Origin of the sequence: Campylobacter concisus, assembly GCF_015230015.1 — a bacterium.
In the GTDB taxonomy this organism is placed as follows: Bacteria; Campylobacterota; Campylobacteria; order Campylobacterales; family Campylobacteraceae; genus Campylobacter_A; species Campylobacter_A concisus_AF.
Window position 1 is genome coordinate 1 of the sequence record NZ_JAAKZC010000001.1, and the last position, 115,343, is coordinate 115,343.

Genomic DNA, 115,343 nt, shown 5'->3' on the forward strand with positions numbered 1-115,343 from the left:
TTGTGCCACTACCAATTATTTTGCCATCTTTATCTTTTACTACTACTGGAGCATTTGGCTCATCTGAATGACCTTTTACAATTCCTTTGTCTGGGTTGCCATCTGCTGGGTTGTTTTCATCTACTGGAGTTACTTTAACGTCTTCAACTGTTGGAGGAGTTGTATCTGTGTAAACTGTATTACCAGCTGTGCCATCACCTTTACCTGTGTTGCCAGCTTTATCAGTTACTTCTACTGTTACTTTATCACCTGGTTTGATTGGATCAGTTGTAACTTCGAAATTTCCTTTGTCATCAGTTGTGCCACTACCAATTATTTTGCCATCTTTATCTTTTACTACTACTGGAGCATTTGGCTCATCTGAATGACCTTTTACAATTCCTTTGTCTGGGTTGCCATCTGCTGGGTTGTTTTCATCTACTGGCTTAATAGAATTTATAGTTACTACTGGAGCTGTAGTGTCGATGTAAAAACCTGTGCCACCGCCAGTGCCGCCATTATCTAGGCCGCCTCTTACGCCTGTTTCTGGGCTAGCAAAACCAAAACCACCCAACGAATTTATCGCACTAGTGCTAGCACTTATATTTGAGTAGTGTCCACCTTGTTCAAAACTAGCACTGCCAAGGCTAACGCCATCACCAGCACGGCCACCGCCAGTGCCGCCAGCTGCTGTTTCCTCTAAGTCGCCTAGATTTGCGCCATTTAATAAAGCTTTTTGAAGTGCCGCTACTTGAGCATCTCCGGCAGTTGCCTTTGGATCAAGTGTTAGCGTATCTTCGCCGATCATTGATAGCTCTTTTCCATTATTTGTTGCTATCACAACCTTAGAATCAGCTGAAGTTGTTTTTACACTCTCACCTTCATACAGGCTATCGCCAACTTTTAGTACTCTTTGGTTACCACTTTTATCTACCGCAATAACCTCAGCAGAACCTGATATAGACTTAATTGTGCCTAGTTTCTTTGCCATGTTAATTCCTTTAGGGCTAAATTAATTTTGGCATTATTTTATAACTATTTCAATGGAATGTAAATTGTACCAAAGTACAATATAGTTACATTTCTTTATTATATGTTACATTTATAGAATTTTTTGTAGTTATTAGGTGATATTTATATAACACTTATATAAAATTTAATTTTTATGTAAGAATTGATTAATGATATTTTAAGTTTTAAATGTTTTTATTTTATTGTACTAAATTTTAAAAGAATAATAGAATTTATAAAAAAATATTTGTAAATTTATAATAGAAAGAAATTTAGACCCAAGAAGGGTCTAAATTTTAATAATCGACGTGGATGTTTTCTTTTACATCGATATAAGCTGTAGTTGTGCCGTAATTCGCCTCATATCTTTCAAAGCCCTCTACTGCGTTAGCAGCAGATTTACTAAAGCCTTCAAGTTTTACTCCGCCACTTGCTTGAGTTATTTGAAGCAAATTATTACTATGTTCGTGTCCGACATCAAGCATATCAGCTATATCAAGAGCTTTTAGAGTGACCTTTTCATTGCTAGTAACCTTTAACTCTTCAAAGCTCTTAACCTTTGTAAAGTCTATCTGACCATCAACCAAAAGCGTATCGTGATCATAGCGACTTCTATTGTCTGAGTATCCACCAAGAATGCTAGTGCCACCCTCAAGCTTCATATCTTTAGATATAAAGACACTATCACTGCCATCCGATAGATCTATTTTAATATTAGTTAAGCTTCCAGATCTTAGCTCCAAATAATCTTTTGCATTTTCATGTCCACTCAAAATCCAGTTCGCATGGTGTTCAGCTGGCAAACCACTAGCTGATGCGTGAGTATCTTCAACTACCACATGCATTTCATTTATATAAGCCATGATATCTACATCTTTTAGGGTAGATGACTTTAAATTTATATCTGTATGATAAGTACTACCAAATGAAGGGACTCTACTGCCTCCATTTATTTCTACATTATCAAGGTTTGAGCTATCTATATTTATAGTACCTTTTGATGATCCTGCATAGATCGCACTTTTTTCTGCTGATGTTGTTGAGTTAATGTCAGTGTATTTGATATTTATAACGTCTTCATCGCCTTTAATTAATTCATTACCAACCAATTGGAAGGCACCATTAAGCTTATTAGCATTAGTGCTTATGTCAATATCTGTCATTTTTACATGATCAGCTTTTGTACCTGTTATATTTAAGATATCGCTGTTAATGCCAAGATAGATGGTCTCTTTGTTAAAAACGCCACCATTTATATTTATGACGTCATTGCCAAAGCCTGCATTGATCTCAACTTTTTCGTGTGTTCCGCCATTTATATTTATAGTATCGTTCCCATTACGGGTGTCGATAGTGACATTATTTAAATTTGAGCTCTTGATATCAATCTTATCTTTTCCAGTATTAGTTCTAATATCAAGCCAATTTAAATTTGAACTATTGATATTGACCTCAATGTCTCCAGAGTTACTATATACTTCACTAAAATAGATCTTACTAGGATCTTCTCCTTCTTTATGGCTTACAGTTGCATTGTTGAAATTTAATACATTATCTCCATTCTCACGAAAATCTACATCAAAGCGTTTGTCGTTGTGAAATTCGCTATTTACAGTTGTTATATGGTCATTATCTATGATACCACCATTATACGTATATTTAGCGTTATCTATACTAAATTCTAAGATGACACTCTCGCTGTAGTAGTGATTGTTTTCAACGCCCTTATCTGCATCTTTAAATAACTTTTCTTTATCCCATTGATGATAAAATATTCCACTATCTTCATCTTCAGATAAAAGCTTGCCTTCATTTAGCTCTTTATCGTCTATTACATTTGCACGAACAACTACTTTGTTGATATCGCCCGCTCTTAGACCTTTTATGACGCCACTACTATCTAGATCTATCCACTCTTTCCCGCCTATTGAGTACTGAATTTTATCGTAGTCTTTGCCGTAAGTCGCCTTGCCACTAAATTTAAGCTTTACATCGATTTTTTGATCCACATCAGCCTCTGCTACATCACCCCTTAGCTCAAATATTAAATTGTTATGTTCCCACATATTCGATCTTTCATGGTTTTCGATCTGAAAGCCTTGTTTGCCATATATGCCTATGTTTTTTACATATTTTGAGTCATATTCATGTATATATTCTGGCTCTGGATCAGGCGCAGGCTGTGGTTCAGGTGTCGGCTCTGGCTTAGGTTCTGGTTTTGGCTCAGGTTTAGGTTCTGGTTTTGGTTCTGGCTGAGGCTCAGGTTGTGGAGCTGGATTTACAGGCTCGACTGGTGTAGGCTCTGGCTTAGCACCAAGATCGACATTGATACCATCTTTTACATCTATATAGCCTTTTCTCGTATAAGATCTGCCATTTTCCTGAAAGCTAAAGTCGCCCTCATATCTTGTAAAGCCATCTTTTAGACCTCTTGCGTAGTCCGAAGGCTTAAAGCCTGCTAGCTCTACTCCACCAGCTGCCTCTGTGACTGTCAAGATATGTTTGCTATCGCCATTTTTAATGTCAAGCATATCATATAGCTCTTCTAGTTTTAGGCTGACCTTCTCGTTGCCAGTCACTTGTAGCTCTTCAAAGCTCTTAAATTTATCAAATTTAACATTACCGTCAATCACAAGCGTATCGGTTTCGTAGTTGGTGCCACCATTTATCGTAGTGTATCCATCAAGCTTCATAGCTTTTGAGACGACGACTTTATCTTCGCCGTTACCAAGATTAACAGTCATATCGTTTAAAGTGCCTGATCTTAGCTCTAAAGTATCATCTGTATCTGCAAAATTCCACTTTGTAGCATTTTCTGGGAAGTTGCCATTTACCTTTGTATCTTCAACTACTACGTGAGTTTTGTAGATAGTGTTGAGATTTACATCATCAAGAGTAGATGATTTTAAATTTAGATCGAAATTTAGTGGATTTCTATTTACATCGGTGCCTGTGTTGGTCTCTGTGCCTATGTTGATGCCCTTTAAAGTTGAGTTTTCAACATTTACGGTGTTGTTTTTTGATTCGGCGATGATGTGGTTGGCTGAATTTTTGTATGTTGAGTCCATCTCAGTATATTTGATATTTATCTCATCTCTATCGCCAGAGCCAGTTCTTAGGTACATATCTGTCATTTTTACATGATTATCTTTTGTGCCATTTAAATTTAATACATCGTTTCCGCTATCAAGCGTGAAGCCACTTTGATAAGGATCGGTGCCTATGTAAGTTCCGCCGTTTAAATTTACAGTATCGTTGTCTGCGCCAGTTTCGACGTGAAGTCTCTCGTGTCTTCCGCCATTTATATTTATGGTGTCATCTCCGCCTTGGGTGTTGATATTTAGCCAGTTTAAATTTGAATTGCTTGAGTTTATAATATCTACTCCATTATTTTTCTCACCATCACCAAAAACTATGTCACTAGGTATCTTTTTATTCTCATCACGGCTTATAGTTGCATTTTCAAAATTTAAAGTGTTATTGCCATTGTTTTTAAACGTAGCATCAAAGAATTTATCATTGTGAAATTCGCTTGTGATAGTAATGTTATGATCATTATCAACAATATAGCTATTTTTTGTGGCTTTGTTATCTCCTATGCTAACTTCTAATGAAACGCTCTCTTTAAAGTAGCCATTATTTTCTACGCCCTTATCTGCATCTGTGAAAATTTTCTCTGATAGATCAAGTGTGCCTTCGTTTTGATCGTGATCGTTTGCCACTTCAACACGAACGCTTACGTTGTTGATATCGCCTGCTCTAACGTCCTTTATCACGCCGCTTTTATCAAGCTTTTGCCAAGTTTTGCCACCATCAAGCGAGTACTCTGCGCCTTCATAGTCTTTGCCAGCAGTTGCATCTCCGCTAAATTTAAGCGTCACATCTACCTTTTTATCAGCGTCAGCCTGTGCTACTTCACCTTTTAGGTTGTACTCTAGGTATGATTTGTCGTCTGAGCTCTTTTCATAGCCAAATTCTGACTTGTTTTCAACCGAGATATTTTTAACTATATCTTTGCTCTCGTCAGGTTTTGGCTCTGGCTGTGGTTCAGGCTTAGGCTCAGGTTTTGGTTCAGGTTTTGGTTCAGGTTTTGGAGTTGGTTCTGGAGCAGGTTCTGGAGCAGGTTCTGGCTTAGGTTCTGGCTCTGGAGTTGGTTTCTCTGGCTCTACCGGCTCAACAGGTTTTGGTTCTGGTGCAGGAGCTGGCTGTGGAGCTGGGACCACGTCATCAGCTTGAGCGCTTGGTTGGCTAGAAGTGGCTGCTAAATTTTCACTCGCGCCACCCTTTACTTCAGAATTTGTAAGATGAGCTGCTGGCAAAATAGCTGCTAGCTCGCTAACTCTTGCTGTGACGTTTGAGCTCTCGTGGCCACCATGTTCAAACCTTGCATCACCAAGGCTCACGCCCTCTCCACCTCTGCCGCCACTATTTCCACCAGCGGCACTATCTTCTAAATTTGCTAAATTTTCACCTTTTAACAGGGCTTTTTGTATGGCTGCTGCCTCTTTATCTGAGCTAAGATCGCTATTTAAATTTAGCGTTTCCCCCTCTTTTAGCTCAAATTCCTTACCGTTATTTGATGTGATTATGACGTTTGCACCATTTGCTTTTACAACGTCGCCCTCATATATACTATCGCCCACCGCAACGACTCTTTCGTTGCCATTTTTGTCTATAACTACCACTTCCTTGGAGCCAAGAATGTTTTTAATAACACCTACTTTAACAGCCATCGCTGCCTCCTATAAAATCAATTTGACACATTATAAATATTTCTTTTAAATATAAAGTAATGTAAATATGATGTTAATTCTTAAGATTGCGCTGTTGCAGTGGGTTTTAAAATTTAAATTTTTGATAAATATAAGTAAGATCCCAAAAGGGATCTAAATTTAAAGATCGACGTGAATGTCTTCTTTTATATCTATATAGACTGTGCCTTGACGATCACTACCATCTGCTAAGTGCGTATTATAGGCACTTTCATATCTATGGTAGCCATTTTCTGCTCCGCTAGTTTCACTAAAACCATTAAGTTTTACGGTCCCATGCGCTTCACTAAATTTAACTACATTAGAGCCATTGTCTAAAATGTCACTCAAATGAGCCACATCATTGCCATTTAATGTCACATAAGCACCGCTCGTTACTTTTAATTCTTCAAAACCAGAGACCTTTGAGAAGTCGATATTATTATCAAGTACAAGCGTATCATAGCCCTTGCCACCAAATATTTGAGTATTATTATCTATATCTGTTCTTGTCATAGTTAAACTAACTGTATCATCTCCGCCACCTAGATAAAATTTAGAATTTTTTATGATAGCTGATGTCACATTTAAAGTATCATTTTGATTATCTGAGAAGTAAAATTCGTTATTTTTACCATGAAATTCTGAGTCGTCTATATGCATATTGACCTTGTTGTTTCTGCCGTCAAATTTAACGTCACCCATAAATTTTGGCCCAAGAAAATTCATATCAAAAAGCGGTGTGTGGTCTAAATTTGCGTGCGAGCCTTTTATATCTATCTCGCCGTCTCCACCGCACACTTTTATATTCATAGTGGTCTTTTCGCCGTCGTTTGCTTCGATAGTAGTGTGTCCGTTAAAGATAGTGTTGTCCATATTTAGCGTATCTACTTCGTTTGGATTTGTAAAGCTAGAAAGAGAAATTTTTGTATCACCAAAAAAGCCCACCCAGTCGGTATTTATAGTGTCATTTCCTCCGCCAAGCCTTATATCTGCGCCATTTTTGATTTCACATCTTTGGATATCTATGACATCGTTATCTAGACCTGTATGAATGGCAGCATTTTCCATCGTCGCACCATAAATTTTTACGCTATCATCGCCGTCATTTGTGTATAAAAGCGTATGATCTTTTATGCCGACGTTGTTTCTTATCTCTATCTCGTCGTTGCCAGCTCCAGCGTCAAATCTCAGCCCTCTAACCTCGATATTATCGTGAATTCTTAGCTTGTTGTCACCATCTCCTGCGTCTATCTTAGCATCATTTACGATAGATCTTGTCATATCGACTATATCGTTGCCATTGTCAAAACGCACATCATTTGCACTCGTGGTTGCGTCTGCGATGTTTAAAATTTGATCCTGCGCTTTTGGCCTTGCATCTGCCACCCTTCGTCCGTATAGCTCAGCAAGAAAATTCTTGGGCTCAAGTATCTCAAGCGACTTTACCTCCTCTATGATCCTCACGTGAGGGTCATTTTGCCCGCCATTTTGAATCACGCCACCACTTAAATTTAACCCCTCTTTGTCGGCTACTTCTACGCTCATATTAATCCTTTCTTAAAAAATTGACTTTTGGATTTTAATAAGCGTTTTTAAATCACATTGAAATATAAATTATATTGATTATCAAAAGAAATGCCTAAATTTAGGCTTTTTGTATAAAAAATTTTATTAAATGAAGCAAGGGGAGTTTAGACCCAAAAAATGGGTCTAAAATTTTATGCCAACAACTCATTTACATTGACATCTTGTATAGTAAGCGTAAATGTCTGACCGCCTTCATTTACGTTATATATATGGTTTCCATTGCTATCTATTGTAGAAGCATTTGCTACTTCAGCTGAGCCTTCCGTAAATGAGCCAACAAATTTATCACCTTTTACGATTAGCGATGTTGCACCTTCGCCACCGACATTTTTTATGAAGTTTGCGATATCTGAAGCATTGAAAAATGTAAAATGCTCATTAGCGTCTGACATATCAAGCACCTCAAAACCACTTATCTTGCCAGCATTTGTCGTATTAAATGATGCGTCATGAACTTTTAGCGTATCTATGCCGTCGCCTCCATTTATAGCAGTGCCATTTAGGCTTACATCCTTGCCAAGATCGACTAAGTCGCTACCGTCACCGCCTGAAAGGTAGGTGTTGGTTAGCGTCACGTTATCAGCTATATTGATAGTGTCGTTGCCTTTGCCTGAGTTGATGTTTGATGTATCGTAGTCATGCGCAGCTTCGCCTGCAGCTGGACTTAAATTTACACTTGATGTGCCAGTTAGATCAGCGTTGATATTTATCGTATCGTCTCCACCTTGAGTGAAAATTTTAACATCAGTATTATCATGAGTGCCAGCTCCGATAGTCACGCTATCGCCGTCATCTGCGGTATTTATGGTGACCCTTCTAAGCTCAGCGTTATCGATAGTCACGGTTTTTACGCCAGCATTTCCAACGCCTGCACCCTCTATGTTTGTATCAACTAGACCGGTAGCCTTTGCGACATTTAGCATTACGTTGCCATTTTCAAGCATGATGTTTGAATCCACCATAGAGACATCACCATCTACATTTACATGGTCATCTCCGCCATTTGTGTAGATGATAGCCTTGTCAAATGAGCTATTTCCAGAGACGTTAATAGTGTCATTTCCGCCGCCTGCACCGATATATGTGCTAAATCCATCATTTGAGATCATGGTAACATCTTTTAAATTTATCACATCATCGCCATATCCAGTCTCAATGGCAGCGTTGTTAAATTTAGCGCCAGTAACATCTATGCTGTCTCTATCGTCACTTACTCCAGCATCAGCTGAGCTAGTGTTTATCTTAGTGTTTGAAATTTCAGCGCCTCTTTCGATAGTTAATGTATCGCGACCTTTGCCCATCTCTATGTAGTTTGAGTGAATTCCAGCTTGGTTAGCTACTGGATTTGCTACGTGAGCTGGTGAGCTTATAGGGTCATTATGTGTGGCGCTATTATTTTTTATTTCAGTGCTGCCTTTGATAGTTAGGCTATCATTGCCCTCGCCTGTGTAGATATCCATAACATCTGCTTTGGTATCTTGAAGTACGATCTTATCATTGCCATTGCCACTTTTTATTTCAGAGTTATATATACCTGCACTGATGAAATTTAGCATATCACCTGTATCTGAATCGCCTGTATCGATATCAACTCTGCTGATACTTGCATCAGTAACATTTATAGTGTCATCGCCCTCACCTGTTTTTATAAAGCTATCAGTTCTGCTTCCTGCATACTCTGTCTCGTCAGTTGTTCCGTTATTAGTAACATAAGCATACATATCGCTTTTAATATTTACAGTGTCATTATCAGCACCAGTATCTATTTTGGTATTTTTTATAAGCTGATGATTATCGCTTTTTTCGATATTTACAGTATCGTTGCCACTTCCTGTTTTAAACAAGACATTGTCTAAAATCGTACTGCTAAGGCTTGGACCAGAATCATCTTTTATAGTAAATACATCATTGCCATCGTGGCTTGTAAATCTTGTATCTGTTATAACAGTTCCATTTATATTGAGTGTATCTTGATTTTTCTCTCCACCAGCGTTTCCAAGGTCTATCCTAGTACTTTCTACTACAGCATCTTTTCCGGTATTAAACACATCGTCGCCATCGCCCATTTTTATAACATCATTGGCATTTTCTTTTAGATCATATAACCCACTTGAAAAATAGACTTCCTCTTTGATAGTTATAGTATCATCACCATCTTTTGTGTCTATGATAGTTTTCATGGTGTTGCCATTGTCTGGGTCAGAATTTACAAGAGCAGGGTTTAAGCCCTCTGTAGATGCATCTATATTTTCTGTGATATTTATATTGTCATCATTATCAATGATCTTGCCCTCAGCCTCGCCAGATGTGATAGCAGCGTTGTTTGTAGTTACGCTAAGAGTTACGCCCTCTTTATAAACGCCGTAGTCTTTTATACCAGGAGCGATATTTGCGCCTAGATCCTCGCTGCTTGCGCCCTCGTTTTGGTTGCCAGCTGTTTGACCGTAGTCATCTATCACTTGCACTCTAACCTTTACATTTGCGATATCGCTTGGTGCCACACCACTTATCGTGCCGCCATTTTGTATCGCAGTCCAGCTATGTCCGCCATCAAGTGAATACTCCATAGCGTTTGAGTAGTCTCTGCCTGCACTTGCACCACTCAAATTTAGCGTTAGATCAGTAGGTGTAGTTGAGCTTGTAGCAGCCGATAGGCCTAGATTATAGACTAGATACTCGTTTGGAGTTGCCTCTCTTGCTTCGCCGTTACCATCAAGTGATACACTTAGTGCTACAGGTGTAGCTGGAGTTGCTGGAGTAATAGGGCTAACTGGAGCAACTGGAGTTACTGGTGCAACAGGGGTTGTTGGATTTGTTGGGTTTGCTGGGTTTTGCGGTGCAACACTATCGCCTTCGCCATTGTCGTTATTATCAGCATAACCGCCGATTGGGCTATTAAAAGAGTCAAAAGCTCTGTTTGCATCGGTTAAATTTCTAAAATTTTCATTGATATTTGCGTAGTGGCCGCCCTCAGCAAAGCTAGCAGCGCCTAGACTTATGCCATCTCCGCCAGCTCCACCAGCTGCTGCGTTACCACCAGCTGCTGTCTCTTCAAGATCTGTGATGTTTGCACCATTTAAAAGAGCATTTTGAAGTGCTGCGATCTCTGGGTTAGCACTTTGTGCGTTTGCCGCCTCTTTTGGATCAAGCGAGATAGTATCTTCGCCTACTATCGAGACTTCCTTGCCATCATTTGCAGCGATGACTACCTTCGCATCAGCCGAAGTTGTCTTTATACTCTCGCCCTCATACAAGCTGTCGCCAACTTTTAAAATTCTCTCATTTCCACTTTTATCGACTGCGATCACTTCAGTTTGACCTGAAATTGATTTTATACTTCCTAGTTTTGCTGCCATATTCATCCTTGTTAAATTTTTTGACGCATTTTAATGAATTTTATAATTCATGTATATTGTACCTAGGTACAATAAAGCCCTTAAATTCGGCATTTGTGACACATATATGACAAATTTACGTTATCAATTTATATGCTATTTTGATCAAAATAGACCAAATTTCATTTTATCCGTCTTATCTTTTAAGAGCAATTTAAATTTGACGTGTGATTTGCGTTATAAAACTTATTAAAAATTTTCTTTTAAATTTTGTAAAAAACTTTTAAAATTTTTGATACTTTAGATGTGATAAAATCCTCTCAAATTTTAAAAAAAAGGATCAAATTTGAGAAGCGATATTATCAAAAAAGGCTACACAAGAGCCCCACACCGCTCACTTTTACGTGCGACCGGGCTAAAAGACGAGGACTTTGCTAAGCCATTTATCGGCGTTGCAAACAGCTTTATAGAGATCATACCTGGGCACTTTTTCTTAAACAAATACGCTCAAATTTTAAAAGATGAAATTCGCAAAAATGGCTGTGTGCCTTTTGAGTTTAACTGCATAGGCGTGGATGACGGCATCGCGATGGGGCATAAGGGCATGCTATATAGCTTGCCTAGCCGCGAGATCATCGCAAATTCTATCGAGACCGTGATGAACGCGCACGCGCTTGACGCGCTTGTTTGTATGCCAAACTGCGACAAGATCGTCCCTGGCATGGTTATGGGCGCTTTAAGGGTCAATGTCCCGACCATTTTCGTAAGCGGTGGCCCTATGAGAAAAGGTCACACAAAAGATGGCAGGCCGATAGACCTTGCGACTGCGTTTGAGGCGGTTGGTAAATTTGAAACCAAAGAGATAGACGAGGCCGAGCTAAGAGATATCGAGTGCAACGCATGTCCAAGTGGTGGCAGCTGTAGCGGTATGTTTACGGCAAATTCTATGAACACACTTTGCGAAGCGATGGGCGTAGCACTCCCTGGCAACGGCACTATCCTAGCACTTACTCCAGAGCGTGAGGAGCTCATCAGGCAAGCTGCTCGCAGGATCTGCCAGATCGCCCTTGATGAGAAATTTAAGATAAGAAACATACTAAATGAAAAGGCGATCCGCAACGCGCTTGTCGTTGATATGGCGATGGGTGGCAGCAGCAACACCGTCCTTCACATGCTAGCTATCTCAAGAGAAGCTGGCGTAAATTTAGACATAAAAGAGCTAAACAAGATCAGTCAAAACATCGCTCACATCGCCAAGATCAGCCCAAGCTTGCCAAACGTGCACATGGAGGATGTCGGCAGAGCTGGCGGTATGAATGCGGTGATAAAAGAAATTTCACGCAGAGACCACGGCATGCTAAATTTGGACAATCTAACAGTTAGCGGCGAAACTTTGGGCGAGCGCGTAAAATCTAGCGACATCAAAGATGAAAGCGTCATCCACAAGGTGGAAAATGCCTATTCTCAGGTCGGCGGACTTGCCATTTTGTTTGGAAATTTAGCCGAGCAAGGCTGTGTCATCAAGACAGCTGGCATCGTTGGCGAGCGTAAATTTAGTGGCAAAGCGGTCTGCTTTAACTCACAAGATGAAGCCATAGCTGGAATTTCAAGCGGTAAAGTGGATAAAGGTGACGTCGTCGTCATACGCTACGAAGGCCCACGCGGAGGCCCTGGCATGCAAGAGATGCTAAGCCCTACCTCACTCATCATGGGACGAGGCCTTGGCGCGGACGTGGCACTCATCACAGATGGCCGCTTTAGCGGGGCGACAAGGGGTCTAAGCATCGGCCACGTAAGCCCAGAAGCAGCTGAAGGTGGCATGATAGGCTTGCTACGAGACGGCGACATCATCGATATAGACGTCGATAAATACGAGATAAACGTTCGCCTAAGCGAAGCTGAGATCGCAAAGAGAAGAGCAGAATTTAAGCCAGTCGATAAGGCACTAACCTCTCGCTGGCTAAGGCAGTATCAAAAACTAGTCACAAACGCAAGCAACGGAGCGATACTAGAGGCGTAGTTTCAAAATTATCAAATTTAAGCCTAAATTTTAGGCTTAAATTTACTTCGCTCCATGCCAAAGTAGGCGGTTTTTGCCTAGCTTTGTGTCGATACTCTCTTTTATAATCTCACAAATATACTCTTTTGAAAGCCCTATGGCCTCCTCCAAGCTCTTGCCCTTTGCAAGGTAGCAAGCAAGTGCGGTTGAGAAAGTACAACCAGTGCCGCTCATCACAAGCGGACTAGCAAGTGGAGTTTTGAAATTTTGCAGCGAGCCATCTTTTCTATAAAGCGTATCTATGCTGCTATCCTCACTTACATGTTTTTTCACGATGATATCGCAAGGCAGATCTTTAAAATTTCCACCAAAAAGGACATTTGCCTCGTCTAAATTTGGCGTGGCGACGGTGGCAAGCTTCATTAGCTCTTTTAGCTTCTCTACTGCGCTATCTTTTATGAGCTTGTGGCCGCTCTTTGAGACGCAGACTGGATCAAGCACGATCTTGCACTTTTGAGTGAGCAAAAAATCATGCACAACGTCCATTATCTCCTCGCTAAATAGCATGCCGATCTTTATGGCATCAAAGCTAAATTCCTCAGCAAGCGTGCTAAGCTCGTCTTTAACAAAGCTAGGCTCAAGACAAACTACGCTTTTTATCGCGTCTGTGGTCTCAGCAACTAGCGAAGTGACCGCCGTTGCGCTATAACAGTTTAGCCTAGCGCATGTCTTTATATCAGCCTGAAGTCCTGCTGTACCGCTATTGCAAGAGCCTGCGATGATTAAAATTTTTTTCATCGGTTTCCTTTTGTAAATTTTGGCTTATTATAGGGGATATTAGTTAATTTTTAGGATAAGAAATTTGAGCCAAGAGGCTCAAAATTTATGAAAGTTTATTTAGATCGTTGTCGATCTCGATATATATCGTAGTTGCGTCAAAATTTGCATGCTCGTAAGAGTTATCTACTTTTGGCTCGTTTGAGTCAGTTAAAACGTCATCATTTGCGCTATGCTTGTCCGCTAAATTTTCACTGCTCTCGTGACTAATAGAGCTTTTTGCAAACATATCTTCTACTTTTTCATTCATCTGATCAAGTATCTCAGCGTAGTTTTCTCCAAGAAGCGCTCTAAAAAGTGCGTCAGTATCGATGCTATTTTCAGCGCTAGTATCAGCACTTACCACACTACTATCAAGCCATATCGTGTCATATCCATTTAGTGATATATCGCTACCATCCACTGCAGTGATAGTCACGCTCGCACTTTGACTCTCACCTTTTATACTCTCTCCGATATAAACCTCATCATCTACGTTTAGAACTCTTACACGGTCGTTTTTATCTATCGCTATAACATCAGATGTGACGCTTTTTACCTTGCCGGCTACAGCTGCCATCTTTATTCCTTATTTTATTTTTTTGTTTATTCTAGTGTTTTTTATTAAATTTGTATATTGTACTTTGGTACAAAGATGGTTTTAAGAGCGTTTTTTAAGAGTAAAAATAGGAATTTTAAAAGAGAAATTTGGGCTAAAAAGCCCAAATTTTATACAAGTTGTTTGTTTATATCGTTATCGACATCTATGAAAATAGTTGTCGGAGTGGCTGAGCTTGTTTGACCTTCATATCTTGTATATCCAGCTTCGACACCACTTTGATCTCTAGCCTCAGTAAATCCTTTTAATGAAACGCTATCTTTGCTGTCGCCACTTATTTTTAAGATAGTACTTACATCATCAGTGATGCTAAATACATTATCCGCTTTTAAATTTAGTAGCTTAACAGTTTGGTTGTCATTGCCATGCTCATCCATGCCAAGCTGGATCTCTTCAAAATTCTTGATCGCATTATTTAAAGATTTATTGTCTATCTTATCAAAGTCGATAGTGCCATCCTTTGCCATTGGACGCATGATAAGCGTATCTGTACCCTCTCCGCCATCTAGACTTTGAGATAGAGCTGCTCTTGGATTATCAAAAGTAAATACAACCTTATCATTGCCAGCGCCAGCATTTACTAGATCGCCTTTGTTCATGCCATCATAGCCACTTCTGCCAGCGTCGATGTAGTCGTTACCACTTCCTGTGGTTATGACGTCGTTGTTGTCGCCAGTGATGATTACATTGTTGCCATTGCCTGTGCGAATTTCATTTTCACCGCGTCCTGCGTTGATCACGTTGTTTCCATCTCCAACGGTTATGATATCGTTGCCCTCAGTCGTTGTGATAACGTTATCGTTGTTGTTTTCTGCAACTACTCTTGTATTTTTAGCGATATCAGAAACTTGCAAATAGACATCACTTGCTTTTACATCGCCGTTAAATACTGCTTCGAAATTTCCATTGTCATCAAGTTTTACAGAATTTGCAGTTATGATGTGTCCATCAGCATCTCTTAAAGTGATACTATCTTTTAGAGCTATGCCTTTTACCGCCTCTTCAAAGTGTTGTTTTAGCGTGTAGCTTGCACCAACACCATTTTCACTTAAATTTCCACTCCATGTGGTTTTATTTGCCGCTGCGTCATAGCTTAAATGTGAGTTATTTATAGTTGCGGCTGTTGCATCGATAGTAAATTGAATAGAGTTGTAAAGCAGCTCATCTCCACCTTGATATTTACCATCGATAGAAATTTTATAAACACCATCAGCCATCTTGCCATTGCCATCAAGTCTGTTGTTATAGCCTGTAAGCCTGTCATAGTGATCAGGTGTTACATTGCCTATCGGTTTTTCTATCGCTTGAGACAATAGAACTTTTGAAACGCCTGTATCAACGTTAGTTGCTACAAATCTAACATCACCAGTGCCCCATGTTATGCCTCTACCGCTATTTAAAAACTCGCTTACAGTTTGATTATTGCTAGCATTACCAGCTGTTGCATCTTCTGGGATCACAGCTCTTAGGTATGGGATAGCGTCGTTTGAGACGATCCTTGAGCCATCAGCTCTAAAGCCACTCTCACTCATATCCATAGTACCCCACAACTTCTCAGCTGAGCGGTTATTTGCATTTGTAGTTGTGTCGTTGCCGTTTTCAAACTGCGTCATAGTTGGAACTAAAATTTCATTTACATGAGTATATTTTGTACCAGCTTTGTCAGTCATCTCAACTTCTATCTTATCGCCTAGCTTTATCTTGTGATCGTACTCAAAGCTTAGCACACCATTAGTTGGCTTAGTAGTGCCAACAGAGATGATCTCGGTAGTTCCGTCTGCCTTGACCACTTTTATGCTCTCGATCTTATCGCCATCTTCGTAGTTTTTGAGGTTAAATTTAAGCGTATGGTGCAAGCCCTCGCTATCATTTTCGATGATCTTGATGTTTTCTATAGTAACTGGAGTCTTATCAACTACAAATTCGCTAACTATCGTGCTCTTGTCGCCATTTGCAAAGATCGCAGTTGCTTTGATGTTATATTTGCCGTCATTTAGTTCATTAGATGTGACTTCAAATTTACCATTTGCAAATTCACTTTGACTAAGCTCTTTTGTAAATACTTTATGTCCATCTTTGTCAAGCACAGTGATGACCGCTTTAGTTGCACTGCTATCTATGCTGCCTGTAAATGTCGGAGTCTTATCGCTTAGTACTGGTAGTGGCGCATTAGATGAAAATTTATCAGTTTGAGCGATGTCATCAGTTGTATATTTATAATATTTAGTTGCATCGTTTATACCTGTATTTGTATTTGCACTTACACTGCTTGCATCATCATCGGTCGCATCTATTAGGTCTGTAGCGACATTATTTAGTTTAGTTGATTTTGCCTCTGCCTCGTTGCCTACAAGGTCGCTAACTTTAGCTGTGTATGTCGCTTTTGTATCGCTTGTTTTAAACTCAACCTCGTATTTACCGTCTTTTACAACTGCTGTATGGCTCTCGCCGGTGCTTGATGTCACAGTTACGATCTGTCCATCTTCTACATTATCCACAGTTCCTGTGATCTTTTGAGTTACTTTATAGACATTTCTTGTTACTGTATCTACGTAACTGTCAAAGTCGGTTGAATTTAGTTTTATGCCACTTGCCTCTGAGCCAAGTATGCTCTCAGGTCCGCCATCTTTTGAAACTGTTAGTTTTAGCTTGCCCCAATAGATGTAGTTTGCATAGCTCATATCAAAGTCGTAGTATCCTGCTTTATCAACGTGTAAAGTTGTAACTGTAGCTCTATTTTCTGAGTGGATAGTGTCATAATCGACCATTGTAACGCCATCAACCTTAAATCTCACGCTATCGTCAGTGCCTTTTGCGTCAAATTTATAGTCCCCTGGCTCAAGATACATAGTGCCTTTTAAATTTACCATCGCACCAGCTGTTGTGTTTTTGCCATTAGGAGCATCTCTTAGGGGATGAATATCGCTACCTTTTGCATTGTCGATGAAGTACTCAAGTGCTCTAAAATTTGGAGCTACCCACTCACTATTTGGAGTTACTACATTACCATCAAGATCGATCTTGCCGACCATATTGTGAGCACCGTCAAGTCCTGAGACTGTTCCTGCGTCGTTATCAGTGTTATCCCTATCTCCACCTTTACCTTGTTGGAAATTTAGCTCTTTTGCTTTAAAGCTCGCCCAAGGTTTAGTATTATTTGTATAGTATTCTATAAAGTCATTTTGTTTCATATGATCATGAGCGTATGTTGTATTATTAAAAGCATAAGGTCTTAGCTCAGTGCCACTTACGCCTGGCTCATAGATGTGGTTAAACCAGAAATTTCCTTTTAGTCCCTCGCTCATCTCAGACTCTTTTACAAGACTCATCTCAGTTTCAACGTTTATAGTTATTTTTGCAACTGTATCAAGTACAAAGCTACCACTATCAGTTGCTGTTTGGCCATCTCTTCCTGTAGCTGTTATCTCTACTTTATAATCGCCATCATGGCTACCATTTACGCTTAACTCATCAGTTGTAAATTTAAATTTACCATCAGCATAGTCGCTTGGATTTAGAGTTTTTGTAAAGACTTCGTGTCCGTCCTTGTTAAGCACGCTAACAACCGCTCTTACAGCAGCTGGATCTACTGTGCCGCTAATAGTTGGAGTAGCGTCATTTGTGCGAGGTACGCTTGGTGCATCTAGGCTGTAGTCGCCTTTTATAGTGCCAAAATCATCAGTTAAAGTTTTGATATCAACACTAATTGGAGGTATGACTGGTGAGACAGGAGTTACTGGAGTAGGTGGAGTGGACGGTGTAACTGGAGTAGGTGGAGTTACAGGTGTAGCTGGTGAGACAGGAGTTAAATTGCCTGTATCATTGCCGTCATTGTAGCCACCGATTGAGTTCTCTGGAGTTTGAAAAGCCCTACTTGAATCAGGTAAATTTCTATAATCATCAGTAATGTTTGAATAGTGTCCACCCTCAGCAAAGCTCGCTGCACCAAGACTAACGCCGTCTCCACCAGCGCCACCACCAGTATCTCCACCAGCTGCAGTCTCTTCAAGGTCTGTGATGTTTGCGCCATCAAGAAGTGCTTTTTGGATAGCGCTTACATCAGCTACACTATCGTCACCAAAGCTCTCATTGTGAGCTACACTCTTGTCTAAATTTAGGGTATCTTTTCCGATGATCGCAATGTCTTTGCCATCGTTTGCAGTTATGACTACTTTTGAGTCAATATCAGTTGTCTGTATAGTCTCACCAAGAAAAATTTCATCGCCTACTTTTAACACTCTTTGTGTGCCGTCCTTTGCAGTTGCGATTACAGTTGCGCCTTGTGAAATGCTTTTGATTATACCAATCCTTGCTGCCATATCATGTCCTTATTAAAAAATTTCGTGTATTGTAATATTTTTTTAAAGCTTTGTATATTGTACTATGGTACTAAAATTTGAAATTTTGTAAGAATTTGCCCTAGTTTTGGGAGACTAGGGCATGAAATTTGATTAGGAAATTATTTCGTCTTTTACTTCGATAGTAAATGTATTGGTGCCAGAAGTTGCCGTAAATGTTGTATATCCACCGCTTGACACACCTGGGCCAAAATCACTACTCATATGTACATGATCGCCACTTTCGCCATCTATCCTAAGAGTGCGGTTAGCGCCGTTGCCATTTGTGATATTTAGCACGTCATTTATAGTTAAATTTAGCGTTACGTTGTTTTCACTGCCACCAAGAGTAATTTTCTCAAAGCCAGCTACCTTGCTAAAGTCGATATTTCCAGCAAGATCTAGCGTATCAGTGCCTGCACCACCTTGGATAACGATACCCTTATGCTCTTTATGCCCAATACCACCAGAAGTAGTCCAGCCATCTGCATTTATCTCTGCGTCCTTGCCGATATGTATTATGTCGTTGCCATTACCTAGATCAATAGTACTTGAGCCATCCCAGTATGTACCACCAGCATGTTTTAAACTACCATTTAAATTTACAACGTCATCGCCATCGCCCATTTTTATGGTAGTGCTTTTTAGCTCAGCGCCTTTGTCGATACTTATCGTATCGTCGCCATCACCCATGTTTATGCTAGAGAACTGAACGCTTTTATATCCATATTTTTCATGTGTTCCGCCAAATTTAGTTTCGCTACCGATATTTATGGTGTCATTGCCAGCGTCAGTATTTATAGTGATGGCACCAGCTACGTTTTTGCCTTCAAAATTTATAGTGTCATTGCCACCTCTTGTATCTATATCGGCACTACTTGAATCCTCAAGGTTATTTAAGATGTTATTACCTTTAAAATTTATCGTATCATTACTTTCGCCATAGCTAGTTACCCACACACGAGTTTTAGCTGTTAAATTTGATATATCAGCTGTAAAATCAACACCTGTTTTATTACTAAAGCCCGCTTGACCTATGCTTATGCCGTCAGCTATAACGTGAGCTGAGCTAAATGATCCGGTTTCATAGTGGCTATTGCCATCGTTATTGCCCTTTACTTCAAGTAGATCTTTTGCATAAGCTGTAACGCTCTCACCTTTGTTATTATCTAGTTTTAGGCTTTGATATCCTAACACTGCATCTTGTGACTCTCTATTTAAATTTACATTTGTTAGCGTAGAGTTTGATATCTCCATAGTATTTACATCTCTTGCCTCAGAGTATCTATCGCTAGTATCTACCCAAGCATCTGTCATAGTTATATTGTTTGCTTTAAAGGTATTGCTACCAGTATCCATCAGGATATTTACTCTTTCTATCCTCACACCATCTTTTACATTTACCACATCATCGCCGTCACCTGTATGTATCTGGTTATCGTTGTACCAGCTATTGTGTATGCTAGGGTCTATAACTTTAAATGTTTCTTTACCAAGGATATTTGCATTGATATTTAAAGTGTTGTTTCCTGCTTCATCATGAGCGCTATTGCTTGAGCTAGGTGTGTATGCGCCAAGGTTGATGTTGGCTTTGAATATAGTAAGATCAGCATTGATATTTACTACGTCATCGCCTCTACCAAGGTTTATAGTAGTGCTATTATAATGTCCAAGAACGCCGCCTACGCTTGCTGTGTTTTTAGTACCGCTTATAGTGACCTCTTTATCAAAATTTACTACATCGTTGCCAGAGCCAGTATCTAAGTGCAAATTCTCTAAATTTGCCTTTATGCTGACCGTATCATCGCCATCATTTGTATTTAAATTGGTATGGTTTGCGATATTTCCTTTGATATCTTTATTTAGCTCGATGTTGTCGTCGTTGTCTATGATCTTGCCTTCAGCCATATTTGCATTAGTTGTTGGTAGCAAATATCTGCTGCTTGGCGTAACGCTTAGTTTTACACTCTCTTTAAACACAGCAAAGTTATCAACCATATCAGTTTTTTGTACGTTGTCGATAGTCATACCTTGAGGGCCAGTATTGTCACCTTCGTTTTGGTTGTGATGTAGCGGGCCTTTTGTAGTGTCTTGTCCGTCGTCGTCAAGCACTTTTATCCTTACTTGCACTTTTGAGATATCCTCTACGTTTACGCCTGGTATTGTGTTGTTGGTATTTAGAGTTACCCAACTTCCAGCAGCGCCGTTATTTAGCGAGTACTCGATCAAATTTGCGTAATCCTCTCCTCTAGTGCCGCCTATGAAATTTAGAGCAAGGTCTGTTGTCTCGCCACTTGGGCTTACCGGAGTGCCTGATAGACCTAGTTTATAAACAAGATAGTGTCCGCCCTCGCCGTTTGCTCCAGCGCCGCTCTCTCTCACTTCGCTATTAGCTGGGTCCATACTGGTAGTCACCTCAACAGCACCTGGATGTGGTGGAATGACTGGTGGGTTTGCAGGTGAAGGGGTGCCTGGGGTTACGGTGACGCCAGGAGTACTTGGTGTGCTCGGAGTTGGTGGTGTTGGTGGTGTGCTTGGAGTACTCGGCGTGACAGGTGTAACTGGTGTACTCGGAGTTGGTGGTGTGCTTGGGGTACTTGGAGTGACAGGTGTAACTGGCGAGATAGGAGTTGTCGTATCTGCATCTGTACCTGCATCGTTATAACCACCTATTGAGTTTTCTGGTGTTTGAAAAGCTCTATTTGCGTCGGTTAAATTTCTATAATTTTCATTGATATTTGAGTAGTGGCCGCCCTCGGCAAAGCTAGCAGCACCTAAACTTACACCATCTCCAGTAGCGTTGCCACCGCCTTGGTTGCCACCTGCTGCAGTCTCTTCAAGATCTGTGATGTTTGCGCCATTTAGCAAGGCTTTTTGGATAGACGCGATCTCTGGGTTGTCACTAAGTGCGTTTGCCTCTTTGTCTAGGCTCAGGCTTTCGCCATTTTGCAAGCTCACCTCTTTGCCGTCATTTGCTGCGATCACTGCTTTTGCAGAGCCATTAGCCTTTATAGTTTCGCCTTCAAAAATGCTATCACCCACCTTTAAGACTCTTTCGTTGCCACTTTTATCAACAGCTACGATTTCACCGCCTAGGATGTTTTTGATAACGCCTAACTTTTGCATCTTAATGCCTCCCTTTGGATTTTATTGATCTATATCAAGATTTTAGCTAAGAAAAAAATTTAGTTATATTGTACTTTGGTACAATACCCTTAAGAAAAGCCTAAGTTTAGGGGTTAATAATGTTTAAATTTTTTATAAATGTATGAAATTTTAGATTTTAAAATGCCATAAAATTGAAAATTTTAAGCTTTTGTTCATCAAAATGGCACGGTAGTTGATAAAATAACCCAAAAATGTCACTAACTAAATTTCGTTTTTAACGCGTTTATTCTTAATCAAAAAAGCCTTTATATCGCCTTTTAGTTGCTAAATTTAGGCTTTTAAAGCTCAAAATGTTTTTTATTTATAACTAACATAAATTTATCCCAGTTTGTGACATAAATTTTCTTAAGTTTATCTATCAAATTTTGCAAATTTTTATCTCTTTTTCTATAAATTTTAGCCTATAGTGACATAAATTTATCACTACTTTTAAGATATTCTTAGATAAATATATTAGTTTTATTATTTTGAATTTATACTTTTTAGCTCTTGGCGACTAAGATATACCCGCTCTCGCTGATGTTTTTAAATTTCACGCCAAGCTCGCGTTTTAGGCGCAGTACGACGTTTTGTATAGCAGCCTTGCTCACCTCAGTGCTCTCATAGACAAACTCCTCTATCATCTCGTAGGTAACGAGCTTATTTAGGTTGTAAGCAAATAGCCAAAATATCTTATTTTGCAAAAAGCTAAGGTATAGCTCGCTGCCGTTTTTATAAATTTTCTCTCTTTTTAAATTTATACTCACCTCATCACTTAATCGCACTAGCTTCTCATCTCGCTCGAAGCTTAGGCTTATTAGCATCGATCTAAGATCCTTTATATCGATAGGTTTTTTCAAAAACAAGGTCGCACCCTGCTCATAACTCTTTATCAAATTTTCATCGCTGTCATACGAGGTAAAGACGATAAATTTCTGATGAGGTTTTAGCTTTTTTATCTCATTCATCATCTCAAAGCCATTAAGTACTGGCATGTGGATGTCGCTCATCACGATGTCAAAGCCATGTTTTTTAAATTTCTCCAGCCCATCTTGTCCATCTTTTGCGCCTACGACCTGACCGCAGTATGGCTTAAGCCCTGTGATGATTAGCTCCCTTGCCATCTCATCATCTTCTACTACTAAGATAGATACTTTTTTTAAAATTTCTAGGGCCTCTTGCATTTTAGTCCTTCAAATTTGTTTCAAAACATAGCTCAAAGAGCGTTGGTTTCGCGTTATTTACGAGCCTTAGGTCGCCATTTAGCTTCTCACGTGCGAGCTTTTTAGCAAAGTAAAGTCCTATGCCATTTCCTTGTTTTTTTGTGGTGTTTAGCCATGTGAAAATTTTCTTACTCATCTCGTAGCTCACGCCGCCGCCATTATCGTAAACGCCGATGTAGCACTTATCTTCAAAGCTTCTAAATTTAAGCTCTATGACGCGCTTTAGCGGCTCATCTTTGTAGCTCTCAACTAGTGAGTCCTTTGCGTTGTGGATTAGGATTAGTAAAATTTGCTGGATGATGTTTTCTATTTGGCAGACTTTCATCTCTTCAAATCCACTAAATTTCACGCTCACATTTGCACGGCTAAGCTCTGTGTGCATAAGTGTTATTAAATTTCTAACACTTGTTTGGATGTCAAATTCACTCACATTTTCAGCGCTTTTGTAAAAATTTCTAAAAATTTCGATTGTTTTTGAAAGAAGCTCGATCGAGCTTTGCCCTTTTTTTAATAAATTTAAAAGCTCCTCATCACTTAGCTTGCCCTCTTTTTTTAGCATTATCGCCGAGCTTAGCATAAGTTTTAGCGAATTTACTGGCTGGATGAACTGATGACTTATGCCACTTATCAGCTCCCCAGCCTCGCTCATCTTGGCTCTGTGCGCTAGCAAGGTCTCATACTCATCTTGCACCTTTTTTATCTTGTTATACATAAAGTTGTGCAGGCTATTTGCCAAAAATGCAAGTGCAACGAAGGCAAAGAGTAAATTTAGGGCGTTTTTTAGCGCCTCTCTTGTCATGGCTAAAATTTCTTCTTCGTTGTTTGTGCCAGCTCCGATAAACCAGTTCATCGTCGGTATCTCGGCTACTTGGATCAAATTTTGCCCTATCTTTAAGCTGGTGATGTCCTCATCTTTTAAAAATATCTCTTTAAATTTCTCCTCGATCTCTCTTTTAAGCGTCGCATCAGCCATCGATGTGAGGATCTCACCGCTGTGAGTTACCAAAAATGAGTAAGAATTTGGCGCAAGGCTAAAGTTTTTGATGCTATCAAAGATAGTGCCTATTCGCACGACGCCACAAAGTGCCGCCTCAAATTTATCATCCTTTTCAACTGGCACGCATAAATTTAAAGTAGAGTCCTTTAAAATTTTGTGATTTTGCATGAAATTTACGCTTGGGGCATTTGTATTTTTTGTCTCGACATACCAGATAAGCCCCGCTCGCTCACGCTTTGACATCACCTCTTCTGAGATCTTTTGCCCATCTACAAAGATCTCGCCATCCTCTCTTAGAAGCTGCATGAGATCAAATTCTTTTGCATTTTCTTTAAAGAGCTTTATGAAATTTGCCACCTTAGCATCGTCATCTATGATGCCAGAGTTTTGGATAAATTTTGACGCACGGACGAGTGAATTTAAGCGCTCATCAAGCCAAATTTGAAAGTTGCTAACGATGTTTTTGCTAACTGCGATGTTGTTTTTATCTGATAGTTCGATGATCTTTTCTTTTGCATTGTTATAGCTGTTTAGCCCAAGAAGCACGACAAAGAGGCTTGCTAGCAAGATGATCGCATAAATTTTAATATTTTGTGATTTTAAATTAATACCCATGCGCGCAGTATATCCTAAGTTAGCCCAAAAATAGGGCTAACTAAAATTTATTTCTTAAAAGATAAAAGCTTTGAAACAAGCATAAGTGCAAGCACAACAAAACAAATGCCAAAACCAAGCAGCGTGCAATCAGCCATCGACATAAATTTAGACGACGGCACAAGATACCAGCCGTCTGCATAAAGATCAACTATGCTCTTTTGTAGATCGCTTAGCACCACGCCATCAGGCACCATAGGGCTGTCATATCCGCAGTCGCCTGTTGGCATAAACCAATCAGGCGCCCACTTTTCAAGCGGCAAGCCAAATGGATAGTGCGGCTCAGTCGAGCAGCCCTGCACGCCAAAAGGATCGTCGCCATGCACTGCATCGTGAATTTTAGCTAGCTTTACGCTATACATTATGCCCTGCACCGCTCCCCAAAAGGCAAAAACGTAGCCGATGATGGCAAATAGCAAATTTTTAGGATTTATGATAGCTATCACGCCGCCAAGTGCCATACACAAAAAGGCAAAACGTATATAGACGCACTGCTCGCAAGGTGGCATATAGGCGTAGTTTTGAAAGAGCGAGTGCGCGATGACAACAAGCGCAACGCTGACAAAGACTAAAAGCGCCCAAGAGATGCGTGAGTCTTGAAATTTAGCCATTTTTTTAAAAAAGCTCATGTGGCGCCTTATTTTTTAAGTAGCTCTTCGATGAGTGCTGCCATGCCGTCAAGCGAGCTGATTGATTTTGTCATGATGAGATATTTGCCATTTACGACAAATGCTGGCACGCCTTGAATTTTAGCCACATCATAGCTCTCATCCCACTTTTTAAGTAGCTCAGTCACTTTTGGATTAGCTAGCCCTTTTTCGTAGTCTGCTTTGCTAACGCCAGCAGCGTCAAGGCCAGTTTTCAAAAAACCCTCAACATCTTTGCCATCGCCCCAGCGCTCTTTTTTGTCGTGATAAGCCTTGTAGTAGGCAAATTTAGCCTTTTTAAATAGCGAATTTTCATCAAATAAACTAACACCCTTTGCCTCGTCCATAACGATAAGAACGGCAAAAACCTTGCTCGCAACCTCGCCATAATCGCCCTTTGTCTTTAGGTGAAATGGCTCGTATTTTAGGCCAGGAATTTTCTCAACTACCTTTGGAGTGACGCTCTTGTCGTATTTATAGCAAAATGGGCAAGCGTAGCTAAAAACCTTAACTAGTGTGTTTTGTCCGACACTTAGTGGCTTTTCGAGCTTGACATAGTCCTCGCCCTCACTAAATGCACTTGCACTAATCGCTCCAGCTACTGCAACTGCAAAGATAGCCTTACTAAATTTAGATAGAAAACTCATGATGATCTCCTTTGGATGATTTATTTTGAGTTATTCTACAACCAAGCTCAACCGCACTTTTAACGCTAGAATAAATTTTGGCTGAAATTTATCTATTTTAAATTTATGATGATGGATTTAGTGATTTTTTTGTTAAATTTATTGAAAAAGTTCGCTATGACTTCCTATTTCAACGCATGTAAGAAGTAAAATTTCATTTTGTTTTTTATATATCAAGAGCAAGTCTGGCTTAACATGACACTCTCTAAAGCCTTTATAGCTTCCGATAAGAGCGTGATCTTTATATTTTGATGCTAATTCCTCGTTATTTGCTAATTGCCAGATGATATCTTTAGTTAATTTTTTTTCATTTTCATTTAGCTTTTTAAAAGCTTTCTTAAAACTCTTTGAATACTCTATCTCAAGCATCAAGGCTCTTTTCAAATTCTTCAAATGTTTTAAATCTCTCTACTTCACCATTTTCTATCTCTTTGATAGCTTTGTCAAGCCTTGAGACTTTATCTCTTTGCTCAAATTCTACATTTGCCTGCCTAGCCATCTCTTTTATAAGCTCGATAAATCCATAGTCAGCATTTTTAAAATCAATAGTTGTAGTCATCTTACACCTTTAAATTTTCGTCTTATTATAACTTCAAATTTATAAAAATAATATACGTTATCAATAAAAATTATTATTTACATATTTCATTTTTTGAGTTATAATCGGCTCAAATTTTATCAAAATAGGAGTCAAAATGAGACAGTACGAAACATACAAATGCGAAAAATGCGGCAACGAGATCGAGGTTCAAAAAGTTGGCGGCGGCACACTAACCTGTTGCGGCGAAGAGATGAAGTGCGTGACTGAAAATTTAACAGCAGTAAATTTGATGAAGGCATTTGCTGGCGAGTCACAAGCTAGAAACAAATACGAGCTTTACGGCGACCTAGCTAAGGAAGCTGGCTATCACGCGATAGCTAGACACTTTTATGAGGCAGCTGAGAATGAGAAATGGCACGCAAGGGCTGAATTTAAGAAATATCACGAGATGATGAACGATCCGATCGATAAGATGGATAAAAATTTACTTAACGCTGCAGCTGGCGAAAACTACGAGCATACGACGATGTATCCAGACTTTGCAAAGATCGCAAAAGAAGAAGAGCTAAGAGATGTTGAGAGGCTATTTAACGCGATCGGCAAGGTTGAGGTTGAGCATGAGAGAGAGTATTTAGAGCTTAAAAAGATGCTTGATGAAGAGGGCTTTTTTGAGAGCGACGAAGAAGATATCTGGGTTTGCGAGGTGTGCGGACACGTTCACAGGGGCAAAAAAGCTCCGGGTGCTTGCCCACTTTGCAAAGCTCCAAAAGAGTATTTTAAACGCGAATTTCTAGGCTAAAAAGCCAAAAATTTAGCCAAGGCGCTTGTCTTGGCTAAATTTAATAAATTTAAATCTATTTAAAATAAAAAAGTTATATAATCTCCTTAAATTTTCACAAGGAGAAAGAGATGAAAAAATCACTTTTAGTTTTAGCTACTCTTGGCTTTGCACTAAGCCTAAACGCTGCAGATCTTACAGATACTTGCAAGTCTTACTTCTCAGACATCGATAAGATGGTTGAGGCTTACAAACAAGCTGGTCAAGAGCAACAAGTAAAAATGTACGAAGATCAAAAGAAACAATCAATGGATCAACTAGCTTCTTTACCAAAAGAGCAACAAGACGCTACTTGCAAACAAGCTAAAGAGATGTTTGCTCAAGTAATGGATCAAATGAAAAAACAAGGTCTTTTAAAATAAACCTTCACGTGGCTAGGCTCTCTAGCCACACTTCAAATTTACCCCTCTTTTTTACATAAATTTTGCGTGATCTTTGCTACAGACGGCGAAACTAGCAAAAGCACAGGATACGCCACCACAAAGGCTTTTACATAAGCAGTTAGCCAAATTTTCACAAAACCATCAACAAAGCCAAGGTTTAGATACGTAAGCACAAATGACATAAAAAACGCCATAAATGCTGACATTATAAACGCAAAAACATATCTATAAAATTTTACTGGTATCAAATTTCCACCTAAATTTATTTACAAACAAAGCTACTTACCTTGCTCGTGTCACCGCCCACGTATGTAGCCACCTTTGGATAGGCACACACTAAAAATTCCTTGCCGGCGTAGCTCTCACTCCACACCGCGTCTATCATCTCGTTATGTAAGATTTTCACATCTTTTAAACTCTCGCACCCTGCCTTATCAAGGGCAAAAGCCGTGCTGCCAATGAGCGCTAAGGCGCAAAAAAGTGAAATTTTCTTCATAACATCTCCTAAAATTTTACCTTGCTAAATGAGGTCTCGTTCTTGAGAGCAAAGCCATCAAATTCATCTATGAGCCCTGCTCGCTCTTTGGCGTAAGCCTTGTAGTTTTCGCTGTGGCGATAGCTCTCAAAGCTAGCTTCATCTTTGTAAATCTCAACCAAGATCCATTTGCTAGGCGCGTCCTTTAGACTAAAGGCAAACTGGGCAAATGCGCCATCATCGACGCTTTTTTGCATATATTTTTTCACTAGCTTTTCAAATTTCGCATCGCTCTTTGCCAAAAGGTTTAAATTTGTGATGTGAAAGTAGCTATCTTTTAGTCGCTCTGGCGTTAAATTTTTTGAAAACGCAGCCCGTTTTTTCAAGCTTATAGCCTTTTTACTAGCCAAAATTTCAGCGCTTGCACTTGTAAATTTCTTATAGTGCGCTGAAGCTACGTGCTTTTTATAAGCCGCCTCGTCCTTGTAAAACTCGATCAGATAAAATAGCTCTGGCTTGCTCTTTGCGCTCGCAAAAAAGATCGCCTGCGTGCCTGGCTCGCTCTTTGAGCTTAGTATTTTTTCCCTGCCAAACTGTCTCAGCAAGCTCTTGTTATTTGGCGTTGAAAGCAGCTCTTGTAAGCTCACTTTCGCCTCCGCCCCAAAGGCAAAAGCCGCCAAAACCGCTAGTAAAAATAGCTTTTTAAACATCAAATTCCCCTTATCACTTCGCCTTTTTCATATCAGCTTTAGCCTTGATCTCTTCTGCTGCTTCAAGGTCAAGCTGTGCTTTTTTAAAGGCTTTGCGTGCTTTTTCTAAGCGGTTAGAGTTTTTGACACTTGGGTTATCAGCATAGGCTTTTTCTGCCTCTTCTAGCTCAAATTCCCTTTTACCATAGTTCATTTGAGCTTTTTCAAGGTTGTTAGTAGCTTTATTGCCACCTAGTAGTTCAGCCTTTGATGTGACCTTACCAGTGACTGGGTTTCTGCCGATAGTCATATCTAGTTCGCGTTTGGCTCTAGCAGCAGTTCCGCGATTGACATAACACTCTTTTTTTCCTCCCACTAACATACCTGCAATCATATCAGGTCTATTTTTAGGGTCACTGCAATCAACCTCTTCTTTTGCATAGCTAAGTGTAGCTCCCAGAGCCGCTATTACCAACAAATTTATAAATTTCACTTTATTCTCCTTGAAAATTTTTAAATTTCTCATATTTTCTCCTTTAAATTTATTTTTTTAAAACTCTTTTCATCCAAGCAAAAAGCTCGTCTAAGTCGTAGTCTCCGCCGTGTCCTTGTCCCCAAACCGCTTCGAAATCAACCTCTTTGCCAGCATTTTTAAGCGAGAGTGCGAGCATAGCAGGCACGGAGAGGGCTAAGTCGGTGTCGTTTGTGCCCTGCCTTATGCGGTAAAATTTCGCCCCATCTTTGTTTTTAGTGTAGTTCATCGCATTCATCATCTTTATGACGCTAGCCTCCGCCATCTCGCCCAAGCTTCGCTCTTTTGCAAATTTAGTAAAGTGCTTTGCAGGCGTTTTGCTATCGCCAAAAAGGTCATTTTCAGGATTTTCTAGCCCAAGGCCGTCAAAGGCAACCACCGTTTTGGCGCGTTTTAGCGAGGCGATGAAGTCCTCAAATTTGAATGTATATCCAAGCGAGCAGCCCTGCGTGTCAAGAGTTATAAATTTAGGTGTGAGCGTGCTTTTGTCGCTGCTTTTTGTAGCGGTAAAAGCCTTTGAGATGAGGGCATTTATATACTCTTTGAAGCTGCCCTCGCCGTTTTCATCAAGGCTTAGCATGTGGCCTTTGGCGTCTTTTAAATTTAGCGAGTTTAGATAGGCTGGGAATTTACTCTTTAGCTCGCGCGAGAGCTCTTTTTGCGTGGCATTTAGCTCGCCTGCGATCATTTTTGGCTTTTTGCTCCTGTCGTTAAAGCTAGCCGCATCAAGACTTGAAAAGTCTATCCTTTCAAATTTATCCAAATCCCCAAACATCCACTCATACGCCTCGTCCTCATGCTCTAAATTTGTAACAGGACAGTAGGCTGAGACGGCATAAATTTGATCGTCAGCCTTTGCAGCGCCTAGCTCTTTAAGATATGGCTCATACTCTTTTGCATTTGCGCTAGTGCCAAGAAGTGCCGACATCGCGCCGCCTGCGCTCGTGCCGTTTGAGATGATCTTGTTTGCGTCACCTGGCATAAATTTATCGTTAAATTTAAGATATCTAACGGCCGCTTTTAGATCGACTATCGCAGCTGGCGCTTTGCCGATAAATTTCTCGCCATCTTTTAGCGTCCTGCCCCTAGCGCCAACGCTTGCCACGACGTAGCCTCTAAGAAGCGCTTCGAGGGTGGCATTTGGCTTTTCGTTTTGGATTTCTGGCTTTTGTGGTTTGGCGCTCATGTAGCCACCAATAGCATTTGGCATGAAAATAGCCCCCTTTTGGTCGCTAAATTTACCCTCTGGCACATAAAAATTTAGCACCTCATAGTCGCTAGCTGGCTTTGCCACATAGACTATGCCCTCATAGGCTCTAAATTTAAGCGTCCTCTCACCAACTTGCACGCTTTTTAGCTCAAATTTGTTTTCATCAAATTTAAGCTCGCCGCCAAAGCAAGCGCCTGCTAAACAAACCCCTAAAATAGCAACTCTAACGCATTTCATGATCTGCCTTTTTATTTTGTCCTACTTTTTGTTTCGCTAGCCTTGGCGTAGGCTACCAGGGCTTTAGCGCCTAGTTATCTTTTGCATCATACTTGATCGCATAGTCAAATTTTGGCTGGTGCAGTGAAAACTCAAAGCTATCTCTATCGACCGAGCCAACGCAGTAATGGCTATCATAAAGACGAAGCAAAAACTCCGCCATCTCTTCACTCGTGTGGTACTTTTTAAACGCCTTGTCGTAGTCGTAGCTCTCTTTGCTAGTTGCCACCATGCCAAATTCTGTCTTTGTGGCAGCTGGGGCCAGCACTTTTGCCTGCATCTTTGCTTGCTTATCTTGTGCTAGTTCGTGGTAAAGCCCCTCACTAAAGGCACTTACGAAAAATTTGCTAGCGCAGTATGTGACGGCGTTTGGCACGATCTTGTAGCCGCCTATTGAAGAGATGTTGATAAGCTGTGTATCTTTGTCTTTATATTTTTTAGTAAAGAGCGTTGAGAGCGTGACAAGAGAGATGATGTTTAAATTTATCATCTGCGTGATTTTTTCTAAATTTTGCTCGCCGACCTTGTTATAGTCGCCAAAGCCAGCGTTGTTTATAAGCGCTTTTAGCTCAAATTTTTCTAAATTTCGCCAAAGCAAGAGGGCATTTTCTTGGTTTGAAAGGTCGCAAAGCTCTATCACTACATCGACATCTGCAAATTTAGCTATCTCGCTTTTTAAATTTTCTAAAAGCTCCCCGCGTCTTGCAACAAGGATCAAATTCTCCCCGCGCCTTGCAAACGCCTTTGCCGCGGCCGCTCCTATGCCTGAGCTTGCTCCAGTGATGGCGATATACCTTTTCACTTTGCATACTCCATCGGACTGTAAATTTTCACACCTTCGCTGTGGTCATCTTGCGCTACTTGCACGATCACTTTAGCGATATCAGCCGCCTTCATCGGACGATACTCGTCAAAAAAGCCTTTTGGGATAAATTTAAACGCCTTTATCGCTAGATACTCGCCAAGTCTAAATTCCTTTCTCTCAGCCTCGATAAGTGGCAGCCTAGCGATGTGAAATGAGCTATATCCAAGCTCTTTTATCTTTGCTTCTGCTTGACCTTTTGCCTTTAGGTAAAATGAGCCTGACTTTCTGTTTGCCCCTGCAGCTGAGAGCAAAATAAAGCGTTTTGCGCCGCACTCCAAGCCAAATTTGGCGAAATTTATCGGATAGGTCACATCGACTTTGTAAAACTGCTCTTTGTGCTTTGCCGCTTTCATCGTCGTGCCAAGCGCGCAAAAAACGTCGTCAGCGATAAATGGCACCTCATCTTTAAAATCATCAAAATTTACTATCTTTACTTCAAGCTTTTCATGGGTAAATTCTAGCTCATGCCTAACAAGGGCGACTACCTTGTTATAGTGCTCACTCTCGCATAAATCTTTTAAAATTTCACTTCCCACAGCGCCGCTGGCTCCTGCTATAAGGGCGACTTTTTTCATGTTTATCCTTTGTAAATTTTGGATAAATTCTATCTCGCTAAGGCAAAAATTTCGCTTATGGCCTCTTTTGTATAAATTTGCTCCAAGCCCCTGCCCTTGGCGTAGTCATAAACTAGCGCCATGATCTCGTCTAAATTTGACTCATCAACGCCGATTTCGATGAGGCTTGTTGGTGTGCCGATCTTGCTAAACCACTCTTTTAGCTTCTCTATGGCTACGTCTGCGTCATCAACGCCAAAAATTTCTTTGCTAAAGCGCTTAAATGCCTTTAAATTTCTACCCTTATACCACTTCATCCAAGCTGGCATAACCACACTTAGCCCAGCTCCATGCGCGCAATCAACCACCGCACCTATGGCGTGCTCGATCATGTGATTTGGATATGAGTAGCCAGCCGTGCCGACGTAAGTTAGGCCATTTAGCGCCATCGTCGCAGCCCATGCAAACTCGCCTCTAGCGTCGTAGTTTTCTGGCTCTTTTAGTAAAATTTCAGTCGTTTTCATGACGGTTTTGATATTTGCTTCGATGTATAAATTTATGATCTCAGGCTGAACGCTCGCCGTAAAGTAGCCCTCGATGCTGTGAGCGATGATGTCTGAGGCTGAATAGACCAAATACTCCTTGCTAACGCTTGCTTGAAGAAGCGGATTTACCACCGATACTTTTGGGTAAAGACAAGCGCCGTGCATGGCAAATTTCTCTTTTGTGGCTTCATTTGTGACGACTGCGCCGCCGTTCATCTCTGAGCCAGTTGCAGCAAGCGTTATGATGTCAAAGATCATAAGCGCCTCTTTTGGACATTTGTCAGTAAAAAAGTCCCAAACGTCGCCGTTATATTTAACTCCAGCAGCTACGGCTTTGGCGCTATCAAGCACCGAGCCGCCGCCTATGGCTAGCACGCTATCGACGCCTTGCTTTTTAGCTAAATTTATAGCCTCATTTACCTTACTTAGCACTGGGTTTGACTTCACGCCACCTATCTTGCAAAACTCGATGCCATTTGCGCTTAGGCTCTTTATGGCAGTGTCAAAAAGTCCGTTTTTTATGATCCTATCGCTGCCATATATTATGAGTGTCTTTTTTACGCCAAATTCTTTCATATATTTGCCGATGTTTTGCTCTTTGTCTTTGCCAAATTCTATTTTAGTAGGGTTTAAAAAGCTGAAATTTTGCATAGTTTTCTCCTTGTTTGCTTTTGTGATTTGGGGTAAATTTTAGTTAAATTTTCTTATTTTTAGCTATTTTTATCTGCGCTAAATTTAGAAATTTCTTAGTCTGATAGGTAGTTTTGATGTGATCTTGTCTGGATCAAAGCTATTTTTTGGATCGCCTAAGCCTCCAAAATTTTCGCCAGTGTTAAAGAATTTTTGTAAGAAATAATCCCCTCTATACCCAAGTTCAAAAAGTAGCCCTGACATCTCAGAGATATCCTTTTCGCTTAGCAAGTCCGCATGCACGGTCGTTCTAACTTCAAATTTAAAATTTATCTCAAGCAGATATCTAAGCGTGGCGGCAAATTTCTCATATAAATTTGAGCCACTGATGCCGATAAATTTCTCTTTTGGAGCTTTAAAATCAAGCGCGATGTAATCAATCAGCCCCTCGTCTATCGCCTCTTTTAAGACGTCACGATACGAGCCGTTAGTATCTACCTTTAAGCTAAAACCGCGCGCCTTTACCTCGCGTGCTAGCCTTAGAAAGAGAGGATTTGCCGTGCATTCGCCGCCGCTAAAGACTATGCCATTTAGCTTGCCGACCCTGCGGTCTAAAAAGTCGCAAACTTCGCTTAGGCTTATAGAGCCGTTTGACCTTACGACCTCGACGTTATAGCAGTATCCACAGCGCATATTACACCCTGCAAACCAAATGACAGCTGCCACTTTGTCTGGGTAGTCAAGCGTAGTAAATGGCGTGATACTAAAGACTTTTTGCAAGTTTTGACCCTTTTTTAAACTAAAAGGCACAAGGGCGTGCCTTTGGTTTGCATTTTAGTTGATTTTTTTAAATTTATTATTGTTTTTAGGCAAAAAATTTATCTTTTGCAGCAACTTGCGTATTCGTCAAATTTAACACGCTCTTTGTGCTCGCCTTTTTTACCGAGATTAAAGCTCTCAACTGGTCTGTGATAGCCCATAACACGAGTATAAACCACGCATCTTGTGCGTTTGTCTTGCACTTTTTCTAAAATTTCTTTTTCAGTCATATTCTCTCCTTATTTGGATTTTTTCTTCTCATTTTCTATAAGCTCTGCATCACAAAGTGGGCAAAACTCATGCTCGCCAGCTATGTAGCCATGCTTTGCGCAGACGCTAAAGACCGGCGTTATCGTGATGTATGGGAGTTTGTAGTTTGAGATTATACTCTTTACAAGCTCTTTGCAAGCTTTAGCCGAGCTTATGCGCTCTTTCATATATAGGTGAAAGACGGTGCCGCCAGTATAGGCGCTTTGTAGCTCATCTTGCAGATCAAGCGCTTCGTAAGCGTCGTCTGTGAAATTTGCAGGTAGCTGGGTTGAGTTTGTGTAGTAGATATTATCCCCCTCGCCTGCTTGGATGATGTCTGGGTAGCGCTTCTTATCCTCTTTGGCAAAGCGGTAGGTAGTGCCCTCAGCTGGAGTTGCCTCAAGGTTGTATAAATTTCCACTCTCTTCTTGAAATGTCCTTATCTTATCGCGTAAAAAGCCAACCATCTCAAGGGCAAATTCACGTCCAAATTTAGTCGAAATGTTCTCTTTATCATCAGTGAAATTTCTAAGTAGCTCGTTCATGCCATTTATGCCGATCGTGCTAAAGTGGTTGTTAAAGTGCTTTAGATACCTAGCTGTGTAAGGATAAAGCCCTCTGTCATACATCTCTTGGATAAATTTACGCTTTTTCTCTAGGGTTGATTTGGCTAGTTCTAAAAGGTAGCTTAGTCTATTGTAAAGTGCGACCTTATCGCCTTTGTAGTTATAGCCTAGGCGGGCTAAATTTATAGTCACAACGCCTATCGAGCCAGTCATCTCAGCACTTCCAAAAAGACCGCCACCACGTTTTAAAAGCTCTCTTAGGTCAAGCTGCAAGCGGCAGCACATAGAGCGGACGTGGCCTGGTTTGTAGGCGTTTTCGTTTTCTATCTTGTTGCCATTTTCATCATAAGTGTATTGCGAGCCGATGAAATTTTGAAAGTAGCTTGAGCCCATTTTGGCGGTATTTTCAAAGAGCACGTCGGCCACTTCGCTATCCCAGTTAAAATCCTCTGTGATATTTACAGTTGGTATCGGAAATGTAAAAGGCTGTGAGCACTTGTCGCCAGCTGTTAAAACCTCGTAAAATGCCTTGTCTATGCGTGCCATCTCAGGCTCGAAGTCCTTGTAGGTCATATCGATCAAATTTTTTCTGCCACGCTCGTTTGCTTTTTTCAAAATTCTCTCATCTTTTACGTTTGTAAAGAGGTGTATATCATCGCTCGTTGGTATCTGATCTCTTAGGTCGCTTGGGCATGTGATGTCGATGGTTACGTTTGTAAATGGACTTTGTCCCCAGCGTGCAGGGACGTTTAGGTTAAATATAAAGCTAGTGATCGCCTTTTTGATCTCGGCGTCGCTTAGATCATCTTTGAAAACATAAGGTGCAAGGTAGGTGTCAAAGCTAGAAAACGCCTGAGCGCCCGCCCACTCGCTTTGCAAAATGCCTAAGAAATTTGCCATCTGATAAAGCGCCTCTCTAAAGTGCTTTGGTGCCTTGCTCTCGACCCTGCCACGAACGCCGTTAAAGCCCTCGTTTAGCAAGGCTCTTAGGCTCCAGCCAGCGCAGTATCCTGTAAGGCAGTCAAGGTCATGGATGTGGTAGTCGCCATTTCTGTGAGCTAGGCCCTCTTCTTTGCTATAAACAGCGTCTAGCCAGTAGTTTGCTATGACTTTGCCGGCGGTGTTGTTTATAAGGCCTGCGTTTGAGTAGCTCGTGTTTGAATTTGCAGAAATTCTCCAGTCGGTGCCGTTTATGTACTCATTTATCGTTTGGGTTGAGTTTATATAGGTCGTATCTTCGTTTAGGCCTAAAATTTGCTCGCGTTGGAGCTTGTGCGTGTGGCGGTAGAGCATGAAGCTCTTTAAAACTTCAAAATGTCCGCCGTCAAATAGCTCTTTTTCTATAGCATCTTGGATGTCTTCGACTGTTATCGCACTTGATTTTTGAAAGATATCTTGGACTACGTTTGTAAAAACTTGCTCGTCATAAGCTTTATTTTCGCTTGCAAATGCCTTTTTTATCGCATCTACTATCTTGTATGCTACAAATTCTTGCCTTGTGCCATCTCGTTTTAAAATTTCACGCATCACTTGCTCTTTTCTGATTATTTTTTGATATGAAGTTTAAAAGTATAGGACAAGAAAGCTTAAAAGATAGATAACTATTTTCTTTTGTTTAATAATATTTATCAAAAAATATAAAATTTTATAGAGTTTTATTAAGTATATTTTTACGTATTTTAAGCATTTTAAAATAAAATTTGATTATTTTTACTTAAATAATTATTTTAATTTTATATTTTAAAATAGTCTATTGATGACGACGGATATCTAAATGAAGCAGATCAAAAGGATCTAGCTGGGCTAATAAATGCTAAAAAACGTGGTGAATTAGAGTGCATAAATTTAGATGAATTTGACCTAGAGATGAGATCATTTCTAAAAAGAGAAAGGTCTAAATGAAGCTTTTATTAAGCAAACGCTTTCAATCAGACCTTGAAAAGATTTTAATATTCTACTCTCAAAAAAGCTTTGAAGCTTCAGAGAATTTAAACCCAAGGCGTGAAAGATCACGCCACTACTATTTTGTGTTTCTTCTATCGTCTTTAGCCTTGATCTCTTCTGCTGCTTCAAGGTCAAGCTGTGCTTTTTTAAAGGCTTTACGTGCTTTTTCTAAGCGGTTAGAGTTTTTGACACTTGGGTTATCAGCATAGGCTTTTTCTGCCTCTTCAAGCTCAAATTCCCTTTTACCATAGTTCTTTTGTGCTTTTTCAAGGTTATTTGTAGCTTTATTACCACCTAGTAGCTCAGCCTTTGATGTGACCTTGCCAGTGACTGGGTTTCTACCGATAGTCCTATCTAGTTCGCGTTTAGCTCTAGCAGCAGTTCCGCGATTGACATCACACTCTTCCTTGCCACCAATCATGTAGCCTCCAACATATCTAGGTGTGTTTTTTGGATCATCACAATCAACCACTTCTTCTTTAGCTTCTCCTCTTAAATGTTTATTAAAAACATCAGATCCATAGGCATTTAAATTTATGCAACCAAGAAAACCTACAGCAAATGCTGCGATTAATGCTTTATTTCTCATCTTATTTTTCCTTTCTTCTTGTTTGGTTTAAGGTTTTTGTACTCATCTTTTTCCTTTCTAGTTTGGTATCAAAGCATTGTAGCTTTTTTAGATAAATATCTCACTTTTGTTACATATGGAAGGTGTATTTCTCTAGGTTGCGTGCTAGCTCTTGAGAAGCAAAGCTTGCTCCACTATCACTTATACCTACCATCTTTAAAACCCATGTTGGTGCATGAAGTATGATCTTCCAAAGCATATAAGCACCACCTATTGCACCTATGATATGTAGCAGTGCCATAAATATATGAAGCATAATTGTTAAGAAGAACTGACTTTGAAGTTCATACATCATATTCATCTGCTCTTCGGCATAGAGTAAGAATATATCTTTAAATATACCATAGACAAATAGACCAAAGTAGATAAATATAACTATCAAGATAGGTTTAAAGAATATAGCTAAAGCGCCTACCAAGAAATCGACTATCTTATTTGTTTTACCCATAGTGACTGAAAAAGCTGTAACAAATGGTGATATGTAGTAAAACTTAGCTAGCTCTATAACATAGCTTATAAAGGCTAGTGCTCCAGCTACTATACCAACAGTAAAAGGCATATAGTCTAGGACTATCTTATATAGGTATGATGCACTTACGTAGCCAATAAGACCTGAGATACCTCGTGAGCTTCTCTCTGTTTTTTCGCTTACAAATAGGTCTTTTACCTTGGCTAGTGTGCCAAAGCAAAAGACCATCTTAAATTTAACTACTGACATCCCTCACACTCGATCGAACGGTCGGCCACGTCGTTTAGCTTTTCGCTGTCTGGTGACTCAGAGCGTAGATAGTAGGTTGATTTTAGTCCGAGCTCCCATGCAAGCGTGTAAATTTCACTTAGATATCCACCACTTGCTTTGTCTAGGCTCATGAAGATATTTAGACTTTGACCTTGATCGATCCATTTTTGGCGGATCGCACCTGCTTTTATGAGGATTCTTTGATCAAGCTCGTATGCTGGCGTGTAAAACTGCCAAGTATCAGGGCTTAAATTTGGCACGACATTTGGGATCATACCGCTTAGGTTGTGCTCAAACCACTTGCGTTTATAGACTGGCTCGATGGTCTGAGTAGTGCCAACAAGGATCGAGATCGAGCTAGTTGGAGCGATCGCCATTAGATAGCCGTTTCTCATGCCGTCACGCTTGACCTTCTCTCTTAGCTTGTCCCAGTCGCAGACATTTTCGTCAAATAGTCCACCTTTGTCGTTTAAAAGAGCCTTTGCGTTCTCGTTTGCGGTGTCTATCGGCATGATGCCTTTGCTCCATTTTGAGCCTTCAAAATTTGGATAGATGCCCTTTTCTACGGCTAAATTTGAGCTAGCATAGATCGCGTTGTAGCTTATGTTTTCCATTATGCTATCAATGAGCGCCAAATGCTCATAGCTGCCCCATTTTACGTTTTTCTCAGCTAGCATTTGCGCCTCGCCCATGACGCCAAGGCCTATCGAGCGAGAGGCAAGGTTTGTGTGTTTTACCTTTTTGTGTGGGTAGAAATTTAGATCGATAACGTTATCAAGCATCCTGATAGCTATCGGCACGACACACTCGATGTCCTCTTTGCTGTTTATCTTGCTTAAATTTATACTTGCAAGGTTGCAAACAGCCGTTTTGCCCTCTAAACTCTCTTTTTCTACTATGAAAATTTGCTTGCCTTTTAGGCTGTCAAGTGCGCTAAGCTTTTTGGCTTTTTTGGTTATGCCACTATCAACCGTAACGTCTTCTTCTTCGTCAAATAGCTCCTCGCCGCCATCTTCATAAGTGATCTTGATCTTATAGTAGTTTGGCGCTGTGTTTTGGAAAATTTCGGTGCATAAATTTGAGCTTCTGATGATGCCCTCGTGGTCGTTTGGATTTGCTTTGTTAGCATTGTCTTTAAAGCATAAAAACGGCATGCCAGTTTCAAAATAGCTAGTTAAAATTTTCTTCCAAAGCTCTTTTGCAAGGATGGTGTTTTTCTGGATATTTTCATCGTTTTCATACTCCAAATATCTCTTCTCAAACTCCTCGCCATAAAGGTCGCAAAGGTCGCTTACTTGAGCTGGGTCAAAGAGGCTCCAGCGGCCATTTTCTTTGACACGCTTCATAAATAGGTCGTTTATCCAAAGCGCAGGGAAAAGCTCGTGTGCACGGCGTCTCTCTTCGCCTGAGTTTTTACGAAGATCGAGAAAATCGCTCACGTCCATATGCCAAGGCTCGACGTAAACGGCGATCGCGCCCTTTCTAGTGCCTAGCTGATCGACCGCTACTGCGATGTCGTTTGTCACTTTTAAAAATGGTATGATACCGCCAGCTGCGTTTTTGTGTCCGTCTATACTGCCGCCCATCGCACGCACCTTGCTCCAGTCCCAACCGATACCGCCACCAAATTTTGAAAGCAGAGCCATCTCTTTGTAGCTATCAAAAATGCCCTCGATATTATCAGGCGTGCTGCCTACGTAACAGCTGCTTAGCTGGTGGCGTGTAGTCCTTGCGTTTGAGAGCGTTGGGGTGGCTAGCATCACTTCAAATTTAGAGATGAGGTCGTAAAATTTCTTTGCCCAACCTTGGCTGTCTAGCTCATTTTGCGCTAAGAACATCGCGATCGCCATAAACATATGCTGTGGTAGCTCGATCGGCATACCGCTTTTGTCTTTGATGAGGTAGCGGTCATAAAGCGTCTTGATACCAAGGTATGCAAACTGAAGGTCACGCTCGGGCTTGATGTAAGCGTTTAGATCCTCAAGATCGTACTTCTCTTTTAGTCCAGGGATGATGCGACCTACTTTTTCGCCCTTTGCGAGGTAGTCTTTTAGGTGGTTGTAGCCGTTAAAGCCAGTCACTTTGTGATAAAGGTCGAACAAAAATAGCCTTGCTGCAACAAATGTCCAGTTTGGGCGGTCGATGTCGATCTTATCAACTGCTGTTTTTATAAGAGTTTGCTGAATTTCCTCAGTCGTTATCATATCTCTAAACTGAATTTTCGCGTCTACCTCAAGCTCGCTAAGACTTACATTGCTAAGACCTAGGACGGCTTCATTTGTGTATTTTTTGATCTTGCTGATATCAAGCTCTTCTGTTCTGCCATTACGTTTTATTACTTTCAAAAATATCTCTCCGTGTTAAATTTTAATTTGAGATTTTATCCAAAAAGAGATAAAAACTCTCTTTGCTAAAAACTACTCAATAAATATAAAATTTATAGCCAAAATGAGAAAGATAAAGGCTATCAAAAGTCTTTTACAAGCAGCAAAAAATGCTAAGCGTGATGAGCTTTTGTGTTAGCTTTAACGACCAAAATTTAAATGCGCCAACATTACCACTAAATTTTACTGACACTTGTAAAAGCTAATTGAAAATGCCGCCACCAGCTTATAAATTTTGCGAGATAAATTTAAGGTGGATTTGTATTGGGGTATTTTGCAAGGGGCTAAATTTACCCCTTGTGTTTAAATTTATTTGTCAAAAACTCTGGCAAAAATTTTATCTACGTTTTTAGTGTAGTAGTTGTAGTCAAAGCACTCTTTGATCTCATCTTTGCTAAGGCTCTTGGTTAGATCCTCATCGTTTAGCAAATTTTGTAAAAATAGGCTGTGACCTTGTTCATCGATCGCTTTTTTGCCCTCTTGCAAGTCCGCCCAGACTTTCATGGCGTTGCGCTGAACGATCTTGTAGGCGTCCTCCCTAGAAATTCCACGCTGTGGTAGCTGCAAAAGCACACGTTGCGAAAAGACCAAACCGCCTGTTAAATTTAAATTTTTCATCATATTTTCTGGATAGACGACTAAATTTGCTATCAAATTTTTGATGCGAACCAGCATAAAATCAGCCGTGATAAACATGTCTGGCAGGATAAATCTCTCAACCGAGCTATGACTGATGTCGCGCTCGTGCCAAAGGGCGACGTTTTCAAGCGCTGGTGTGACGTATGAGCGTAGCACCCTGCAAAGGCCAGTGATGTTTTCACTAAGAACTGGGTTGCGCTTGTGCGGCATGGCGCTTGAGCCTTTTTGTCCTGGGCTAAAATACTCCTCCGCCTCATAAACCTCGGTCCTTTGGTAGTGTCTAACGGCGACTGCGATCTTCTCGCAAGTGGAGGCAAGCACTGCGATAGCGCTCACCACGTGGGCGTAGCGGTCACGCTGGATCACTTGATTTGACGCTGGGGCAGCTTTAAGACCAAGCTCCTCGCATGTTAGCTCTTCAAATTCCATCGGAGCGTGGGCTAAATTTCCCATAGCGCCTGATAGTTTGCCATAGCTGATCGTATCTTTTGCGTCTTTGATGAGCTTAAGCGCCCTTGCGATCTCGTCGTACCAGATGGCAAGCACTAGGCCAAAAGTTATCGGCTCGCCGTGGATGCCGTGGCTTCTGCCGACCATGAGCGTGTGCTTGTGCTCGTTTGCCCTATCTTTGACCGCCTGCATAAACTCCTCGACGTCACTTATGATGAGCTCCAAGCTCTCTTTCATCTGAAGCGCGACGGCCGTGTCGATGCAGTCGCTTGAGGTCATGCCGTAGTGTACGAACCTGCTCTCATCGCCAAGGCTCTCGCTGACGCTTGTCAAAAATGCGATGACGTCGTGCTTTGTCGTCTTTTCTATCTCGTCGATGCGAGCCACTTCAAATTTAGCGTTTTTGCAAATTTTCTCGCAGTCGCTGTCACTTATGAAGCCGAGCTTATTCCAAGCTTTAACAGCAGCTTTTTCTACCTTGAGCCAAGCGTCGTATTTTGCTTGTATGCTCCACTTTTCAGCCATCTCTTTGCGTGAGTATCTTTCGACCATTGTTGAACCTTTTGTGTTAGTTTGCTTTTGTCCTGAAAGTATAAATTTGGCTTTTTGGGCCAGAAATCACATCGTGTAATTTTCCTAAATTTAAGTTTTGATTATATAAAATCCGGGCTGAAATGTCGGTTATACGCTTATAAATTTGGGCTTAAGATAGCTCGCTCATTTTTCAAAAGGATCATTTTTGCCCTATGTAAATAAATTTATCACCACTGCAGATCATCAAAAAGCTTATGAAATTTTACTCCAAAATGGCTTTAACATGAGCCAAACCCAGCGCCTCATCGATAAAGGCAGGCTGATCTGTGGCGGCAGTGTCGTGAGCGAAAAAAATGCCGTTTTGTGTGGCGATGTTTTTTTGATCGACTATGAGGCGGAGCCAAGGGGGCTTAAGCCGATCTTTGAGTGCGAGAGCTTTGCGGTATTTGACAAGCCAAGTGGCGTGCTCAGCCACCCAAATGGCAGGCACTGCGACTACTCGCTAAATGATGAAATTTACACACTTTTTGGACGAGAAGCGAGCGTGGCACATAGGCTAGACTGCGAAACAAGTGGCGTGATAGTCGTTGGCAAAGATAGAAATTCCACGATAAAACTAAAGAAAATCTTTGAAAATAGAGAGGTTTATAAAAGCTACGTCGCAATGGTGCAGGGCGAGATCGAGCTAGAATTTGCGATCGATGCTAAAATGGATCTAGCGAACAACTACAACGATGTGAAAATGCGAATGCAAATTTGTGAAAATGGCAAGAGTGCGGTGACTAAAATTTTGCCTATAAAGTATTTTGACGATATCGATACAACTTTGGTTCAGGCTATCCCACTCACTGGCAGGCAGCATCAAATTCGCTTGCATTTGTTTCATGTGAAACACAAGATCCTTGGCGAACCACTTTATGGTTTGTCACGTCCGCAGATCGAGAAAATTTTAGACAAAGAGATGAGCGAGCGTGAACGGATAAATTTAACTGGAGCAAAAAGGCTCTTACTTCACTCGGACGAAATTTCATTTAAATTTGATGAAATTTTTTACAAGATAAAAAGCAAATTTGACGCCGAAAATGAGTTTTATAAATTTGCAAAAGAAGCAAATAATTAAGCTATTTAAATTTTAAAAAGTCTTTCTGAAAAAATAATCTATAAAAATTTCATAGTTTTTGTTTTTAATTTTGAAACAGAATTTTTATTGAAAAATAGAATTAGATTTTTAGTGTCGCCGCATTGTGAATTAAATTTTGGCAATCGACTTTGCGTTTTTGTTTTCCACTCACAAAATTTCATGCCAAATTTTTAGAATTTATTTTAAAGTTTTATTTTCCTCTTTCAAAACTTTTAGGATCAGCCCAAGCCCAGCGCTAGCAACCAGCACTATAAAAATTATCTCAGAGATATCAAGAGCTGTCATTTTTTACTCACGTTAGTTTTATCGTTAGTTGGTTTTTCTTCTGCTTTAGCTGCGTTCTTATCGCTAACGTTAGCTCTGAATTTTGGATTTTCATTTCGCTGTTTTAGCTGTCCGCAAGCCGCACTTATATCAAGCCCTTTGCTCTGTCTGATCGTGCAAGTGACGCCATGATCCCTTAGATATTCTTGAAATTTTAGCATGCTAGCGAGCTCAGGCCGTCCAAATTCACTACCTTCATGCGGGTTAAAGTAGATCAAATTTACCTTTGCCTTGATACCATGCAGTAGTTTAACCAGTTTTTTCGCATCACTAACGCTGTCATTTAGGTCTTTGATAACAAGATATTCAAACATCACGCGCTTTCGCATATCGATAGGAAATCCCCTAACAGCGTCCATAACAGCCTCGATATTATACGCCTTATTTATCGGCATCAGGCGGCTTCTAAGCTCGTTAGTAACAGCATGTAGCGATATGGCCAGCAAGACCCCAAGGTCCATTTCGCCAAGCTTTTTTATCTGACTACCAAGGCCGCTAGTTGAAACGGTTTGGCGGCGTGGCGATATGGCTAGACCCTCATTTAGAGCTAAAATTTTGATCGCTTTACTAACGTTAGCAAGGTTATCAAGCGGCTCGCCCATACCCATATAAACGACATTTATGCGTCTCTCGTATGGTATGTTATTTTCCCTTTTTATCCATAAAATTTGCCCTACGATCTCGCCAGCAGTCAAATTTCTAACAAGCCCACCCTTTGCTGTTAGGCAAAAAGCACAGCCCATTTTGCAGCCAACCTGCGAACTAACACAAACAGTATAACGTGCATGGCGACTAATCTTACCATCTTCGTCGCTAATTTCCTCTTTCATCGGTAGCAAAACGCTCTCTATCTTTAGACCATCTTTTAGCTCAAAAAGATACTTGATCGAACCATCACTACTTTGCTCAAATTTCACACATTTTAGAGGGTCAAGATAAAATTTCTCAGCCAAGTCCTGACGCATATCCTTTGGTAAATTTAGCATTTGGCTAAATTCAGTCGCATTTTTTTTGTATATCCACTCATAAATTTGCGTCGCTCTAAAAGAGGGAGAGACTAGCTCTTTTAACTCTTCGATGCTAAGATCAAGCAAATTTTTCACATATTTTCCTTTACATATTTTGTTAGTAGCTCTTTGGCTGCAGAGTGATTTTTTATAAAATCAGCATGCGCATTTTCATCACAAAAATTTGTCGCTACGAAAATTCCATAAGCTGGAATTTTAAAAATTTGAGCCACTTTTAGAACAGAAAAAAACTCCATATTTTCTAAAAAATAACCCTTTTCAAACATCTTATGAGCCAAATTTTTGTCTGTCGTTATGAAATTTGATGAATTTGTTTTGATAGTTCCACGTGAAACGATAGAAGAAATTTCACACTCGATGGGCGAGTAAGATCTATTTTCTATGCTAGAAATTTCAACATTCGCCCCAACCGAGCTTTCATAAATTTGCAAAATTTCACCATCTTTATATAGACCAGCCGAGCCAACAAAAACTATCTTTTCTGGCATCTGGTATAAATTTCGCTCGGGATTTTTTGACAAATTTTGGCTTAGATTTTGTAGCTCTGGGTTTGATGAGTTTGCAAATTTAGCCTCGATCTTTGCGAGATAGTGCGGATCAATATTTTTTAAATTTATACTCTTTTCATCCACCTCAACACACGATCTTTTTTGCAAAAACTTTGTCAAATTTATCGCCATATCGACTAGCCCCACACCCATCGGCAAGGCAAAGTCAAAAATTTCGTTTTTCCCAGCTGAGATAACTAACATCAGAGCCTAACCTCAACGCCATTTGCCTTGAGATACTCTTTTAGCTTTTTTATCTCGATCTCGCCGAAGTGAAATATCGAAGCAGCAAGACACGCATCAGCCCCAGCCTCAAAAGCCTCTTTAAAGTGCTCCATCTTCCCAGCGCCACCGCTTGCGATAGTCGGTATAGAAAGCGCGCTAAATATCTTTGTTAGCTCCAGACTAAAGCCCTGTTTGACGCCGTCATTATCCATAGACGTTAGCAATATCTCCCCTGCCCCACGCGATTCAACCTCTTTTGCCCAAGCAAAGGCATCTTTTTTGGTATCGATCCTACCACCATTTATAAAAACGCTATAACCATTTTCGATCTTTTTAGCGTCGATCGCCACGACAACACATTGCGAGCCAAATTTCTTAGCCGCTTCGTCGATCAAATTTGGATCTTTTATCGCTGATGAATTTAGGCTCACCTTGTCGCAGCCCGCATTTAAAAGGCGCGATATATCATCGATCGTGCGTATGCCACCGCCAACGGTTAGGGGTATAAAAAGCTTTCTTGCGACCTTTTTTACCACATCAACTATCGTATCACGGCCAAGGTGAGAGGCTGTGATATCCAAAAAGCAAAGCTCATCAGCGCCCTCGTCGTTGTATCTTTTAGCTATCTCGACTGGGTCTCCAGCATCGACAAGTCCAACAAAATTTACACCTTTTACGACCCTGCCGTCTTTTACATCGAGGCATGGGATTATGCGTTTTGCAAAATGATTCAAATTTATCCTTTGTCTATCTTTCTAGCTGCCACCTCAAAATATGGCAAACTCGCCCAATTTTCTCGGTTTCCAACTATATAAATAACCTCTTTTGCTCTTGTTAGCGCCACGTTTAGCAGATTTGGCTTGCTAGCAGCCCACGCTCTAGCGCCCTTTGTAGCTCCACCTAACACAAAGACGATAACATCAGCCTCTTTGCCCTGCATAGTGTGGATAGTGCCTGCACCTTTTAAATTTCTACAAACATCTTTAAATGGCGTTATTATCCTGATGTTATTTTTCTGGCTAGCTAATTCGCCTACCAAGAGCTCTTTAACCACCTCGCCCTCGGCTTTGTTGTAGTTGCCTATCCACTCATCACTTCTAACGTCTATCCACTTTGTTTGCACGTTAGTGTTTGCAAATTTACTAGCCGCACTTCTGCCAAGTATCATCATATCGTCGTATGTAGTCTCGTTTGAGATCTCAAACATAGGGTTAGCGCACCTTCTATGTACGATCAGTGGCGAGCCGACCCAGATACTCTCGCCACTACCTTTTATATATGTGCCGATCTTTTGAGCTTTGTCAGCCCTAAGCTGTACTGATGACTTAAGCAGGTTAAACTCCTCTTTTGCCTCGCAGTAGCTAAGTATCGCATTATTTAAACTAACTGGCAGCGTTACGACTGGCTCAAGCTGAAGCGGATCGCCGACCACGACAGCCATCTTTGAGCGAAGTAGTGCGCCTAACGCGTTAGTTAAATTTGCCTGCCCTGCTTCATCTATCAAAAGCAAGCCTATATCGCCATTTAAAAGCTCTTTAAAGGTGTTATTAAACGAAGCAAAAGTCGAGCTAACAACTGGCGTTAGCAAAAATAGCCCCTTGATGATCTCACGTCTATGTTTTGCCTCTAAGCCGTTTTTCTCAGCCATCTTTTCATCGTTAAAGATAACGCTAAGTGCACGTAAATTTGTCCTTACAGCCTCTTTGCAAGCAAATATCGCTGCCTTGTGTAAATTTAGCGCCTCTTTAAAAAGCTCTATCCTAGCTCTAAAAAGCTTTGTCTTGTGAAATTTCTTGTCTATGCCAAATTCCATCATAAATGGCATACTCTTTTGCATTTCGTCATTACTCTCGCTAAAGCTGCCGTTTAAAAAGCTTTCTAGCTCCTCGCTCCTACCAAGTATCTTTTGGCGTCTAGCAAAGTCGCTTTGCAGCCTTTTGTAAAGATTTATCTTAGTGCCTAGCTCTTCAGCCCTGCTCTCAAGCTCTACTATCTCACTTTTTAGCTCGTTTAGCCTTGCCTCGTTTTTCTCTTTGCTCTCGCCATTTTGCTTGCTAGCTTTTAAATTTTGCTCGGCTATCTGGCGGTTTATCTCACCAACCTTTAGCGCCTCGTCATTATACTTTTCAAAGGCCTCTGTCTTAAAAATTTGCTGAAAGGCAAAAAACGCTGGCTTTTGCGGTAAATTTAGATACTCCTGCAACGCCTCATTTTGACTAACAAGCCTTGTTAGCTCCTCTGTCTCCGCCTTTTTGTCCCCCAGCTTAGCCAAAATTTCATCATGCTCGTTCTCTAAAGGCTCTAAAAGCTCCTCTATCTGCTTGGCTGAGTTATAGCTCTCAAGCCTCCTATCAATGTCAGCCAGCTCACTTTTTAGGCTCTTTAGTTCCTCTTCTTTGATCCTGATCTCACTAAAAAGTAAATTTACCTCGTGAAGTGCAAGGTTAAATTTCTCCTTCGCCACGTCAAAGTCATCTACGCCTTCGCCCACTGCAAGGTACTTGCCAAGCCCCATCAAAAAGCCATCTTGCTCCAAAAACTCGCCGTATTCGCTTGCAATCTTGTCAAACTGGCTGTGAATTGGCTCGATCTTTACGCCATTAATTGCATTAAAAACAAAATTTGACTTATTTTGCTTTGAACCAAGTGCCACACAAAATAGCCCCCAAGCTGGCTTTGAGATAAAGGACTTCTCGCCATATTTACTCTTTTCGTCAGCCGAGAGCAGCCTTGTGGCTATAAATTTAAAATAATCAATCTCGCCCGCATACTCACCTATGCTTTTTAACTGGCTTAGCTCCTTGCTTAAAATCTCAACCGCGCCGTTATTACAAGAGCTAACAACCATCTCGTAGCCTTGAAGCTCGTCATTTAGCCTAAAATAAAGCGCCTTTTCGTCGCTGTCATAGACTGGCTTAAAGATATCGTGCCTGCTCATTTGCGCGAGCTTCATCGCCCTAAGCGTCACCACTTCAGCCATCACGTCCTTTAAAAGTGTCGTTTTACCCGTGCCTGGAGCGCCATTTACGCTATAAATCCCGCCGTTACCTTCTTTAAATTTCTCTATGATGTTATTTAGCGCCATTTGCTGTGAGAAATTTAGGGCAAAATCACTCGCAAAAGCCGATCTTGGGTAGTGCTCAGCCTTAAAAAAGTTCCTAACCGTCCTTTGATTTAGCTCGTCTCTAACGTCAAGCCGCTCAAATTTATTCTCACTGCCCTCGTCTAAAAACTGATCCGTTAGCTCGTGCGTCCTGCCTGATTCATAAAATTTGATAAGCAAATTTATATCATCTATAAAAAAGCTATTTAAAAGGCCGTCCGTATCTTTAAAATTTGGATCAGCGATCCTTACTTCAAGCCTGATCACGTCTTTGCAAAATGGCGTCTTTAGCGAGCTTTTTAGCTCCTCATGGACCGCTTTTACGTAGTCACTTAGACGCATTTTCTCTTTGTGGATAGAAATTTTATCCTTGATGTGTTCGCACTCTTTGTTAAAGTCGTTTTGGCTGATCTCTTTTAGGTGGTTTAGGCGCACCATCGCCCAAGGAGCCGTTGGGATAAAAAGGTCATTTGATGAGTTTGGCGTGAAAAATGGGCTTAGCTCATCATCTAAATTTGCATCTTTTAAAGCAAAACTTTGCTCTCCTTTGCAAAACGCTAGATCGCCAGAGAGCTTAAGCTTATAACAAAATGCCTTTTCAAAGCTCGTTTGCTCAGACCTCAGCTCCTCTAAAATTTGCTCTTTTTCAAATTTTACCTTTGCTAGCTTTGATATCGCAAGGGCAAGCAAGTCAGTCTCAAAAATGCCACCATAAATCGAAATTTCCACACCGTTTTTTAAAAGCGACCTATCAAACGCTCTTAAAATTTGCATAAATTTCTCATCTAAATTTGCGATCTCAAGGTCCATTGATTTTTTAAATTTGCTATTTGTCTTTTTTGGCTCGTCTAAGGTTTTTGGCTCTAAATATTGTGATAATAAAAAGTATTTTAAGGTATTTGCCCTACTCAAATTTTTGCCTTATTTTGTTGTTATTTAGTGATTATAGTCCATTTTATATATGATTAAACTAAACTTGTAATCATTGTATAAGTAATCTTTGGCTAATATCGCGGCTATGATAAAGGCAAAAAAGCACTTTGGACAGAATTTTTTACAAGACAAAGCGACACTAGATAAGATCATCCAAGCGATACCCAATGACGTAGAAAACGTAGTTGAGATTGGGCCTGGCTTAGGTGATTTGACATTTAGACTTTTGCAAATTTACAAGACGACCTCTTTTGAGATAGATTGTGAGCTGTTTCAAATTTTAAAGGTCAAATTTGCAAATGAGATCCAAAATGGACAATTAAAACTTTTTTGTAAAGATGCTTTAGAGCAGTGGCAAGAAGAGGGCGGACTAAGTAGCGAGAACTACTTTTTGGTCGCAAATTTGCCCTATTACGTTGCTACTAAGATGATCCTAAATGCGATAGATGACGAAAAATGTCTTGGGCTTATTGTGATGATACAAAAAGAGGTTGCTCTTAAATTTAGTGCAAAGAGCAAGGATAAAGAATTTAGCGCTTTATCGATCCTAGCATCGCTTCAAGGCAGGTGCGAGCTTTTGTTTGACGTGGATGCAAAACTTTTTAATCCACCTCCAAAGGTCACCTCCTCGGTCATAAGATTACAAAAAATAGAAAAAATTTTCGGCAAAGACGGGATTTTCAAAGATGCAAAACAATACGAGGCTTTTAAAGCATTTTTAAGAGCTGCGTTTGCTTCGCCAAGAAAGACGCTTTTGAAAAATTTATCCACAAATTTTGACAAAAAGGCGTTAGAAGAAATTTTTGAAGACCTAGGCTTAGCTCAAAATTTACGTCCACATGAGCTAGATGTCGATTCTTATCTAAAAGTATTTGAAAGATTAAAGGAAGATAATGAACGACAAAAACGAAGAGAAAGTTGTAACTAACCAAAGCAAAAACAACAAAAGACGAAGATTTAGACCAAAAAACAAGCCAAAACAAGAGGGTGAAACTACCGAGCAAACCTCACCAGCAAGCAAAAGCGTGATAGACAACTTCTTTGCAGCAGAGCAAGCTGAAAGCGAAACTCACACCGAGCCAAAAAGTCAAAATCCTCGCCCAAAAAAGCAAAGAAACAATAAAAATCAAAACAAAAATGGCGAAAACAATAAGCCAAAAGAGCAAAAACAGCAAAAAGAAAAACCAAAACAAGAGCAAAAAGCTGAAGTTAAAAACGAGACAAAAGAGCAAAAAGAGAAGCCTAAAAAGGCTAAAAAACCAAAGAAAAATTTGCCTGCAAAGCTAAATGGCAACGAACAGTGGCAGCAAGACATCGCAAGCGCGATGGAGGCAAACAAAGCCACTCACGAGCTAAGACTTGAGCCACTAAAATATCTAAATTCAAGCGAGCATAAAATCCGCATAACTCCACTTGGCGGTCTTGGCGAGATCGGCGGCAATATGACCGTCTTTGAGACAGAAACCAGCGCCATCATCGTCGATATCGGTATGAGCTTTCCAAGCGAGAGCATGCACGGCGTGGATATCCTCATCCCAGACTTTGACTACGTTCGCAAGATAAAAGATAAGATAAAAGGCGTCATCATCACTCACGCACACGAGGATCACATCGGCGCGGTGCCTTACTTTTATAAAGAGTTTAAATTTCCTATCTACGCCACACCGCTTCCACTTGGCATGATAAATAATAAATTTGAAGAGCACGGGCTAAAACAAGAGCGCTCACTCTTTCGCTCGGTCGAGAAGAGAAAGCCATATCTCATAGGCGACTTTGAGGTCGAGTGGATACATATAACGCACTCTATCATCGACGCCTCAGCACTTGCGATCACGACAAAGGCCGGCACTATCATCCACACAGGTGACTTTAAGATCGATCACACACCGATAGATGGCTACCCAACAGACCTTGGCAGACTAGCGTATTATGGCGAGCGTGGCGTGCTCTGTCTATTAAGCGATAGCACAAACAGCTACAAAGAGGGCTTTACAAAGAGTGAAAGCAGCGTTGGCAAGACCTTTGACGCGATATTTTCAAAAGCAAAAGGCCGCGTCATAATGAGCACATTTAGCTCAAATATCCACCGCGTCTATCAAGCGATCGAATGGGGGCTAAAATACAACCGCAAAGTCTGCGTCATCGGCAGATCAATGGAGCGAAATTTATACACTGCGATGGAGCTTGGCTACATCAAGCTTGATAAGAAAATTTTTATCGATGCAAACGAGGTTGGTAAATTTAAAGATGATGAGGTACTTATCGTCACTACTGGCTCTCAGGGCGAGACTATGAGCGCGCTTTACCGCATGGCGACAGATGAGCACAAATATATAAAGATAAAGCCAAGCGATCAGATAATCATCAGCTCAAAAGCTATCCCAGGTAACGAAAATAGCGTCTCAACGGTGCTAAATTTCCTTATCAAATCAGGTGCAAGTGTTGCCTACCAAGACTTTAGCGAGATCCACGTAAGCGGCCACGCAGCACAAGAAGAGCAAAAGCTAATGCTTCGCCTCATAAAACCAAAATTTTTCTTGCCGGTGCATGGCGAGTATAACCACATCGCAAAGCACAAAGAGACGGCTATTAGCTGCGGCGTAGACGAGAGAAATATCTATCTAATGAGCGACGGCGATCAGATGGAGGTTTGTCAAAAATACCTAAAACGTGTAAAAACAGTAAAAACTGGCAAAGTTTTCATAGATAATCAAATAAATAAACAAATTGCAGACGACGTCGTCATCGACAGACAAAACCTAGCTGAAGCTGGGGTCGTCATGATAATCGCTCAAATTTCACGCCACGGCGCAAAGCTCATCAACAAGCCGCGCGTCATCAGCTACGGCCTTGTGGGTGACAAGCAAGACGCTGAGTTTAGAAAAGAGATGGAGGGCGTGCTGGAGCAATACCTAAGCAACGTCAAAGAAGAGCTTTTGAAAGACAGCAGGCTACTTGAGTCACAAGTGCGTCAAGTGATTAGAAAGCACATATTTAGAAAGGTCAAAAAGTACCCAACTATCGTGCCGATCATCTATCTAATGTAAGGGAAATTTATGCAGACAATGAACCAAATCGCAGCTGAAGTTTTAGAGATAGAAGCAAACGAGCTTTCAAGACACGCTAAAAGCGTAGAGATAGAAGATGCTGTAAATTTGATATATAACGCAAAGGGCAAGGTCATAGTCACAGGCGTAGGCAAGAGCGGTCATGTGGGCGCAAAGATCGCTGCTACACTTGCAAGTACCGGCACGCCAAGCTTTTTCTTACACCCGACAGAGGCCATGCACGGCGACCTTGGCATGATAGAAAAGGACGATGTTTTGTTAGCCATTAGCTTTAGTGGAGAGAGCGATGAGCTCATCAAAATTTTGCCTCACGTAAAGCGCTTTGGCGTGAAAATCGTCGCCATGGCAAGAAGCAAAACAAGCTCACTTGGTAAATTTAGCGACGCATTTATCACTATCGACGTAGAGAAAGAGGCCTGCCCGCTAAATGCCGCCCCAACAGCATCAACCACACTAACATTAGCTCTTGGCGATGCGTTAGCTGTTTGTTTGATGCAAAAGCGCGGCTTTAAAAAAGAGGACTTTGCAAATTTTCATCCAGGTGGCAGCCTTGGCAAGAGGCTATTTTTAAAGGTCAAAGATGTGATGAGAAGCGAAAATTTACCGATAGTTCGCTGGAATGCAACACTAAAAAGCGCGATCGATACGATGACGCATGGCAAGCTTGGCACGGTTTTAATAGTCGATAAAGATGGCGTGCTAGACGCCCTTTTAAGTGACGGCGACCTTAGGCGTGCGCTTATGAGAGAGGACTTTGACTTAGACGAGCCAGCGATGAAATTTGCAACACTGCATCCAAAAGAGATAGATAACAAAGAGATGTTAGCTGTAGATGCGTTAGCCCTCATAGAAAAGTATAAAATTCAGCTTCTAGCCGTCGTAGAAAATGGCGTGCCTGTGGGCGTTTTACACATCCACGACCTTGCAAATTTAGGACTATAAAATGGAAAAAACAAGACTAAATAAATTTATCTCACATAATACAAACTACTCACGCCGTGAGGCTGATGAGCTGATAAAAGCTGGCAAGGTTAGCATAGCAGGGCGTGTGGTGAGCGACCTTGCTACAAGCGTAGATGAAGATGATAAAGTGCGTATAAATGGCCGTTTGATAAAGCTAAAAAAAGAATTTACCGTTATCGTTTATCACAAACAAAAGGGCGAGCTAGTTAGCAAGAACGATGACCGCGGACGAAAGACGATATATGACACGTTAGATAAGAAATTTGCAAAATTTGTTAGCGTAGGGCGATTAGACTACGCTAGCGAGGGGTTACTTTTACTAACTGACGCTCCAGCTATCGCCACAGCACTAATGAATAGCGATATAGAAAGAGAGTACTACCTAAAGGTAAAGGGCGAAATTTCAAAAGAGGTGATAGAGGCGATGACAAATGGCTTTTTCGCCAAGGACGCCACAAAAGGCGCGCACGCAAAAACTACTATAAAATCAATGGAATTTAAGCCATTTCTAGCCTATAAAGTCTTTGGCTCAAGCGGCGGCTATACAAAACTAAAAGTCATCATCAACGAGGGACAAAATAGGGAGCTACGCCGCTTCTTTGGCTACTTTGACCTTGAAGTGATGGACCTAAAACGTGTTAGCTTTGGGCGCATTAGCCTTGACATGCTAAAGCCTGGCAAATGGCGCTACTTCGAAAATAGCGAATACGAAGACCTAAGAGACTTTTTAAAAGTTAATAACATTAGATACTAACATTTTGGCTTGTTTTTTCTAACAAATAGACAAGCCAAACCACAATAACTACAAATTTACAAAAATGGAGAAAAATGAAAAAGATTATTCTTTTATCCATGATCCTACTAACTACCAGCCTTTCTAAAGATCTTTTTGAGCTTGGGCTTGAAGCTTACGATAAGGGCGAGTTTGATAAAGCCGCCAAACAATGGCAAAAAGCTTGCGACGATAATGTTGCTCGAGCTTGTCATAACTTAGGATTTTTATACGAGGATGCTCAAGGTGTAAAACAAGACTATCGCAAAGCAGCCGAGCTATATAAACGATCATGTGATGGTGGATTTGTTGGTAGCTGCCTAAATTTGGGTGTTTTATATATAAAAGATCAAGGGGTAGAGCAAGACTATAACAAGGCTATCGAGCTATACAAAAAGGCTTGTGACGGCAACATCGCCGAAGCTTGCCATAACTTAGGTGCCTTATATGCGCTAGGCAAAGGCACAAAGAAGGACTATGACTCGGCAAAAAGATACGTTTTTAAAGCTTGCGCTCTAGGTTTCCAAGATGGGTGCGACTATCTTAATAAAATGATTGCCACAGATGATAATGATGAAAAGATTGAGATCATACTTAAAACTATGATTAAAACGATCAATCATCTAAAACAAATCAACTAACTTCGTAAATTTATATCTTATTTTCTGAAAGTAGGATGTTTATATATGGATTTATGAGAGTTTCGCCGCGTGCTGCGTAGAGCAAGACCTCTTTAAAGTAGTTGTCGTTTATACCGTAAGTATGAAACTCATACGCCCCTATGCCGTATCCCATCGGCGTGATATCGACCCTCGAGTACCAGGCATTTTGCGCTGGGATGTAGCGGTTTGTATCTCTTGAATAAACATATAGCTTGATCTTATCTTTGCTCTTTTGCGCCATATACCAGATGAAAGAATTTGTGATGTCGTTAAAGAAGTAGATGTCGCCATTTGGCATGATCGCCTGGGCTGTGTCGTTGTTATCAGCGATGAGCGTCCTGCTCTCGTAACATATATATTTATTTGGCGTGAGTACCTCGATCGGCTCTGATTTGTCGCTATGTGAAACTAAAATTTTATCGTCGCTTATGTCGGCATTATAGGCGAGCACGGCTAAAACTAGAGCTAACAAACAAAGAGAAAAAATTTGCTTTATCAAAATAAAAATCCTCTTAACAAATAGTATTTGAGCACGTAAAGCGAGCAGATCAGCACGCAAACACTTAGCCAGATCGATGAAAATTTAAGCTTGTGCGAGTAGTTTGTCTTTGTGATGATCTCCACAAGATATGGCATAAGGCCGTAAAAAACGCCCAAAAACAAACTGCCCCAGATGAGGTAGCCAACGTAATAATAGTCGCTTCTTAGCATGCAGTATGGGCACTTGTGATTTGGCTGCTCATAAATGTAAAGACCAAAAAAGTATGTGATAGCGTAGTAGCTAAGCACTAAAAATAGCAAATTTGCCACAAAGCTTGCCATGCTTTGCTTTAAGAAATTTAGCGCCAAAATGACAAAAAATAGCACGAAAAATACGCTCACTAAGCCAAAATTTGTATAGCCAAATGGCAGCTTTGGAGCTTGAAAAGTGACAGAGCAGCAAAAGACTGGCACCTTTAGCGGGATGTTATAAAAAAACGAAATTTCTATGCCAAGCTCGAGCAGTATCATCGCAAAAAGGCAGATGAAAATGGCATATTTTTTCTTTAGATATGGGAAATTTAGAGCCTGCAAGTCAAGTTTGTTTATAACCAGCCAGATGCCAAGCCCAAAGATGAGCAAAATTTTAGTGAGCATCAAGATGCCACCAAATTTATTTGAGCCGATCACGCCAGCCGAGCACATAGCCCCTGGCACGATGTCAGAGAGCTCGTTTAGACAAAGTGCGAAAAATATAAACAAAACGATCTTTGTGCAGACGCTAAAGAGCAAGATCGTATTTACAAGGTAGTTTTGCTTTTCAAGTGAGTATTGAAGCGATGTTAGTGCATTATAGTCCCACGACTTCATGATCCTGACGACGTAAAATAGCGAAATACTCATCAAAACTAACAGCACAAACTCCGCTAACAAAAAGGCGATAACGGCGTTTGATAAAAATACACTCATGCTATCTCTCCGTTTTGTAGGCTTACAACCCTATCAGTTGCACCCAGCTCGTCAAAAATGCTATCGTGAGTGGCGACTATGACACTTTTTTTAAGCGCCTTAAATGACTCTAACAAACCCAAAAACGCACGTGCGTTATCCCTATCTAAATTTGCCGTTGGCTCATCAGCCAAAATGATATCCGCATCCATTGACAAAGCCCTAGCCACCGCACATCTTTGGCGCTCGCCACCGCTTAAATTTGATACATTTTCATCTCTTTTGTGAGCTATATTTGCGAGACTTAGAGCCTTTTTTATCATCTCTTCACGCACATTTGCCTTAAAATTTGTTAGAGCAAACGGAGCTAACAAATTTTCATAGACGCTTAAGCCCTCTATGAGGTTAAAATTTTGAAAAACTAGCCCAAGCCTTTTATGTCTAAGCTCAGAGCAAAATGCGTCAGGCAGCTTTGCGATGTTAGTGCCGTCTATCAAAATCTCTCCGCTAGTTGGCTTTTGAAGTAGGGCTATGAGCGAGAGCAGGGTGCTTTTACCACTTCCACTAACGCCTTTTAGTATGACTAACTCGCCGTTATTAACATCTAAATTTATATTTTTTAGAGCGCAAAACTCGTTTTGTTTGCCTTGGTTATAGACTAGGCTAACGCCTCTTATATTTATCATTTTAGCCCCTCATTTATGTCGCCACACGCCACACGCCACGATGGGATAAGCACAAATGCCAAAAATGGTATGACGCCAAAGACAAAGATCAAAAAGAGCTTATCAAACTCCAAAATAGGCGTGAAATTTGTAAAATTTAAAAGCTCATCGCCTAAAAATATCCCCTTTAAAAAAGGAGCATTTAAAACAAACACAAAGAGATAAGCTAACATAACGCCAAGTAAAAAGGCGCTAACGCTAACGATGAAATTTTGTATAAATTTTAAAAAGATGATGTCTTTTATACTAAAGCCAATACTTCGTAAAATGGCTATCTCGCGCTTTTTGCTGCCGTAAGCAAGCGAAATTTGATTTTTAAGTAGCACGAAAAATATGAGCATAACACTAACATAAATGCTCATAAAAATTCCGCCCTTATAGTAGTAAAGGTGCCTTACTTTTGCCACCTCGTCTTCTATGCTAAGAGCAAATGAATTTGGATATAAATTCTCTATCTTTAAAGCCACTTGGCTGATCTCGTCGGTGTTTGGCACGTCTACATAGAGCTTTGTATACTCTTCGTCTTTTAAATTTAAGATAGCTCGCAAGGTATTTGGGTGTAAAAATATCGCGTTATTTGAGACTAGACCGCTTTGTTTTGGCATGGTTTTTAGAATTTTTACTGGTATCATGCGCTGTTCTGTTAAGAAGTTAAAGCTCTCGTCGTAGTAAAGCTCATTCATAGCCGCCTTTACACCCTCGCCAACGATCATCTCGTCTTCTTTTAGGCTATCATCCTCATATAGATGAAACCAAACTCGCTTTTGCACGAAGTAGTACTCCCCATCAACCACGCCCCTAACGTCAGCCACACCATCGATCTTTGAGATGTCGTAGATATAGCCAGGGTGCATGAGGTCTCTTTTGCCAGCACGAAATGCGCTAACAACGATACTTGAGCGATCTTTTACCAAGCTTATAAGATCATGCTGGATCGAGCCAGAGATGAAAAGCACCGAGCTTAGCACAAAGATAATGAGTGCAAATAGACAAAAGCTAAAAAGGTGGTCCTTTTTGTCTTTAAAGAGCAGGATCACAGAGTAATTTATGAAATTTCTACTTATCATACGCAAAGCCCTTTTGCTCTTTTAGACTAAAGCTAGAAGCTAAATTTGCCCTTGTTATCTTTGAAATTTCTCTTAGCTCATCTTGCTTTGCTTTGTGGTCAAAGCTAAAGTAGTGCGCCGCTAAAAGCGTGTAAGAGAGTCCAAAAAATAACGCCAAAAATGCTAGAAATTTCACTTTATTTACCGATATAAGTCTTTATCTCGTCAAATTTTATGACACCTTTGCCAGCGTGATCTTTCATAAAGCTCTGAGCCTTTGCTTCGTCTTTAAATGGGATAAATTCCTCGCCCATCGGTCCAAAAACATTTGAGCCATGGACATAAAACGCATCTTTTGCCTCGAGCTTTTCAAGCGTGTAATAATCACTCACATAAGCCTCTTTCGCCCTCTCATCAGCAAAGTAAAAGTGCGCCATATCTTTTACGCCGTCAAAGTAATAGTCCTTGCCATCAGCCTTGATAAGTGTCGCCCACTGCTTGTTTGTTATAGGCATGCCACACACCGCACATCTTGCATCTTTTGGTAGCTCGATGCGCTCTTTTGCCACTTTATAGGCGTTTATGTTTGTCTCACTCGTCAAATTTCCAGCCCACAAGGCAAAAACCGCACTAAGCAACAAAGCTATAAATTTCATCTTATCTCCTTTAATCTCTCTTTTTCTAACTCGCCCTTTTCATAGAGCTTTTTTAACATCTCATTATCAAAGTCTATCTCGTAGTAGCCCTTTACAAACTCACTAAATTTATCAAAATCATCAAAGGCATATCCAAGCAGCCAGCGTCCTCCGCTATTGCTACCGACTAAATTTTGATGCTCCGCTCCGTCATACCAGATAAAAAAGGTCGTCTGCTCTATCTCATCTGGCAAGAAGTAAGAGCGAAATTTAGCAGCCTCGCCACTATAAATTTGCTCTATCACGCTTTTATCTGCCATGCTAAGCGCATTTAGCTCATTTTCATGGTCAAACCCTCTAACCAACACCGCCTCACGCGTAAATATCACATCTAGCAGATCACCCTGCCCGTTATCTACTTTATATCTTAGGCTATTTTCGCCTTTTGTCTTAGAAATGAGCCTTAGATGTTCCTCTCCAGGCTCCGTCAAAGCACTATCTAGCAGATATAGCGCCTCAAGGCTTGCCTGCATATTGCCCCAGCTCATGAAAGGCATCAATGTTTTCCTAAAATTTCCAAATTCTCGCAAGCCTCTTTTAGGCCATTTTTGCAGCTTTTAGTGAAAATTTCACGTGCTTTTTCCACGTCTTCTTTCACGCCTTTGCCCTCAGCTAGCATGATAGCGTAGTTGTTGCAGCCTTTTTCATATCCATATATGCACGCTTGCTCGTAAAGTTTTGTCGCTTTTGTTAAATTTTGATCAACCCCTTGGGCATAGACATATAAAAAGCCAAGGTTGTCACACCCTATGCCAGCTTCGTTTGCGCAAGCCATCTCGTAGTTTGCTTTAGCTTTTGCATAGTCTTTCTCGACACCTTCGCCCTGAGCGTATAGGTAGCCAAGGTTGCTACATCCCATGCCATCCCCTGCCTTGCAAGCCTTTTCATAGAGCTCTTTTGCCTTTTTTAGATCTTTTCTCACGCCAGTGCCATTTGCATAAAGCAAGCCAAGCTCGGTGCAGCCCTCGTTGTCGCTACATGCTTTTTCATAAAATTTAACCGCTTTTGCTAGGTCTTTTTCTACGCCTTTGCCCTTTTCATAGACGTAGCCAAGGTTGCTACAAGCCATAGAGAAATTTTGATCGCAAGCCTTTTCATAAAGCATTGCCGCCTTTGCCTCGTCCTTTTTGACGTTGCCATCACCTCTGCTGTAAAGCACAGCTAGGTTATAGCAGCCTGATGCCTTTTTCTCTTTGTCGCAAGCATCTTCATAAATTTGCGCTAGCTTATTGTGATCATCTTTTGCGCTTAAAGCCTCTTTGATGTAGCCAGCATTTAAAACGCACAAACTAGCAGCCAGTAAAACCAAACTCTTCATCATATCTCCTAAACTACTTTTATATCTCTGCCGCGGTAGGCTAGGGCGATCAGCAAGGCAAGAGCTGCCAAGATCAAGTATATTAGCCCAGAAACGCCAAAGCTCTCGCCATTTGCGTATGAGTGAAGTCCGCTAAGGTAGAAATTTACTCCAAAATATGTAAAAAGCACCGAAGCAAATGATAGCACGCTAGCTGTTAAAAAGGTAAAAACGCCCCTTAGTTTTGGTATAAACCTTAGATGAAGCACTATGGCATAGACGATGATCGTGATGTATGACCAGCTCTCTTTGCTGTCCCAGCCCCAGTATCTGCCCCAGCTCTCGTTCGCCCAGACGCCGCCTAAGAAATTTCCGATCGTTAGCAGACTAAGACCTATGATGAGGCTTAGCTCGTCGGTGGCTGCCAGGTATCTTATCTGCTCGATAAGCTTTTGCTCATTTTTGTCATTTTTTAGAGCCATCAAGATAAGTCCCACAAGCCCCAGCACAAAGCCAAAGCCCAAAAAGCCGTAGCTTGCTGTGATGACGCTTACGTGCACGCTAAGCCAAAATGACTTTAAAACAGGGACTAAATTTGTTATCTGAGGGTTTATAAAATTTAGATGAGCAACCAGCAAGCTAACGCTTGCAAAGAGCGAAGCAGCGCCTAGTGCGAAGCTTTGATGCTTGAAAAATAGCACTCCAGCTAGCACGCTTATAAGCGAGATATAGACTAAACTCTCATAAGCATCGCTCCAAGGTGCGTGACCTGAGATGTAAGCGCGTAGGGCTAAATTTAGAGCATGCACTATAAACGCAGTAAAAAACGCAAGGCTAATCGCTCTTTCAAATCTAAATTTCCTCCCAAAAAATAGCCTATAAAAGCCAAGAGCGAGCGAAGCAAGAGCTAGGATCATGTAAAAATAGATAAGAAATTTAAATATCTCCATTTGGTTGTAAAGCACTTCAAGACCAACCTTTGCCTCGCTTGGCGCAAGAGAGCCTAGAGTGCTTCTTTGATAGCCTGAAATTTGCTCCAAACTCCTATTGGCACTCTCGCACTCGCCACTTTTTACGCAAAGGCTTAAATTCTCTATATAAGCGCCTAAAACACTTTTAAAATCGTTTGAAATTTCATCTTTGCTAAAGGCTTCATTTACGCCTAGCCACGTGATAGCATCATTATTTTTAGCTGGGATAAATTTTAAAATTTCTCCCTTTAGCGCAAGGTATAAGACATTTAGCCTCTCGTCAAATTTGATCACATCATTGTCAAATTTATCTCTTTTTGAGGCGGATTTTTCATTTGCAGCCTCTACAAATTTAGCCAGCTTATACTCGCCATTTTCGTTAAAAACGTCCTTAAAACTAGCAAATTTCTCACTAACTCCAAGAAGCTCGCCCACACGATCGCTTGTGATCTTTACCATCCCTTTATCCATCCACTCTTGTGGCGAGATGGCAAAAGAGAGCATAAGCTCATCACTACTAAGCCCAAAAAGCGTAGTTTTGGTTGAAATTTTGCTTATCACAGCCCTTGTAGCCGAGCTAGCTGGGGCGATCCTGCTATCAGTTTGAACTAAAATTTTGGCAAATTTATCTGCATGAGCTTTAAAATTTATGGCTTCATCGCTTGCGAAATTTGGCGTGGCATTTAGTAAAAGTAGAGCCAAAAATGCAAACTGAGTGCCTTTTATGAAGTTACAAAGTCTAAAAAATCGGCTCTTTTTGCTAAATAAATTTCCCACAAAGCCAAGGCAAAGCAGAAAATATCCGATGTAAGTTGGCACTTTACCAGGATCAAAGCTGATCTCAAAGGCGCTCCCAAGCTCGTCAGCGTCGTATGATGACTGAAAGATTTTATAGCCCATGATGCTTAGTGGGTGATTTAGTGAAATTTCATGCTCGGCACCTGCGATGTTTACTTTGCTCGTGTAAGATGATGGGCTATTTAGCCCTGCGTAGCGCTCTAGGATAAATTTATCAAGCCTTAGTGTAAATGGTAAATTTATGGCATCAGAGCTAAAGTAAAATTTCGCCTCTTGCCCATCAAAGCTTAATATGCTTGGCTCAAGATCATATCCAGCTCCGCCTCTTACCTTGGCAGTTTTGCTCTTTTGCCCAGCAAAGCCAGCCTCTATGCTAAGCGTAGCTGGGGCGTTTTTCTCATCTTTTTTATAGCCAGTTATCTTTATCTCAAATTCTTTGCCGTTTATATCTTTTTTAAAGCTAAAGTCATTTTTGCCAAGCAAGCTAAGTCTTAGTGGGAAGCTAAAGCTCTCATTTGGCATCTCAACTCTCAAATAAGGCTTTGTGCTTTGCATGGTGTTGCCACTCTCGCCCACTCTTAAGTGTAGTACGCCCTCTTCGCCAAAGTATCTTGTAAGCGCAGCACCGATAAAGATCAGAATAAAAGCAAGATGTATCAAAAATGCGCCAAATTTCTTATACATCTTGGTTTTTACGATGCTAATGGCTAAGCAAATGGCACAAGCTGCCATGACGCACTCGTACCAGAGCGCTTCATAAACAAGCACTCTAGCCGTCTGTGTGTCATAAAAATTTTCCAAAAAGGTCGCCACCCCTGCACCAAAAGCAAGGATAAATAATAATATTAAAGACAAGCGATAAATGTTTAAAATTTTCATCACTTGCCCTTAAGCCTTAAATGCTATAAGTCTGTCCTGCATAAAGTATAAAAACCCTAAGCAATAAAACGCCAACGACTGCTGCAAATGAGCCAAGGTAGAAGCTAAATTTCATCTTGCCAAGTGCGAAATTTAAAACAAGAGGCAAGACAAAGCCAACTAAAACAACCCCAAGCCAGAAGAAATTTGCCCAAACGCCACTATAAAATGCAACTGCCGCGCCTTGCTGATAGCTTGAGCCAAGCAAAAGTGAGACAAAAAGCATTAATATAAGCAAAATTTCAGCACATAATACATAAAACTCCACGCCATGAAGCGAGCTAAGGTCGCTTGAGTGTGGATCTTCTTTGAAAAATAGTGCCGCTATCAAGCTGCTGCCACTTATGCCAGCACTTAGTCCTGAAGCTATGAAAAGTGCTGGTAAAACAGCGGTGTTTAAAAGTGGAAATCTAATAAGCACCGAGATCAAAAAGCCTGTATATGCGCAAATGATAACCGCAAAAAGCAAGCAAAGCGCACTTAAGAGCGGATAAAGTGGCGATAAAATTTTCATCACGCCATCAAAAAAGCCACAAAATGACTTTAACTCCGCGCTAAACGCATACAAACACATCAAAAAGCTAAGCGGTATAAAGACACAAAGTCCAGCTACACCGATAGACATAACTGATGTGAAGTTGTAATTAATCAAAATTTTCCAAAACAAAAGTGGCTTTTCAAGGTCAGCTATCAAGCAAACCATGCCAAGCATGATGCTAACAAATGCCAAAAGCGAAGCAGCCTTGAAAAATGGGCTAAAGCTCTCTTGCCTTTTGTAGCGCTTTAGAAGTATGGCAGCTATTAGCGCTCCGCCACTCATACCAGCTAGCAGAAGATAAACAGCGATCGGCCAGCCCCACTCAACTGCGTGCGAAAATGTCGCAGTGAAATTTAATGCACCATCCATCTTACACCCCCGCTTTTACTTTAGGAATATATCTAAGGCTTGGTTTTGTGCCAAGTTCTGCTCTTAGCCTTATGCTATCTTTGACAGCTAAAAGCTGGCTAATGTGCGAGCTCTCATCGTTTAAATCACCAAATACCAAAGCCTCATATCTGCACGCCTCAACGCAGGCTGGATCTTTTTTATCCTTTAAATTTGTATCTATGCAGAAGTTACAGCTTTGGGCTGAGTGATTGACTTTATCGATATATCTCACGTCGTAAGGACAGGCCACGATGCAGTATTTACAGGCGATGCAGTCATCTATGTTTGTAGTTTGGATGCCAGTTTTTATGTCCTTGTGACAGGCTTTTGTTGGGCAAACAGCGACACAAGGCGCATCCTCACACTGCTGACAAGATACTCTTACATATCTTTTATCAAGCAAATTCTTTGGATCAGTCTTATCCTCTACAAAAAGTCTCATCTGTCCTTTTGGGACTAAATTTACTTTTCTACATGCCACTTCACAGTCCGTGCAGCCAACGCATTTGTTTTGGTCAAATATCATGCCAAAATGTGGTTTTTTCGCACTCTCTTCACTCTTAAAAGCAAAACCACTACTTGCCACGCTAGCACCAGCAGCCACAACTGCCATGCGTTTAAAGAAGGCTCTTCTGCTATTTTGATTTTGCATTTTTAACTCCATTTATGCCTTAATGAGGCTTTTTAATGCCCTCATTTTGCTCTTTTTCATGAATTTTTCTTGCTGCCTCAGCTAGTTCGCCAGGCTTTAAGACCTTAATAAGCTCTATCTCAAAAACGATAGTCTCGCCACCAGGTATCCCCTCCATGCCGCTATCGCCGTATGCAAGCTCAGGCGGGATGACAAATTTAAACTTCTCGCCCTCTTTCATAAGCATCAGACCCTCTTCAAGTCCAGGGATCAAATTTAGCATCGAAAGATGAGCTGGAGCCTCTTTTGTCTCGTCAAAGACCTTGCCATCGACAAAGCTTGCTTTATAATTTACTATGATGATGCTCTCAGGCTTTGGTGTAGCCCCTTTTGAGCTACTTTTTATGATCTCATATTGTAAATTTGATTTTGTTGTTTTTACATTTTTGTTTTTTGCATTTTTTTCCATATAGGCTTTGCCTTGGGCTAAATTCTCTTTTAGCTTGGCAGCCTCTTTTTCTTTTACTATCTTGTCTAAATTTTCAGCCCTTTTGTTTAGTAGCTTTGCTATCTCATCATCACTTAGTTTTAGCTCGCTCTTTAGTGCATCGCTAAAGCCTTTTATCACTGCATCAGCGTCATAGCCAACACCTAGTTGCTTTTGATCTAGCAGTCCTTTTAAAACATATCCACCACTTGTTGCGCCTATGGCATAAGAGTCGTTTGTATCGACATTTGCCAAGAGGCTAGCCACACTTAGGCTAAGAAGTAGCGAACATTTTAAAAACCCATTTTTCATTTCAAACCCTTAAGATTAAAGGGGCTAAAACTAGCCCCTAAATGCTATAAATTTTTGTTTAGAATTCTCTGAGCTTCTTTTATATACTCTTTAGATGCATCTAGTCTTTGTTTAGTAAATTTAAATCCATGCATACCCCACGAACCATCTTTTTCGACCATATCGATGATCTCTTGAGCATTTTGGACAAGCTCATAAACTCTTGCTTTATCACTTGGATCTAGCTTTTTAGTCTCTAGTAGTGAGTAAATTCCCTCGATGCCTATTTTGACCTCTGAGAATTCATTCTTAACTGGAGTTTGCCATCCCATAACCTCATCATAAACTTGTTTTTGGTTTTTAAAATGAAGTGTTGGTTTTAGCTCAGATAGCACTGGGCTATGGCAGCCTTTATTATCTTTCATATCTTTATCAGCCCAAGATGTTCTAGCGCATGCCCACATCAAATCAACATAGTTGTGGCCATTTTTATCTCTCTCAAAGTGCCAATCTTTAGCATCTCTTGGACCTTTAGCAGCGTCGCCTGGTACTAAAGATTTCTCTTTTGGATCGACCATGATCTTCCAGATGTGAGAGCGTCTTTGAGTATCAAAGCCAGCGTTGTCTTGGAACTGAACAGCGTAGAAATTCTCGCAGCTCATCATAAATGGCATGTGGCAAGATGCACAAGTATTGTTTTTGTGTGTATCTGCTTTTGATGCGATATATGCTTGAGTCTCGTGACAATCTTTACAATCTTTTTTGATCTTTGGTTTAGTGTAGAACGCACTTAGATAGCCTTGATCTGGGTTGTAGTTCATACCAGTTACGCTCTTATCGCCTACAACGTTACCTGTGTTGTCGTGTGGATCGTGGCAAGTGACGCATCTCATGCCTTTATCGTAGTGAGCGGTAAAGTATGATTGAGAACCTTCTGAGCCGCATCCTGGTCCCATTGATTTAAATTTAGAGCTTAAAGAAAGATCTAGCTTGCCGTTATTGAGTGGGTTAGCACGCATTAGATCTGGGCTAAAGTTAAATCTTTGGTGACAGCGTTCGCAGTTTGATGTTCTAAAATTTGTAGCTCCATCAAGGTGACCGCCAGCTCCGTGGCACTCCTCACAGCTTACGCCTTTTGAGATAGTGTGTTTTTGAAGCTCTTTGGCATTACCAAGTGCTGCGTAAAATTCTGCTTTTGACTTAAAGTCAAATTTAACTGGGTGGCAAACCTCACAATATGATGAGTTTGCTTGGAAAAACATAGACTTTTTATGTTTTGCGGCGTATGAGGCAAGACCTCTGACATATCCGCCATTATCGCCATACTCTTCAAGAGTGCCAGGAAATTCTGGGACGAGCTCTTTTATCTTTTTAACAGTTGCGTCATCTAAATTTAACGCCCATGTTCTTTGCCATTGGTTACCGCCAGCTACGATCTGACCTGTGCCATCTCTTAGCAAACCGCCCTCAACGTAGTAAGTACCACGAAGTAGCCATGCATCGACGTAGCCCATCTTAGTTCTTAAGTGACCAACGGTTGCGTAGATGACATCTGGAGTGATACCTTTTGGAAGGATAGAAGCGGTATCTTTGTCAAATACTGGCTCAGTTAGGTTGTTATTGACCTCTGGGTGCTCGCCAGGGAAGCGCATAGTAGTTGCGTGGCGAGATCTGCTCCAGACCTCATACTGAGCTGGGTGACACTCACCGCACTTTTCTGGTCCTACAAATTTATTAGGAAACTGAAGTGATGAGGTGGCTGGAATTCTATACATCATAGAGCTATAGCCCTTACCGCCATCTCTTTTACTAAGCTTTGACATATCAAAGCCATGTCCCTCGGCAAGCCACTCTAAGCCGCGGTCATGAACGACCATTTTGCCGACGGTTTTGCCACCATACTTTGTAAAAATAGGGTGGTTTTTAAATAGCCAGTTATACATCTCTTGCTCTTCTACGACGTAGTCTTGCAAGGAGACAACACCTCTACTTTGCAGTGTGCCTTTAGGATTTGCGATAACATCACGTGCTTTATCGGACATCTGCATATTATGCTCTTCGCAACAGGCTTGTGAAGCAAAGATACTAACACCCATGAGTAAGCCTGCTAAGGCTTTGTGTAAGTTTCTCACGTCTCCTCCTTTGAATTTTTATCCTAAAATCAAAATGATTTCATACTGATAATCTTAACACCAAAAAAGGGTAGAAAAGGGGGAAAATTAACAAATTATAAATTTTCGAAACTAATTGTAAATGCAACGTGGTTTTCATCTACGTTTTTAGCAAAGATAAGGGCATTGTTTTTGCGAGCGATAAGACGGCTCATATATAGCCCAAGCCCACTACCGCTCTCTTTTGTGCTAAAGTGTGGTTCAAAGATGACCTTTAAAAATGAATTTTTTATCGCTCCTGCGTTATTTTGCACGCATAAATTCTTGCGATTATCTTTTAAAAAGGTGCTTATTTTTATCACTCTTGGCTTTGTGTAGCTCTGCTTAAATGCGTCTTTGGCATTATTTATGATGTTTATTAGAATTTGGATTATCTCATTGAAATTTGCAAACAGTTCAAAATTTTCTCTCACCTCTAACTGCACTTCGATCTGATACTTTTTAAGCGTTGCGTTTAAAATTTTAATCGTTTGATTTATCACTTCAAGCACCTTAAACTCTTTTCTCAAGGTATTTGGACTAAAGAAATTTTTAAAGTCATCAACGGTTTCTGACATGAAATTTATCTGCTTGCTTGTCTCTTCTATAAACTCATAAATTTTCGCCTCATCAAGCTTTTTTCGCTCCTGGTAAAGCTCTAAATTTATTAAAGCTGAGCTTATCTGAGCAAGTGGCTGCTTCCACTGGTGCGAGATATTGCCTATCATCTCGCCCATAGAGGCTAGGCGGCTTTGATGTATCATTAGCTGCTCAGTCTGCCTTTTGCTCTCTTCACCACGCTTATGCATCTTATAAACAAGTAGTAAAAATAGCCCAAATATAAGCGTTATGGCGCTCATTATGACGATGATCTCTTGCAAATGGTAGGTAAAAATGGCGCGGATTGGTATCTTAAAAGAGATCATCGCAACCGTTTCGTTCACATCTGGGATCTCTATGCCCTCCATGCCGTATTTTTCTAGCATTTGTTGTGGGGCATTTGCACTGCTATGACAGGCTAGACAGCTTGGACTTTGGTTTTTTATAGGCAGACCCACAAAGAGCTGTGAGCCATTTTCATCTTTTATTATCTTTACAAATTCTTGAAATTTATTCTCTTTAAAGCCGTGCAAGACGCCAGCTTCAAATTCATTTGGCTCGTGAGCTTTATTTAGCGGAGCGATAGCAACTAGCTTGTAGTCAAATTCAAGGTTGTATTTTTTCTTTTGGATGTTGTAAATTTCACGGCTTATATATGAAGATGATAGAAGTCTCTCGTCAAAAAAGTCCTCTTTTAGGATGCCCTCTTGCTTTAGCTGTTCGATCAGCGGACGTTGCACGCCTGAGATGTACTCTCTTACAGAATTTATACTCTCAAGCACATAATGCGCCTCTCTTTTGGCGTCTTTCATCGCAAGATCGTTGTAAAAATTTAAAACAAGTGCCGAAACTAGCAGATAGACAAAGATAAAAGCACCGACTATTAGCTGAAATTTATATCTCACAAAGGTAGCCCACGCCGTATAAATTTTTGATCACGTCTTTGCCAAGCTTTCTTCTAAGCTCTTTTACGATGGTCTTTATCGCCTCTTTTGTCGGCTGCTCGTAGTCCCAGATGTAGTCAAAAATTTGCTCATAAGTAATGGTTTGGTTTTTGTTGTTTAAAAAATACTCCAAAAGCTTGCTCTCGCTCTTACTTAGATGAGAAATTTCGCCATTTATGTAAAGCGCTTTTTTGCCAAAATCATACTCAAGCTCGTCATTTAGCCTGATGGTTGGCGTGCGCCCAACTAGCTCAAAAGCCACATCTTCAAGCGCTTTGATGAAAGATTTTTTATCGTATGGTTTTGCAAGATATCTTGTGATCTTTAGCTCGACCGCACGCCACAAATACTCTTGCTCGACGTGGCTAGAAAGGATCACGATAGGGATTTTTTGATTGATAGCTCTTACTTTTTTAGCGATCTCAAGACCATCGATATTTGGCACGCTGATATCAAGCACTAAAGCGTCATACGCCCCGCTCATAGCAAGCTCAAGCGCATCAAAGCCATCTGTTACGCCTTTAACCTCTGCGAAAAATAGCTCCAGCGAGGCGCAAATGTTTTTTAATATCGCCTCTTCATCCTCTAAGCAAAGGACCTTTTTGTTTGATAAAACATCTAAAATATCATACTCTTGCATACGTCATCTCATCTCTTAAGCCAAAATGCCGACTTAAATAACACAAAATAAAAATTATTTCATAAATTTACATCATGATCGTAAGCTTAAAGTAAAAAATCGGCTCGCTACTTAAGCGATAAATTTAAAAGATAAAGTTAAATTTAGCCAAATATTTGGCTAAATTTATCAGGTTCTAAATTTTGAAAGGCTGGTGTTTAGATTATCAGTCATCTTTGAAAGATGAGCAGCTGCAAGTGAGATTTCATCCATGCTTTTTGAGTTTTGTTTTGAAATTTCATCGATATTTACGATGCCTTTTATCAGCTCTTCGACCTTATTTCCAGTCTCTATATAATCCCTCGTAGAGGTTTCATTTAAGCTAACAGTCTCGTTCATTAGCTGGTTCATATTTTCTATTTTTTCATTTATCTGGGCTGATTTTTTGCAAAGCTCACCAGCTTTTTTAGCATTATCGCCGATGGTATGGCTTGAGTTTGAGATCGCTTCAACGATTAAATTTATAGTTGCATTTATCTCGCTTAGGCTATTTTGCGTGCGTTCAGCTAGCTGTCTAACCTCATCAGCCACGACTGCAAAGCCACGTCCATGCTCTCCTGCACGCGCCGCTTCTATCGCAGCATTAAGGGCAAGCAAATTTGTCTGATCAGCGATGTCATCGATGATATTTAAGACATCTTTTACATTTTTAGCTTGATCAGCTAGGCTTTTCATCGAGCTAGCGAGTGAAATTTCGCTATTTGCAGCCTCATCGACATTTTTGCTAAGCCCCAAAACATCGTTTGAAACTTCATTTATATATAGACAGGTTCTTTCAAGATTTTCTTTGCTCTTCTTAGCCTCTTCAAATGAGCTCTTTATCTCTTCTGACATATTTTTTGCCATATTTGTCGTATCTGTGACGATTAGCGAAGATTTGTTGGTTAAATTTGTAGTTTGAGCTGATGTTGAAGAGAGTTGCTCGGCGATAGAAGAGTTCTCATGCGCTAGGCCTTTAACGCTCTCTATCACAGATCTTAGCTCGCTTGTTAGGTCATTTATAGAGCTTTTGATGTTTGAAATTTCATCTTTGCCACTAACTTCAAGCTTTTTAGTAAGATCGCCTCTGCCACTTTTTATCTCATCTGACATCGCGATTAAATTTGCAACGATATTTTTTATAGGTCTAATGATCACCCTACTTAAGATAAATAGCACGATAGCTATCAAAACAATCGTGATCAGGGCGCAAGCGATGATAAATGTTTTTGTATTTTGGCTGTTTTGCTCGTTTAACACGACCTTTGTCTTTTCTATCTCGTCCGCCAAGTCATCGACATATACGCCACTTCCTAGCATCCATTTATATGGCTCAAAATTTGCAGCGTAGCCAAGCTTCTCCACTGGCTCCTGCCCCTCTTTTTTCGCCCAGCCAAATGTGACAAATCCGCCACCTTGTTTAGCCTTTTCGATGAGCTCTTTTATAAGAAGTAGCCCTTTTGGATCTTTTAGTCCGATCAAATTTTTACCAACAAGCGATGGCTTTTCAGGGTGCATCAAAACAACGCCGTCGTAATCGTAGATGAAGATATAGCCAGTTTTATCGCTAAAGAATTTTAGCTTTGAGACGACTCTAAAAATTTCTTTTTTTATCTCATCGTCGCTTAACCCTTTTTCTTTGCCGCCATTATAAATTTCACGCATCATTTGATTGATCGTCTCGACGTCATCTTTTAAATTTTCTTTTCTGGCATTTACCAGTTCGTCGTAGGACTTGTTGGTGAAAAACTGCGTGAGGTTGCTTGAAAATTTGCTATTTAAAAAGATGAGCAAACAGCTGACAAGTAAAACTGAGAATACAAAAGTGAGAATTATCTTTGTAGATATTTTCATAGCACACGTCCTTGCATTTTGGGATTTCCTAAAAAATTGTGTGCCATTTTATACATTCAAATATTAATTATAAATTAACTTTTAAAATTTAAGAAAAAAAGAGAAAATTTGATGAGAAATTTTACTCAAAGCCCAAAATAATGAATAAGTTACAAAAATTATTATTTTAAGCTTTGAGCGTTAAATTTTATAAAATTTAGTTGCCTCTGCTTCCAGGCTTAATAGCCTTGCTACCGCTCTTACAAAGCGGACAGTGCTCTGGCTCGTAAATTTCAAATTCAAAATTTCCCAAAGCGAAAAATGGCTTGTCGCTTGGCAGTTTTGCGTTTGCCTTAGCTTCATTTCCTAAATTTGCGACCTTGCAAAATCCACGGTTTGCAAGCGCTGCAAAGCCAACCACTTCGCCACCAAGGCTCTCTATCACGTGCGCTGCTTCAAGTGCTGAGCCACCAGTTGTTATGATGTCTTCACAAACTATAAATTTCTCGCCCTTTTTCACTTCAAAGCCGCGCCTTAGGCTCATCACCCTATCAACGCGCTCTGTAAATATAAAGCGTTTTTTTGCCGCACGAGCTAGCTCGTATCCAGCCAAAATTCCACCAAGCGCTGGCGAGCAAACGCTATCAAATTTAATGCCAAATTTCTCTATCACGCACGCAAGCTCATCTGCTAGCTTTGCCGCAAGTGCTGGGTCTTCAAGCACCTTTGCGCTTTGTAGATAAAACTGCGAGTGGTTGCCACTACTTAGCAAAAAGTGCCCCTCTAAATACGCCCCAGCGTCCTTGTAAATTTTCTCTAAATTCATCGCTTTTTCCTTTTAAAATTTGCCAAAAATCTTAACACATACCCACTTAAGCCACTCTTTTTAAAATTTAATAAGCCCCACCCTTGTATAATTCTTGCACTCATACAAAAAGGACACTCATGCTTCTCTTTAACCCTGTTGTTTTTAGCATTTTGGTGATGACGGTGCTATGTTTGCTGCGCTTTAACATCCTTCTTTCTATCCTCATCTCAGCCCTTGTCGCTGGGGTTATGTATAAGCATGGTTTTAGCGGATTTGAAAGTGGCTTTACAAGCGGCATAGATAGCTTTTTCACAGCTCTAAAAGAGACCACGCAAAGCCTTATAAGCGGTATGCAAGGCAATCTTGAGACCTCGCTAAGCTACATCTTACTAGGTGCTCTTGCAGCTGCCATTGCAAATACAAATTTAACAGCCATTTTGATAAATGCAATGAGTAAATTTCTTAGCTCAAATAAGGTGATATTCACGCTAACTATCGCTTTTATCGCTTGCTTGTCTCAAAATTTGATCCCAGTTCACATAGCCTTCATACCTATCTTGATCCCGCCACTTCTTGCTCTTATGAATAAAATGGGCATAGATAGGCGTGCGGTGGCTTGCGCTCTTACATTTGGACTGCAAGCGCCTTATGTGAGCCTTAGCGTTGGCTTTGGTCTTCTTTTTCACAATATCCTTAAAAAAGAGCTAGCAAACAACGGCATAAACACAACTATCTCAGATATCTCATCGGTAATGTGGATCGGCGGTGCGTCGATGTTAGTTGGTCTTATCATTGCCATTTTTGTCTACGGCAGAAAGCGCGTTTATAAAACATCTAAATTTGAAAAGGCCGAGCTTGATGAATTAGAGCGCGCAAAGAGCCTTGAGATGACTAAAAAAGAGTGGGCGGTCTTAGCTGGTGCGGTTGTCGCCTTTGTCGTGCAAATTTATACTTCGCTCTTGCCACTTGGTGCGCTGCTTGGACTTTTGGTTATGGTCGTTTTTGGTGGAATAGAATATAAAAAAGTAGATAAGATCATGGATAATGGCCTTGCTATGATGGGCTTTATCGCATTTATCATGCTTGTTGCGGCAGGATACGGCACCATTTTAAGAGAGAGTGGCGGTATAGACGAGCTTGTAAAATACGCTAGTTTGGTCTCTGGCGGTAAGATAGGCGGAGCTCTTTTGATGCTACTTATCGGACTACTTGTTACGATGGGCATAGGCACTAGCTTTGGCACGATCCCTATCCTAGCCTCTATCTACGTGCCACTTTGCCTTAGCCTTGGATTTGGCGTGCCAGCTATCATCTTGCTAGTTGGTATAGCAGCAGCTCTAGGTGACGCTGGAAGCCCAGCGAGCGACAGCACACTTGGGCCAACAAGCGGCTTAAATGCAGACGGCGAGCACAACCACATATATGATACTTGCGTGCCTACATTTGTATTTTTTAACATCCCACTAATCATCGGTGGCGTCGTAGGTGCGTTGATACTTGGATAAAATTTGGCGTTAAAAGCGCCAAATTTATTTTAAATATATGTGCTAAAATCATTAAAAAATTTAAAGGAAAATGCGATGCAAACAAACATTGATTATGCAAAATACGAGACGATGACACGTAAAGCTTTGTTTAATTCACTTGAAAAAGAGGAAAAAAAACTAAATTCATTGCAAAATACTTTAAAAAAACAATCAGAACTAATCCTTTATCTTAAAAAAAAGATAAAAAGCAAACTTGATGAGCCAAAAGATTATGAACTTTTACAATCTCCAAGCATAAAAAAACTCGATATAGAATTTAAAAAACTCTCAAAAATGGAGCAAGAAGCACTAATAGCTGAAGTTAAAACTGAAATGGGCGTTTAGTGTATAAAATAGTCATTAAACGCTCTGCCGACAAACAGCTAGATAAAATTTCAAAAGGCGATCTAAGAGCGGCTCTAAAAATACGCATCTTTCTAAAAGAACTCGAAAAAATAGAAAATCCTTTTGCAACAAATAACGCAGAAAAGATGCAAGGTTATGATAACCGCTGGCGCTGGAGGGTTGGCATACATTACCGCATAATAGGGCTTAAACAAGATGAAATTTTAACTATTGAAATAATAGAAATTTCATCACGAGAAAAAGCATACTAAAAAATACAACCTATAAAAATTTTCAAATTTTTCTCTTTTTGCCGATATAAATTTTGGAACATCTTTTGCTTTGAAAGATTATAAAAATTTTAAAACGAGAAAAAAGGATAAGCTCATGATGAGATCACTTTGGTCTGGTGTTTCAGGCCTACAAGCCCACCAGATAGCCATGGACGTAGAAGGCAACAATATCGCAAACGTCAATACTTATGGTTTTAAATACAACCGCGCAAATTTTGCTGATATACTAAGCCAAACTCCAAGAGTAGCTACCGCTCCACAAGGTCAGCTAGGCGGTCAAAACGCTATGCAAATAGGTCTAGGAACGACCATAAACTCAACTACAAGAATTTTCTCACAAGGCACACTAACAGACACTACTAAGCAAACCGACCTTGCTCTTCAAGGAAATGGCTTCTTTGTCGTATCTCCAGATGGCGGAACGACAAGATACTATACAAGAAACGGCGACTTTGTTCGTGATAAGGCTGGTAACTTCGTAAACAACAGCGGATACATCGTTCAAGGCTGGACTAGAGATGATGAGACTGGCACTATCGACTCAACAGGCCCTATAAGCAACATCGTCATCAAAGAAGGTCTTACAACTCCAGCAAGAGCGACAACAGAAGTTAAAATAAAAGGCAACCTCGACTCAGGTAACAGCATCGGTCAAAGAAGCACGCCTATATACGCTCTTGATTCAGTTGCTGGCGGACGTGACTACAATAACGATGGAATTTTAAATGCCAACGAAGTTCATAACGAAAACGATACAAACAACGACGAATTTTATACAAACTCAAGAAACGAGCAAATCTTAACAGAGCGTGGCGTCGATCTTGGTGTTACATTTGACGAGCTTGGAAACGGACTTGCACTAAGAGATGGACAAGGTATCTGGGTAAGCTACGCAAATGCTAAGACTGAGAAATTTTCAGTAGGTAGCGCTCTAGCACAAAATATCGGTCAGATCAACCCACCAGCTACACTTGATATAACACTAAATGGACAAAATATCAAAACTCAAGCTGGTACGATGACAAGTATCAGTGACGTTGCCGCTGCTATCAACGCTCAGTACAACAAAACTGGTGTTAGAGCTGAAATTTCAGAGGGTAACAAACTAACACTTATAAACAGAAACAACTCAGGTACAACCGAAGAGACAAAAAACATCCACCTAACAGTAAATGCTGGAAACACAGTTGGCGGTCTAGCTAGTAAAGATATCATAACAGCTTATCAATATGTCTATACAAGCTCACAAACAACAGCTGTTCACCCAAATAACGACAAAATCGCAAGACAAATAACAACAACAGAAGATCTTCGTGCAGCTATGCAAGAGGATGCTAGAAACCACGTTGATTATAACGGCGATGGTCAAATAAGAGCAAATTCTGATGCTCTTGATGCAGCAAAACTTGCAACTGCTGCTCACAAGGTAGCTCCAGGCACAGGTGGCGCAGCTATAACAAATCCAGCTTATGCACTAGCATATAACAACGCTTATGCAGCAGCAGCTGGCACGCCTGATCAAAAACACGCAGCCGGTATCGCAGCACTTCAAGCAGCAGCTGGAGATGATACAAACGACGGCGTAAAGATCACTGTAAATAAACTAGGTCAATTTCAACTAGAAAACCCTACAAACGAAATGGCTGATCAAGCACTTTATATGACTACAACTGGTCTTACAAAACCAGCTCAAGGCACAAACAACGCAGCAGTCAATGAAAACGTTCGCTTTACAAACATCATGAAAGCACTTGATGGCGCACTAAGCCCAGGTCAAGCACTAAGAGCGAGCGGTAAGATGATGATGTCAAGCCATGGCTCAACAGCTGAAATTTTTGACTCACTTGGCTCAAAACACACAGTTAGTATCAGATGGGCAAAGACAGGTACTACAACAGATGGTGGTACAGAGTGGAATATGATCATCCAAGTGCCAGAGCCTGCTAAGATAAACTACACAGGTGAGGGTCCAGACAACGTCGTAACTGGTTCATTGAGATTTAACTCAAATGGCTCACTTGCTAGCTTTCACCCAGCTACGATAACATTTTCAGCTAACAACGGCTCACAAAGTGGTCAAAACGTTAGTTTAAATTTTGGCTTAGGAACAGACTTTAACGGACTAACAAGCTTTGATAAAGACTCTTCAACTGAGTCTATCTCACAAGATGGCTACACAGGTGGCACACTAAATGACCTAAAGATCGACGAAACTGGCACTATCATCGGTGCATTTTCAAACGGACAAAGCTTTGGCCTAGCTCAAGTGGCACTTGCTAGCTTTACAAACAACGAGGGTCTTCAAAGTGAGGGCGGAAACGTCTTTTCACAAACTGCAAACTCAGGCGAAGCAGTCATCGGTGCAGCAGGCACAGGCGATAAAGGCACGATCGCAGCTTCAAAACTAGAAGCTAGTAACGTCGATCTAAGCCGTGCGCTAACAGATCTTATCGTCATCCAAAGAGGCTTTCAAGCAAACTCAAAAACGATCACAACAAGCGACGAGATGCTAAACACACTTCTTCAACTAAAACAATAATCATAAAGGGGGCGCTCGCTCCCTTTTAAATTTACAAATAAAATCAGCCTTCTTTTTGTAAAATGCTAAAAAATTTCACAAAAAGAGAAAATATGCAAGTAACACTTCTAAATCACACTCCACTAAATATCTGCTCTCACGCGATCCGCACATGCTGGCAAAGCTTTGAAAAAGGCGACAATGGCGGAGAAAAAGACGTCGAGCTGATAGATAGGGTAGGTAATAAATTTAAACACGCATCAACGCTGGAGCATCTTTACTACAACTTCTACATCCAAGGCATCTCGCGCGCACTACTTCAAGAGCTAGCCCGCCACCGCGTAGCAAGCCTAAGCGTCAAATCAACCCGCTACACGCTAAAAGAGCTAAAAAAAGAGGAGAAATTTGAAGTAGGGCAGTTTGAGCGAGCGGCTAAATTTATCGTGCTAACAAATGACGAAGTGGTCGATAACGCAAGCATAAAAGCGCTTGAAAACTTACGTGAAATTTTAACCTCAACAACAAAGAGCCTTGATATAGTTAAATACTGCCTGCCAGAGTGCTACAAAACAGAGCTTACATGGAGCATAAACGCTAGAAGCTTGCAAAATTTCATCTCTCTAAGAAGCTCAAAATCAGCCCTTTGGGAGATAAGAAATTTAGCAAATGCTATCTATGACGCCTTGCCTGAAGAGCATAAATTTATCTTTGAGAAGTGTTTGCCAGATGATGAGGGTTAAATTTACTTTTCCAAAACGTAAAGAAGTTCGTCTACGTGGATGTTTCTAGCTTTTAAATTTCTGCTGCCGCGGTAGGCATTATACTTTTGGCGAAGTAGATGAACTTTGCCCATTTTATTTAGGTTTTTGTCAAATTCATCTTGGTTGATAAAGCCCTCTGAGTTAAACGAGATAAGCACAAATTTCGCCTTTAAATTTGCTATCAGCTCGAAAAATGCCTCGCTCGCTGATGATTTTTTATTAAAAACTGACCTGTTCCAGTCCTTTGCGATGCCTGAAACTTTTGAAATTTTACTTGGCTCTTCATAGCTTGCGATGAGATTTAGCATGAAGTAGTTTGAGCCGTATGGATGCTGGTTATAAGGCGGATCAAGATAGACTAGATCAAGCCCATCAAGCTCTTTTGCCAGTAAATTTGCGTCCTTTTGATAGACCTCAAATGGCACGCTGAAATTTGAAAAGATAGGCTTAGTCAAATTTATATCAGAAGTGATCCTTGAGATGGCGTTTTGCCCCCTGCCACCAAACTGACCGATGCCCTCTTTATTTTTATGAAAACCTTTAAAAATTCCACTCGTATTTGCATGAACGCTTGCATTATAAAGTAGTGGAGCTATGAAAAATTTTCTCATCTCTTCTGGCAATATCTCATCTATGAGCCTTCTTGCAGTGTCGATGAATATGGCATTTTTCTTTGTGTAAAAGACCCGCTCGCCAAAAGCGATATTTTCATCATCTTGCGGTGCATAAAGCCTTGTTATAAAACCCTCAGAAAGCTTATCTTCTATCTCTTTTTCAAGCTTTTTTTGCCAGAAATTTATCTCATTTTTTAGCTCATTTGTGGCGTTTTGCAGGTAGCATGAGTTTGTGATGAAGCTGTAAAGCTCCAAGTCGTTTGCGACTAAAAATTCGCTATTTTGCTTTAAAAACCTAGCCACCACGCCGCTTCCGCTAAAGAGGTCGCAGCAGCTAAGCTTCTCTTTTTTAAGCTCGTCTTTTGCGTATTTTACGCCTCGCTCGATAAAGCCTAAAAGAGAGCGTTTGTTACCAAGATAGGTTAAAATTTGCTCTTTTAGATAGGCTTGATTTTCTTGTTTTACTGGCTTCAAATCAGTGCTTTTTTAGTCCCATAGCATCAACGTCAAGCTTGATCTCGTCGTTGTTTATGATGACTAGGCCTTGTGCTAAAATTTTGCTTGCTATGGCGTGCGCCTCATCAAGTGAGTGCATCTTGTAAGTGCCGCATTGAAATTTATTTAGCTCTGGGATTTTATCTTGATCTTTGACCTCTAATATATCTTTCATAGAGGCTAGCCATGCCTTTTTTACAGCTTCTTCGCTAGGTGTGCCGATCACGCTCATATAAAAGCCAGTCCTACAACCCATCGGCGAGATGTCTATGATCTCTACGCCGTTGCCATTTAGGTGGTTTCTCATAAAGCCAGCAAAAAGATGTTCTAAAGTGTGAGTGCCCTTTTCTGGCAAAATTTCCTCATTTGGCTTGCAAAATCTCAAGTCAAAAACACTGATATCATCGCCTTTTGGGGTCTTCATACTCTTTGCTAGTCTAACTCCTGGGGCTTTCATCTTCACATGATCTACGCAAAAACTATCAAGTAGTGGCATATATTCTCCTTTAAATTTTTGGTAATTTTAGCGTAAAAAAGATTTAAAATTTAAAGGCCCACGTAAATTTACATGAGCCTAGTAGTATTTTTGGGTATTAAAATTTATTTTTTCTAACGTCTGTTAGTATGACCTTTGCCATGCCGTCTATCTCGCTAGTTACGTCGTTTGTGTTACTAACAACGCTTCTATTTTCTTTTGTGACGTTATCTATCTGAGCGACACTTCTATTTATCATATTTATGCCCTCAGCTTGCTCTTTTATAGATTCACTCATCTCGTTGATTGACTGAGCTAGCACATTTGTATTTGCCTCGATCTCGCCTAGACTTTTTTGTGTCCTTTCAGCTAGCTTTCTAACCTCATCAGCCACGACCGCAAAGCCACGTCCATGCTCACCTGCGCGAGCTGCTTCTATGGCGGCATTTAGAGCTAGTAAATTTGTCTGATCAGCGATGTCACGGATGATGACGATGATATTTTTGATCTCTTCACTTTGTCTTATGACGTCTCCTGTCTTTTGCGAGATAGCATTCATCGAGCTACTCATCTGTTCAACCGCAGCCGCGCTCTCTTGGATAGAGTCAGCTTGTTTGCTCGCACCCTCAGTTAAATTTCTCATAGACTCAGCAAGCATCGTTGCCTTTTCTTCTAAAATTTGAGCTTGATTTAGGTTGCTATTTAGCATAGCGCTTATAGCATCGCCTGCGTTATTTATGCCAACTATCATAGCTTTCAAATCAGCTTCTATATTATCACTTAGTTCGATCTTAGCGGTGTAGTCGTTCTTTGAGTATGAATTTAAGATATTTATGACGCTGCCTAAATTTTGACTGATAGAGTTAAAGAAAGTGTTTAATAAATCTTTTAACTTGATAAGTGATGGGTTGTTTGGATTTTCACTTAGTTTGACGCCTAAATTTCCTCTTATCATGTTATTTGCAGCTACATTTAGCTCTTCAAGCATAGTGTTATCTTTTTGGATACCAGCTAAGACTTTGTCTATGTTTTTGTTTATCTCTTCGCTCATCACGCCAAATTCATCAGTCGTGTGGATATCTAGCTTATTTGGGGCAGTACTGCTCTCATAGGTGATAAATTTAAAGGTATCAGAAAGCTTCTCTTGTATAATCCCGATAGGTTTAAGCGAGCGTTTTAGTAGCACGAAAACAATGGCTGAGAGTATAACTATAAAGAGCACTGCAAGCATTAGCTGAGCTTTTAAGATAGGCATAGTATGGTTTGAAAAAGTATCCGCACCTATGGCAACGGTTGCTAACCAGCCATCTTCGTTGATAGGTAAAATTTTAGCCGTTACATCTTGGTTTTTAGAGTTTTTGTAAGCTATTAGACCATTTTCGTCAAATTCTTTATTGTTATACTTTTCTGAAACAACTTTTGTAGCTGGTGAGATTGTACCGACTTTAGAAGCCTCACTATGAAAGAGTATTGTGCCATCTTTTCTCATCACATAAGCATATCCACCATCGCCAGTGTTGCCTATATCGATGATCTTGTCGCTAACTTTTTTTACATCTATATCTATACCAACAACGCCAACAAATTTACCATTTTTAGTAACAGGAGCAGTAAAACTCATAACAAGATCATTTGCAGAAGTGACCCTTGGCTCGGTATAAATTTCTTTATTTTTCTCTTTTGTGTTTTTATACCAGCCTCTAGTTCTTGGGTCGTAGTTGTCAGCTACGGTTGTTCTTTTACCATCTGATTGGAAGAAGTGTCCATCCTCATCGCCGTAATAAATATAGCTCACTGCAGAGTTTGCGACCTTTTTCTCTGATAAGACAAAGTTCATTATCTCATCGCCACTTTGAGCGCTCTCAACGACTGATGAAATTTTCTTGATATACTCTAAATTTTCATCAAAAAAAGTGTTTGCAACACTCTTTATATCTTTAAGGACTTGATCCTCTTTGCCACTGACAAGCTCAACGATCTTGTCCTTTGAAGTAAAATAACTAACCGCCGAGATAGCACAAAACGAGATGATGAGTAAAATCATCAAGGCTAGTGCTATCTTATTTGTGATAGAACGAAACACCTCTGCTCCTTTAAATTTTGTTTGAAATCCATTTGCAAAACAAAATCGGAGCAAAAGTATAAATGTTTATAGTGTTCTCATAAATTCGGTGCTATAAATTCCCTCGATGCGTCTTTTCATATCATCATGCCAGCTATTTGTAATAGTGGTGAGGGCGTTAAATTTCTCTAGTAAATTTAAATTTTCACTTGGTGCGTAAAATAGCCTATTTATCTCTAAAATGCTCATATGAACTGGGTCATTTTCTACAACCTCTATCACGTCGCCTGCTTTGCACGAGCCTGGCGTAAGAACACGGTAGTACCAGCCAGTAAGGCCTGTTTCAAAGATTTGAGTGGCTAAATTTTCCTTGCCCCATCTTTTTGAGAGCTTAAAGCATGGCTTTCTAGGCTGTGAGACTTGAAGCACGAGCGAGCCTATCTTGTGGATATCACCCACGCAGACGCTACTCTCATCAAGCCCATCAACGCATAAATTCTCTCCCATCGCCCCATAAGCCATATTTTTTAATCCTAAAAATTTCTCCCACTCGGCGTAGTTTGCAAATGAATTTGCAAAGACTGCTTTTTCAGGGCCGCCGTGATGCTTCGTATCAGCGACGCTATCACCCTCAAAACCAAGCTCATTTGCGAAAATTTCGCCATTTTGAGCTACTTTAAAAATAGCTGAGCTCCAAGGTAAATTTAGCTTATCAGTCGCATTTTGCGAGCCGTAGTTTTTCACATCTCCTATTAGTAAAGCTTTTAGTGTTGCCATATTTTTCCTATCAAATTTAGTTTATTCTTAAATTATTCGCGTGAGTTAGCGCGATCGCGATAGCATCGGTGATGTCAAGGGGTTTTATCTCTTTGTTTATGCCTAAAATTTTCTTCACCATAAATGCCACTTGCTCTTTGTCAGCCTTTGCCTTGCCAGTGACCGTTTTTTTCACCTGAAGCGGCGTATATTCGGCAAAATCCCCATGAAGCTGCAAAATTTTAAGACTAAGCGCCCCGCGAAACTGAGCTAGCTTTAAGACCGTTTTTGGGTTATAAGCAAAGAAGATGTCCTCTATCGCGACCTCGTCAAATTTATGATTTTTAAAGATGAGATCAAGCCCCTCGCAAAGCTCTGTTATTTGGTATTGAAGCGTGTTTGGCTTTATCTTTATAAGCCCAGCTTCAAGAAGAGTAGTTTTAAATTTACTCTTTTCAAGTATCGCGTAACCGCAATTTTTCGTGCCTGGATCGATTCCTAAAATTTTCATCACAATCTTTTCAATACTTTTTCACGACTTTTTCACGCCGTGAAAAAGTTTGTCGGAGTTTAACAAAGGTTTTATTAAATTTAAGATAAAATCGCTAATAAAATTAATTACTTCAAAAGGGTTTAAATTTGCTAGCAGACGAGATTTTAGAGCTTTTACAGACAAAAATATCCGCTAATGAATTTGACTGCTACATTAAACAATTAAAATTTAACGAAAAGGCTTCAAACGAAGATTTTATAGTTTTTAACGCCACGAGTGAGTTGATGGCTAAATTTATAAAAACTAGATATGCAGAAAAGATCGCCTACCTTTACGAAGTAAAAACCGGCAAAAAGCCAGAAGTCGAGATAACTAGCCAAACAAAGCTAAAAAATATAAAGCAAAACCAAGTAAATGTAAAGCAGATCAAGGCACAAAGCAGCATTTTAAACCCTGGATATACATTTGAAAATTTTGTCTGCGGCGACTCAAATCAGTTTGCATTTTTAAACGCAAAGGCAGTTGCAGACAAGCCTGGAGTGCTTTACAACCCACTTTTTATCTATGGCACAACTGGCCTTGGTAAGACACACCTGCTTCAATCAGTTGGCAACTACTGCCTAGATCAAGGCAAAGTCGTTATCTGCGTGACGAGCGATCAGTTTATGATTGATTTTACCACGCATCTAAATAGCCACTCGATGACTAAATTTCGTGAAAAGTACCGAAACTGCGACGTTTTACTAATAGACGACGTACAATTTCTAGGTAAAACCGATAAAATTCAAGAGGAGTTTTTCAACACCTTTAACGAGCTCATCGCCAAAAAAGGTCAGATCGTCATGACCTCAGACCGCCCAGCAAAGATACTAAAAGGCTTTGATGAGAGGCTAAAGTCTAGGTTTGAACAAAGCATAATGGCTGATATCACGCCGCCTGAGCTTGATACAAAGATAGCTATCATCATCAAAAAATGTGAATTTGACAAAATTTATCTAAACAAAGAAGTAATCGACTACATCGCTACAAATATGGGCGATAATATCCGTGAGATCGAGGGCGCTATCATAAATTTAAACGCCTATGCAAGTTTGATGAGAGTTGAGATAACGCTTGAATTTGCTAAAAACACACTAAAAGATCTCATCAAAGAGAAGCATGAAAATATAAATTTAGAGACCATTATAGAGATCGTGAGCAAAGAGCTAAACATCAAGCCAAGCGACATAAAAAGCAAGTCAAGAGTGCAAAACATCGTCGAGGCTAGACGTATCATCATCTACCTTGCGAAGATGCTTACAACAAATTCAATGCCACAAATCGCAAACTATTTTGGTATGAAAGACCATAGCGCCGTTAGTCACAACATAAAAAAGATAAACGAGCTCATGGAGAGCAACGAAATTTTCAACCTCAGAGTGACTGAGATAAAGAACAAAATTTTAACAAAAGGATAAAAACAGAATGAAATTCGTGAATAAATGTGAAGAAATGAAAAATTCTTTTCACATTTTAAATAACGATGCTGGCGTGAGAAAAGATGGTTTTCACACTTTCACGCTACCAACTAATACAACAAAAAGAAAATTAAAAATAAGAGGGAGTATTTAATGAAGGTTTTAATAAACAAAAACATGCTTGAGAGCATAGTAACAAACACTAATCCATATCTCGAAAAAAGAGATCTTAGTGCTATAACTTCTCACATCTATATCTCTGCAAAAGATGGAGTTTTAAACATAAAAGCAACTGATCACGAGATAGGACTAGCATATAAACTAAGCAACGCAAAGATCGTTGATGAAGGCTATGCGACTGCAAATGGTAAAAAGCTACTTGACATCATAAAAAGCCTAAAAGATGAAGAGGTAATGCTTGAAACTGTTAATAACTATCTTTACATCAAACAAAAAAACTCAAAATACAAACTTCCAATGTATAAATTTGAAGACTTCCCAGAGTTTCCAACGATAGAAGGCAAGGCTAAATTTGACATAGACGCCATAATGCTAGGCAGAAGCTTAAAGAAAATTTTACCTTGCATCGATAGCAACAACCCTAAATTTGAGCTAAACGGCGCCTTACTAGATATAAAACAAAACTATATAAATATAGTAGGTACCGATACAAAAAGGCTAGCTGTATTTAAATTTGCAAATGAAGCGAGCAATGAGTTTTCACTGATCATCCCTAAAAAAGCGATAAATGAAATTCAAAAGCTATTTTTTGACAAGATAGAAATTTACTATGATGAAAACGTCCTAATCGCTCAAAGCCAAAATTTTGAGTTTTTCACAAAACTGATAAATGGCAAATTCCCTGATTATGAGCGTGTTATACCAAAAGATATCGCTATAAGATTTGAGCTAAGCAGAGATAAGATGGTTGAAGGCATCAAAACTATCTCAATGCTAAGCGATCAGATGAAGATAACTTTTTCAAAAGAGAGCATAACATTTGAGAGCATCATAGAGGACAACTCTGAGGCAAAAACGATGATAGAGTTTCAAACAGGACTTGAAGAAGATATCAGTATAAATGTAAAAAATAGAAATTTAATAGACTTCTTACAAAGCATAGAAGATGAGAAATTTGAGTTTGGATTTAAAGATAAAAATTTACCTTTCGTTGTTAGCTCAAAAGAGCTTCTAACGGTTATAAGTCCATTAAATATATAAGTTAAAAAAGGTTTATGATGGAAAATAATTACGGCGCAGAAAATATTAAAGTACTAAAAGGGCTTGAGGCGGTTAGGAAGCGCCCAGGCATGTATATAGGTGATACTAACATAAGCGGTCTTCACCACATGATCTACGAAGTCGTTGATAACTCTATCGACGAAGCGATGGCAGGATACTGCGATACGATAGATGTTGAGCTTACACGTGAAGGCTCAGCGATCATTAGCGATAATGGCCGTGGTATCCCAGTAGATATGCACCCGACTGAGAAAATTTCAGCTGCGACTGTTGTTCTAACTGTGCTTCACGCTGGTGGTAAATTTGACAAGGACACTTATAAGGTCTCTGGCGGTCTTCACGGTGTTGGTGTATCTGTCGTAAATGCCCTTTCTAAAAAGCTAATCGTAAATATCAAACGTGATGGCAAGCTTCATAGACAAGAATTTGCAAAAGGTATCCCTCAAAGCGATCTTGAAGTGATAAAAACTACAAACCGCACAGGTACGCAGGTTGAGTTCTGGCCAGATGATAGCATATTTGAAGTGACTGAATTTGACGATGAAATTTTAGTAAAAAGATTTCGTGAGCTAGCCTATCTAAACCCAAAGATAACTATAAATTTTAAAGATCAAAGAAATGGCAGAAGTGAGAGCTTTCATTTCGAGGGCGGGTTAGAGAGCTTTGTAACTGATATGAACAAAGCAAATGCTGTTAGTAAAGCAGTATCATTTAGCGGCGGCGAAGATGATGTTATGGTTGATTTTGCCCTGCTTTACAACGACACTTATAGTGAAAATTTACTAAGCTTTGTAAATAACATCAAAACTCCAGATGGCGGTACGCACGAAGCTGGCTTTAGAGCAGGCCTTACAAGAGTCATCACAAACTACGTTCAAGCAAATGCTGCTGCACGTGAAAAAGATACAAAGATAACTGGTGAAGATATCCGCGAGGGACTTATCGCAGTTGTGAGCGTGAAAGTGCCAGAACCGCAGTTTGAGGGACAAACAAAGGGCAAACTAGGTTCAAGCTACGTAAAACCTATCGTTCAAAAGATGGTTTTTGACGTGCTTACAAAGTTTTTTGAAGAAAATCCTATCGAAGCAAGAGCGATAATGGATAAAGCTCTAATGGCAGCTCGTGGTAGAGAAGCTGCTAAAAAAGCTAGGGATCTAACTCGTAAAAAAGAGAGCATGAGCGTAGGCACGCTCCCTGGCAAACTAGCTGACTGCCAGAGCAAAGACCCAGTAATTAGCGAGCTATACCTAGTGGAGGGCGACTCTGCGGGCGGTTCTGCTAAGCAGGGACGTGACAGAGTTTTTCAAGCGATATTGCCGCTTAAGGGTAAAATTCTAAACGTTGAAAAGGCAAGACTGGATAAAATTTTAAAGTCTGACGAGATAAAAAATATGATAACAGCGCTAGGCTGCGGTATCGGAGATGAATTTGACTCTGAAAAGCTTAGATATCATAAGATCATCATCATGACCGATGCCGACGTCGATGGTAGCCACATCCAGACGCTTCTTTTAACCTTCTTCTTTAGATTTTTAAATAAAGTTGTAGAAAACGGCCACATCTATCTAGCTCAGCCGCCACTTTACCGCTATAAAAAAGGTAAGAAAGAAATTTATCTAAAAGATGAAAAGGCACTAAACGAATTTCTTATCGAAACTGGTATCGAGGGCGTTGATATAGAGGGTATCGGTAGCGCGGATTTGATTGATTTCTTAAAGATCGTTGCAGCTTATAGAAGCGTTTTAAAAGAGCTTGAAAAACGCTTTAACGTCCTTTCAGCGATCCGCTATATGATAGAAAATCCAGACATAGTCTCAAAAAGCTACAATGAAATTTTTGAAATTTTAAGAGACTTCTTAAAAGCTGAAGGTCATAACATCCTAAACCACTACGTTAGCGAAGATGAGATTAGAATTTACGTCCAAACAGAGAGCGGCCTAGAAGAGCTTGTGGTAAATGAAAATTTATTTACAAATCCACTCTATGAAGAGGCACTTTACATCAGCCAAAAGATAAAAGAGCGCGGCCTAGACTTGCATAGTGACGTTATAGACGTGCTTGATGAAGTAGAGAAAAATGCGAAAAAAGGTGCATATATCCAGCGCTATAAAGGTCTTGGTGAGATGAACCCTGAGCAGCTTTGGGAGACAACTATGAACCCTGAGAACAGAAGACTTTTAAAGATCGATATAAACGACGCTATAAGTGCTTCTGACACGTTTAATCTCTTTATGGGCGATGAGGTCGAGCCAAGAAGAAACTACATCCAAGACCACGCAAAAGACGTTAAACACTTAGACATTTAAAAGGTGATCAAATTTAAATTTGACCTGGTTAGTAAAAATATAAAGGATAAAGAATGAGCGAAGAGCTAGAGATAGAGATGAAATACGGCGAGAAAATTTTGAAAGAATTTGACGTAGAGAGTGACCTTGAGGTCTGGGAAAATAAACAAACAAGGGACTATGTCATAAAGATCACTCTGCCTGAGTTTTGTTGCCTTTGCCCTCGCTCTGGTTATCCTGACTTTGCGACCATATACCTTGAGTATATCCCAAACAAGCTAGTTGTAGAGCTAAAAGCGATAAAGCTTTATATAAATAGCTTTATGAACCGCAACATCAGCCACGAAGATAGTATAAATGAAATTTACTCTGTTTTAGAGAAAAAGCTTGAGCCTAAATTTATGAAGATAGTTGGCGACTTTAACCCACGTGGAAATGTCCATACGGTTATCGAGATCAGCTCTGATCTAGTAGTGAAAAAGCCAGTTGAGGAGAAAGAATTTACTCCAAGAACTAGAGAGAGAAGTAGCTTTGGTGATAAGCCACGTGAAAGACGTAGCACGAGCGATCGTGGCAGTAGCAGGGGCAGCAGTAGGGCTGGTGGCAGCAGAGGTGGCAGAGATGATAAATTTAAAAAAGATGACAAACCAAGAAGAAGCTCAAACAAAGAGGGCTTTAGAAAGATAAGCTACGCAGATGATAAGAAGCCAAAAGTAGTCAAAAAGGATAAATAATGATAAGTGCTAAGCTTATAGAACATATCTTTAAAGCAGCATCTATATCACGTTGGAACGACTATCCAAAGATGACAAATTTAGTCGAGCTTGACAAGCAGGCTCATAAATTTATCATCGCTTATTTCATAGCAAAACAAGAGCAAAATGTCGACATGAACTACATCATCGAGGCTGGAATTTTTGAGTTTTTAAGCAGGGTCGTAGTCACAGACATACGCCCTGACGTCTTTCATCACATTCAAAAGACAAAAAAAGAGCAGATAAATAGCTGGGTTTTAAGTAACCTTGAGACGCTCATCTCAGATATCGAAGGTGGCGAGTTTTTGGAGAGGTTTAAAAACCACTATAAAAACGACAAAAGCCACGAAAAAGAGCGCCTCATCTTAAAAGCAGCCAGCTATCTTGCCACGAGGTGGGAATTTTCTATCGTCTATCAAACGAGCCAGTTTTTAAGCGATATCGACGAGCTTAAGGCGAAGGTTGAGGAGGAGATGGAGGATTATTACGAGCTAATCGGCGTTAGAAAGATCGCTATGAATCAAAAATTAGCTCGCCTTGTTGATCTGAGTGGCAGGCTAAGGTTTCAAAAGCGTTGGGCACAAACGCCTCGTATCCCTGAAACTGCGGTCTTAGGACATATGCTAGTTGTTGCGATACTTAGCTACTTTTACTCACTAAAAGCAAAAGCTTGTAAAAAACGCCTAGAAAATAACTTCTTTTGCGCACTATTTCACGACCTGCCAGAGAGCCTCACACGCGACATCATTAGCCCTGTAAAATACGGCGTAAAGGGGCTAAATGAGATCATCAGCGAGTATGAGATGAGGCTTATTGATGAGAGGATTTTGCCATTTGTGCCTGAAAAGATCAGAGATGAGTTTAGCTACATCCTTGGTATTAGAAAAGATGGCGAGAAATTTATCAAAGATGAGTTTGAAAATAGAACATTCGAGCGCAAGATCATCTGCCACGAAGGGACTATGGAGAACGTAAATGAGGATAAATTTAACCCAATAGACGGCAAAGCGTTAAAATACTGCGACAAGCTCTCAGCCTACATCGAAGCTGGAATTTCCATAAGCTACGGTGTCAAGTCTAAAGAGCTAACTGACGGCTTTAATAATATGTATAAATTTTTTAGTGAAAAACCTAAGATCGACGGAGTGGATTTTTTAGAAATTTGCGATGATTTTAATGAACATTTTGGTTTAGAAAGACCCCCTCTCAGATAACTGCGGCACACACTTAATACAAGTGCTCTGCTGTGTTCCCACCCTGAAGCGGTGCTCATAAAAAGCATTGCACAGGTCTAAGAAGGAGCTTCGCAATCATACAAAAACTATACTTAAATTTAGTTTTATAGTTACATTTTTAAAAATTTAGCTTTAAAAGTATATAATCTCGCATAAATTTCACCAAAAGTAGGGCAATGTCAGGAAAGATCAAACTTCGTTTTTTATCGGCCTTTAGGGATTTTTTCATCTATCATCACAAGTCTTTAGAGTTTCGTGCCAAAATTTTTGCCGCAATGATCTCGGCTAAATTTGACCCAGACGAGGATGATTTTTGCGTTTTAAACGACATCGTAAGTGAAATTTATGAAAACGATCAGACTAGAAAAGACTTCTTAATCCAAACCGTTAGAGAGTATGTCGCAAGGGCCAAAAGAAACGACAGGATCACGCTTGACACGCTTCTTTTAAGCATAGATAAAGATATGAAAGATCACAAAAGATACGCTAAAAAGATAGACTTTTCGCACCTTCGCCGCTTGATGAGTGGCTGCGAGGAGGAAATTTTAGTACAGCAAAGAGTCTATGAGTTTTTGATAAACGAGGTTAAACTCTACTCACAAAGCGCTTAAATTTCACCATAAATTTAATCAAATTTTTTTCTAAGATAGTAAAGTAAAAATAACAATACTTCATCAGCTAAATTTACATTGAAAAAGGTACATTATCTTGCGATAAAGCGACTGAAATTTTATATTTATACTTTGTATAAATTTTAAAAAGCAGGATTTTACAAAGATAAAAAGTAATAAGCGCATAGATTAGTTAATTTATGATGAGTAATATGGGATTGTAGCTTCTTGCTACCTGGCAAAGGACAAGTGCCTAAAAAAGACTATATTTATTAGGTTATAAAAGAGATAAAGCTAGGCAAAAACCGCCTACTTTGGCACAGAGCAAAGTAAATTTAAGCTACTTTTTGCACGGCGGCTGAATGGGTGATGATGTCGTGTAAATTTAGCTTGTCTTTTCTAAAAAAACAAAGGCAAAGTCCGATGATGCTAAAGCCTGCAAATGCAAAGCAAATTTGGCGCAAGATCGCGTGAAAAAGGCCTAGTTTTTTGCCAGTTTGTAAATTTATGAGATAAATTTCTTGCGCTTTGTAGCCTGGAGTTTGCGCCTTTATGCTAAAAAATAGACACATTATAAATGAAATGAGGCTATTTACGCCAAAGATCGCAAGCTGGTTTTGCAAAAACGCCTCTTTGCCGTCAAGCAAAAGGTAAGTCGTGGCGTAAAGTATCGGCATACCGATGATAAAAAGATCGATGATAAAGGCCTTTACTCTAGCCCAGATCGGTGCGATTTTTGCCTTTTGTTTTGCCAAGTTACTTTCCTGTGTTTATGTAGATACGGCTAAATTTTTCGCCGTTGTCTTTCATGATAGGCAGCACGCCTGATCCTCGTGAGACCTCGCACCAGTGGTTATAAAGATCAAGCTTTTTAATATCACTCTCTAGCACGCCAAATATACCTAAAAACTGATAGACGCTAAGGTTAAAAAAGCTCTTATTTTTGGTTTTTAGCAGGCGTTTTAAGCTAAATTCTTGCATCAAACTAGCTCAACGCCCTTGCCACTTACCACTTCGCCGATCACGTAGCCATCGCTATTTGCTAGGACTGCATCAACGTTTTCTTTAGGCACAACAAGGATCATGCCAACGCCCATATTAAATGTTCTCATCATCTCGCTATTTTCTACTTTTTGCGCTATGATTTTAAAAATTTCAGGCGTTTTTACAGCGCTTTTTTGTACCTTTGCACCAAGTCCAGCAGGGAAAACTCGAGGCAAATTTTCAACTATGCCGCCACCCGTTATATGCGCCATCGCTGTGGTCTTATCTTTTAATCTTAAAAAGTCGCTCACGTAAATTCTAGTTGGCTCAAGAAGCACGTCGATGAGCGCTCTATCGCCCACTTTTTCATCAAATTTAAGTCCAAGCTCGCTTACTACTTTTCTTGCAAGAGAGAAGCCATTTGAGTGCAGGCCGCTGCTTGGAAGTGCGACTAAAACGTCGCTTGCTTTTACAAATTTACTCCTATCGATCTCGTCAGCCTCAGCGATACCCACGGCAAATCCGGCAAGGTCAAAGTCACCCTTTTCATACATCGACGGCATCTCGGCTGTCTCACCGCCTATCAGCGCACACTGCGCCTTTTTGCAGCCATTTGCTATGCTTTTTACCACCTCTTTGGCACTCTCTATCTCAAGCTTTGCAGTCGCATAGTAGTCGAGGAAAAAGAGCGGTGTGGCGAAGTTGCAGATGAGGTCATTTACGCACATAGCGACTAGATCCTCGCCCACGCCATCAAATTTCTTAGCGTCGATAGCTAGGCGAAGCTTCGTGCCAACGCCGTCTGTGGCACCCAAAATGGCTGGATTTTTATATCCGCTTGGCAGTCTGACCGCACCTGAAAATGATCCGATGCCGCCTATGACGTTTGGTGTTTGCGTAGATTTTACGAAAGGCTTGATCGCCTCAACAAAGCTATTTCCAGCATCTATATCGACTCCGGCATCTTTATAACTTATCATTTTCGCCCTTTTGGTTATTTTTTAAAACTTTAGCCAAAAGTTGCTAAAATTGTTATCAATTTTCAAAAATGGAGCGACTTTGCAGAAATTTCCAAATGCCTACGTCATCACAGGCTCGATCGCCAGTGGCAAAAGCACGGTTGTAAATTTACTAAAAGAGCGAGGCTTTAGCGTGATAGACGCGGACTCGATCGCTCACGAGCAGCTTGAAATTTGCAAAGGCGAGATAGTAGAAGTTTTTGGCGAGCAAATTTTAGATGAGATTGGCAAAATAGAGCGCAAAAAACTGGGCGCCATCGTCTTTAACGAGCCAAAAAAGCTTAAAAATTTAGAGCAAATTTTGCATCCAAAGATAAAGGCTGAAATTTTTTTCAAAGCCTCGCAGCTTGAGCGCTTGGAGCAGGTTTATTTTGTCGATATTCCTTTGTTTTTTGAAAAAAAGGAGCGTTACAGCGAGTTTAAAAATGTAGCTGTGATTTACGCGCCAAAAGAGCTTTTACTAAGCCGTCTAATGAGTCGAAACGCTCTAAGCTTAGAGGATGCAAAAGCTAGAGTAGAGCTTCAGATGGATATCGAGCAAAAGCGAAAAATGGCAAAATTTGTTATCGATAATAGCAATGACAGGGAGAATTTAGAGCTGGAGCTAGAGAAATTTCTAAAGCAAATTTGCGCTATTTCTTGATAAATTTACTAGCAAATTTATATGTATAAGCGACCTCTTTGCTTCGGAGATCCCAGCTTTTTAGCTCGGCTTTTACTAAATTTGGAAATTTCTTGCTTATATCTTTTAGGGCATTGCCAACCGACTTTCTAAGATACTCACTCGCATCGTCTTTTAAACTGGCTAGCCGCCAAATGGCCTCATCTGGGTTATCTTTAAAATAAGGTCTATTTGTCCATATCCTAAGCCCCTCGCTTACGGCTCTTTTTGCATTTGCGTTGCCATTTTTTAGCCAGTTATCGATGACAAAAAGTGCCTGCTCGTAGCCAACTTTTTTACAAAATTCATCAAACGCCTTTGCTAAAATTTCTTGAACTCGCCAGTTTTCATCTTTTGAAACTTCATCTCTCATAAATGCCAAAATTTCTTCACGATCCGATAGGTGTCCAAAGAGAAAAACCGCATACATCCGCACTTGATAGACTTCCGAGCTATATGCTAGACGTGCCAGCTCTTTGCAGTGCGCAGCTCCCTTTGCTTTATAGTCAGCCAAAGCCCTACTTTCTTGCTCTTTAAAGCCATTTTCTGTGAGAGAAAACTCTTTTTCTAAATTTAAGATGTAGCTCTTCAAAACAGCTCCTTTAAATTTATTAAAAACTCTTACCTAAATTTTAGTAAAATCACGCAAAAAATAAAAGGACGGCTCATGCAAGTCTCAAAGTATAACGCTAGCGGCAATGATTTTGTCATATTTCACACATTTTTAAGCAAAGATAGAAGCGAGCTAGCAAGGCAAATTTGCAGCCGAACAAATGGCGTGGGAGCTGACGGGCTCATCGTGCTTTTGCCTTACGAAAAGGGCGTGAAATGGGAGTTTTACAATAGCGACGGAAGCTACGCTGCGATGTGTGGCAACGGCTCGCGCGCGGCTGCTAGATATGCCTATCTAAACGGCCTTGTAAGTTCGAGCGAATTTGCCTTGCTAACTGGGAGCGGCGAGGTGATGGCGAGCGTGAAAGATGAGTGTGTCGAGATCGTGCTAACAAGTCCAAAGATTTTAAGCGAGCCACTAAATGAAGGTGGCAAAACTTGGTATTTTTACGATACTGGCGTGCCACATCTTGTAAATTTCACACAAAATTTAGATGAATTTGACCTAAAAGAGTGCAGGGCGCTTCGTCAAAAATACAATGCAAATATAAATTTAGCCAAATTTGATGGCGGAGTTTTAAAGGTGAGAACCTACGAAAGGGGCGTGGAGGACGAGACGCTAGCTTGTGGCACTGGTATGGCAGCTTGCTTTTATGGTGCTACTTTAAATTTAAACGCAGCGCAATGTCTAAAAGTCTATCCAAAAAGCGGCGAAGAGCTTGGTCTTAGGCTAGAAAAAGGTAAAATTTTATTTAGCGGAGCCGTGAAACACTGCTTTGATACGAGTATTGAAATTTAGCTTTAGAGCAAGTTTTTGTGCTTGCTTCGGGTTAGTCAGAGCAAACAATAAATTTATTCCATCAAATTTTACGCCCAACAGCTAGCTAAATTTATAGTGGTATTGATTTAAAATTTAAATACAAACCATTTAAGAGTTTAGCTACTTAAATATCTCGAGAATAAATTTATATGAAATTTAGTGGGATGTAAAAAATCTCCGCCGAAATTTTATTTACTGGATCTTTTAAACACTGCTTTGATATTTAGCTATTTTGTCTGCTGGTAGTTAAATTTGGCTAGTAGTTTGTAAAAGTCGCGGGCTAAATTTCATATCAAATTTTGTGTAAAACAAAGAGTTTTTGTTATTAAATTTTAAGGTGCATAAAAAAAGAAGATCTCCGCCGAAGCGGAGAAAAGGTGTTATTTCAAAGCATCTTTTGCTTGTTTTGCAAGTGCCGCAAATGCCTTCGCGTCATTCATAGCTAGATCAGCTAAAATTTTTCTATCAAGTTCGATCTTAGCTTTGTTTAAGCCGTTGATAAATCTTGAATAGCTAATGTCGTTTAGTCTGCAAGCAGCGTTTATACGAACGATCCATAAACGTCTGAAATCACGTTTTTTCTGGCGTCTATCGCGGTATGCGTAAACTAAACTTCTCTCTAGTTGCTCTTTAGCTTTTCTAAAGTGTTTATGTCTAGCACTGAAAAAGCCACGTGCTAGCTTTAAAACTTTCTTATGGCGTCTTCTTCTAACCACGCCTGTTTTTACTCTTGCCATATTTATCCTTTTACAAATTGGCGCTCACGAAGTGAGTCTTGCCCCTAAATTTGGGGGAGTTTGAATGACTTTTTGTCAAAAACTTAAATCTACAGCTGCTTATACGCCGAGCATTTTGCGAACGGCTGGGACATTTGTGCTGTCCACGTATTGTGGGCCACGCAAATCTCTCATGCGCTTACTAGGTTTTTTTGTTAAGATATGGCTTCTGAAAGCAGAGCCTCTTTTTATCTTATTTTTACCTACTTTAAAGCGCTTAGCAGCACCGCGAACGGTTTTCATCTTTGGCATGCTAATCCTTTTTGAAATTTTATACGCAAGTGCGTAAGATTTGGATTATAGCGAAAAATCCTTTAGAAAATTTAAATTTCACTTAGACAAAATTTGCAATAAATTTACATTTAACTTAAAAAAGTTTTAAAAATCGGAACTAACTTATTAAATTTGGCATATAATTACATATGAAAATTTTATTTTACTAAAGGAGTAAAAATGAAAGGCAAAATTCTCGCATCGATCGTCGCTATGAGTGCGATTTTAGGCACAAGTAGCTTGGCATGCACTACCATTTTAGTAGGAGATAAAGCTTCAAACGACGGCTCTATGCTAGTGGCTAGAAGCGCAGACAGCAAGGCTATAAAGGCTCAAGTTTTTTTGATCCATCCAGCTACGAAAAACCAAACTGGTATGCATAGCTCAAAAGCCCATGACGGCGCAAATGACTTTACATATCCGCTTCCAAAAGATGGTATGAGATATACAACTATCGCAAATTCACACACAAAGCTTCACGGAGCAGTCGGCTACAACGAGGCTGGCGTTGGACTAAGCGGCACTGAGACTATCTACGCAAAAGACGAGCTTTTAAAGATCGACCCATATAACGAAGAGACTGGTATCACCGAGGACGACATCCCAGACGTGCTTTTGCCACGTATGAAGAGCGCAAAAGAGGGTGTTAAGCTTCTTGGCGAGATAGTTGAGACAAAAGGCGCTGGAGAGGGCTTTGGTGTGGTATTTATCGACGCAAATGAGCTTTGGTACTTTGAAACAGGCACAGGGCACAAGTGGATCGCTTCAAAGATCCCACAAGATGAATACTTCGTCACTGCAAACCAAGGCAGACTTCACGCTTACAAAGAGAATGATCCAAATTTCATGGGTGCAAAAGATGTGATCAAATTTGCGATTGACAACAAGACTTATGACCCTGCAAAAGATGGCGAATTTAACTTTACAAAGGCCTATACAAGGGACGATGAAAGAGATGTGACTTACAACTACCCACGTGTTTGCTGGGTGCAAAGCATGTTTAATCCAAGCCTAAAACAAGACTTTGCTGATGGTCAGAAATTTCCAGTATTTTTAAAACCAGAGAAAAAACTAAGCGTTGAAGACCTAAAAGCTGCGATGAGAGCCCACTACGACGGCACGCCGTTTGATAACTACGTTAGTAAAGATGAAGATAAGAAAAACATCTACCGAGCTATAAGCGTCTTTAGAACATACGAGTCTCACGTCATGCAGGTGCGCCCTTGGCTACCAAAAGAGATCGGCCGCGTGACCTACGTAGCTCTTGGTATGGCTGATCTTAGCGTTTATTTGCCGTATTACGAGGGGCTTGATGGCTTTATAAAAGGCTACTCAGACGGCTCATACGATGCTGACGATACTTCGATATACTGGGTTTATAGAAAGCTTCAAACCCTTGTGATGACTGACTATGAGAAGTATTCGCCAGTGGTTAAAGAGGCCTACGCTAAATTTGAAAAAGAGTTGGCGGTAAAACAGGCTAAATTTGAAGATGAATATGTCAAGCTTTATAAAAAAGATAAAAAAAAGGCTGACAAACTCTTAAATGACTTTAGTAAAAAGACAATGCAAGAGGCTAAAGACCTAACTATGGAGCTTACAAACAAGGTCTTTACTATGCTTACAGCCGACATGGACGCTAAGCTAAAATCCCTAAATAAAGGTAAAAAAGACTAAAAGTTTTGGGCGTGAAATTTAGTAGCGCCCAAATTTAAACAAAAATTTGGTAAAAAGCGTTTATAATGCGACAAAAATTCACTACAAAGGAAAAACGCTGATGCCTTGTCCCATGTGTAAAGCTCGTTAATCTCGGCAAAAAACATATCAGCGATTTTCAAAAAACACGCAAATTTTTAAATAATTTTACATTTTTTCATATTGATATTAATCCATTTTTGCTAGCAGGTCCGCTGCATTGTAACTGCATTTTTAAAAATAAAACGAAGCAGTGTTTGAAATTTGGCAAGGATCTTTTTAGTAGGATTTTTTATAAATTTTACTTTAGCTTAAGAAGAAGTGGGTGTCATCCACCGCAGGCGATGTGACCTAAACTTGTGCGCAGCGCAACAACATTGAACGTGCTGGGGTTTGGGTCGTAGGGATAAGGGGGCGGTTTCGTAATTCTAGCCCCCTTGTACCTGCATAAAAATATTCAAGGTTGCTGTGCTTTGCACAGTTTTATAGTAGTCCGCAGAGTGAATTTTCGTCTGCAAAGTTAAATTTAAAAAGGATAAAAATGATAAAAAGTTATGTTTTAGGATTTCCAAGAATCGGAGAAAAAAGAGAGTTAAAGCGCGCATTAGAGGGCTTTTGGGCTGGTAAAGAGGGCTTTAGCGAAGAGAATTTGCAAGAGACAGCAAAGACGCTTCGCCAAAGACACTGGAAATATCAACAAGACGCTGGCATTTGGGCTATTAGCGTTAATGATTTTTCATTTTACGACCTAATGCTTGATAACATCATCGCTTTTGGCGCTACACCTCCAAGATTTGCAAATTTAAGCGGCTCGGAGCAATATTTTGCTTGCTCAAGAGGCAACAAAAGTGGCGTTGCGATGGAGATGACAAAGTGGTTTAACACAAACTACCACTACATCGTGCCAGAGCTTAGCAGTGAGAGTAAATTTAGCCTAAAAGCGGACAAAATTTTAAATGAGTACAAAGAGGCGAAGGCTAATGGCGTAAAAGGTAAGGTAAATTTGATCGGTCCTATCACGTTCTTGGCTCTTTCAAAGACGACTGACGGCAGTTGCCCATTTAAGCACCTTGACGCGCTTGTAGGCGAGTACAAAAAGCTGCTTGAGCAAATTTCTAAGCTTGATGATGAAATTTTAGTGCAGTTTGACGAGCCGATCTTTGTAACTGATAAAAATGAAGAGCTACTTTTGCCACTTATCACAAAGGTTTATAACGAGCTAACAAGCGTAGCTAGCAACGTTAAAATCGTATTTGCGACATATTTTGAGCATGCGATCAAGGCAGTTAGCGAAGTGGCTAAAACTAAAATTTACGGCATCGCACTTGACTTCATCCACGGCAAGAGAAATTTCGAAGCCCTTGAGACTATCAAAAATAGCCATTTGACGCTATTTGCAGGTGTAATAGACGGCAGAAATATCTGGAAAAGTAACATCGATGAAAAAGTAAAACTTGTATGTGAAATTTCAGAAAAAATAGGTGGCAAAGACTTTTACATCGGCACTTCATGCTCGCTTCTACATGTGCCATACACTCTAAAATATGAAGAGAATTTAAACCCAGAGATCAAAAGCTGGCTAAGCTTTGCGGTTGAGAAGCTTGATGAGATCAAGATCATCACAAAACTAGCAAACGGCGAGAAACTAAATGAAGCTGAGGCTAAAATTTATGAAGAGAACAAAAATGCTGTTAAAACTCGCGCCACTTCAAAGCTCATCCACTCTGAAAGCGTTCAAAATCGCGTTAAAAATTTAAGCAAATTTGAGCGTGACGAGAAATTTGAAGATCGCATCAAAATTCAACGCGAAACGCTAAAATACGGCATATTGCCAACAACAACGATAGGCAGCTTCCCTCAAACGGTTGATCTTCGCGTACTTCGCCAAAATTTCAAAAAAGGCGAGATCGACGCGGCTGCTTATGAAGCTGGTATCAAAAAATATATCGATCACTGCGTGAAATTTCAAGAAGATATCGGCCTAGACGTGCTAGTACATGGCGAGCCAGAGAGAAACGACATGGTCGAGTACTTTGGCGAGCAGATCAGCGGATATGCATTTAGCCAAAATGGCTGGGTACAAAGCTACGGCAGCCGCTGCGTCAAGCCACCACTCTTATTTGGTGACGTGAGCCGCCCAGAGCCGATGACTGTTAAGTGGATGAAATACGCTCAAAGCATCACAAAACACGTAATGAAGGGCATGCTAACAGGTCCTGTAACGATGCTAAACTGGAGCTTTGTGCGTGATGACTTGCCAAGAAGTGAGGTAGCAAAACAGCTTGCACTTTGTATCTATGACGAGATCGCAGACCTTCAAAATGCGGGCATCAGAGTGATCCAAGTCGATGAGGCAGCGTTTAAAGAGGGCTATCCGCTAAGGGCTGAAAATATCCCAGCTTATGAGAAATTTGCGGTTGATTGCTTCAAGCTTTCAGTAAGCTCAGCTGAGGCGAAAACTCAGATCCACACACATATGTGCTACTCTGAATTTAACGACATTATTAAGACCATTGAGGCTATGGACGCCGATGTTATCAGTATCGAGACTGCAAGAAGTGGCAACGAGCTACTTAAAATTTTCAAAGCCGTTGGCTACAAACAAGAGGTCGGACCTGGCGTTTACGACATCCACAGCCCACGTGTGCCAAGTGTCGAGGAGATCGTCGCTCAGATCAAAGCTCTGCTTGAAGTCTTGCCAAAAGAGCAACTCTGGATCAACCCAGACTGCGGCCTAAAAACCAGAAAATGGGAAGAGGTCGAGCCGAGCCTTAAAAACATGGTAGAGGCCGTCAAGATCGTAAGAGGTCTATAAATTTTAATTAAAAAGGATTTGAAAAATGAAAAGGATTTTTCTATTTGTAATATTAGTTATATTTGCGTCCGGATGTAGTTCTGGACGCCACTCTATACCACTCAACAAAGGTGCGTACAAGCAAACAAATATCTATAGCATCAGCGAGACTTTAAATTTAGAAGCTGCCAAAAAAGAGCTAGCAGGATTTGAAAATGTGAGGCTTGAATTTGGCTCAAACGACCAAAATAAAAGCGTCATCAAGGCAAATGTAAAGGTTCAAAGATTTATCACTGATAGCGGAGATATAAAGGGCTATTGCCAAGAGGCTTTTGTCGCTGTTATAAAAAGATATATGATAGCTGCTAAAAAGCAAAATGCCGACGTGGCAAATATTGTAAGTTTTTGGCGAGCCGACGCAAAATACCTAAAAGACGAGTTTGTCTGCATGTCGTCAAAAAGTTCTGTTGGCGTGGTGATGAGGGCTGATCTAGTTCAAAAGTGAGAAAATGCTAAAAGAAAAAATTTTAAATAAAGAAAAAGGGCTCGTGCTCTATGGTCTCACGCCACCAAAGGCTGAATTTGAAGAGGCAAAGCTGCGTGAGATCTCAGAGCGCTGGAGCGGGCGGATAAATGATATCAAGGCCGATGGGCTCGTGCTTTACGAGGTGCAAGATGAGAGCGATCGAAATGATAGCGAGAGGACATTTGAGTTTAGTGGGACGCTAAGCCCAGAAATTTACTACAAAAAGTACCTAAACGTCGCAACACCTAGTATATTTTACCGCGTGGCTAGCGGATACGGCGAGGATGAATTTCGCGCAGCACTTAAGGCTCAAAGCTCAAATTTAAACGTACTTGTGGGGGCAACTTCAAGCACGCAAAAAGTTAGGCTAAATTTAGCTCGCGCCTACGAGATCGCTAGCGAATTTAAAGAGTTGGCAGTGGGTGGTGTCTGTATCGCAGAGCGCCACGGTAAAAAGGGCGATGAGCCACAAAGGATGCGTGAAAAGATCGCAGCTGGGGCTAAATTTTTCATATCGCAAGCGATCTTTGACGTACAGCTAGCGCGTAAATTTTTAGAGGATTGCGCGGCTGCAAAGATAAGCGAGCCGATATTTCTTACATTTAGCACAGCGGGCAATGCAAAAACGCTTGAATTTATCAAATGGCTCGGAGTGAGCGTGCCAAATTTGGTTGAAGAGAGGCTAAGCTTAAGCTCAGACTACTTACTTGAAAGTTGCAATATCATTAAAGAAATTTGGTGCGAGCTAAAGAAATTTGGTGATGAAAACGGACTAAATTTAAGCATAAATATAGAAAGTGTCATGGCAAAACGCGCCGAGATCGAAGCAAGCCTGGAGCTTACAAAAAGCATAAGAGAGTTGGTGTAACGCACCAGCTCTTGCTATAAATTTATACAAATTCTTTCTTGATGATCTAGTGGCACCACAAATCCACAAAGAAAAGCCGTTATCATTAGAGATCACAAGCTGTTTTAAAGGTCGGTTTGCTGGTACTTTGCAAATTTTTAAAAAACTGCTATAGCAAAAATGATATGGCTTTGTGTAAGAAATTTGGCGAGATATACGAATACGGCAAACTGCTAAGAGAAAAAGGCGGTGCTTTGGCAAGGCAAATTTATATCAAAGCTGCCCCGAAAAATCGTTGAAGTCAAAATAGCCAAACAAGGCAAGAGTTTTTGCAAATTTAAGCAAATTTGATCCAAAAGTATAGAAATTTGCCCCTCAAATAAGATTTAAATTTGACTAAATCCCCTCACTCTGCCTTATATCCAGTGCCTCGCACGGTTTTTAGGCAAATGGCTGGGATCTTAGCTCTTATCTCCCGTACGAGCGATCTTATGCGGTCTTGAGATAATGTCTCGTTTTATATAGGTGATGATCTATCTCGTCGTAGGTGACGACGTGGGGCGAGTTTTTGCATAAAATTTCAAGTAGCTGGCTCTCTTTTTTGCCAAGGTAGATGACCTTGCCCTCTTTTCTTATGCAAAGGGAGTCTTTGTCAAAGACTAGGCCATTTTTTAGCTCAAATTTAGAGCCCAAAAGCACCTTGCAAAGCTAAAGGCGTGAAATAAAAACTCTTCAGGGCAAAATGGCTTGATGATAAAGTCATTAACCCTAGCGTAGTAAATCCTCTTAAAAACGCTAGGGACGCTAACGTCTAGCAAAAGCATAATGGGAGTGATATTTTGGCTATCTCTTATAAATTTAACCAGATCAAGGTTTAAATTTCTAGCCTTTACGTCAAAAACGTATAGATCATATCTGTTGCCGCACTCAAAGTCTTTGATGACTTCGCTGGCGCTTTTGAGCTGGATCATCCTAAACCCAAAGCGGTAAAGCGATGCATTTAGGATGACATTTTGCTCAAAGTCGCTTGAGAGCAACAAGATCTTCTTCATTAGCCAGCCATGCCACCGCCAGCTGGTTTTTTGGCGTCTTTTTCAGCCTTTTGTTTTAAAAATTCTTCTTCGTCTTTTGTAGGTTTATACTCATCCTTGAAGAATTTTTGCTTAGTTTCGATCCTCTTTTCAAGCATCTTCTTGTCGTAAATTTTATATGACGGCTTCCAATACTCAAGATAGTTTCTAAAGCCAGCGCTGTGACCTGCGTCGTAGTGGCAGCTTACGCATTTTAGCTCTTTAGGAGTGTCAAGGAGCTTTTTGTAGTGAGCGTGCATCTTTTGAGCTTGCGCTGAGGTTTTGTTGCTATCTATTACATTTGTATGGCAGCTTGTGCAGCCGTTGTCAAAGACGAAATGCTCGCGGTTTTTGAGGTTTTTGTGCCAATCAATCGCGTTAGGATCGCCAAAGAAGTGCACCCAGCCCTCTAAAATGCCATTTTTCGCCTTAATTAGGGCGTATTTTGCGATGTTGTCATGTGGTATGTGACAATCCACGCATCTTGCTTTGATGCCTGTTTTGCCATTGCCGCTGTGGATGTCGTCATTGTAGGCGATGACCATAGGATCCATCTCGTGACAAACTACGCAGAATTTATCCCCACTCGTCTCATCAAGCGCATAATGAACTGGTAAAACGACTAAAAATCCAACAATTCCGCTTATGAAGATTATAAGCGCTAGTAATTTTTTTGAAATTTTCATGGTGTTACCCCCATCCATTGCGGAACTTCATGCGCGTGGCACTCAGAACACATATTTGTAGACTCCTTATGCTCGTTGTGGCACTCGTCGCAGTACAAATTTGGACCGTCGTGAACTGAGTTATGAGGATTTGCTTTTAGAGTATCCATGAATTTTAGTCTATCAGCTAGGAGTTTTTTACTCTTGTGGCAAGATAGACAGCCAGCGTCACCGATCGCTTTAAATTTGCTAGGATCATCGCCCTGATTTTGGTGACAATCAACGCAGTCAAAGCTTAGATGCTCGTGGTGAGGTTTGAGCTTGTGTTTGGCTCGTAGCTCGTCAGAGACTACTATTTTTGTAACGTTTAGATCGCCCTTTGGCATATCAGCACCAAAGAGATGAAGCGAAAATAAACAGGCAAAAATAGCAATGAATTTAAGCTTATTCATACCATTTTCCTTTGTATTAAAATTTTTAGCAAGAGGCTAAAATTTGATTAAATTATTATAAATCATTTAAATTTTAAAGAAAATGGCAATTAAGCTAAATAAAATGGAAAATAAAATATAATCCCAAATCTTTGGTCCCGTAGCTCAGTTGGTAGAGCACTACCTTGACATGGTAGTGGTCGATGGTTCGAGTCCATTCGGGGCCACCATTTATTTTCAATCATTTTCAGTTTATGTAAGCATTTAAAAACAATTCATATAATAATTTTGCAGCAAAACAACGATACAAGATGTATTATTAGTTTTAGCAAGGAGCTAAATTTGCAGTATTTAATCCACTTTGAGCCAAAATACTCACTAAAAACATATTACACCTATTTGACATTAGCGTTTTTGCCATTGGTATTAAACATACCAAACGTTTTTATATTTCTCTTAATAATGTTGTTTTCATATCGTCTGGGTCTTCATTTTGGGATAAAAATGTTAAGAATGTATGAGTTTATTACTTGCGTAAATAAAAAAATAATAGATAGCCTAAAAATCTCTATAAATCAATCACTGGATGTAAATTTATTATTTGTAGTGGCTATGGCTGTAATGAGCTTTTTTCCTGAAATGATAGGTTTAGTGCTAATTACTCAAAGTGCTTTTGGAATTTGTGTAAATTTAACTTTGATTCTTTTTTTCTATCTTGTGTTTAAACTAAAAAAGACAAAGTATTATTGAAATTTCTTACTAGCATAAAACTAAAGATAGCTCTTCTAGTGAGATAAATCTACTTCAAATACTCTTTTACGTCGTACTCTTTGCCCGCATCGTGATCTTTTAAAAGCCTTGCTACGACGGGGCTTAGAAGGATAATGGCGATCAAATTTGGCACAACCATAAGGCCGTTAAACATATCAGCCAGGCTCCAGACGAAATTTACCTTTTGCAAGCTTCCTAAAAAGACAAAAACGACTACCAAAATTTGAAACGCCCTGACCGCTTTTGCGCCAAAAAGGTAGCGCACGTTGATCTCAGCAAAGTAGTACCAGCCAAGTATGGTCGTAAATGCAAAGAAAAATAGGCAGATCGCCACAAAGCTATAACCGCCAGTTTTGCCAAAGATATGCGATGAGAAGGCCTCTTGCACCAAGGTGATGCCTGTAAAGACTGCCTTGCCGTTTTCAAAGCTGATGACATTTGCGGTTAGCACCACAAAAACGGTGATGTTTAGCACGATAAATGTATCTACAAAGACGCTCATTATGCCAAGTACGGCTTGATCGACTGGGTGTTTGACGTTTGCAGCAGCGTGTGCGTGCGGAGTCGAGCCCATGCCAGCTTCGTTGCTAAAAAGTCCCCTTGCGATGCCGTATCTCATAGCAGCTGCGATGCTAGCGCCAGTTGCGCCGCCCCAAGCAGCAGAAGGATCAAATGCAGCTCTAAATATTAGCGAGATCGCCTCTGGGATATGCTCGAAATTTAAAAATATGATAGTAAGACCCACACCAACGTAGAGCAAAGCCATGATAGGCACGATCTTTTCAGCCACTCTGGCGATCGCTTTTACGCCACCTATGAAAATTAGCGCGCAAATGAGAGCCAAAAACGCCCCTGTTAGCCACTGCGGTATGCCAAAAGCGCCACTAAAGCCGTCTGATATGGAGTTTGCTTGAACCATGTTGCCGATAAAGCCAAGTGCGATGATGATAGCGATAGCAAAAAATCCAGCTAAAAATTTCGCCCAGCCGCCCTTTAAACCGCGGCTTATATAAAACGCTGGACCGCCTATCGTGTGGCCGCTGTCATCTTTGGTGCGGTAAATTTGAGCGAGGCAAATTTCAGCAAAATTTGTAGCCATGCCTAAAAATGCTGCGCACCACATCCAAAATATGGCTCCAGGACCGCCCATGATAAGAGCTGTCGTAGCACCCACGAGGTTGCCAGTGCCAACTTGCGCTGCGATAGCGGTTGCGACTGCTTGAAACGAGCTCATGCCAGCCTTGCCAGCAGCCTCGCCGTGAAGTGAGAAATTTCCAAAAAGCTTGCCTAAACCCATTTTAAATTTAAAAATTTGAACAAAGCCAAGTCTAATGGTGAAAAATAGTCCAGTGCCGCAAAGTAGGGCAATGAGGAAGTATGGACCCCAAAGAAATGAATTTATACTTTCAACGCAGTTATTCAAAATTTCAGCAAAATTTGTAGGCATTTTTTAACTTTCGTGATTGATTTGGATTTGAGAAGTATATTTGAAAAAATATAAAATTTAAATTAATAGCTAAAAAATTATGGCTGAGCTAAATTTTTACAAGAGAGCCCTGCAAAACCACGCTTGAGTAGTAGTAAAAGCTGTAAAATAGCCTATTGTCACAGTTTAGCTCGTCTTGCTCGATGATCTCAAGATACTTTGGCTCTAGCATCTGCTCCATCTTTGCAAGCGGTTTTGCATGCTCCATCTGCTCTACTTTTTTGCAAATTTCAAGCATAAGCTTAAAAAACTTTTCAAGCTTACGTGAGATAAATTTAGCCGCTTCGCCTTTTTCGCCTAGTGCACTTTTATAAACTCGCACTAAAAAAACGAGCGCAAAGGGCGTTGCGTGCCAAAATGTCTCTTGATACTCACACTGAGCCACTATCTCATCAAGTAGCTCACCAAGCTCATTTTCATCAAATTTGGACTTTTTCACAGCCTTTGCAAGGGAGTTTAAAATTTGTGCAAAAAGCTCCGCCGCGCCGTAGCTACAGCTTAGTCTATCCCACGGCACATCATCTATTTTTAAATTTGAGATATATTCTAAATTTTGCTCGTTCATCTGCGTCCCTTTTAAAATTTATCCTAAATTTAGTCCTTTGACCTTATCTTCTCTAGCCACTCGTTTAGCGTCTTTTCAAAGCCTATGCCCTTGCTTTTGTAAAAAACGAGCGGTTTTTCTAGATATTTTTGTTCGACCCAGCCGCCAAAATCATGCGGATAAAGGTAGCCCTTGCTCTCTTTTGTGTGATTTTTTAGATATGGCGGGATCTTTAAAATTTCTTCGCTTTGCACGTATCTTAGAGCGGCATTTATCGCATTGTAGCTGGAGTTTGACTTTGGCGAGCTAGCTAGATAGACGGCGCACTGAGCTAGTATGATCCTAGCCTCTGGAAAGCCTATCTCTTTTACCGCACTTAGCGTGCTTGCGGCTAAATTTAGCGCATTTGGGTTTGCGTTGCCGATGTCTTCGCTGGCAAATATCGCCATGCGTCTTGCGATGAAGTCAGCGCTCTCGCCAGAGTCTATGAGCCTTGCTAGGTAGTAGATGACGGCGTTTTCGTCGCTTCCACGCAGGCTTTTTATAAAAGCGCTTGCTAGCTCGTAGTGCGTGTCATCCTCTTTTGCCCCCTCTTTTAGGGCGTTTTGACGAAGTGTTTTTAAATTTTCTAGGCTCACATTTTCATCAAGTGTGACGGCAAATTCTAGTAAATTTAGCATAGCTCTTGCGTCGCCACCGCTACTTTTAAAGAGATACTCTTTGGCATCTTCATCTATGCTAAATGAAATTTGCTCTCTTATCTTGCTAAGCAGCTCCTCAAAATCGCCACTGCTAAGCGGTCTAAACTCAAAGAGCATCGAGCGGCTCCTGATGCCTGAGCTTAGCGTGAAAAAGGGATTTTCCGTGCTAGCACCGATGACTAGGGCTTTGTAGTTTTCCATGGGGATGAGTAGTGCTTCTTGCTGGGTTTTGCTTAGTCTGTGGATCTCATCTATGAAAAAGAGCGGCTTGTTTAGGGCGTTTTCGTAGTTTTTTAAAATTTTGCGAAAGTCATCTATCTTTAAATTTCCGCCGTCAAACTCGTAAAAGTCGTAGTTTGCCCCACTTGCCACAGCTCTTGCAAAGCTCGTCTTGCCACAGCCTGCTGGACCATAAAATATAGAGTGCGGTATCTTGCCGGTGGCTATAAATTTTAAAAAGGCCGCTTTAACTGCCTTTTGACCGCAAATTTCATCCAAGTTTTTTGGTCTAAACATCAGTGCAAGTGAGCTCAAATTTACCCCTTTACCGCTTTTGGCAAAATTTTAGCCTTTGCACTAAGGCTCTCTATCTTTAGCTCGTAAATTTTCATATTTTTTAGCCCATACTCGGCCGCCACGTCAAATGTGCTCATCGCGTAGGCTGTGTATTTTTGGCTAAGAATTTTTAAAATTTCATATCTTGTGGCTTCATCTTTCACTTCGTAGGCTATTGTTTTTGCGATGGCGCTTTTGTATTCAGTCGTAAAGACCTTGCCGCCAAGCGCCTTGCCGTCGTCTTTTATCATTTCTAGCTCGCTATCATTTAGGTGTGGGACTTTGTTAAAGCTCACGCAGACAAACTCCACTTTTCGCCCATTTTGAAGCAGTTTTGCCTTGCTACCAGCGGTCGCTCCATGCACAAAAATGCTCTCATTAACCCTAACAGGCGAGATAGGCACACTAAAAATTTCTCCCTCATCATCCACGCATGAGATCACGCCGTATTCGCAGTTATCGATGATCTCAAGCGCCTCGTCGCGACTAAGCTCTCTATCTTTTCGCCTCATTTTTCATCCTTTTTTTGCAAAATATTTTAAAATTTAAGTGCTTAAAGGCTAGTATAACGCAAAAATTTCAAGGAAAAATATGAAAAAATCTCTAATTTTTGCCCTTTTGCTGGGCGTAAATTTATTTGGTGCAAGCGATGTTTGCAAGGAGTATGTCAAGCAAAGTAGGCTCTATCTTGACGAGCTTTACGCCAAAGAGAGCAAGAAGCTTGCGGGTGATGAGAAAGCGCTAAGGCTTTTTGAGCTTAAATTTGATGAGTTTAAGCAAAGACAAAGCGGCCAAGAGGCGATGATAATGCAAAATAACGATGAGAAATTTTGCAAAAGCGAGCTAGAAAAGGTAAATAAACTTCTTAGTGAGCTTAAAAAATAGCTCAAATTTAAGCGTTTAAGTCCCACTCGATGGGCGTTTTGCCGTGGTTTGCTAGGTAGATATTTGCCTTTGAAAAGTGTCTGCAGCCAAAAAACGCCCCACGAGCTAGCGGACTTGGGTGGGCTGCTTCTAAGATGAGGTGCTTGCTGGCGTCTATAAGCGGTGCTTTTGCCTTGGCTGGGTTGCCCCAGAGCATAAAAACTACGTTTTGTAAATTTTGGCTAATCTTTCTTATTGCGGCGTCTGTAAAGCCCTGCCAGCCAAAGCTAGCGTGAGAATTTGCAGCTCCTGCACTTACGCTTAAAGTCGAGTTTAGTAGCAGCACGCCTTGCCTTGCCCACTTTGTAAGATCGCCGCTATTTGGCTCTTTTATGCCAAGATCGGCGTAAATTTCTTTATAGATATTCACAAGGCTTGGCGGCACTCGCACACCACTTGGCACTGAAAAGCTTAGTCCCATGGCTTGATTTGCGCCGTGATATGGGTCTTGGCCTAGGATGACGACCTTTACGGCGTGAAACGGCGTTAGATTAAATGCGTTAAATATAAGCCCACTTGGTGGATAGACGACGCCAGCGCTCTTTGCTTTTAAAAAATTCTCTTTGATGCGTGTGAAATTTTCGCTCAAAAACTCATCTTTTAGCACCTCTTTCCAGCTTGGTTCGATCTTAATGTCATCTAAATTTATCTGCATTTTCCTGCCCTTTTTTGTTTTAGCGGTATAATTTTAACTAAATTTATCCAAAGGAAAGAGCGGTGTCTGAGCAAATTTTTAATAAAATCCACGATCTTCTTAGCAAAAACGGGGCTAAATTTAGAGTGATAGAGCATGAGAGTGCTAGGACTTCAGAGGAGGTCGCTAAGATAAGGGGCACGAAGATGAGTCAGGGTGCAAAGGCGCTGGTCTGCTCTATAAAGGGCGTAGATGAGGAGAAATTTAGGCAAATTTTTAAAGATGAAAATGTGCTAGATGGCTACTTGCTAGATGATAAAAAGCCAGCGATGAAGGCTGGTAAAATTTACTTGCTTGCGGTTTTGCCAGCGGACGAGCAAGCTGATCTTGACGCGCTTGCGCAAAAATTTGACGGCAAAAAAGCAAGCCTTGCTAGTCCAGAGGAGGTTACGGCCTTGGCTGATTGCGTATTTGGCTCGGTTCCGCCATTTAGCTTTCATAAAAATTTGCACCTTGTCGTGGATGAGAGTTTGCTAGAGCGAAACGATGAGATCGCTTTTAATGCGGGGCTTCTTGATAGATCTATCGTTTTAAACGCAAAAGACTACGCCAGGATAGTAAAGCCGGTGTTTGTTAAATTCGCAAAAGAAAAGTGCTAGGCTAACCACTTCCTAGCACTAAATTTGTCGGGAGAAAAATGAATTTAAGTAATGCAAAGACGAGAAATTGCTAAATTCATTTCAGGAGCAAATATTATCAGTGGTAATCTTAAAATATAATAAAGTATATTGATAAAATATGCATATTTTAGGAATTTTGTCTTTATATATAAAAAAATATATTTTAAAATCAAAAAATTTTGGCTCAAATTTCATTAAATTTAAAAAGAATTTATAAAAATTTGCTTAGCAATTATTAAGTTTAGCTTAAAGCCCATTTCGATAAAATCCTTAATCGTTCTTTTATCGTAAAAAAGACAATTTGATATAAGGAAAAACAATGAGCGATATCATCGCATACAAACTAAATGGCGAAATAGTCGATACTCAAAGTATCGCAGGGCGTGAGAGTAGTGCTGAGCCTATCTATTTTGACAACTCAAAAGAGGCACTACACGTTATCAGACACTCCTGTGCGCATCTCATGGCACAAGCTATCAAATCACTCTATCCAAAGACAAAATTCTTTGTCGGCCCAAACGTAGAAGATGGATTTTATTATGATTTTAGAGTCGATGATGAGGGCACGAAGCTAGGCGAGAGCGATCTAGCAGCGATCGAAGATAAGATGAAAGAGCTTGCTGAGAAGAAATTTGACATAGTTAAAACTTGCTCAACCAAAGCTAATATGAGTGAGAAATTTAAAAACGACGATCTAAAACAAGAGGTCCTAAAAAGAATTCCAGATGGCGAAGTGAGTAGCTATCAGCAGGGCGATTTTGAGGACCTTTGCCGCGGACCACATGTGCCAAATACTAAATTTTTAAAATTTTTCAAGCTTACACGCGTGGCTGGTGCATATCTTGGCGGCGATGAGAGCCGTGAGATGCTAACTAGAATTTACGGCACAGCTTACGCAGACAAAGAGAGCCTAAAAGAGCACATCCGTATCATCGAAGAGGCTAAAAAGCGCGATCACAGAAAGCTTGGCGTCGAGATGAAGCTATTTACATTTGATGAAGAAGTGGGTGGTGGTCTGCCTATCTGGTTACCAAATGGCGGACGCTTAAGATCAAAACTAGAGCAACTTCTATACAAAGCTCACAGAGATCGCGGCTACGAGCCAGTGCGTGGGCCAGAGCTTTTAAAGGCTGACGTGTGGAGAAGAAGCGGTCACTACGCAAACTATAAAGAAAATATGTATTTTACAACGATCGATGAGACAGAGTATGGTATCAAGCCGATGAACTGCGTTGGTCACATCAAAGTCTATCAAAGTGACATCCGCTCTTACCGCGACTTGCCGCTTAAATTTTTTGAGTACGGCGTCGTGCATCGCCATGAGAAAAGTGGCGTGCTTCACGGACTTTTCAGAGTTAGAGAATTTGCGCAAGATGACTCACATATCTTTTGTATGCCAAGCCAGATCAAAGAAAATATTTTAGAAATTTTAAAATTTGCTGGCACGATAATGGAAAATTTTGGCTTTCATTATGAGATGGAGATTTCAACCAAGCCAGCCAAAGCGATCGGTGGCGATGAAATTTGGGATACAGCTACAAAAGCGTTAAAAGAAGCTCTTGATGAAAACGGCTTTAAATACGGCATCGACGAGGGCGGCGGCGCATTTTATGGACCAAAGATCGACATCAAGATAACTGACGCGCTTAAGAGAAAGTGGCAGTGTGGCACGATCCAGGTTGATTTTAACTTACCAGAGCGCTTTGATCTAGGCTACATTGACGCAAATAACGAACGCCAACGCCCTGTAATGCTTCACAGAGCCTTGCTTGGTAGTTTTGAGAGATTTATAGGAATTTTACTTGAGCATACTGCTGGCGAGCTACCATTTTTCATAGCTCCTACGCAAGTTGTCATCGTGCCTATTAGCGACGCGCATTTAGACTATGCAAAAGAAATTTCACGCGAGCTAAGAAAGATCAACGTCGATAGCGAGATCGCAAGTAAAAATGAGAGTTTAAATAAGAGAATAAGAACGGCAGAAAAACAAAGGGTGCCTATGATAGTCGTGCTAGGAGACAACGAAGTAGCAAACAAGAGCGTTGCATTGCGCGACAGACAGGCTAGGACGCAGAGCGATATGAGCTTGGCGGAATTTATAAATTTAACGAAGGAGAAACTTAGTGAGGTACATTTTTGAGTAAGGAAAATGAAGTATTGCTCAATGAGGACATAAGGGCGAGAGAGGTAAGATGTGTAGGGGATGATGGCACGGCATACGGTGTCATCTCAAGAGATGAGGCTTTAGAGATATCAAATAAGCTTGGGCTTGATCTAGTGCTTATAGCGCCAGATGCGAAGCCGCCAGTTTGCAAGATAATGGACTATGGTAAATTCCGCTATCAGCAAGAGAAAAAGCAAAAAGAGGCCAAGAAAAAGCAAAAAACCATCGAGATAAAAGAGATAAAACTCTCTGTCAAGATCGCCCAAAACGATATAAACTACAAGGTTAAACACGCAAGCGAGTTTTTGCAAGATGGCAAACACGTTAAATTTCGTGTATTTTTAAAGGGTCGCGAGATGAGTACCCCAGAGGCTGGCGTAGCTATGCTTGAGAAGGTCTGGGAGATGATCAAAGATGAAGCTGACCGCGACAAAGAGCCTATAATAGAAGGTCGTTATGTAAATATGCTTGTAACTCCAAAAAAGGGTTAAATTCTCACAAAGAGCAGGCTAGGGCTTGCTCTTTTTTATTAAATTTTTAATACAAAAATCACAAATAACTATTTTCAAAAATCTTATCATTTTTATATCAATTAAATTTACGCAAGAGCGCTTGTAGGGACGATGTGGTTTGTGGTTAAATTTTGCAGGATGAATTTAGACATGTTTAAATTTAGTAAATTTTGATTTTTACTTGCTGGGATTTATTCGCTTTGTTATCACTCGCATGCGTGCTGCGTTAAAACTTCGTGTTAGTTTGTAAATTTAAATTGCTTGTGCGAGTGTTTTAAACTAAATTTTGCCTAATATCTAGCTAAATTTTGCAAGAAACTTGATTATTTGTAGCTTAAATTTAGCAAATTTTAAATTCTCTTGTCCAAATTTGATTATCTTGCTGTCACTCACAAAAGCGCTGTGCTAAAAACTTCTTGTGAGTTTTAAATTTTTTTTTAAATGCTTGCCCGAGTATTTAGGTTAAATTTGCTCAATATCTGGCTAAATTTGGCTGGGGGGGGGGTGGTGTGTCGCTTTGATAAATGTTTTTCGCAAACATTTTTACTACTTCGGTTTTTATTTGATGAGCAAATTTGGTAGGAAATTCACTTCTTTGTGGCTTAAATTTAGCAAATTTTAATTTTTGCTTAGCAAAATTTAATCATTTTACCATCGCTAGCGTGGGTTGTTTTACTGAAATTTGACCAAGCAAACGCAGCCTATTAGAGCAAATTTGAACTTCTTGTGAGTTTATAAATTTATGGTGCGTGTGCGAGTGCCGTGAGCTAAATTTCATCTAATAGGTTGCTAAGCTTGACGAGAGAAATATAGCTTTAATAAGTGCCCTTTGCAAATCTTTTGACCGCTTTTATTTTATTTGCAGCTAAATTTGGCAAGAAATTTCTTTGTTTATAGCTTAAATTTATAAAATTTTAATTTTTGCTTGCTGGAATTTGTTCGATTTTTTATCGTTCACACGGATGCTTTACAGAAATTTGACTGGGTGAGAGCCGCATACTAGAGTAAAAATGAAAGCTTCTTTTGAGTAAATTCGATATTTGTAGTGTTTATGCGAGCGTTTTGAGTCAATTTTTGCTTAATAGCTGGCTAAATTTATAAGTTAAATTTGGTTTTTCTTATAAAAATGCGAGTAGTTTTTATCGCTTTAAAATGCTTTTTGCAAAGGATTTGACTGCTTTTGTTTTATGCGGTAGTAAAATTTGATAAGAGAAATTTAGATGTGACTTAAATTTATAAAATTTAACTATCTCTTACCAAAAATGAAACTCTTTGTCGTCTGGTTGGTTAAAATTTAGGATTTGCTCGGTTGGTAGTAGGACTTCATTATTTAGCATTACTACGTCGAAGTTGCAAGTGCCATGAAATTTTTCGCTCGCAACGCATTTGCTGCAAATTTCTTCATCGCCAAGTAGTCACGCATAGATTGCACCACCATTTGCCACTATATTAGCTCTTTTGACAAAATTTCTATAAAAAGCCCTAAAAAATGTGATCTGCTAGCCACCCTAATGAAATTTAGTCAAACTTCAAATTCGCATCTGCCACGTCAGCAAAAATTTTTTAAAACGAACGCCGCATAAAATACTTCAAAGCAGCGTAAATTTGATAGTTTGCTAGTAAAATTTGTCATACAAAAGGCAAATTTTCTAACTAAAAATTCAAAGTCACATTGTATTGATTTACGCCCAAATTTAACTTGGACGTAAATTTGCAAAGCGAAATTGGCCTACACGTATCCTTGATCTATCATCGCATCAGCCACTTTTCTAAAGCCAGCGATATTTGAGCCAAGCACTAGGTTGCCCTCATCGCCAAACTCTTTACTTGTTTCATAGCTTAGTTCAAAGATGTGATTCATAATGCCATGAAGTCTGCGATCAACCTCCTCAAAGCTCCACGAAGTCATACCAGCATTTTGCATCATCTCAAGACCGCTTGTTCCCACGCCGCCAGCGTTTGCTGCTTTTGCTGGAGCAAAGTAAAAGTCTTTTTGTGCAAGCATAAAATTTATCGCATCAAGCGTGCTTGGCATGTTTGCGCCCTCAGCCACGAAGCGGCAGCCGTTTGCGTAAAGCACTTTTATATCAGCCAGGTGAAGCTCGTTTTGTGTAGCACACGGGAAGGCTCCGTCGCATGGCACGTCCCAGACGCCGTTTCTGCCCTCTTTGTATTCGCTCACGCTTACATATTTTGCATTTGGTCTAAATTTAGTGTATTCGCTAAGGCGAGTGCGCTTGACCTCTTTTAGCTCTTTAAGCACTGCTAGATCGATGCCCTCAGTGTCATAGACATATCCGTTTGAGTCAGAGACGGTGATAGGTAGTGCGCCTGCTTGATAGAGCTTTTCGACTGTGTAGATGGCGACATTTCCGCTGCCGCTGATGCTGCATTTTTTGCCCTCAAGCGATAGACCTGCTTTTTTTAGCATGTTTTGAGTGAAATATACTAGTCCATATCCAGTAGCCTCTGTGCGCGCTAGGCTGCCACCCCAGTTTAGCCCTTTGCCAGTTAGGATGCCATCAAACCTGCCAGTTAGCTTTTTATACTGACCAAACATATAGCCGATCTCTCTAGCGCCCACGCCGATGTCGCCTGCTGGCACATCCACGGTGTTGCCGATGTGGCGGTAAAGCTCGCTCATAAATGCTTGGCAAAATCGCATTATCTCGCCCTCACTCTTGCCCTTTGGATCAAAGGTGCTGCCGCCTTTTGCGCCGCCGATATTTACGCCAGTGAGTGAGTTTTTGAAAATTTGCTCAAATCCAAGAAATTTTAGCACGCCAAGATCGACGCTTGGGTGGAGCCTTAGACCGCCCTTGTATGGGCCAACAGCTGAGTTAAACTGCACGCGGTAGCCGTTATTTACCTTTGGTCTGCCATCATCGCCTGTGTATGTCACGCGAAAGATCACCGTGCGCTCAGGGATGACGATGCGCTCTAGGATCGCGTGTTTTTGGTACTTGCTCTCTCTTTTGATAAGCGGCTCTAGGCTGTTTAAAACCTCAGTCGCAGCTTGG

101 protein-coding genes, 1 tRNA gene, 1 other RNA gene and 4 pseudogenes (1 of these 107 running past the window's edge) are annotated in these 115,343 nt (G+C 40.4%); 33 read left to right on the plus strand and 74 right to left on the minus strand.

All coding sequences use genetic code 11. The features are described from left to right. From G6W42_RS00005 to G6W42_RS00020, 4 genes are all read right to left on the minus strand, one after another. A partial coding sequence (locus tag G6W42_RS00005; protein ID WP_194172451.1) for a retention module-containing protein occupies positions 1-970 on the minus strand: 970 nt, incomplete at its 3' end. A 316-nt stretch (positions 971-1,286) separates the two neighbouring features. Continuing rightward, positions 1,287-5,723: a hypothetical protein gene (locus G6W42_RS00010; protein ID WP_194172452.1), complete on the minus strand. Its 4,437-nt coding sequence runs from the start codon at positions 5,721-5,723 to the stop codon at positions 1,287-1,289. A 159-nt stretch (positions 5,724-5,882) separates the two neighbouring features. Continuing rightward, positions 5,883-7,289 (minus strand): hypothetical protein, encoded by a 1,407-nt coding sequence (locus G6W42_RS00015; protein WP_194172453.1) that lies wholly within the window; start codon positions 7,287-7,289, stop codon positions 5,883-5,885. Positions 7,290-7,462: 173 nt separating this feature from the next. Beyond that, entirely contained in the window at positions 7,463-10,687 is a 3,225-nt protein-coding gene (locus G6W42_RS00020) for a retention module-containing protein (protein ID WP_194172454.1), read from the minus strand. A 325-nt stretch (positions 10,688-11,012) separates the two neighbouring features. On the opposite strand from G6W42_RS00020, the gene ilvD reads away from it, so the two are divergent. Beyond that, positions 11,013-12,686 (plus strand): dihydroxy-acid dehydratase, encoded by a 1,674-nt coding sequence (ilvD, locus tag G6W42_RS00025; protein WP_194172455.1) that lies wholly within the window; start codon positions 11,013-11,015, stop codon positions 12,684-12,686. Between the two features lie 42 nt (positions 12,687-12,728). Here ilvD and G6W42_RS00030 read toward each other — a convergent pair whose 3' ends face one another. The 10 genes from G6W42_RS00030 to G6W42_RS00075 form a co-directional block, all read right to left on the minus strand. Then, on the minus strand, positions 12,729-13,463 hold the full coding sequence (locus tag G6W42_RS00030; RefSeq protein WP_194172456.1) for a hydroxymethylpyrimidine/phosphomethylpyrimidine kinase: 735 nt from the start codon (positions 13,461-13,463) through the stop codon (positions 12,729-12,731). A gap of 85 nt (positions 13,464-13,548) precedes the next feature. Next, positions 13,549-14,061 carry a hypothetical protein gene (locus G6W42_RS00035; RefSeq protein ID WP_194172457.1) on the minus strand — a complete coding sequence of 171 codons (513 nt, stop codon included), beginning with the start codon at positions 14,059-14,061 and terminating at the stop codon, positions 13,549-13,551. Positions 14,062-14,210: 149 nt separating this feature from the next. Then, on the minus strand, positions 14,211-18,419 hold the full coding sequence (locus G6W42_RS00040; RefSeq protein ID WP_194172458.1) for a hypothetical protein: 4,209 nt from the start codon (positions 18,417-18,419) through the stop codon (positions 14,211-14,213). A 132-nt stretch (positions 18,420-18,551) separates the two neighbouring features. Next, positions 18,552-21,563 (minus strand): retention module-containing protein, encoded by a 3,012-nt coding sequence (locus G6W42_RS00045; RefSeq protein ID WP_194172459.1) that lies wholly within the window; start codon positions 21,561-21,563, stop codon positions 18,552-18,554. A gap of 524 nt (positions 21,564-22,087) precedes the next feature. After that, positions 22,088-22,768 (minus strand): response regulator transcription factor, encoded by a 681-nt coding sequence (locus tag G6W42_RS00050; protein WP_194172460.1) that lies wholly within the window; start codon positions 22,766-22,768, stop codon positions 22,088-22,090. A gap of 1 nt (position 22,769) precedes the next feature. Continuing rightward, entirely contained in the window at positions 22,770-24,419 is a 1,650-nt protein-coding gene (locus tag G6W42_RS00055) for a sensor histidine kinase (RefSeq protein ID WP_194172461.1), read from the minus strand. A 47-nt stretch (positions 24,420-24,466) separates the two neighbouring features. Beyond that, entirely contained in the window at positions 24,467-25,087 is a 621-nt protein-coding gene (gene dsbI / locus G6W42_RS00060; RefSeq protein ID WP_194172462.1) for a protein-disulfide oxidoreductase DsbI, read from the minus strand. A gap of 8 nt (positions 25,088-25,095) precedes the next feature. Further along, positions 25,096-25,752, minus strand: coding sequence for a thiol:disulfide interchange protein DsbA/DsbL (locus G6W42_RS00065; RefSeq protein WP_194172463.1), 657 nt, complete (start codon positions 25,750-25,752; stop codon positions 25,096-25,098). Between the two features lie 138 nt (positions 25,753-25,890). Next, on the minus strand, positions 25,891-26,160 hold the full coding sequence (locus tag G6W42_RS00070; RefSeq protein ID WP_107790809.1) for a type II toxin-antitoxin system YafQ family toxin: 270 nt from the start codon (positions 26,158-26,160) through the stop codon (positions 25,891-25,893). After that, positions 26,153-26,350, minus strand: coding sequence for a hypothetical protein (locus tag G6W42_RS00075; RefSeq protein ID WP_012140635.1), 198 nt, complete (start codon positions 26,348-26,350; stop codon positions 26,153-26,155). The genes G6W42_RS00070 and G6W42_RS00075 overlap by 8 nt, the downstream gene beginning before the upstream one ends. Positions 26,351-26,486: 136 nt before the next feature. Here G6W42_RS00075 and G6W42_RS00080 point away from each other — a divergent pair, with 136 nt between their 5' ends. Together G6W42_RS00080 and G6W42_RS00085 are read left to right on the plus strand one after the other, a co-directional pair. Further along, positions 26,487-27,131: a ferritin family protein gene (locus G6W42_RS00080; RefSeq protein WP_194172464.1), complete on the plus strand. Its 645-nt coding sequence runs from the start codon at positions 26,487-26,489 to the stop codon at positions 27,129-27,131. 110 nt (positions 27,132-27,241) lie between these two features. Next, the gene (locus G6W42_RS00085) at positions 27,242-27,532 is read left to right on the plus strand and encodes a DUF5339 domain-containing protein (protein ID WP_002940734.1); all 291 of its coding nucleotides are present in this window, start codon (positions 27,242-27,244) and stop codon (positions 27,530-27,532) included. A gap of 38 nt (positions 27,533-27,570) precedes the next feature. Here the strand turns inward: G6W42_RS00085 and G6W42_RS00090 are convergent, their stop codons facing one another. The 14 genes and pseudogenes from G6W42_RS00090 to purB form a co-directional block, all read right to left on the minus strand. After that, positions 27,571-27,801, minus strand: a complete 231-nt coding sequence (locus tag G6W42_RS00090) for a DUF2798 domain-containing protein (RefSeq protein ID WP_194172465.1) — start codon at positions 27,799-27,801, stop codon at positions 27,571-27,573. Positions 27,802-27,815: 14 nt separating this feature from the next. Beyond that, positions 27,816-28,049 (minus strand): hypothetical protein, encoded by a 234-nt coding sequence (locus G6W42_RS00095; protein WP_194172642.1) that lies wholly within the window; start codon positions 28,047-28,049, stop codon positions 27,816-27,818. A gap of 8 nt (positions 28,050-28,057) precedes the next feature. Continuing rightward, complete coding sequence (locus G6W42_RS00100; protein ID WP_194172466.1) at positions 28,058-28,738, minus strand: putative quinol monooxygenase; 681 nt, start codon at positions 28,736-28,738, stop codon at positions 28,058-28,060. A gap of 13 nt (positions 28,739-28,751) precedes the next feature. Then, the gene (locus G6W42_RS00105) at positions 28,752-29,243 is read right to left on the minus strand and encodes a hypothetical protein (protein WP_242042337.1); all 492 of its coding nucleotides are present in this window, start codon (positions 29,241-29,243) and stop codon (positions 28,752-28,754) included. Between the two features lie 16 nt (positions 29,244-29,259). After that, a complete protein-coding gene (locus tag G6W42_RS00110; RefSeq protein ID WP_194172467.1) occupies positions 29,260-30,696 on the minus strand; it encodes a subtype B tannase in 1,437 nt (478 codons plus the stop codon). 70 nt (positions 30,697-30,766) lie between these two features. Beyond that, a complete protein-coding gene (locus G6W42_RS00115) occupies positions 30,767-31,537 on the minus strand; it encodes an SDR family NAD(P)-dependent oxidoreductase (RefSeq protein WP_194172468.1) in 771 nt (256 codons plus the stop codon). Beyond that, entirely contained in the window at positions 31,534-32,175 is a 642-nt protein-coding gene (locus G6W42_RS00120; protein ID WP_194172469.1) for an NAD(P)H-binding protein, read from the minus strand. Before G6W42_RS00120 ends, G6W42_RS00115 begins: the two co-directional genes overlap by 4 nt. 29 nt (positions 32,176-32,204) lie before the next feature. After that, a complete protein-coding gene (locus tag G6W42_RS00125) occupies positions 32,205-33,350 on the minus strand; it encodes an iron-containing alcohol dehydrogenase (protein WP_194172470.1) in 1,146 nt (381 codons plus the stop codon). Between the two features lie 84 nt (positions 33,351-33,434). Then, positions 33,435-34,109, minus strand: coding sequence for an anaerobic ribonucleoside-triphosphate reductase activating protein (locus tag G6W42_RS00130; RefSeq protein ID WP_196779917.1), 675 nt, complete (start codon positions 34,107-34,109; stop codon positions 33,435-33,437). A 98-nt stretch (positions 34,110-34,207) separates the two neighbouring features. Then, positions 34,208-36,490 (minus strand): annotated as a pseudogene (locus tag G6W42_RS00140) (ribonucleoside triphosphate reductase). Between the two features lie 493 nt (positions 36,491-36,983). Beyond that, a complete protein-coding gene (locus G6W42_RS00145) occupies positions 36,984-37,496 on the minus strand; it encodes a hypothetical protein (protein WP_194172473.1) in 513 nt (170 codons plus the stop codon). A 109-nt stretch (positions 37,497-37,605) separates the two neighbouring features. After that, a complete protein-coding gene (locus G6W42_RS00150) occupies positions 37,606-38,253 on the minus strand; it encodes a hypothetical protein (RefSeq protein ID WP_194172474.1) in 648 nt (215 codons plus the stop codon). Next, complete coding sequence (locus tag G6W42_RS00155) at positions 38,244-40,619, minus strand: ribonucleoside-diphosphate reductase subunit alpha (RefSeq protein ID WP_194172475.1); 2,376 nt, start codon at positions 40,617-40,619, stop codon at positions 38,244-38,246. Before G6W42_RS00155 ends, G6W42_RS00150 begins: the two co-directional genes overlap by 10 nt. A 348-nt stretch (positions 40,620-40,967) precedes the next feature. Next, positions 40,968-42,299 (minus strand): adenylosuccinate lyase, encoded by a 1,332-nt coding sequence (purB, locus tag G6W42_RS00160; RefSeq protein WP_194172476.1) that lies wholly within the window; start codon positions 42,297-42,299, stop codon positions 40,968-40,970. Positions 42,300-42,486: 187 nt separating this feature from the next. Between purB and G6W42_RS00165 the strand changes: the two genes are divergently transcribed. After that, a complete protein-coding gene (locus G6W42_RS00165) occupies positions 42,487-43,401 on the plus strand; it encodes a pseudouridine synthase family protein (RefSeq protein WP_194172477.1) in 915 nt (304 codons plus the stop codon). 302 nt (positions 43,402-43,703) lie between these two features. Here G6W42_RS00165 and rlmN read toward each other — a convergent pair whose 3' ends face one another. From rlmN to G6W42_RS00185, 4 genes are read right to left on the minus strand one after another with little or no spacing between them, the layout of a single operon-like run. Next, entirely contained in the window at positions 43,704-44,849 is a 1,146-nt protein-coding gene (gene rlmN, locus G6W42_RS00170) for a 23S rRNA (adenine(2503)-C(2))-methyltransferase RlmN (RefSeq protein WP_194172478.1), read from the minus strand. Continuing rightward, positions 44,846-45,526 (minus strand): purine-nucleoside phosphorylase, encoded by a 681-nt coding sequence (locus G6W42_RS00175; protein WP_194172479.1) that lies wholly within the window; start codon positions 45,524-45,526, stop codon positions 44,846-44,848. Before G6W42_RS00175 ends, rlmN begins: the two co-directional genes overlap by 4 nt. Next, positions 45,526-46,281 carry an imidazole glycerol phosphate synthase subunit HisF gene (gene hisF, locus G6W42_RS00180; RefSeq protein WP_194172480.1) on the minus strand — a complete coding sequence of 252 codons (756 nt, stop codon included), beginning with the start codon at positions 46,279-46,281 and terminating at the stop codon, positions 45,526-45,528. The genes G6W42_RS00175 and hisF overlap by 1 nt, the downstream gene beginning before the upstream one ends. Before the next feature lie 2 nt (positions 46,282-46,283). Next, on the minus strand, positions 46,284-49,562 hold the full coding sequence (locus tag G6W42_RS00185; RefSeq protein ID WP_194172481.1) for a DEAD/DEAH box helicase: 3,279 nt from the start codon (positions 49,560-49,562) through the stop codon (positions 46,284-46,286). Between the two features lie 106 nt (positions 49,563-49,668). On the opposite strand from G6W42_RS00185, the gene rsmA reads away from it, so the two are divergent. From rsmA to G6W42_RS00210, 5 genes are all read left to right on the plus strand, one after another. Then, entirely contained in the window at positions 49,669-50,511 is an 843-nt protein-coding gene (gene rsmA / locus G6W42_RS00190; RefSeq protein ID WP_194172637.1) for a 16S rRNA (adenine(1518)-N(6)/adenine(1519)-N(6))-dimethyltransferase RsmA, read from the plus strand. Then, positions 50,477-52,630: a ribonuclease J gene (locus tag G6W42_RS00195; RefSeq protein ID WP_194172482.1), complete on the plus strand. Its 2,154-nt coding sequence runs from the start codon at positions 50,477-50,479 to the stop codon at positions 52,628-52,630. The genes rsmA and G6W42_RS00195 overlap by 35 nt, the downstream gene beginning before the upstream one ends. Positions 52,631-52,639: 9 nt before the next feature. Beyond that, on the plus strand, positions 52,640-53,593 hold the full coding sequence (locus tag G6W42_RS00200) for a KpsF/GutQ family sugar-phosphate isomerase (protein ID WP_194172483.1): 954 nt from the start codon (positions 52,640-52,642) through the stop codon (positions 53,591-53,593). A 1-nt stretch (position 53,594) separates the two neighbouring features. After that, on the plus strand, positions 53,595-54,368 hold the full coding sequence (locus G6W42_RS00205; protein ID WP_194172484.1) for a pseudouridine synthase: 774 nt from the start codon (positions 53,595-53,597) through the stop codon (positions 54,366-54,368). A gap of 74 nt (positions 54,369-54,442) precedes the next feature. Continuing rightward, positions 54,443-55,027 (plus strand): tetratricopeptide repeat protein, encoded by a 585-nt coding sequence (locus tag G6W42_RS00210; protein ID WP_194172485.1) that lies wholly within the window; start codon positions 54,443-54,445, stop codon positions 55,025-55,027. A 10-nt stretch (positions 55,028-55,037) separates the two neighbouring features. On the opposite strand, the gene G6W42_RS00215 is transcribed toward G6W42_RS00210, so the two are convergent. The 18 genes and pseudogenes from G6W42_RS00215 to pyrE form a co-directional block, all read right to left on the minus strand. Beyond that, entirely contained in the window at positions 55,038-55,547 is a 510-nt protein-coding gene (locus tag G6W42_RS00215) for a hypothetical protein (RefSeq protein WP_103590153.1), read from the minus strand. Continuing rightward, positions 55,544-56,497, minus strand: a complete 954-nt coding sequence (locus G6W42_RS00220) for a hypothetical protein (protein ID WP_194172486.1) — start codon at positions 56,495-56,497, stop codon at positions 55,544-55,546. Before G6W42_RS00220 ends, G6W42_RS00215 begins: the two co-directional genes overlap by 4 nt. Then, positions 56,494-57,162 carry an ABC transporter ATP-binding protein gene (locus tag G6W42_RS00225; protein ID WP_194172487.1) on the minus strand — a complete coding sequence of 223 codons (669 nt, stop codon included), beginning with the start codon at positions 57,160-57,162 and terminating at the stop codon, positions 56,494-56,496. The genes G6W42_RS00220 and G6W42_RS00225 overlap by 4 nt, the downstream gene beginning before the upstream one ends. Beyond that, on the minus strand, positions 57,159-58,268 hold the full coding sequence (locus G6W42_RS00230) for an ABC transporter permease (protein WP_194172488.1): 1,110 nt from the start codon (positions 58,266-58,268) through the stop codon (positions 57,159-57,161). Before G6W42_RS00230 ends, G6W42_RS00225 begins: the two co-directional genes overlap by 4 nt. Next, positions 58,258-58,443, minus strand: a complete 186-nt coding sequence (locus G6W42_RS00235; RefSeq protein ID WP_194172489.1) for a hypothetical protein — start codon at positions 58,441-58,443, stop codon at positions 58,258-58,260. Before G6W42_RS00235 ends, G6W42_RS00230 begins: the two co-directional genes overlap by 11 nt. Position 58,444: 1 nt before the next feature. Further along, positions 58,445-58,903 carry a nitrous oxide reductase accessory protein NosL gene (locus tag G6W42_RS00240; protein WP_194172490.1) on the minus strand — a complete coding sequence of 153 codons (459 nt, stop codon included), beginning with the start codon at positions 58,901-58,903 and terminating at the stop codon, positions 58,445-58,447. Beyond that, positions 58,900-59,439 carry a hypothetical protein gene (locus G6W42_RS00245; RefSeq protein ID WP_194172638.1) on the minus strand — a complete coding sequence of 180 codons (540 nt, stop codon included), beginning with the start codon at positions 59,437-59,439 and terminating at the stop codon, positions 58,900-58,902. Before G6W42_RS00245 ends, G6W42_RS00240 begins: the two co-directional genes overlap by 4 nt. Beyond that, positions 59,439-60,260 carry an SEL1-like repeat protein gene (locus G6W42_RS00250; RefSeq protein ID WP_194172491.1) on the minus strand — a complete coding sequence of 274 codons (822 nt, stop codon included), beginning with the start codon at positions 60,258-60,260 and terminating at the stop codon, positions 59,439-59,441. The genes G6W42_RS00245 and G6W42_RS00250 overlap by 1 nt, the downstream gene beginning before the upstream one ends. Before the next feature lie 8 nt (positions 60,261-60,268). Beyond that, positions 60,269-62,887, minus strand: coding sequence for a cytochrome c biogenesis protein (gene ccsA, locus G6W42_RS00255; protein WP_194172492.1), 2,619 nt, complete (start codon positions 62,885-62,887; stop codon positions 60,269-60,271). A 16-nt stretch (positions 62,888-62,903) separates the two neighbouring features. Next, complete coding sequence (gene nrfD / locus G6W42_RS00260; RefSeq protein WP_194172493.1) at positions 62,904-63,833, minus strand: NrfD/PsrC family molybdoenzyme membrane anchor subunit; 930 nt, start codon at positions 63,831-63,833, stop codon at positions 62,904-62,906. A gap of 1 nt (position 63,834) precedes the next feature. Continuing rightward, complete coding sequence (locus tag G6W42_RS00265) at positions 63,835-64,506, minus strand: 4Fe-4S dicluster domain-containing protein (protein ID WP_009295155.1); 672 nt, start codon at positions 64,504-64,506, stop codon at positions 63,835-63,837. A gap of 19 nt (positions 64,507-64,525) precedes the next feature. Further along, on the minus strand, positions 64,526-65,284 hold the full coding sequence (locus tag G6W42_RS00270; RefSeq protein ID WP_194172494.1) for an FKBP-type peptidyl-prolyl cis-trans isomerase: 759 nt from the start codon (positions 65,282-65,284) through the stop codon (positions 64,526-64,528). Between the two features lie 44 nt (positions 65,285-65,328). Then, positions 65,329-67,395, minus strand: a complete 2,067-nt coding sequence (locus G6W42_RS00275; RefSeq protein WP_009295151.1) for a cytochrome c — start codon at positions 67,393-67,395, stop codon at positions 65,329-65,331. Positions 67,396-67,490: 95 nt separating this feature from the next. After that, on the minus strand, positions 67,491-68,918 hold the full coding sequence (locus G6W42_RS00280) for a c-type heme family protein (protein ID WP_194172495.1): 1,428 nt from the start codon (positions 68,916-68,918) through the stop codon (positions 67,491-67,493). Beyond that, positions 68,908-69,597 (minus strand): response regulator transcription factor, encoded by a 690-nt coding sequence (locus G6W42_RS00285; protein ID WP_194172496.1) that lies wholly within the window; start codon positions 69,595-69,597, stop codon positions 68,908-68,910. The genes G6W42_RS00280 and G6W42_RS00285 overlap by 11 nt, the downstream gene beginning before the upstream one ends. Before the next feature lie 485 nt (positions 69,598-70,082). Then, a pseudogene (locus G6W42_RS10760) lies at positions 70,083-70,272 on the minus strand (methyl-accepting chemotaxis protein); the annotation flags it as partial. Positions 70,273-70,623: 351 nt separating this feature from the next. After that, positions 70,624-71,469 (minus strand): annotated as a pseudogene (locus G6W42_RS10765) (cache domain-containing protein); the annotation flags it as partial. A gap of 196 nt (positions 71,470-71,665) precedes the next feature. Next, a complete protein-coding gene (gene pyrE / locus G6W42_RS00295; protein ID WP_194172498.1) occupies positions 71,666-72,274 on the minus strand; it encodes an orotate phosphoribosyltransferase in 609 nt (202 codons plus the stop codon). Between the two features lie 119 nt (positions 72,275-72,393). Between pyrE and G6W42_RS00300 the strand changes: the two genes are divergently transcribed. From G6W42_RS00300 to thyX, 5 genes are all read left to right on the plus strand, one after another. Next, positions 72,394-73,761 (plus strand): Na+/H+ antiporter NhaC family protein, encoded by a 1,368-nt coding sequence (locus tag G6W42_RS00300; RefSeq protein ID WP_194172499.1) that lies wholly within the window; start codon positions 72,394-72,396, stop codon positions 73,759-73,761. A gap of 75 nt (positions 73,762-73,836) precedes the next feature. Then, positions 73,837-74,127 (plus strand): hypothetical protein, encoded by a 291-nt coding sequence (locus tag G6W42_RS00305; RefSeq protein WP_194172500.1) that lies wholly within the window; start codon positions 73,837-73,839, stop codon positions 74,125-74,127. After that, entirely contained in the window at positions 74,127-74,399 is a 273-nt protein-coding gene (locus G6W42_RS00310; RefSeq protein WP_196779918.1) for a type II toxin-antitoxin system RelE family toxin, read from the plus strand. The genes G6W42_RS00305 and G6W42_RS00310 overlap by 1 nt, the downstream gene beginning before the upstream one ends. A 115-nt stretch (positions 74,400-74,514) precedes the next feature. Beyond that, a complete protein-coding gene (flgE, locus tag G6W42_RS00315; protein ID WP_194172501.1) occupies positions 74,515-76,959 on the plus strand; it encodes a flagellar hook protein FlgE in 2,445 nt (814 codons plus the stop codon). Positions 76,960-77,051: 92 nt separating this feature from the next. Beyond that, the gene (gene thyX / locus G6W42_RS00320) at positions 77,052-77,678 is read left to right on the plus strand and encodes an FAD-dependent thymidylate synthase (RefSeq protein WP_194172502.1); all 627 of its coding nucleotides are present in this window, start codon (positions 77,052-77,054) and stop codon (positions 77,676-77,678) included. 2 nt (positions 77,679-77,680) lie between these two features. On the opposite strand, the gene G6W42_RS00325 is transcribed toward thyX, so the two are convergent. The 6 genes and pseudogenes from G6W42_RS00325 to ruvC all read right to left on the minus strand — a co-directional run bounded on the left by G6W42_RS00325 (position 77,681) and on the right by ruvC (position 82,618). Beyond that, on the minus strand, positions 77,681-78,787 hold the full coding sequence (locus G6W42_RS00325; RefSeq protein WP_194172503.1) for a DNA adenine methylase: 1,107 nt from the start codon (positions 78,785-78,787) through the stop codon (positions 77,681-77,683). A 1-nt stretch (position 78,788) separates the two neighbouring features. Then, positions 78,789-79,304 carry an S-ribosylhomocysteine lyase gene (luxS, locus tag G6W42_RS00330; protein ID WP_012140684.1) on the minus strand — a complete coding sequence of 172 codons (516 nt, stop codon included), beginning with the start codon at positions 79,302-79,304 and terminating at the stop codon, positions 78,789-78,791. Positions 79,305-79,401: 97 nt separating this feature from the next. Next, positions 79,402-80,538 (minus strand): methyl-accepting chemotaxis protein, encoded by a 1,137-nt coding sequence (locus G6W42_RS10770; RefSeq protein WP_430640585.1) that lies wholly within the window; start codon positions 80,536-80,538, stop codon positions 79,402-79,404. Between the two features lie 57 nt (positions 80,539-80,595). Further along, a pseudogene (locus tag G6W42_RS10775) lies at positions 80,596-81,327 on the minus strand (PDC sensor domain-containing protein); the annotation flags it as partial. A gap of 105 nt (positions 81,328-81,432) precedes the next feature. Next, entirely contained in the window at positions 81,433-82,122 is a 690-nt protein-coding gene (locus G6W42_RS00340; protein WP_194172505.1) for an MOSC domain-containing protein, read from the minus strand. A gap of 16 nt (positions 82,123-82,138) precedes the next feature. Beyond that, entirely contained in the window at positions 82,139-82,618 is a 480-nt protein-coding gene (gene ruvC, locus G6W42_RS00345; protein ID WP_103567041.1) for a crossover junction endodeoxyribonuclease RuvC, read from the minus strand. A gap of 122 nt (positions 82,619-82,740) precedes the next feature. On the opposite strand from ruvC, the gene dnaA reads away from it, so the two are divergent. The 5 genes from dnaA (at position 82,741) to G6W42_RS00370 (ending at position 89,547) form a co-directional block, all read left to right on the plus strand. Further along, positions 82,741-84,051: a chromosomal replication initiator protein DnaA gene (gene dnaA, locus G6W42_RS00350; RefSeq protein ID WP_002940543.1), complete on the plus strand. Its 1,311-nt coding sequence runs from the start codon at positions 82,741-82,743 to the stop codon at positions 84,049-84,051. 153 nt (positions 84,052-84,204) lie between these two features. Then, a complete protein-coding gene (gene dnaN / locus G6W42_RS00355; RefSeq protein WP_194172506.1) occupies positions 84,205-85,272 on the plus strand; it encodes a DNA polymerase III subunit beta in 1,068 nt (355 codons plus the stop codon). A gap of 17 nt (positions 85,273-85,289) precedes the next feature. Next, positions 85,290-87,599 (plus strand): DNA topoisomerase (ATP-hydrolyzing) subunit B, encoded by a 2,310-nt coding sequence (gyrB, locus tag G6W42_RS00360; protein WP_194172507.1) that lies wholly within the window; start codon positions 85,290-85,292, stop codon positions 87,597-87,599. Between the two features lie 53 nt (positions 87,600-87,652). Then, the gene (queF, locus tag G6W42_RS00365; RefSeq protein ID WP_242042343.1) at positions 87,653-88,312 is read left to right on the plus strand and encodes a preQ(1) synthase; all 660 of its coding nucleotides are present in this window, start codon (positions 87,653-87,655) and stop codon (positions 88,310-88,312) included. After that, positions 88,312-89,547 (plus strand): HD domain-containing protein, encoded by a 1,236-nt coding sequence (locus G6W42_RS00370; RefSeq protein WP_194172508.1) that lies wholly within the window; start codon positions 88,312-88,314, stop codon positions 89,545-89,547. Before queF ends, G6W42_RS00370 begins: the two co-directional genes overlap by 1 nt. Here G6W42_RS00370 and ffs read toward each other — a convergent pair. Continuing rightward, positions 89,534-89,631: signal recognition particle sRNA small type (gene ffs / locus G6W42_RS00375), an RNA gene on the minus strand. The two genes, G6W42_RS00370 and ffs, sit on opposite strands and share 14 nt — an antisense overlap. A gap of 113 nt (positions 89,632-89,744) precedes the next feature. Here ffs and G6W42_RS00380 point away from each other — a divergent pair. After that, positions 89,745-90,179, plus strand: coding sequence for a hypothetical protein (locus G6W42_RS00380; protein ID WP_194172509.1), 435 nt, complete (start codon positions 89,745-89,747; stop codon positions 90,177-90,179). A gap of 335 nt (positions 90,180-90,514) precedes the next feature. Here G6W42_RS00380 and G6W42_RS00385 read toward each other — a convergent pair whose 3' ends face one another. Genes G6W42_RS00385 through purM form a run of 3 tightly spaced genes read right to left on the minus strand, consistent with a single transcriptional unit; the run spans position 90,515 to position 92,143 of the window. Further along, complete coding sequence (locus tag G6W42_RS00385) at positions 90,515-90,934, minus strand: RDD family protein (protein WP_194172510.1); 420 nt, start codon at positions 90,932-90,934, stop codon at positions 90,515-90,517. 1 nt (position 90,935) lies between these two features. Next, the gene (locus G6W42_RS00390; protein ID WP_194172511.1) at positions 90,936-91,160 is read right to left on the minus strand and encodes a hypothetical protein; all 225 of its coding nucleotides are present in this window, start codon (positions 91,158-91,160) and stop codon (positions 90,936-90,938) included. After that, on the minus strand, positions 91,160-92,143 hold the full coding sequence (gene purM / locus G6W42_RS00395; RefSeq protein ID WP_194172512.1) for a phosphoribosylformylglycinamidine cyclo-ligase: 984 nt from the start codon (positions 92,141-92,143) through the stop codon (positions 91,160-91,162). Before purM ends, G6W42_RS00390 begins: the two co-directional genes overlap by 1 nt. A gap of 79 nt (positions 92,144-92,222) precedes the next feature. Here purM and coaE point away from each other — a divergent pair, with 79 nt between their 5' ends. Then, positions 92,223-92,825 (plus strand): dephospho-CoA kinase, encoded by a 603-nt coding sequence (coaE, locus tag G6W42_RS00400; protein WP_194172513.1) that lies wholly within the window; start codon positions 92,223-92,225, stop codon positions 92,823-92,825. Here coaE and G6W42_RS00405 read toward each other — a convergent pair. Then, positions 92,815-93,435: a DNA alkylation repair protein gene (locus tag G6W42_RS00405; protein WP_194172514.1), complete on the minus strand. Its 621-nt coding sequence runs from the start codon at positions 93,433-93,435 to the stop codon at positions 92,815-92,817. The two genes, coaE and G6W42_RS00405, sit on opposite strands and share 11 nt — an antisense overlap. Before the next feature lie 75 nt (positions 93,436-93,510). Here G6W42_RS00405 and dapF point away from each other — a divergent pair, with 75 nt between their 5' ends. After that, a complete protein-coding gene (gene dapF, locus G6W42_RS00410) occupies positions 93,511-94,254 on the plus strand; it encodes a diaminopimelate epimerase (protein WP_194172515.1) in 744 nt (247 codons plus the stop codon). 401 nt (positions 94,255-94,655) lie between these two features. Here the strand turns inward: dapF and rplT are convergent, their stop codons facing one another. Next, a complete protein-coding gene (gene rplT / locus G6W42_RS00415) occupies positions 94,656-95,012 on the minus strand; it encodes a 50S ribosomal protein L20 (RefSeq protein ID WP_004317321.1) in 357 nt (118 codons plus the stop codon). Between the two features lie 99 nt (positions 95,013-95,111). Continuing rightward, on the minus strand, positions 95,112-95,303 hold the full coding sequence (gene rpmI / locus G6W42_RS00420) for a 50S ribosomal protein L35 (protein WP_012000969.1): 192 nt from the start codon (positions 95,301-95,303) through the stop codon (positions 95,112-95,114). Between the two features lie 201 nt (positions 95,304-95,504). Here rpmI and G6W42_RS00425 point away from each other — a divergent pair, with 201 nt between their 5' ends. The 5 genes from G6W42_RS00425 (at position 95,505) to G6W42_RS00445 (ending at position 101,485) form a co-directional block, all read left to right on the plus strand. Then, a complete protein-coding gene (locus G6W42_RS00425; protein WP_194172516.1) occupies positions 95,505-97,001 on the plus strand; it encodes a C69 family dipeptidase in 1,497 nt (498 codons plus the stop codon). Between the two features lie 559 nt (positions 97,002-97,560). After that, on the plus strand, positions 97,561-99,834 hold the full coding sequence (gene metE, locus G6W42_RS00430; RefSeq protein WP_194172517.1) for a 5-methyltetrahydropteroyltriglutamate--homocysteine S-methyltransferase: 2,274 nt from the start codon (positions 97,561-97,563) through the stop codon (positions 99,832-99,834). Positions 99,835-99,859: 25 nt separating this feature from the next. Next, entirely contained in the window at positions 99,860-100,318 is a 459-nt protein-coding gene (locus tag G6W42_RS00435) for a hypothetical protein (RefSeq protein ID WP_103615970.1), read from the plus strand. 4 nt (positions 100,319-100,322) lie between these two features. Continuing rightward, positions 100,323-101,207 carry a methylenetetrahydrofolate reductase gene (locus G6W42_RS00440; protein ID WP_194172518.1) on the plus strand — a complete coding sequence of 295 codons (885 nt, stop codon included), beginning with the start codon at positions 100,323-100,325 and terminating at the stop codon, positions 101,205-101,207. 116 nt (positions 101,208-101,323) lie between these two features. Further along, positions 101,324-101,485, plus strand: coding sequence for a hypothetical protein (locus G6W42_RS00445; protein ID WP_194172519.1), 162 nt, complete (start codon positions 101,324-101,326; stop codon positions 101,483-101,485). 190 nt (positions 101,486-101,675) lie between these two features. Here the strand turns inward: G6W42_RS00445 and G6W42_RS00450 are convergent, their stop codons facing one another. Genes G6W42_RS00450 through G6W42_RS00465 form a run of 4 tightly spaced genes read right to left on the minus strand, consistent with a single transcriptional unit; the run spans position 101,676 to position 103,373 of the window. Further along, positions 101,676-101,879, minus strand: a complete 204-nt coding sequence (locus tag G6W42_RS00450) for a response regulator transcription factor (RefSeq protein WP_194172520.1) — start codon at positions 101,877-101,879, stop codon at positions 101,676-101,678. After that, positions 101,858-102,238 carry a response regulator transcription factor gene (locus G6W42_RS00455; RefSeq protein WP_194172521.1) on the minus strand — a complete coding sequence of 127 codons (381 nt, stop codon included), beginning with the start codon at positions 102,236-102,238 and terminating at the stop codon, positions 101,858-101,860. Before G6W42_RS00455 ends, G6W42_RS00450 begins: the two co-directional genes overlap by 22 nt. After that, entirely contained in the window at positions 102,238-102,942 is a 705-nt protein-coding gene (locus G6W42_RS00460) for a cytochrome c3 family protein (RefSeq protein ID WP_194172522.1), read from the minus strand. Before G6W42_RS00460 ends, G6W42_RS00455 begins: the two co-directional genes overlap by 1 nt. Beyond that, positions 102,939-103,373, minus strand: a complete 435-nt coding sequence (locus G6W42_RS00465; RefSeq protein WP_012000976.1) for a cytochrome c3 family protein — start codon at positions 103,371-103,373, stop codon at positions 102,939-102,941. Before G6W42_RS00465 ends, G6W42_RS00460 begins: the two co-directional genes overlap by 4 nt. Before the next feature lie 133 nt (positions 103,374-103,506). Here G6W42_RS00465 and G6W42_RS00470 point away from each other — a divergent pair. After that, positions 103,507-103,582 (plus strand) — tRNA-Val (locus G6W42_RS00470). Between the two features lie 112 nt (positions 103,583-103,694). Further along, positions 103,695-104,102 carry a hypothetical protein gene (locus G6W42_RS00475; RefSeq protein WP_194172523.1) on the plus strand — a complete coding sequence of 136 codons (408 nt, stop codon included), beginning with the start codon at positions 103,695-103,697 and terminating at the stop codon, positions 104,100-104,102. A gap of 49 nt (positions 104,103-104,151) precedes the next feature. Here G6W42_RS00475 and G6W42_RS00480 read toward each other — a convergent pair whose 3' ends face one another. The 4 genes from G6W42_RS00480 to G6W42_RS00495 all read right to left on the minus strand — a co-directional run bounded on the left by G6W42_RS00480 (position 104,152) and on the right by G6W42_RS00495 (position 107,921). Continuing rightward, complete coding sequence (locus tag G6W42_RS00480; protein ID WP_194172524.1) at positions 104,152-105,570, minus strand: alanine/glycine:cation symporter family protein; 1,419 nt, start codon at positions 105,568-105,570, stop codon at positions 104,152-104,154. A gap of 88 nt (positions 105,571-105,658) precedes the next feature. Next, complete coding sequence (locus G6W42_RS00485; RefSeq protein ID WP_194172525.1) at positions 105,659-106,174, minus strand: hypothetical protein; 516 nt, start codon at positions 106,172-106,174, stop codon at positions 105,659-105,661. Between the two features lie 29 nt (positions 106,175-106,203). Then, positions 106,204-107,370 carry a replication-associated recombination protein A gene (locus tag G6W42_RS00490; protein ID WP_242042377.1) on the minus strand — a complete coding sequence of 389 codons (1,167 nt, stop codon included), beginning with the start codon at positions 107,368-107,370 and terminating at the stop codon, positions 106,204-106,206. 20 nt (positions 107,371-107,390) lie between these two features. Next, on the minus strand, positions 107,391-107,921 hold the full coding sequence (locus G6W42_RS00495; protein WP_194172527.1) for a pyridoxamine 5'-phosphate oxidase family protein: 531 nt from the start codon (positions 107,919-107,921) through the stop codon (positions 107,391-107,393). 79 nt (positions 107,922-108,000) lie between these two features. On the opposite strand from G6W42_RS00495, the gene G6W42_RS00500 reads away from it, so the two are divergent. After that, entirely contained in the window at positions 108,001-108,294 is a 294-nt protein-coding gene (locus tag G6W42_RS00500) for a hypothetical protein (protein WP_194172528.1), read from the plus strand. Between the two features lie 7 nt (positions 108,295-108,301). On the opposite strand, the gene ung is transcribed toward G6W42_RS00500, so the two are convergent. Next, a complete protein-coding gene (ung, locus tag G6W42_RS00505) occupies positions 108,302-108,988 on the minus strand; it encodes a uracil-DNA glycosylase (protein ID WP_194172529.1) in 687 nt (228 codons plus the stop codon). Between the two features lie 62 nt (positions 108,989-109,050). Here ung and G6W42_RS00510 point away from each other — a divergent pair, with 62 nt between their 5' ends. The 3 genes from G6W42_RS00510 to infC all read left to right on the plus strand — a co-directional run bounded on the left by G6W42_RS00510 (position 109,051) and on the right by infC (position 112,302). After that, positions 109,051-109,626: a YbaK/EbsC family protein gene (locus G6W42_RS00510; protein ID WP_194172530.1), complete on the plus strand. Its 576-nt coding sequence runs from the start codon at positions 109,051-109,053 to the stop codon at positions 109,624-109,626. Between the two features lie 340 nt (positions 109,627-109,966). Continuing rightward, complete coding sequence (gene thrS / locus G6W42_RS00515) at positions 109,967-111,787, plus strand: threonine--tRNA ligase (RefSeq protein ID WP_194172531.1); 1,821 nt, start codon at positions 109,967-109,969, stop codon at positions 111,785-111,787. Further along, a complete protein-coding gene (infC, locus tag G6W42_RS00520) occupies positions 111,784-112,302 on the plus strand; it encodes a translation initiation factor IF-3 (protein ID WP_009295104.1) in 519 nt (172 codons plus the stop codon). The genes thrS and infC overlap by 4 nt, the downstream gene beginning before the upstream one ends. A 664-nt stretch (positions 112,303-112,966) precedes the next feature. Here infC and G6W42_RS10625 read toward each other — a convergent pair. Both G6W42_RS10625 and gdhA read right to left on the minus strand, forming a co-directional pair. Then, positions 112,967-113,101, minus strand: coding sequence for a hypothetical protein (locus G6W42_RS10625; protein WP_275944648.1), 135 nt, complete (start codon positions 113,099-113,101; stop codon positions 112,967-112,969). Between the two features lie 951 nt (positions 113,102-114,052). Then, a protein-coding gene (gene gdhA, locus G6W42_RS00525) for an NADP-specific glutamate dehydrogenase (protein ID WP_194172532.1) crosses the window boundary here: on the minus strand, positions 114,053-115,343 show its 3' portion. 68 nt of this gene lie beyond the right edge of the window; 1,291 of the gene's 1,359 nt are visible here — the last part of the coding sequence; its start codon lies beyond the right edge, outside the window — the gene reads right to left on this strand; its stop codon occupies positions 114,053-114,055.

Coding starts and splice junctions, on each gene's coding strand:
- rpmI (WP_012000969.1), bottom strand. CDS start 95,303: ATGCCAAAGATGAAAACCGTTCGCGGTGCTGCTAAGCGCTTTAAAGTA.
- G6W42_RS00010 (WP_194172452.1), bottom strand. CDS start 5,723: ATGGCTGTTAAAGTAGGTGTTATTAAAAACATTCTTGGCTCCAAGGAA.
- G6W42_RS00440 (WP_194172518.1), top strand. CDS start 100,323: ATGCTAAAAGAAAAAATTTTAAATAAAGAAAAAGGGCTCGTGCTCTAT.
- dsbI (WP_194172462.1), bottom strand. CDS start 25,087: ATGAGCTTTTTTAAAAAAATGGCTAAATTTCAAGACTCACGCATCTCT.
- G6W42_RS00390 (WP_194172511.1), bottom strand. CDS start 91,160: ATGCAAGAATTTAGCTTAAAACGCCTGCTAAAAACCAAAAATAAGAGC.
- purM (WP_194172512.1), bottom strand. CDS start 92,143: ATGATAAGTTATAAAGATGCCGGAGTCGATATAGATGCTGGAAATAGC.
- G6W42_RS00225 (WP_194172487.1), bottom strand. CDS start 57,162: ATGATAAATATAAGAGGCGTTAGCCTAGTCTATAACCAAGGCAAACAA.
- G6W42_RS00455 (WP_194172521.1), bottom strand. CDS start 102,238: ATGAAGAAGATCTTGTTGCTCTCAAGCGACTTTGAGCAAAATGTCATC.
- G6W42_RS00080 (WP_194172464.1), top strand. CDS start 26,487: ATGAGACAGTACGAAACATACAAATGCGAAAAATGCGGCAACGAGATC.
- G6W42_RS00485 (WP_194172525.1), bottom strand. CDS start 106,174: ATGAACGAGCAAAATTTAGAATATATCTCAAATTTAAAAATAGATGAT.
- G6W42_RS00480 (WP_194172524.1), bottom strand. CDS start 105,570: ATGCCTACAAATTTTGCTGAAATTTTGAATAACTGCGTTGAAAGTATA.
- G6W42_RS00150 (WP_194172474.1), bottom strand. CDS start 38,253: ATGTCAGTAGTTAAATTTAAGATGGTCTTTTGCTTTGGCACACTAGCC.
- queF (WP_242042343.1), top strand. CDS start 87,653: ATGAGCGAAGAGCTAGAGATAGAGATGAAATACGGCGAGAAAATTTTG.
- G6W42_RS00205 (WP_194172484.1), top strand. CDS start 53,595: ATGGAAAAAACAAGACTAAATAAATTTATCTCACATAATACAAACTAC.
- pyrE (WP_194172498.1), bottom strand. CDS start 72,274: ATGAATTTAGAGAAAATTTACAAGGACGCTGGGGCGTATTTAGAGGGG.
- G6W42_RS00050 (WP_194172460.1), bottom strand. CDS start 22,768: ATGCAAGAGGCCCTAGAAATTTTAAAAAAAGTATCTATCTTAGTAGTA.
- G6W42_RS00250 (WP_194172491.1), bottom strand. CDS start 60,260: ATGAAGAGTTTGGTTTTACTGGCTGCTAGTTTGTGCGTTTTAAATGCT.
- purB (WP_194172476.1), bottom strand. CDS start 42,299: ATGGTCGAAAGATACTCACGCAAAGAGATGGCTGAAAAGTGGAGCATA.
- G6W42_RS00490 (WP_242042377.1), bottom strand. CDS start 107,370: ATGTTTAGACCAAAAAACTTGGATGAAATTTGCGGTCAAAAGGCAGTT.
- G6W42_RS00380 (WP_194172509.1), top strand. CDS start 89,745: ATGTCAGGAAAGATCAAACTTCGTTTTTTATCGGCCTTTAGGGATTTT.
- G6W42_RS00435 (WP_103615970.1), top strand. CDS start 99,860: ATGAAAAGGATTTTTCTATTTGTAATATTAGTTATATTTGCGTCCGGA.
- G6W42_RS00245 (WP_194172638.1), bottom strand. CDS start 59,439: ATGCCTTTCATGAGCTGGGGCAATATGCAGGCAAGCCTTGAGGCGCTA.
- G6W42_RS00110 (WP_194172467.1), bottom strand. CDS start 30,696: ATGAAATGCGTTAGAGTTGCTATTTTAGGGGTTTGTTTAGCAGGCGCT.
- thyX (WP_194172502.1), top strand. CDS start 77,052: ATGCAAGTAACACTTCTAAATCACACTCCACTAAATATCTGCTCTCAC.
- G6W42_RS00460 (WP_194172522.1), bottom strand. CDS start 102,942: ATGAAAATTTCAAAAAAATTACTAGCGCTTATAATCTTCATAAGCGGA.
- G6W42_RS00075 (WP_012140635.1), bottom strand. CDS start 26,350: ATGACTACAACTATTGATTTTAAAAATGCTGACTATGGATTTATCGAG.
- G6W42_RS00065 (WP_194172463.1), bottom strand. CDS start 25,752: ATGAGTTTTCTATCTAAATTTAGTAAGGCTATCTTTGCAGTTGCAGTA.
- G6W42_RS00270 (WP_194172494.1), bottom strand. CDS start 65,284: ATGAAAAATGGGTTTTTAAAATGTTCGCTACTTCTTAGCCTAAGTGTG.
- G6W42_RS10770 (WP_430640585.1), bottom strand. CDS start 80,538: ATGCCTATCTTAAAAGCTCAGCTAATGCTTGCAGTGCTCTTTATAGTT.
- G6W42_RS00300 (WP_194172499.1), top strand. CDS start 72,394: ATGCTTCTCTTTAACCCTGTTGTTTTTAGCATTTTGGTGATGACGGTG.
- G6W42_RS00195 (WP_194172482.1), top strand. CDS start 50,477: ATGAACGACAAAAACGAAGAGAAAGTTGTAACTAACCAAAGCAAAAAC.
- G6W42_RS00105 (WP_242042337.1), bottom strand. CDS start 29,243: ATGAGAAATTTAAAAATTTTCAAGGAGAATAAAGTGAAATTTATAAAT.
- G6W42_RS00500 (WP_194172528.1), top strand. CDS start 108,001: ATGAAAAAATCTCTAATTTTTGCCCTTTTGCTGGGCGTAAATTTATTT.
- G6W42_RS10625 (WP_275944648.1), bottom strand. CDS start 113,101: ATGAAATTTAGCTCACGGCACTCGCACACGCACCATAAATTTATAAAC.
- G6W42_RS00070 (WP_107790809.1), bottom strand. CDS start 26,160: ATGCTTGAGATAGAGTATTCAAAGAGTTTTAAGAAAGCTTTTAAAAAG.
- G6W42_RS00230 (WP_194172488.1), bottom strand. CDS start 58,268: ATGATAAGTAGAAATTTCATAAATTACTCTGTGATCCTGCTCTTTAAA.
- G6W42_RS00465 (WP_012000976.1), bottom strand. CDS start 103,373: ATGAATAAGCTTAAATTCATTGCTATTTTTGCCTGTTTATTTTCGCTT.
- dnaN (WP_194172506.1), top strand. CDS start 84,205: ATGAAGGTTTTAATAAACAAAAACATGCTTGAGAGCATAGTAACAAAC.
- ung (WP_194172529.1), bottom strand. CDS start 108,988: ATGCAGATAAATTTAGATGACATTAAGATCGAACCAAGCTGGAAAGAG.
- G6W42_RS00175 (WP_194172479.1), bottom strand. CDS start 45,526: ATGTTAGTTATCTCAGCTGGGAAAAACGAAATTTTTGACTTTGCCTTG.
- G6W42_RS00040 (WP_194172458.1), bottom strand. CDS start 18,419: ATGGCAGCAAGGATTGGTATAATCAAAAGCATTTCACAAGGCGCAACT.
- G6W42_RS00340 (WP_194172505.1), bottom strand. CDS start 82,122: ATGGCAACACTAAAAGCTTTACTAATAGGAGATGTGAAAAACTACGGC.
- thrS (WP_194172531.1), top strand. CDS start 109,967: ATGAGCGATATCATCGCATACAAACTAAATGGCGAAATAGTCGATACT.
- G6W42_RS00210 (WP_194172485.1), top strand. CDS start 54,443: ATGAAAAAGATTATTCTTTTATCCATGATCCTACTAACTACCAGCCTT.
- G6W42_RS00120 (WP_194172469.1), bottom strand. CDS start 32,175: ATGAAAAAAGTCGCCCTTATAGCAGGAGCCAGCGGCGCTGTGGGAAGT.
- luxS (WP_012140684.1), bottom strand. CDS start 79,304: ATGCCACTACTTGATAGTTTTTGCGTAGATCATGTGAAGATGAAAGCC.
- G6W42_RS00015 (WP_194172453.1), bottom strand. CDS start 7,289: ATGAGCGTAGAAGTAGCCGACAAAGAGGGGTTAAATTTAAGTGGTGGC.
- ccsA (WP_194172492.1), bottom strand. CDS start 62,887: ATGAAAATTTTAAACATTTATCGCTTGTCTTTAATATTATTATTTATC.
- G6W42_RS00030 (WP_194172456.1), bottom strand. CDS start 13,463: ATGAAAAAAATTTTAATCATCGCAGGCTCTTGCAATAGCGGTACAGCA.
- G6W42_RS00220 (WP_194172486.1), bottom strand. CDS start 56,497: ATGAGTGTATTTTTATCAAACGCCGTTATCGCCTTTTTGTTAGCGGAG.
- flgE (WP_194172501.1), top strand. CDS start 74,515: ATGATGAGATCACTTTGGTCTGGTGTTTCAGGCCTACAAGCCCACCAG.
- G6W42_RS00095 (WP_194172642.1), bottom strand. CDS start 28,049: ATGAAGAAAATTTCACTTTTTTGCGCCTTAGCGCTCATTGGCAGCACG.
- G6W42_RS00240 (WP_194172490.1), bottom strand. CDS start 58,903: ATGAAATTTATAGCTTTGTTGCTTAGTGCGGTTTTTGCCTTGTGGGCT.
- G6W42_RS00085 (WP_002940734.1), top strand. CDS start 27,242: ATGAAAAAATCACTTTTAGTTTTAGCTACTCTTGGCTTTGCACTAAGC.
- dapF (WP_194172515.1), top strand. CDS start 93,511: ATGCAAGTCTCAAAGTATAACGCTAGCGGCAATGATTTTGTCATATTT.
- G6W42_RS00125 (WP_194172470.1), bottom strand. CDS start 33,350: ATGCAAAATTTCAGCTTTTTAAACCCTACTAAAATAGAATTTGGCAAA.
- gyrB (WP_194172507.1), top strand. CDS start 85,290: ATGGAAAATAATTACGGCGCAGAAAATATTAAAGTACTAAAAGGGCTT.
- G6W42_RS00035 (WP_194172457.1), bottom strand. CDS start 14,061: ATGGCAGCTGTAGCCGGCAAGGTAAAAAGCGTCACATCTGATGTTATA.
- G6W42_RS00020 (WP_194172454.1), bottom strand. CDS start 10,687: ATGGCAGCAAAACTAGGAAGTATAAAATCAATTTCAGGTCAAACTGAA.
- nrfD (WP_194172493.1), bottom strand. CDS start 63,833: ATGGATGGTGCATTAAATTTCACTGCGACATTTTCGCACGCAGTTGAG.
- G6W42_RS00495 (WP_194172527.1), bottom strand. CDS start 107,921: ATGAGGCGAAAAGATAGAGAGCTTAGTCGCGACGAGGCGCTTGAGATC.
- G6W42_RS00425 (WP_194172516.1), top strand. CDS start 95,505: ATGAAAGGCAAAATTCTCGCATCGATCGTCGCTATGAGTGCGATTTTA.
- metE (WP_194172517.1), top strand. CDS start 97,561: ATGATAAAAAGTTATGTTTTAGGATTTCCAAGAATCGGAGAAAAAAGA.
- G6W42_RS00200 (WP_194172483.1), top strand. CDS start 52,640: ATGCAGACAATGAACCAAATCGCAGCTGAAGTTTTAGAGATAGAAGCA.
- G6W42_RS00145 (WP_194172473.1), bottom strand. CDS start 37,496: ATGAGAAATAAAGCATTAATCGCAGCATTTGCTGTAGGTTTTCTTGGT.
- G6W42_RS00055 (WP_194172461.1), bottom strand. CDS start 24,419: ATGGGTATTAATTTAAAATCACAAAATATTAAAATTTATGCGATCATC.
- rplT (WP_004317321.1), bottom strand. CDS start 95,012: ATGGCAAGAGTAAAAACAGGCGTGGTTAGAAGAAGACGCCATAAGAAA.
- G6W42_RS00285 (WP_194172496.1), bottom strand. CDS start 69,597: ATGCAAGAGTATGATATTTTAGATGTTTTATCAAACAAAAAGGTCCTT.
- G6W42_RS00305 (WP_194172500.1), top strand. CDS start 73,837: ATGCAAACAAACATTGATTATGCAAAATACGAGACGATGACACGTAAA.
- G6W42_RS00045 (WP_194172459.1), bottom strand. CDS start 21,563: ATGCAAAAGTTAGGCGTTATCAAAAACATCCTAGGCGGTGAAATCGTA.
- rsmA (WP_194172637.1), top strand. CDS start 49,669: ATGATAAAGGCAAAAAAGCACTTTGGACAGAATTTTTTACAAGACAAA.
- G6W42_RS00265 (WP_009295155.1), bottom strand. CDS start 64,506: ATGCAAAATCAAAATAGCAGAAGAGCCTTCTTTAAACGCATGGCAGTT.
- G6W42_RS00370 (WP_194172508.1), top strand. CDS start 88,312: ATGATAAGTGCTAAGCTTATAGAACATATCTTTAAAGCAGCATCTATA.
- G6W42_RS00100 (WP_194172466.1), bottom strand. CDS start 28,738: ATGTTTAAAAAGCTATTTTTACTAGCGGTTTTGGCGGCTTTTGCCTTT.